An 88,826-nucleotide genomic window follows, 5' to 3' on the forward strand; every position below is an offset into this window, starting at 1 on the left:
CTGCACGGTTGTGATGCCGCCAGCGGATGGCTGGCACTTTTGCAGCAGGTTCCAGGGGCAGGCCGGGTTAAGCTTGGCCGCCTATGGCGCACATCACCTTCTCCCCTCCGTACCTGCCACCGGACCAAGTGGCAAGCCATCTGCGCAGCGCCGGCTATGCCGTGCTGCGGCCTGCCGACACCGCGGCGTGGATCGGTTGCCCGCTGGACGAGCTCCAGGCGTTGCACGCCGACTGGAGCGGCCTGCCGCCCGATGAGTTCCTGAAGGACGGCGGGCGGTACCGCCGCCGCCGCCATGCGAGCTTCGTCGCCGATGGCGACAGCGTGCAGGCGGTGCCCCACCGCGCGCACTGGCAGCCGGTGGAATACAACGCGCTGCATGGCGGCATGCAGCGGATGTTCGCGCCGATGCTGGACACCACCGTGGCGCGCCCGGCCTGGCGGCAATTGATCGCCGCGCTGGCCCGCGTGTCGCAGCAGGCCCTGGCCGCGCAGCCCGAGCGCTGGTTCGTCGAGGCGCACCAGTTCCGCATCGACACCACCGACGGCATCGGTCGTCCCACGCCGGAGGGCGCGCACCGCGACGGCGTGGACCTGGTGGCGGTTTTCCTGGTCGGCCGTGAGCGGGTGAAGGGCGGCGAGACGCGTATATTCGAAGCGTCCGGGCCCAGTGGGCAGCGCTTCACGCTCAGCGAGCCCTGGTCGCTGATGCTGCTGGACGATGCGCGCATGATCCACGAGACCACGCCCATCCAGCCGCTGGCTGACGGCGGGTTCCGCGACACGCTGGTCGTGACCTGCCGGCGTGGCGGCTTCCAGGACGCGCCGGCTTGAGGCCCATGACTTGATGCGGATCAACGGCCGGCCAACCGGTCGCCGCGACACTGGGGCCTGAGGCGAGCAACCGATCGCGCAGGCGATCCCCCCGGCCCAGGCCCTGCCTGATCCATCAACCGAAGGAGAAGTAACCATGTTCAAGCACATCCTGATTCCCGTGGACGGCTCGCCGACCTCCATGACCGCGGTGTCCAAGGCCGCCGGCCTGGCCAAGGCGTTCGGTGCGGCCGTGACCGCCGTGTACGTGGTGGACCCGTACCCGTTCACGGGCGTGGGCGCGGACTTTGCCTATGGCCAGTCGCAGTACTTGAGCGCTGCGACGGCCGAGGCCAACGTGGCGCTGGACGGCGTCAAGAAGGCCATGCAGGAAGCCGGCGTGCCGGTGACGGCGGTGGTGGGCGAGGGCCATGCGGTGCACGACGGCATCCTGCGCGCGCTGGAGACCAGCCAGGCCGACCTGATCGTGATGGGCTCGCATGGCCGCCGTGGCCTGGAAAAGCTGGTGCTGGGCAGCGTGACGCAGCGCGTGCTGGGCGCGGTGCACGTGCCCGTGCTGGTGGTGCGCGACTGATCGCCAGTCGATGTCATGGGGGCCGGCGTTGACCCGGCCCTCAAAGCAAAACGGCTCCCTCGGGAGCCGTTTTTCATGGGGAGCGTTGCCTGCAGGCAGCAGGGGGAACAAGGCCCGTGCCGCACCTATTCGATCTTCGCGCCGGAGGCTTCCACGATGCCCTTCCACTTCGCGTAGTCGGTCTTGAGCAGCGTGGAGAACTGCGCGGCCGACAGCGACTCCGGCTCGGCGCCCTGCGCCTGGATGGCGGCCTGCATCTCCGGCGAGGCCAGCAGCTTGTTGACCTCGGCGTTCACCGTGGTCACCACGTTGGCGGGCGTGCCGGCCGGCGCGAAGATGCCGTACCACGAACTCACGTCGAAGCCCTTGTAGCCCGACTCGGCCACGGTGGGCACGTCCGGCAGCGACGAGCTGCGCTTGGCCGAGGTGACGGCCAGCGGGCGCAGCTTGCCCGACTTGATCTGGCCCATTGCCGAGGGCACGGAGGACACCAGCAGGTCCACGTTGCCCGCCAGCGCGTCCATCAGCGCGGGGTTGGAGCCCTTGTACGGAATGTGGCTCAGCTTGATGCCCGCGGCCTTCTCGAACAGGTCGCCGGCCAGGTGGATGGTGGTGCCGTTGCCGGGCGAGCCGTAGGTGATCTTGCCGGGTTCGGCGCGGGCGGCGGCCACCACGTCGGCCAGGGTCTTGAAGCGGGAGTTGGCGCCGGTGGCGATGATCACCGGCGTGTAGGCCACGTGGGCCACGGCGATCAGGTCCTTGGTTGGGTCCCAGGGCAGGTTCTTGTAGAGCCAGGGCGCGACGACCAGGTTGTCCTTCTGGCCCATCACCAGGTCGTAGCCGGTGGGGGCGGCCTTCACGGCCTCGGTGATGCCGATGGTGCCGCCGGCGCCCGCGCGGTTGTCGGGCACCACGGTCCACTTGGTCACCTCGGTCAGCTTGGTGGCCACCAGGCGCGAGAGGATGTCGGTGCCGCCGCCGGGCGGGAAGGGCACGATCAGGCGCACCGGCTTGGTGGGGTACGTGGCGGCGGGCGGGGCCGTCTGCGCCTGGGCGGTGGCGCCCAGCGCCAGGGCGAGCGCGGTGAAGGAAAGCAGGCTGCGGATCATCGGTCGTGTCTCCATTTTTTGCGGGGGAAGTTCAAGCCAGTCGATGCAAGGCAAAAAAGGCCTTCAGCGCAATATTATCTAGGGCATATTGCTATTGAAAGCATAGCGTTTGCACGGGGGTGGCCCTCAGGCGTCGCGCACGTCGGCCACGGGCGTTTCGCCGAAGTCGGCACGCTCCAGCCAGGCCAGCACGCGCGCCGCCGCATCGGCGGGCGAGGTGAGCTGGCCGCCCGCCTTGAGGTTGGCGAAGTTCTGCACGTCAGGGAAGTCGGCGGCGCTCGCATCGCGCAAGTGGGCCTGCATGTCGGTGTCGATCACGCCGGGCGCGAGCGAGCACACCTTGGCGCCGTTCGGCTTGGCGGCTTCGTCCAGCGCCAGGCAGCGGGTGAAGTGGTCCATGCCCGCCTTGGCGGCGCAATAGGCGGCCTGCGAGGCCATCGCGCGGCGCCCCAGGCCCGAGGAGATGTTCAGCACCTTGCGCGGCACCGGCCAGTTCTCGGTGGCGCCCAGGAAGGCGCCGCTCAGCTGCATCGGGGCCTCCAGCCCGACGCGCAGCGCGTGCGCCAGGTCGGCCGGGTCGCTGCCCGAGAGCGGTGCGATGCGCGGCACCACGCCGGCGTTGTTGATGAGGGTGGCGCTGGCGTACTCGCCGGCCGGCACGTTGGCCAGCCAGGTGCGCAGGCGGGCCGCAGCGTGCAGGCCCTGGGACAGGTCCTGCTCCCACTGCTCGAGCGTGGCGCCGGCCTGGGCGGCTTCGGCGGCCAGTTCGGGATGGGCGTTGCGTGAGAGGGTGAGCAGCGCGTGGCCGGGCTGCAGCAGCTGGCGGGCCATTGCCAGGCCCATGCCGCGCGAGGCGCCGGTCAAGATCGTGAGGTGTTTTGGCATCCGGCGATGGTACTGCGTAGCCCACGGTCGTGGCCGGCGGAGGCTTCGGGCGCGCTCCGGTTTCCGTGGCCCAGCATGCTATTAAAAACATAGCAATATGCCCTAGTGTTGATTGTGCTGGTGGCCCGAAACACTAAAAAGGCGTGGGGCACGAAAACGCCATGGGCTGCCCGGTGCGCGGATGCGTGAACGCCACCTGGCGCGCATGCAGCAGCAGGCGCGGCGCGCGGGCCTGCACCGCCACGGGCGCGTACAGCGCATCGCCCAGGATCGGGTGGCCGATGGCCGCCAGGTGCACGCGCAGCTGGTGGGTGCGGCCCGTCACGGGCTGCAGTTCGACGCGGGTGGTGTGGGCGGCGTCGTCGTGGGCGATCACGCGCCAGTGGGTCAGGCTCGGCTTGCCCTGTGCGGCGTCGATCACGCGCAGCGGGCGGCGCTCCCAGTCGGCGGCGATCGGCAGGTCGATGGCCTGCCAGCCGCCGGTGGTCCCATCGGTGGCGGGCGGCGCGGGCGCGGGGCCCTGCACCACGGCCTCGTAGCGCTTGTCCACCTGCCGTGCGGCGAAGGCGTCGCCCAGCGTGCGCTGGGCCGTCGCGTGCCGCGCCATGAGCACGATGCCGGAGGTCGCCTGGTCCAGCCGGTGCACCACCAGGGCGTCCGGCCAGTGCTGCAGCGCACGGGCGCTCAGGCAGTCCTGCTTGTCGGGGCCGCGCCCCGGCACGCACAGCAGGCCCGAGGGCTTGGCCAGCACCAGCAGGTCGTCGTCGGCATACAGGCAATCGGGCGGCGGTGCGGCTTCCCCGGCGCCTGGCGCCGCCTCAGTGGCGTCCGCCATCGGCCGGGTCATCGGGGCCCTTGGCCGTGCCATGCACCAGCTGGTGCACGGTGGCGCAAAGCTCTTCCACGTCGTTGGGCTTGTGGATGAGGGCGCTGGCGCCTTCGGCCAGGGCCGATTGTTCGATCTCCGCGGTGACGTGGCCCGAGGCCAGGGCCACCGGCAGGTCAGGGCGGATGCGCTTGGCCTCGCGCACCAGGTCCACGCCGCAGTAGCCGGGCATGTTGTAGTCGGTCACGAGCAGGTCGTAGTTGCGCGGGTCGGCGCGCAGGGCCTCGGTGGCTTCGTGCGGATCGGTGAACCCGGTCACCTGGTAGCCGCGGCGGCGCAGCAGGCGCCGCACGAGGAAGACCAGCGCCTCGTCGTCGTCCACGTACATCACGTGGCGCATGCGCTCGTCGGCGCTCTGCACGGGCGGCGGGGCGGCGGGCTGGGGGGCGTGCGGCGGTGCGCTCGGCGCCGAATCCGGCGCCACGGGGAAGTACAGCGTGAAGCGGCTGCCTTCGCCGGGGGCGCTGTGCACGTCCACCGCGCCGCCGTGCGTGCGCATCACGCCGTGCACCACGGCCAGGCCCAGGCCGGTGCCCTGGCCCACGGGCTTGGTGGTGAAGAAGGGCTCGAAGATGCGCTGCTGCGTGGCCGCGTCGATGCCCGGGCCGTTGTCCACCACGGTGAGCGCCACGTACTCGCCCAGCGGCAGGCCCAAGCGCTCGCACAGCCGCAGATCGGGCTCCAGGGCAGAGGCCTCCATGCTGACGATGCCGCGCGCCTCGCCGATCGCATGGATGGCGTTGGTGCACAGGTTGAGCAGTGCCTGCTCGACCTGGGTGGCGTCGGCCAGCACGGGGGGCAGCCCCGCATCCAGGCGCATGCGCAGCTCGATGGCGGGCGGCAGGGTCACGCGCAGCAGCCGCTCGGTGTCGTGCATGGCGTCGTGCACGCTCACGGCGGTGCGCTGCGGCGGCTCGTTGCGGCTGAAGGTGAGGATCTGGCGCACCAGGTCGCGCGCGCGCCGGCCGGCCTTGTCGATCTCGCGCAGGCTCTCCAGCACGGGCGAGGCGGCATCGCAATCGGCCTTGGCCAGCTCGACGTTGCCCAGGATGGCGCTCAGGATGTTGTTGAAGTCGTGGGCGATGCCACCGGCCATGGTGCCCACGGCCTGCATCTTGTGCGACTCGCGAAGCTGCGCTTCCAGCTCGCTGCGGTGGGCCTCGGCCTTCTTGCGGCCGGTGAGGTCGCGCGCGAAGACGGTGGTGGTCTCGCCCTCGGCATGGCGCTCGAACGACATGCTCACCTCCACCGCCAGCTCCTTGCCGCTGGCGGTGCAGGCCACCATCTCGCCCAGCACGGCCTGCGTGGTGAGCTGCGCGAACGCCAGCGCCTGCGCCGCATCGGGCAGGAAGCGGTCGAGCCGGCTGCCCATGGCGTCGGCCGTGGCGCACTGGAACAGCGCGGCGGCCGTGGGGTTGAAGACGGTGATGCGCTGGTGCTGGTCCACGCACAGGATGGCATCGAGGGCGGAGTTGATCACCGCCTCCAGTCGCCGCTCGCTGGCGTGCAGCTGGGCATTGCGCTCCTGCAGGGCCTGGGCGCTTTGCTGCAGCGCCTGGCGCTCGGTGAGCAGCGGTCCCTGGTCGATCACGGCGCACAGGAATTGCAGCACCGGCGGGCCGCTTTCCTGGGGCGCCTCGATGCGGGCGATGTGCAGGTCGCCGGTGATGGTGCCGCCCGAGCCCACGGGAAACACCACCTCGGTCGCCTCGCTGTGGCCGAGTTCGCGCGCCTGCGCGAAGGCCTCGCGCACCCGTTCGGCATCGGCCGCGCTCACGAACGGCATGAGCGAGGTGACGGGGCGGTCGGCCTCGGTGGGCTGGAAGGAGCGGTGCGCCATGGAGTTGGCCTGCACCACGATGTCGTGCTCGTCGAGCACCATGAGCGACAGCGGCACGCTGGCGAACAGCGTCTCGAAGCGCTCGGAAGCGCTTTCCGCCGCGGCCTGGCTGTAGCGCAGCACCTTGTTCTGCACCTCCAGCTCGGCCTGGTAGGCGCGCAATTCGCCGATCAGCGCGGCCACGGGGCCCTCGGCCCGGCTCGCGGGCGCGCGGCGCTCGGGCGGAACGGGCGCGGGCGGGTTCTCCGAACCCGGGGGCAGGAGCAGGGAAAGATCAGGACGGCTCATGGGCGAGGCAGCGACGGCAGGCAGAGCGGCAGCGGCGCCAGCGCCGCACGGAAGGGGCTCAGTGTACGCCCGCCCCTGGGTGCCGGCCAGCCGGTGGCCTGCTGCGGGAAGTGCCTTTCGCGCGGCGGCGCGGCGCAGCCCTTACCGGCCATCGGCAGCATTCACCGGGCCGGTGGCCGCCACGCCGCGGTTCAGCGCGGCACGGTGCCCGGCGCGTCGTTCACCTGCCGCAGCGGCGTGAGCAGGAAGGCCAGCGCTGCCACCGCCACCAGCGCTCCGCCGCAGGCCGCGAACAGCTGGGCCAGCGTGATGCCCTTCATGACCCAGCCCGTGACGGCGGCGGAGATCGGCGCCAGCCCCATGAAGATGAACATGAACAGCGCCATCGCCCGGCCGATGAGTGCCGGCGGCACCCGCTGCTGGATCCACGTGAAGATGCGCACCTGCATGAAGCCGCCCAGCAGGCCGATGGCCAGCATGAGCGCAACCCCTTGCCAGAGGGCGCCGATCACGCCCATGGGCATGAACAGCAGGCCGATGGTGGCGTCGAACGCCAGCAGCGTCATCCCCAGGCTGCCCCAGCGCAGGCGCGGCAGCATGCCCGAGGCCACCATGCCCGCGAGCGTGCCGGCACCGTGGGCACCCACCAGCGTGCCGAACGCGGCGGCGCCCAGGTGGGGCAGGCTGCTCGCCAGCACCGGCATGGCGATGTGCAGCGGACCCATGATGAGGATGGCCACGGCGCTCCAGTAGAGAAAGCAGGTGCGCAATTCGCGGTCGCGCCAGAAATGCGCCAGCCCCTGCGCCACCGAAGCCAGCACCGCCGGTGAAGCCTTGTCCGGCGCGGCGGGTGGGGTGGAGGCGGTGGAGCCCTCGGTGCGGCCGGAGGGAGCCGGCACCGCAGCCAGCAGCCGCACCTTCGACAGCGTCCAGGCCGACACGCCGAAGCTGAGCGCATCGAGCCCGAAGGCAATGCCGATGCCCGTCGCGTTGGCCATGGCGCCGGCGCCCGTGCCGTCGGCGCGACTGCCATCGCCGAACAGGGCGATCAGCAGGCCGGCCAGCAATGGCCCCAGGAACATCGTGAGCTGCCGAATGCCCATGCTGATACCGTTGGCCGCCTGCAGCTGCGTGCGCGGCACCACGTGCGGCAGCATGGCCGTGCCGGCCGGGATGCTGAAGGCGGTGGCCAGGCCGATGGCCAGCGACAGGGCATAGACCATCCACAGCGTGAGCTCACCCGCCAGCACCAGCCCGCTGAGCAGGCCCAACAAGGCCAGGTTGGCGTATTTGGTGCGCATCAGCACCTGCTTGGGCGAGTGGCGGTCCACGAGGGCACCGCCGATCAGGATGAACAGCGCGCGCGGCACGCTCATGAGGGCCAGCACCGTCCCGAGCACCAGCGTGTCGCCGGTCATCTGCAGCACGAGCCAGGGCAGGGCGATGAGCGTGAACTGGTCGCCCAGCAGGGTGAGGGCCGTGCCGCTGACCATCCAGCGGAAGTTGGAGTCCTGCAGCAATGCGGCGCGAGGGTGGTGGGGCGAAGGGGTCATGGGTCGGTCCGTTGGCTGCGCAGGGGCAGCGATGGGGGCCGACTGTGAAGCCTCACGTAGCGTGAGGGTCAAGCCATTTTTTTCAGGGCGATGGCGCGGCGGCTGGCAGGCACGGCACGGCGTGCAGGTAGTTGCGCACGGGCTCGCTCAAGGGAGAGCCGGCGCGCAGCAGGGGCTCGCTGGCCGATGCGCGCATCAGCTTGGCGCGCAGCCCGGCGTCGTGGCGGCAAAGGGTGCCGAACAGGGTGTCCCAATGCGCGGCGGTCGCCCGCGCGCGCGGATGGCCCGGGGGAATGCCCTGGTCCAGCAACTGCTGCACTTCCTGTTCCAGGTGCTGCCATTGCGTGTGGTGTACCTGGCCCAGCCGGCGCAGGTCGTCACGGTCCAGGTAGCGCAGCAGCAGGTCCATGCGCAACTGGATGGCGCCTTCGATGTACCGGATCATGTCGCCCGGCGGCGCATGGTTGCGGCCCTGGGTGCTTGGCTCGGTGCGGAACATGTGGCCCCAGCGTTCCAGCAGGTCCATGTCGCCGTCCATCCAGTGCAGCATCAGCGCCATCCATCGGTAGGCCAGCGCCTGGACTGCGGGCGCATCGATCGGCAGGCCCTCGTCCATGGCCTGGCGCACCTGGTCCCTGACAACCAGCCAGTCCGCTTCGATGCGGTGCCAATGGGAGAAGATGTGCTTGAGCTCGGCCGCGCTGAAGTATTTGCCGTAGGTGGCCATGAGCGCCAGCGCCTGCAGCCAGTCGCCCATGTCGGGCTCGGCGCCGGCCTCCAGCCCGTCGCGCAGCAGCGACAGGCGGCCGCGCAGCTCGGTGGCCTGCGCGATCTGCTGGTCCAGCGCGCGGATCTGCTGGCCGATGATCTGCTCGGGCGCCATGCCGTCGCCCGCCAGCAGGGCCGCAATGTCGCTGAGCGGCAGGCCCATCTGCCGCAGCGTCTGGATGCCGTGCAGCCGCTGCACGTCGGACGGGCTGTAGAGGCGGTAACCCGCCTCGGACCGGCCCGAGGGCTTGAGCAAACCCACCTCGTCGTAATGGTGCAGCGTGCGCACCGTGAGGCCGGTGCGCCGGGCCAGCTCGCCGACCTGGAGCAGCATTGGTGGCGGGCCCCCGGCCGGTCAGCGGACCGAGATCAGTTCGATTTCGAAGTTCAGCGTGGCGTTGGGGGGAATGACGCCGCCCGCGCCGCGCTCGCCGTAGGCGATGGCCGGCGGGCAGGTCAGCTTGGCCTTGCCGCCCGGCTTCATGCGCTGCACGCCTTCGGTCCAGCAGGGAATGACGCGGTTGAGCGGAAACTCGGTGGGTTCGCCGCGCTTGTAGGAGCTGTCGAACTCCTTGCCGTCCGGCAGCGTGCCCTTGTAGTGCACCTTGACGGTGTCCGTGGCCTTGGGCGAGGTGCCGGTGCCTTCTTTCAGCGACTCGTACACCAGCCCGCTGGGCAGGGTGACGGGGGCGGTCTGCGCCATGGCGGCGGGAACGATCACAAGCCCGGCAAGCAGGGCGCACAAGGAATTTCGCACGAAAGCATCTCCTGAAAAAAGGTAGCCCGCGATCTTAAAGAGTCTGCCCGCGGCCCTGTAACCCCATGTTGAAGGGCCAGGCCGGCCGGGCCCATGGCGCGGCCGGCGACCCCCTCGCCGTCACGCGTAGTCGCTCACCGGAATGCAGCTGCACGACAGGTTGCGGTCGCCCCAGACGTTGTCCACACGGCCGACCGGCGACCAGTACTTGCTGCGGCGCAAGGCGTCCACCGGAAAGGCCGCGGTCTCGCGGGCGTAGGGCCGCGTCCATTCCGGGGCGAGCAGGCTCTCGGCCGTGTGGGGTGCATGCTTGAGCGGGTTGTCGTCCTGCGGCCAGGCACCGGATTCGATCTGGCGGATCTCCTCGCGGATGGCGATCATCGCGTCGATGAAGCGGTCCAGCTCGGACAGCGTTTCGCTCTCGGTGGGCTCCACCATCAGCGTGTTGTGCACCGGGAACGACAGCGTGGGCGCATGGAAGCCGTAGTCGATCAGGCGCTTGGCCACGTCCTCGGCCATCACGCCGCTGGTTTCCTTCAGGCCCCGCAGATCCAGGATGCACTCGTGGGCCACGTGGCCGTTGGCGCTCGCGTACAGCGTGGGGTAGTGGTCCTTCAGCCGCGCGCTGATGTAGTTGGCCGACAGGATGGCCGTCTCGGTCGCGGCCTGCAGGCCCTCGGCGCCCATCATGCGGATGTACATCCAGCTGATCGGCAGCACGGCGGCATTGCCCAGCGGGGCGGAGCTGACCGCGCCCACGCCGTTGGCAGCGTTCGCGCCGGCGCCCAGGGCGCCTTGCGCGGCCGCGGTGCGGTGGCCCGGCAGGTGGGGCACCAGGTCGGCCACCACGCACACGGGGCCGACGCCGGGGCCGCCGCCGCCGTGCGGGATGCAGAAGGTCTTGTGCAGGTTCAGGTGGCTCACGTCGCCGCCGAACTCGCCGGGGGCGGCCACGCCCACCAGGGCGTTCATGTTGGCGCCGTCCACGTACACGCGCCCGCCGTGCTGGTGCACCAGCGCGCACAGTTCCTTCACCTGCGTTTCGAACACGCCGTGCGTGCTGGGGTAGGTGATCATCACGCAGGCCAGGTGCGTGCTGTGCTGCTCGCACTTGGCGCGCAGGTCGGCCAGGTCCACGTTGCCGTTGGCATCGCAGGCCGTCACCACGACCTGCATGCCCACCATCTGGGCGCTGGCGGGGTTGGTGCCGTGCGCGCTGCTGGGGATCAGGCAGATGTTGCGGTGGCCCTCGCCTTGGGCCGCGTGGTAGGCCTTGATGGCCAGCAGGCCGGCGTATTCGCCCTGCGAGCCCGCGTTGGGCTGCAGGCTGATGCCGGCGTAGCCCGTGGCCTCGCACAGCCAGGCGCGCAGTTGCTCGTCGAGCAGGCGGTAGCCCCGCTGCTGGTCGGCCGGGGCGAAGGGGTGCACGTTGGCGAATTCGGGCCAGGTGATGGGGATCATCTCGCTGCTCGCGTTCAGCTTCATGGTGCAGCTGCCCAGCGGGATCATGCTGCGGTCCAGCGCCAGGTCCTTGTCGGACAGCTGGCGGATGTAGCGCAGCATGCCGGTCTCGGAATGGTGGGTGTTGAACACCGGGTGCGTGAGGAAGGCGCTGGTGCGGCGCAGCCCCGTGGGGATCAGCGGCTCCACGCCCTTTTCGAAGGCGGCGAAAGTGGGCAGCGCCTGGCCGTCCCGGGCGAACACCTTCCACAGCAGCTCGATGTCGGCACGCGTGGTGGTCTCGTCCAGCGAGATGCACAGGTAGTTCTCGAAATAGACGCGCAGGTTGGCGCCCAGCGAGACGGCGCGGGCCGCGATGGCTTGCGTCGCGCCTTCGGTGTGCAGCGACAGCGTGTCGAAGGCGGCCTGCGGGCGCAGCGGCGCACCCAGTTGCTCCAGCCCCTTGGCCAGGATGGCGGTGTAGGCGGCCACGCGCTGGGCGATGCGCATCAGGCCCTGGGGCCCGTGGTAGACGGCGTACATGCTGGCCACCACGGCGGGCAGCACCTGGGCCGTGCAGATGTTGGAGGTGGCCTTTTCGCGGCGGATGTGCTGCTCGCGCGTCTGCAGCGCCAGGCGGTAGGCGGGCTTGCCGTGCACGTCCACGCTCACGCCGACCAGGCGGCCGGGCAGGGAGCGCTTGTACTCGTCGCGGCAGGCCATGAAGGCGGCGTGCGGGCCGCCCGCGCCCATGGGCATGCCGAAGCGCTGCGTGGTGCCCACCACGATGTCCGCACCCCATTCGCCGGGCGGCGTGATGAGGGTGAGGGCCAGCAGGTCGGCCGCGGCGATGAAGGCCGCGCCCTTGCCATGCGCCTTGGCGGCATCGGCCGCCAGGTCGTCGATGCGGCCGCTGGTGGCGGGGTACTGCGCCAGCACGGCGAAGTAGTCGCCGTCCAGCGCGTCATTCCACTCGGCCAGCGAATTGGCCAGCACCACCTCGATGCCCAGCGGAGCGGCGCGCGTCTGGATCACCTCGATGGTCTGCGGGTGCGCGTCGCCGGCCACGATGAAGCGCGTGCTTTTCGATTTGACCGAGCGCTTGGCCAGCGTCATGGCCTCGGCCGCCGCGGTGGCCTCGTCCAGCATGGAGGCGTTGGCGATGGGCATGGCCGTGAGGTCGCACACCATGGTCTGGAAGTTGACCAGCGCCTCCATGCGGCCCTGCGAGATCTCGGCCTGATACGGCGTGTAGGCCGTGTACCAGGCGGGGTTCTCCAGGATGTTGCGCAGGATGACGCCGGGCGTGTGCGTGCCGTGGTAGCCCTGGCCGATGAAGCTGCGCAGCACCTGGTTCTGTGCGGCGATGGCCTTCAGTTCGGCCAGTGCCGCGGCTTCCGTCGTGGCGGGCGGCAGGTCCATGGCCCGGCTGCGCGCGATGGAGCGCGGCACGATGCCGTCCACCAGCGCGCGGCGCGAGGCCTCGCCGATGGCGGAGAGCATGTGCTGTTCGTCCGCCCCGTCGATGCCGATGTGGCGGGGCAGGAACTCGGTGGCGTTTTCAAGCGCGCCAAGCGGCAGGGCGGATTGCATCAGCATGGAAGAGGACCGTGGACGGAAAAAGAAAGGGGAAGGAAAAGGCTCAGGCGTTCTTGGCGAAATCGGTGTAGGCCGTTTCGTCCATCAGGCCGGACAACTGGGCCGGATCGGACAGCTTGACCTTGAAGAACCAGCCGGCGTTCAAGGGATCGGAGTTGGCGAGCGAGGGGTCGGCGCGCAGCGCCTCGTTCACTTCCACCACCTCGCCCGAGACGGGCATGTACACATCGGCAGCGGCCTTGACGGACTCGACCACGCCGGCCACTTCGCCCTGAGAGAAGGTCTTGCCGACTTCGGGCAGGTCCACGAACACCACGTCGCCCAGGGCATCCTGGGCATGGACGGTGATGCCGACCACGGCGGCGTTGGCATCGGCGGCGTCGATCCACTCGTGATCGCGGGAGTATTGAACGGTCATGGGGGCTCCTGAAAAATGAAGAAAAGGAATCTGGAATGTAGCGGTGGCCGCCGCCTTGGCGGTGGCCCCGGCTGCCCGCTTCAGCCGCGGTGGTAGCGGGGCGCCACGAAAGGCAGCGCGCACACCTGCATGGGCACCGGCTTGCCGCGCACGATGGCCTGCACGCGCGTGCCGATGGCGGCCAGCGCCGGGGGCACGTAGGCCATGGCGATGGGCTGGTTCACGCTCGGGCCCAGCAGGCCGCTGGTGACCTCGCCGAGGGCCTCGCCCGCGGCGCTTTGCAGCGGGGTGTGTTCGCGAACGGGCACGCGCTCCAGTGCCGTGAGGCCCACGCGCTTGCGCGCCAGGGTGGCCGGGTCGTCGATCTGCGCCAGCACCTTGGCCGCGCCGGGAAAGCCGCCGGCCCGCGCACCGCCCGTGCGGCGCACCTTCTGGATGGCCCAGTTCAGGCCGGCTTCGGGGGGCGTGGTGCTGGTGTCGATGTCGTTTCCGTACAGGCACAGGCCCGCTTCCAGGCGCAGCGAGTTGCGCGCGCCCAGGCCGATCGGCTTCACCTCGGGCTGTGCGAGCAGGGCGCGTGCCAGCGCCTCGGCCTGCGATGCGGGCACCGAGATCTCGAACCCGTCCTCGCCGGTGTACCCGCTGCGGGTGACGAAGGCCTCGCAGCCCGCGATCTCGTAGCGCCCGCCGGTCATGAAGACGAGTTGCTCGATGCCGGGTGCCAGCCGCGACAGCGCCGCAACGGCCTGCGGGCCCTGCAGCGCCAGCAGCGCATGGTCGGGCATGGGGACGACCTCGCAGCGCTGGCCGATACGGGCCTGGATGTGGGCGATGTCGCCGGCCTTGCAGGCGCCGTTCACGATCACGAAGATGTCGCCCTCGCCCTGCTTGATGAACATCAGGTCGTCGATGATGCCGCCCTCGTCGTTCAGCAGCAGGCCGTAGCGCTGCTTGCCCACGGGCAGGTCGATCACGTCCACGGGAATGAGGGATTCGAACGCGGCCGCGGCATCGCTGCCCACCAGGCGCAACTGGCCCATGTGCGACACGTCGAACAGGCCGGCGGCCTGGCGCGTGTGCAGATGCTCCGCCATCAGGCCGGCGGGGTACTGCACAGGCATGGAATAGCCGGCGAACGGCACCATGCGGGCCCCGAGTTCGAGGTGCAGGGCATTCAGCGGGGTGGTGAGCAGGGCGGCGTCGGCGGCGGACATGGCAATCTCCAGCAAGGGCAAATGGGAACGCGGCCCCATGGCCACGCCTTTGCCCCGCTGTCCGCTTTACCTGAGAGATTCACCCACGTGCCAAGGCGGCGCGGGGCTTGCTCCTTCGGTGGGCCCGCGCACGCGGCGGACCTCTCTCCAGCAAGGGGAACGCCCGCATCCCTGCGGGCGTTTTGCCAGTCCTTTTGCCTGAGCGTTCGGGGTCACCCTGCGCCTTCGGCGGCGCCGGCAATCCCGGTGACGGGGCGGCGCTCTCTCCTGACCGGGCGGATTCTAACTGCAGCGCCGGTGCGCGCCGGGCGATCCGACCGCGGTGTGCGCGGGGGCTTGCCGTGTATCCAGAAGGCCATGCTTTCGAAAGCCAAGCGCCCCGGCGAACGGTAATCCGCCGGGGCCCTGCCTGTTTCGTGCGCCCCGGTAAGGGCGCCTTGATGGATGAAGTATGCGGTGCGGGCACTGGATGGATTTTCTGAATTTCTTCAAAAATGCCAGATTTGCAGAAATTTCTTCTGAAATATGTGAATTGGGAGAACAATGCAGTGCATGGACCGCCTCGACAGAAAAATCCTCTCCGTTCTGCAGGCCGACGCCCGCGCCAGCCTGCAGGAGATCGGCAACGCCGTGGGCCTGAGCCCGTCGCCCTGCTGGGGCCGCATCAAGAAGATGGAGGAGGCGGGCGTGATCGAGGGCTACACCGTGCGCCTGAACCCCAAGGCGCTCGATCTGAACGACACGGTGCTGGTTCAGGTCACGCTCGACAGCCATTCGGACAACACGCTCGAGAAGTTCGGCGAAACCCTGGCCAGCATTCCCGAGGTCATCGAGGCGCACCTGGTGTCGGGCGATTACGACTACCTGCTGCGCGTGGTGGTCAAGGACACGCGCGATTACGAGCGGCTGCTGCGCGAGAAGCTCTACAAGATCAAGGGCATTCGCCACAGCCGGTCGAGCTTCGTGCTGCGCACGCTCAAGCGGGCCGACCTGCCTTTGTTCGCGCAGTGACCGTGGAGGTGCCGGGGGGACTCGGACGGGCCAAGGCAATCGGTTTGTGCTGAAAAGTGCCGATTGCCATAGATCTTATTGCCTTGGATGCTATTAATTCGGGAGCAATGGGGTGCGAAGTTGGCGCCGTGCCGCGTCAGGCTGCGATGCGCACAGCACCGTCCTCGTCCTGCGGCACCCAGACGATGCGGTCCATGTCCACGCCCATCGCGCGCGCCTGGGCCAGCAGGCGGGGGCGCACGCCGCGGGGCAGGGTGGGGGTGCGCGACAGGATCCACAGGTAGTCGAGGCTCGCGCCCACGACCATGGCCCAGCGGTAGTCCTCGTCCAGCGCCACCACGTGGTAGCCGCCGTAGAAGGGGCCGAAGAACGACACCTTGAGCGATGCCTGGTCGGGGCGGCCGATGAACACCGCCCGGCCGCGCGATTCGCGCCAGCGCTTGCGGGCCGGATCGAACCCGCGGTTGAGCACCTGCACCGATCCGTCCGGGCCCCGGCTGTAGTGGGCGCTGGTCTGGACCAGGCCCTTTTCAAAACGGTGGTCGATGCGGGCCAGCTCGTACCAGTGCCCGGCATAGCGGTCCAGGTTGAAATCCTCCACCACCTCGATGCCCCGCGGGGCCCGCACGGATGCGCTGGCCGAGAATGCCAGCGCTGCCCCCACGGCGGCTGCGCCTAAGGCCAGGGGCCAGAGCGGGCGACGGTGGGTGCGGTAGCGTGGGGCGGGGGAACGGGCCATGGGGTCTCCTGCTTCGATGGCGTGGTGGTTCTTGATACTGCGCTGCAGTGCGCGGCGCGGAAAGGCCAGACAGTCTCGCCCGCAGGTCAGGAGGGTCCTGTAGGCGCGTTCCTGCAAAGGCCGTCGGAATCCCCACGAAAAAGGGCCTGCAAAGCAGGCCCTTCGGGTCGCCCTGGCGAGGGCGGGGGAGGCATCACATGCCGGAGTAGTTCGGGCCGCCGCCCCCTTCGGGCGTGACCCAGACGATGTTCTGCGTCGGATCCTTGATGTCGCAGGTCTTGCAGTGCACGCAGTTCTGCGCGTTGATCTGCAGCCGCTGGGCATCGCCCCCCTTGGCCTCGTCGGGCACGAACTCGTACACGGCGGCGGGGCAGTAGCGCGCCTCGGGGCCGGCGTACTTGGCGAGGTTGATATTGACCGGCACGCTCGGGTCCTTGAGCGTCAGGTGTGCCGGCTGGTTCTCGGCATGGTTGGTGTTGCTGATGAACACGCTGGACAGCCGGTCGAAGGTGAGCTTGCCGTCGGGCTTGGGGTACACGATGGGCTTGCACTCGGCCGCGGGCTTCAGGTAGGCGTGGTCGGGCTTGTCGCGGTGCAGCGTCCAGGGAATGTTGCCCTTGAGCACGAACTGCTCGATGCCGTTCATGAGTGTGGCGGTGGCTAGGCCCTTCTTGAACCACGCCTTGAAGTTGCGCGCCTTGTTCAGCTCGGCGTAGAGCCAGCTCTTTTCGAACGCCTCGGGGTAGGCCGTGAGTTCGTCGTGCTGGCGCCCCGCGTGCACCGCGTCGTAGGCCGCTTCAGCCGCCAGCATGCCGGTCTTGATGGCCGCGTGGCTGCCCTTGATGCGGCTCACGTTGAGGTAGCCCGCCTCGCAGCCCACCAGCGCGCCGCCCGGGAAAACCGTCTTGGGCAGCGACAGCAGGCCGCCGGCCGTGATGGCGCGTGCGCCGTAACCGATGCGCTTGGCCGGCTTGATGCCCTTGGCCTCGTCGCCTTCCAGGTAGTAGCGGATGTTGGGGTGCGTCTTCCAGCGCTGGAATTCCTCGAACGGGCTCAGGTAGGGGTTGGAGTAGTCCAGCCCGGTGATGAAGCCCAGCGTGACCTTGTTGTCCTCGGCGTGGTAGAGGAACGCGCCGCCGTAAGTGTCGCTGTCCATGGGCCAGCCGGCCGTGTGCATGACGAAGCCGGGCTGGTGGCGCTTGGGGTCGATTTCCCAGAGCTCCTTCACGCCGATGCCGTAGGCCTGCGGGTCGCGCCCCTGGTCCAGCTTGAAGCGGCTGATGAGCTGGCGGCCCAGGTGGCCGCGCGCGCCCTCGGCGAAGATCGTGTACTTGGCGTGCAGTTCCATGCCCAGCTGGAAGTCGGCGGTGGGCTCGCCTTCCTTGCTCACGCCCAGGTTGCCGGTGGCCACGCCCTTGACCGAGCCGTCTTCGTTGTAGAGCACTTCGGCGGCCGGAAAGCCGGGGAAGATCTCCACGCCCAGGTTTTCGGCCTGGGTGGTGAGCCAGCGCACCACGTTGCCCAGGCTCACGATGTAGTTGCCGTGGTTCTGAAAGCACTGGGGCAGCAGGAAGTTGGGGGTGCGCCAGGACGACTTTTCGCCCAGGAAGATCATGGCGTCGTCGGTGACGGGCTGGTTGAGCGGCGCGCCCAGCTCCTTCCAGTTGGGGATCAGCTCGGTCAGCGCCTTCGGGTCCATGATGGCGCCCGACAGGATGTGCGCGCCGGTCTCGGAGCCCTTTTCCAGCACCACGACCGAGATGTCCTGGCCTTTTTCGGTGGCGAGCTGCTTGAGCCGGATGGCGGTGGCCAGGCCGCCCGGGCCGCCGCCGACGACCACCACGTCGTACTCCATGGCTTCGCGGGGGCCGTGTTGGGCGAGGATTTCTTCTGGGGTCATGGGTGTCTCGTGGTGGTTTGATAATGGGTGATCCGCCGCGGGCGACTGGCCTGCGCGCAGTCCGTCGGTCGGACAGATTGTATTCACGGAAAACCGACAATCGAACGATCGTTCTATTTTCTGACAAGAGAGACATCCCATGGCTTACAGCATCGATTTGGAAGGGCGCGTCGCCTTCGTGACCGGGGCATCGAGCGGGCTCGGCGCGCAGTTCGCCCGCACGCTGGCCGCCGCAGGGGCCGGCGTGGTGCTGGCCAGCCGGCGCGTGGAAAAGCTCAAGGAGCTGCGCGCGCGCATCGAAGGCGAGGGCGGCGATGCCCATGTGATCGAGCTGGACGTGACCGACCACGACTCCATCAAGGCGGCCGTGGCCCACGCCGAGACGGAGATGGGCTCCATCGACATCCTGGTCAACAACTCGGGCGTCTCCACCACCCAGCGCCTGCAGGACGTGGAACCCGAGGATTTCGACTTCATCTTCGACACCAACGTGAAGGGCGCCTTCTTCGTGGCTCAGGAGGTCGGCAAGCGCATGCTGGCGCGCTCGCGCGGGGCGGCGCCGGGCAGCTTCACCGGCGGGCGCATCATCAACATCGCCTCGATGGCCGGCCTCAAGGTGCTGCCGCAGATCGGTGCCTACTGCATGAGCAAGGCGGCCGTGGTGCACATGACGCGTGCCATGGCGCTCGAATGGGGCCGCTTCGGCATCACGGTCAACGCCCTGTGCCCGGGCTACATCGACACCGAGATCAACCACCACCACTGGCAGACCGAGCAGGGCCGCAAGCTCCTGGACATGCTGCCGCGCAAGCGCGTGGGCCAGCCCAAGGACCTGGATGCGCTCATCGTGATGCTGGCCAGCGACCAGAGCCACTTCGTGAACGGCGCGGTGATCGCCGCCGACGACGGTTTCGCGGTCTGACCGCCGGCCGATGCTGACTGGAATCCTGGCAGGGCTCGCCGCGGGCGCGCTCTGGGGGCTGGTGTTCGTCGCGCCGCGCATGGCGGCCGGGTTCGCGTCGGTGGACCTCACCGCTGGCCGTTTCGTGGCCTACGGCGCCATGGCCGTGGGCATGCTGCTGTGGGGCCTGCGCCCCGGCACGCGCCGGGCGGTGCGCTGGCCCACCGCCCGCCAGGCCGGGGCCGCCCTGGGCCTGAGCGTGCTGGGATTCACTGGCTACTACCTGCTGCTGGTGCTGGCGATCCGCGATGCGGGGGTGGAGGTGCCGGCCCTCATCATCGGCACCATCCCGGTGTGGGTCATGCTGCTGGGCAAGCCGAAGGGGCTGCGCTGGGTGGCCCTGGTGCCGGGGCTGGCCCTGACCCTGGCGGGACTGGCGCTGATGGCGTTCGCGCCGCATGGGGAGGGCGGATCGCCAGCTGCGGGTGGCGGGGCGTACTGGTGGCGCGGCATCGGCATCGTGCTGGTGGCGCTGGTCTTCTGGACGGCGTTCGCCATCCTCAATTCGGCCTGGGTGCAGCGCCACCCGGAGGTGGGCGCAACCCAATGGGCCAACTGGCTGGGCGTGGCCACTGGCCTGGGGGGATTGCTGCTGTGGGGGGTGAAGGGCTCGCCCCCGGCAGAACTGGCGGCGCAGCCGGGTTTCGGCGCCTTCGTGCTGGTGTGCCTTGCGATCGGGCTGGGCGCGACCTGGCTGGCCACCATCCTCTGGAATGTGGCCAGCCAGCGCCTGTCCGCCAGCCTGTGCGGCCAGTTGATCGTGAGCGAGACCCTATTCGCTCTCGTTTATTCGTTCGCCTGGGACGGCCACTGGCCGGCGCCTGCCCAATGGGCCGCGTGTGCCATGTTCACCCTGGGCATTCTGGCCACCATCCAGGCCCACCGCTGATTCCTGCCCGGCCCCGCCATGCGTCCGTGGATTCGGGCGGGGTTATGCGCGGTTTTCATATTGCGCATCCCAATCGGCATGGCGAAAGGGCGCCCTCCCAAAACATTGCTGGGTAGACTGATTAATAAATAGTTAATCAAAAAAGGGGTGGTGATGGCAGCACAGTCGTGGCAGCGGGAGGTTTCCGAATGTTTCTCCAATGAGACCTGCAAGAACAGAATCTTCAGCAAAATCAAGTCCGCGGCGACGGAATTGGGTTTCGAGCGATGCGCGTATACCCTCTACATTCCCGTCCCCATCTCCCGCCCGCAGGTGGTCCAGGTGGACGATTTTCCGGAAGCGTGGCAAAGGCGATATTCCGTCGCCGAATACCACCATATCGACCCCACCGTGGCCCATTGCCGCAAATCCGAGCGGCCCGTGGTCTGGAGCGACGAGCTTTTCGCCTCGGCGCCCGAGCTGTGGCGTGAAGCGCAGTCCCATGGGCTGAAAGTCGGCTGGTCACAGGCCAACCAGAGCGTGGGCAGCCTGCGCGGCGTTCTGACCCTGGTGCGCTCCCGGGTCCCCCTGGCGGAGGAGGAACTCAAGGCGAACGAGCCCCGCATGTCGTTCCTTGCAAGCGCCTCGTACGAAGCCATGGGCCGCGCGATGAAGGCTTTGCACGGCACCCGCCAGAAGGCGTTCTTGACCCCGCGCGAGCTGGAGGCCCTCAAATGGACGGCGGACGGGAAAACCATGGCGGATATTGCGCAGATTCTGGACGTGTCCGAAAACACGGTGCGGTTTCACCTCAAGAACGCCACTGCCAAACTGCAGACGCCCAACAAGACGGCGGCCGCGGTCAAGGCGGCGTTGCTGGGCTGGCTGGACTGACGGCAATTAACCGAAAGACCCCGGAAAGCGCTTCGGATATGTAATAAAAAGCGACCGGCGGGGTGTTCCGATTCGTAGATTGCTATTTTTTTAATAGCGCCCGTCCGCGCGCTTTCCGGCATTTACTGCACTCCATCCAAAGGGTTGTGAGGGGCCCATCGGCAATATTCATCGCGGCCATAGCCAAACCCCTCTTGTGAGCGACATTCCGCCACGTGGATCATTCGCTTCCCTTAACGACTGGAGCGGAGTTTCCATGACAACCAGAAAAATCTTCACCGCAGCGCTGGTGCTGCAAGGCGTGTTGGTAGCGCCTTCGGCGTTCGCCCAATCCGCCCTCACGCGCGACAACGGCGCCCTGGTGGGCGACAACCAGAATTCGCAGACCGCCGGCCCGAACGGCCCCACCTTGCTGCAGGACGTGCAGCTGATCCAGAAGCTGCAGCGCTTCGACCGCGAGCGCATTCCGGAGCGCGTCGTGCATGCCCGCGGCACCGGCGTGCGCGGCGAGTTTGTGGCGACGGAAGACCTGTCTTCGCTGACCCAGGCCAAGGTGTTCAGCGCCGGCGAACGCACCCCGGTGTTCGTGCGGTTCTCTTCCGTGGTGCACGGCAACCATTCCCCCGAGACGCTGCGCGACCCCCGCGGCTTTGCCACCAAGTTCTACACGAGCCAGGGCAACTGGGATCTGGTGGGCAACAACTTCCCCACCTTCTTCATCCGCGACGCCATCAAGTTTCCCGACATGGTGCATGCGTTCAAGCCGGACCCCCGCACCAACCTGGACGACGATTCCCGCCGCTTCGACTTCTTCTCGCATGTGCCGGAGGCCACGCGCACGCTCACGCTGCTGTATTCGAACGAGGGCACGCCCGCCGGCTACCGGTTCATGGACGGCAACGGAGTGCATGCCTACAAGCTGGTCAACAGCCAGGGCCAGGTGCACTATGTGAAGTTCCACTGGAAGAGCCTGCAGGGGCTGAAGAACCTCGACCCCCAGCAGGTCGCCGCCGTCCAGGCCAAGGACTACAGCCACATGACCAACGACCTGGTCAACGCGATCAAGCAGGGCGATTTCCCCAAGTGGGACCTGTACGTGCAAGTGCTCAAACCCGAAGACCTGAACAAGTTCGAGTTCAACGCGCTGGACGCCACCAAGATCTGGCCCGATGTGCCTGAACGCAAGATCGGCCAGATGGTGCTGAACAAGAACGTGGACAACTTCTTCCAGGAAACCGAACAGGTCGCCATGGCGCCCGCCAACGTGGTGCCGGGCATCGAGCCCTCGGAAGACCGCCTGCTGCAGGGCCGCGTGTTCTCGTACGCCGACACGCAGTTGTACCGGGTGGGCACCAACGGCCTGAGCCTGCCGGTGAACCGCCCCCGCGTCGGCGTGAACAACGGCAACCAGGACGGCACGCTGAACTTCGGCCAGACCACCAGCGGCGTGAACTACGAGCCCAGCCGCCTGGAGCCCCGCCCGCAGGTCTCGGCGGCGCGCTACAGCCAGTTGCCGCTGTCTGGCACCACGCAGCAGGCCAAGATCGGCAAGGAGCAGAACTTCAAGCAGGCCGGTGACCTGTACCGCAGCTACGGCAAGAAGGACCGCGAGGACCTGATCCAGAGCTTCGGCGAATCGCTGGCCGGCGCCGATGCCGAGAGCAAGCACATCATCCTGTCGTTCCTGTACAAGGCCGATTCCGAGTACGGCACGGGCGTGGCCCGCGTGGCCAAGGGCGACCTGGCCCGCGTGAAGCAACTGGCCTCCGCGCTGCAAGACTGACGCGGGGCATGCGATGCACGCGTGGGGGCCGTCCTGGCGCCCGCGTGCTGCATCGAGGGGCGCCGCTGGCGGTGCCCCTCCCAAGACCGTCCCCCCATTCCAAGGAGATCGGCATGTCCCTTTCCCATCGATCGCGCCCTTGGGTGCTGGCAGCGCTGTGTGCGGGCGCGATGGCAGCCGGCGCAGCGGGTGCGGCCCCCAGCGCGGCCCCGGGCACGGCGGCAGCTGCACCCACATCGCCACCCGCAGCCTCGGCAGGCGCCGAGCCGGCAGCCCCGACCGATCCGGTCCAGGTCCAGCGGCAGTTGCGCCGCTATTTCTTCGATGCAGCCCGCGAGGGCCGGCGCGACATGCTGGGCGAGTTCATCGCCGCCCGCTACGACCTCAATGTCCGCGATGAAAAAGGCTACACCGCGCTCATCCTGGCGGCCTACCACGGGCACCGCGAGGTGGTGGAGCAGTTGCTCAAGGCCGGTGCCGACCCCTGCGTGCAGGACCTGCGCGGCAACACCGCCCTGATGGGCGCGATCTTCAAGGGCGAGGTGGCGATCGCGCGGCGGCTGGTGCAGGCCGACTGCGCCCCCGATCAGCGCAACAACGCCGGCCAGACCGCCGCCATGTACGCCGCCCTGTTCCAGCGGACCGAACTGCTGCAGGCCCTGGCGGCCAAGGGCGCGGACCTCGGCGCCAAGGACGCGCGGGGCAACGATGTGTCGCAGCTGCAGCGCGGCGAATTTGCCGGTTCACCCGCGCGGTGAGCTTTTGCAGGGATTCAAGCCAAATCGCCCTCCAGCGCAATGGGAACTAGGGCGTTTTGCTATAAAAATAATAGTGCCGAATCAGTTACGCCCCACCACGCGAAAGCGCTCGGCGTTCGCCTGCAGCCATTGCTGGGCCAGCGCCTCGGCCGTGGGCGATGCGTGCTCCTGATCGGGGTGGAAGTCGCTGCGCAGGTAGCGCACCAGCGCCGGCAGCGAGCGCCAGGCCACGCCATCGCGCCCCCAGAAGAACCGCAGCGCACTCCAGGCCGTGGAGGGACGCCACAGCGTGCCGTCGCGCTGCAGGTTGAGCACCGTCTGGCGCATCGCATCGACGGTGAACACCAGCGCCACATACAAGTACCAGCGCACCCGCCAGGCGTTGCTGCCGCCCGCGGCGCGGTAGAGGTCGAAGGCGACGGCACGGTGCTCGGTCTCCTCGGCGGCATGCCAGCGCCACACGGTCTGCAGCGTGGCGTCGGCGCCATCGAGCCAGCGCGCATGGCGCAGCGTGCCATCGGCCAGCAGGGCCGTGAAGTGTTCGTAGGCGCAGGTGACCGCCAGGGCGTGCAGCGGATTCTTGGTGCGAAGGTGCAGGCGGGCGATGCGTCCGCGCGCCCAGTGCTGCCAGTGGTTCTGCAGGCCCTGGCGCTCCAGCTCGGCGTTGTAGAGCCCATGCAGATGCCGGTGCGTGGCTTCCTGCCCGATGAAGCCGCGCAGCAGGGCCTGGAATCGGGTGGCCAGCGGCCCATGGGGGTTGCCCAGCAGCGGCGTGGCATCGCGCACGGAATCGATGAAGAATTGCTCGCCCACCGGAAAGCTCATCGACAGCGCATTGAAGAACTGCGTGCGGAAGGCATCGCCGCCGTGCCAGTGGCGGGCGAAGCCCTTTTGCAGGTCCACTTCGAGCTTGCGCACGGGGAGGGTGGCGGCGGCTGCTGCGGCGGGCGCGGGGTCGGGGGAGGCGGGGATCTCGGACATGGGAGGCGGCTTTCCAGAAACGGCGGTGACCCGGCAACGCCGCCGGGCTCCGTTTTCTGAGGATTATTCAGTTTTAGACCGGGCGCGCTACTCGCCTACTGCTCAGGTTTTCCGGGGCAGCCCGATCGCCTGCAGACAGGCCCCGGGACCGCGTGGATGCTGCGTTTCAGCCGTGAGGTGGTCGTGCGACCGTCCAGGCCCTGGCCGACGTGCTCATGTTTGGGAAAAGGTCGCTGTGCAGGGACTGCCGTGCGATACGCTGTGCGGGTGGACGCCAGTCTTCGCCGGGCCGTCTGCAGCGCGTTCCGCCCCGCACGCCCGGCACCAACCGAGGCCGCCGATGAAGATCGAGATTCCCGAAGCCAAGACGCTCGTGCACACGATGCGCTTTCCCGTGCGCTGGGGCGACATGGACGCCATGGGCCATGTGAACAACACCGTGTACTTCCGCTATCTGGAGACGGCCCGCATCGACTGGCTGGTCGCGGCGGGCTGCAACCCCGACCCGCAGGGCCAGGGGCCGGTGATCGTGAATGCCTTCTGCAATTTCTACCAGCAGCTCGAATACCCGGCCGAGGTGCTGCTCAAGCTCTACGTGAGCGACCCGGGGCGCACCACGTTCGAGACCTGGGGCACCATGGAGCGCGCGGACCAGCCCGGCGTGGTGTGCGCGGCCGGCGGTGCCACGACCATCTGGGTGGACTTTCCGCGCAAGAAAGCCGTGGACCTGCCGGCCTGGGTGCGCGCGCTGGTGGGCGGGTGACGCTGCCGCCATCGCGTTCGGCGGCCGGTGCCGCCGGGCCGCTCAGGTCACGGGCGCGGGATTGAACAGCACGAGGGCGTTGTGCAGCTTCCAGTGCTCGGCCCAGGTCTTCTTGCGCCCGCTGGCCACCTCCAGCATCAGGTGGAACATCTCCCAGCCCACATCCGCGATGGTCGCCTGCCCGTCCGCGATGCGCCCGGCGTTGATGTCCATCAGGTCGTGCCAGCGCCGCGCCAGGTCGCTGCGCGTGGCCACCTTGATCACCGGCACCTCGGCCAGCCCGTAGGGCGTGCCCCGCCCGGTGGTGAACACGTGCAGGTTCATGCCGGCCGCGAGCTGCAGCGTGCCGCAGATGAAGTCGCTGGCCGGCGTGGCGGCATACAGCAACCCTTTCTGCGTGGCCTTGTCCCCGGGCGAGACCACGCCCGAGATCGGGGCGCTGCCCGATTTGACGATGGAGCCCATGGCCTTTTCCACGATGTTGGACAGGCCCCCTTTCTTGTTGCCCGGCGTCGTGTTGGCGCTGCGGTCCACCCGGCCCTTGTCCAGGTAGGCGTCGTACCAGGCCATCTCGCGGATCATGGCCTGGGCCACTTCCGGGGTGCTGGCGCGCGAGGTGAGCTGGTCGATGCCGTCGCGCACCTCGGTCACTTCCGAGAACATGACGGTGGCGCCCGCGCGCACCAGCAGGTCGGTGCAAAAGCCCACGGCCGGGTTGGCCGTGACGCCGCTGAAGGCGTCGCTGCCACCGCACTGCACGCCGACCACCAGTTCGGCGGCGGGCACGGTCTCGCGGCGGCGGGCGTTCAGGCGCTCCAGGTGCTTTTCCGCCTGCCGCATGACGGAGTCGATCATGGACATGAAACCCACGTGGGCGTCGTCCTGCAGGCAGACCACGTCCAGCTTGGGCTCGGCGCTGGTGCCCACGTCGGCCACGCTGCGCTCGTCCACCAGCGGGATGCTGCCCGGGGGCAGCAGGCGCTCGGGCTGGAGCTTCTCGCAGCCCAGGCTGACCACCATCACCTCGCCGCCGAAGTTGGGGTTCAGGCTGATGTTGCGCAGGGTGCGGATGGGAATGACGGCGTCCGGCGCGTCGATGGCGACGCCGCAGCCGTAGGTGTGCTCCAGCGCCACCACGTCGTCCACATTGGGAAAGCGGGGAAGCAGTTCGGCCTTGATGCGCGCGACGGCGAATTCGGTGACGCCGGCCACGCACTGCACGGTCTGGGTGATGGCCAGGATGTTGCGGGTGCCGACCGAGCCGTCGGCGTTGCGGTAGCCCTCGAAGGTGTAGCCGGTGAGCGGGGGCAGGGGCTCGGGGCGCACGGTGGCCAGGGGCAGGCCCTCCAGCGACAGGGCCTCGGGCATGTGCAGCAGGCGCTCGTGCACCCAGCTGCCGGCGGGGATGGGCTGGATGGCGTAGCCGATGGGCACGTTGTAGCGGCGCACGGCGCCGCCCTGTGGGATGTCTTCCAGGGCGACCTTGTGGGCCTGGGGCACGCGGTCGACAAGTGTCAGGCCCGAGGCCAGCACCGTGCCTGCGGGCAGGCCCCCGTCGTTGGCGACGATGGCCACGTTGTCGGCCGTGTGCATCTGCACGGTCAGGGGCGGGCGGGCGGGTGAAGCGGAATCGGTCATGGGGCGGTCGTCGTGGGTGGGGCGATGTTCTGGAGGCTTTGCATGCGGCATGCCGCTCGATTGTCGATGGCGCCGGGCTCACGCGCGGGTGCCGAACTCCGCTGTTTCGCGCGTCCAGCCGCGGGCCTGCTCGCTCAGGCTCAGGCCGAGGCCCGGGCGCGTGGGCACCATCATGCGGCCGTCGCGGATTTCCAGGCGCTCGTTGAACAGCGGCTCGAGCCAGTCGAAGTGCTCGACCCAGGGCTCGGTGGCATAGACCGCGCCCAGGTGCACGTGCAGTTCCATGGCGAAGTGCGGGCCCAGGCTCAAGCCCGCGTGCTCGGCCTGCGCGGCGATCTTGAGGAACGGGGTGATGCCCCCCACGCGGGGTGCATCGGGCATGAGGTAGTCGGCCGCGCGGTGGCGGATCAGCTCGCCGTGTTCGGCCGCGCTGGTGAGCATCTCGCCGGTGGCGATCGGCGTGTCGAACTGGGCGGCGAGCGCGGCGTGGCCTTCGAAGTCATAGGCGTCCAGCGGCTCTTCGATCCACACGAGGTTGAAGGGCTCGAAGACGCGGCACATGCGCTGCGCGGTGGGGCGGTCCCACTGCTGGTTGGCATCGACCATGATGGGCATGGCATCGCCCAGGTGCTTGCGGACCGCCTCCACGCGCTGGATGTCGAGCGCATGGTCGGGCTGACCCACCTTCAGCTTGATGCCGCCGATGCCGCGCTCGCGCGAGGCGCTGGCGTTGCGCAGTAACTGGTCCAGCGGTGTGTGCAGAAAGCCGCCCGAGGTGTTGTAGCAGCGCACCGAGTCGCGCTGCGAGCCCAGCAGCTTGGACAGCGACAGGCCTGCGCGACGCGCCTTGAGGTCGTACAGCGCCACGTCGAAGGCGCCCAGGGCCTGCACCGCCATGCCGCTGCGCCCCACCGACGCGCCGGCCCAGCAGAGCTTGGTCCACAGCCGGGAAATGTCGCTCGGGTCTTCGCCCAGCAGCGCCGGCGCGACCTCCCGGGCGTGCGCGAACTGCCCCGGCCCGCCCGCTCGCTTGGAGTAGCTGAAGCCCAGGCCCCGATGGCCGTCCTTGCTCTCGATCTCGGCGAACAGCATGGCGATCTCGGTCATGGGCTTTTGCCGGCCGGTCAGCACCTTGGCATCGCTGATGGGGTTGGCCAGGGGCAGATAGCACGACGAGATGCGGACCCAGGCGATGCTGTCGCTGGAAGAAGAGGGAGACGAGGAAGCGGTCATGGTGCAGTGCAGGTCATTCGGGCAAAACGGGGCGCAGGCCAGGCGGGGCGGATGGGGGTCAGTCGATCGAAATCTTTCCGGTCTCGATCACCTTCTTCCAGCGGGCGAACTCCTGCTGCTGGAAGGCGGCGAACTGCTCGGGCGTGTTGGTGACCATCTCGAAGCCGATCGACGTGAACTGCTCGCGCACCTTCGGGTCCTTGAGCGCCTCGACGAAGGCGGCATGGGCCTTTTCACGCACGGCGGGTGGCAGCCCCTTGGGTGCGACGATGGCCTGCCAGGAAGCGACCTCGACATTGGGCACACCCGCTTCGGCCAGCGTCGGCACGTCGGGCAGCACCGGCGAGCGCTTGGCGCTGGTGATGGCCAGCGCGCGCATCTTGCCGGCCTTGATGTATTGCGACACGGCGTTGATGTTCTGGAACGAGGCATCCACCTGACCGCCGATCAGGTCGGTGTGGGCCGGTGCGCCGCCCTTGTAGGGAATGTGCACGCCCTTGGTGCCCGTCTGCTGCCAGAACAGCTCGGCGGTCAGGTGGTCGCTCGAGCCGTTGCCGGCCGAGGCGAAGCTCATCTTGCCGGGGTTGGCTTTCTCGTAGGCGATGACGTCCGCCACCGTCTTGTGCGGAGAGTTGGCCGGCACCACCAGCACGTTGGGCGACTGCACCGCCACAGTGATCAGGTCGAAGCCATGCAGCGCGTCGTACTGCAGGCCCTTGAGCAGGTGCGGCACGATGACCAGCGGGCCCAGGGAGGTCACGAGGAAGGTGTAGCCATCGGGGGCGGCCCGCTGCACGAACGTGGCGCCGATCGTTCCGGTGGCGCCGGGCTTGTTGTCCACCAGGAAGGACTGCTTGAACTTCTCGGTCAACCGGGGCCCCACGGCGCGTGCGACCTGGTCGGTCGAGCCGCCGGGCGGGAAGGGCACGACCAGGGTCACGGGTTTTTCGGGCCAGGCCTGTGCCTGGGCGCCGAAGGCCAGAATGCCGAGGGAAATGGCTGCCAGGAATCGTTTCATGATTTGTCTCCTTGGTGGAAATGCAAACGTTGTCATTTTTGGATGGAGGGAAAGTCACCGCCAAAAACGTTACAGGATCGACATTTTTTTATGATTTTTTCAGGTGTGCTGTGTACGCGCATTGGAAATGATATCGTTGTCATTTCCTGTCGGCAAGCTTTTCTGCTGGGGGTTTTCCCCTTGTCCGGGACTGCCGCTGGCGTCCCTAAGGGGTCCTGGAATGCCGCTATGCACCGGCGACGGGCGGTGGCGTGGAATGCGGTATGGTCCTCGTCTTTCGCCCGACCGGTGTGCTCCGAAACCCATGAACGCCCCTTCCAACTTCAAGGCGGCCACGCTTCACGACGTGGCCAAGGCCGCTGGTGTGTCGTTGATCACCGCCTCGCGTGCGCTGAGCAATCCGGGGGTGGTGTCCGAGAAGACAAAGGCCCGGGTGCAGCAGGCCGTCGAGGCGACGGGCTACATCCCCAACCTGCTGGCGGGTGGGCTCAAGTCTCGCCGCAGCCTGATGGTGGCGGCCGTGGTTCCGGCGCTGTCGGTGTCGCAGTTCCTGCCCACCGTGCAAAGCCTGACGACCACGCTGGCTGCCGAGGGGTACCAGCTCATCCTGGGTCAGACCGCCTACGACGCCGAGCGCGAAGAGGTCGTGCTGAACACCATGATCGGCCGCCAGCCCGACGGGCTGGTGATGACCGGGCTGGTGCAATCGCAGCGCGCGCGAGATCGGCTGCGCCGATCCGGCATTCCCGTGGTGGAAACCTGGGACCTGAGCGACCGCCCCGTGGACATGGTGGTGGGCTTTTCGCACCTGAAAGTGGGCAGCGCGGTGGCGGGGTTCTTTCTGTCCCGGGGCTGGCAGCGCGTGGGAATTGCCACGGGCGGCGACCACCGTGCCATGCTGCGCCGCGAAGGTTTCGTCGCCACCCTGGGGCGGGACGTGCCGACCGCCACGGTGCCCGCACCCAGCAGCCTGGCGCTGGGGCGAAGGGCCCTGGCGGAGCTGCTGGAGCAAGAGCCGCGGCTGCAGGCCGTGTCGTGCAGTTCGGACACGCTGGCGCACGGCGTGCTCGTCGAGGCCGCGGCCCGCGGCCTGCGGGTGCCGCAGGACCTCGCCATTTGCGGCTTTGGCAATGCCGACTTCAGCGAGCACATGCTGCCTTCGATCACCACTGTGCATGTCGATGGCCCGGAGATCGGCCGGCTGGCGGCGCAACTGGTCATCGACCGTTGCCGGGGCAACGCGGGCCCGCGCACCATCTTTGATCTGGGCTTTCGCCTGATCGAGCGGCAATCGACGGCATCCGCCGGCTGAAGGGGCGGATGGTTGGGGCCAGGTGACGCTGGCACCCTTGCCGCCGCCACCGTTTCTGAGCACCATTCACATTCAGTTTCCAGGGCGTGGCCCTGCCGTGCCGCGCCCACCGCTCGAAAGCCGTCTTTGAAGAAATCTCCATCCTCCGACAGCTCCTCCGGCATGCGCCGCCAGCCCACGCAGGCGCGGGCGCGCCAGACCATCGAGGCCATCTTCGGCGCCACCGCCCAGATCGTGGAAAAGGAAGGCGAGGAGGGCATCACCACCAACAAGGTCGCGCAGATGGCGGGCTTTTCCATCGGCACGCTCTACCAGTATTTCCCCTCGAAGGAGGCCATCGTGCTGGCCATGGTGGAGCGCGAGCGCAACCGCGTGCAGCAGCAATTGCGCGAGCTGTTGGACGAGGCCGTGGCCCAGCGGCGTGAGGTGCGGGCCGTGCTGCGCGACGTGGTACGGCTGTTGGTGGCGGCCTTCGGCACCGGCGGCCATTTGCGGGTTCGGCGCGGCATGGTGCGGCTGGGCTGGCGCATCGACCACCACGACCGCGTGACGGCCGCGTTGCGCGAAGGGGCGGAGCGCAATGCCCTGGCGCTGGCCCGCCTGATCGAGGTGGGCGATACCTCGGTGCGCGCTCCCACGCCGGCCATGATGTTCGTTGCCACGCGCGCCATCATGGGCGCCATCCGCAGCGCCGCGCTGGAGGACTCGCCCCTGCTGGGCCAGCCCGCGTTCGAGGACGAACTGGTGCGCATGCTGTGGGGCATGTTGCGCGCCGACGCGGGGGATTAGCGCCACCCCCTTTTGTTGCCGTCGGCAGAGGACTCAGGAAGAAGGCACAGCAGCCTGCTGGGGGTAGAAGATGGGTTGCGCCGGATCACGGTGCCAGTCGTACTCGGCGGCGAGGGCGGCCGTTTCGGCCACGGCACGGCCGGCCAGGCGAGCGACCAGGTGCCAGGCCATGTCGGTCCCTGCGGACACGCCCGCCGAGGTCACGTACTTGCCCGCATCCACCCAGCGCGAAACGTTGTCCCACAGCACCGCGGGACCGAAACCCGCCACCCAGCCGAAGGCCTGGTGGTTGGTGGCGGCCGGCCGCCCATCCAGCAGGCCGGATCGCGCCAGGATGGCCGCGCCGGTGCAGACCGAAGTGACCACGGCCACGTGCTGGTCCATGGCCTGCACCCATTGCAGCAAGGCCTGGACGGCGGCGGTGTCCGGGTCCATCAGCAAGGTGCCGACCCCTTGTCCGCCGGGGATCATGAGCAGGTCCAGCGGCTGCTCCAGCGCCTCGTCGCGGAACAGATCCGGCGCCACGCGGGGGCCGTTGAAGCTGGCCACCGGCGCGGGAACCGGCGTGGGGGTGGCACCGTTCGCGGCCGGCCTGCACTCGTTGGAGATCAGCACGATCTGGAACGGCAGGGCCGGCGCATCGGCATAGGAGGTGCCGATGAAGCGCGCGATGGAAAACGCCTCGATGAAACCCCACACGTCGAGCGGCTCGAACTGGGGAAACACCAGGATCCCGATGCGTTGGGTGCGTGGAAAGGCCGTGGCAGGTGTGGAATGGGATGCTGCAGGCATGGTCATTTGGTGGGAAAGAGTTCAATGGCAAGGTCGGCTCGCCCGCCCTCGTGGGGGCTGCCGTCGATGGGAAAACCGATCAGCAGGCAGACCGGCTGCCCCGCCGGGGGCAGGAGGGCATCACCTGCCACGGAGACGAGAAACCGCTGGCTGCGCTGTGGCTGCGCCGCGGTGAAGGCGCGCAGTGGGTGCACCGCGAAGCGCGGTGATCTCCCGTCGGCCACGCGCGTTCCCGGACGGGCAGATGCGGTCGATGTTGCCGGTGCATCCTGAAGATCAGGTCCCTCGGGGCATCAGGCCCGAGAACGTGGTGATGGCCGGCGGCGACCGCGGTTTCCAGTGCGTTTCTCTTGCTGATCATGTGGAGGTTCTCCGGTGTCGGGGGGCGTCGGGCCGTGAGGTCAGTGGTGGCCCTTGCTGGCCCCGCCAGCGCCGTCCGGCAGGGCCACCCGCACGATCTGCATCATTCCCTGGTCTTCGTGGTCCAGGATGTGGCAGTGCAGCACGTAGTCCCCGATGTAACGCTGGTAGCGCGTTCGCACGATCAGCGTGTACTTGCCGTTGGGCTTTTCCTTGGTCGCGATGTTCTTGACCCAGAGCGTGTCTTTCCACACGCCCTTGAGCGCGCGGTATTGCGGGTCGACGGTGCCGTCCGCCTTGTCGTCGCCGTCCGGTCCGGACACGTCCTTGCCGTCCGGGTCGAGGATCTTGACGATCTGGAACGGGTTCACATGGATGTGGAACGGGTGGCTCACGAAGTCCGATTGCAGCGTCCATTCATCCACCCCGCCCAAGGTCAGCACGCGGTCGATGCGGTTCGGATCGAAGGGCTTGCCGTTCACCTGGAACTGGATCGGCTGGGCGTTCAGGTCGATGTTGAATGCGAGGGTCTGCGTGCCCGTGACTTCGCTGTCCTGCACGGTGGGGTGGGGCACGAAGCTGGTGAGCTTCAGTCCATCCTTCAATTCAGCGCTGACCTGGGCCCGCACGTCCGAGGGCAGGTTGACGGCGGCAGCCGCGGCCAGTTCCGCCGCAAGGTACGCCGAAATGTTCTGCGGAACGGGATTGCCGGGGGCGACCTTGCTCACGGTGCCGAGCAACTGGCGCGACGGGGGCGCCTGGTTCACGCTGGCCGAAGCGGGTGAGGCGGCGTCGATCACGCAGTAGTCGCCCGCCTCGGGAAACACCATCAAGGTGTCCCAGCGGTAGGCCGGCTGATACACCGTCTGCGTGCTGGGGATCGCCGCAGCGGTGGTCAGCCCGTCGGCTGCGATCAGGTGCTGGGGCAGCGGGGCGCCCGTGCAATTTTGTTCGATATAGGCATCGTGCTCGCTGGCGCGCAGCGCCTGTGCGCTGCGTGCGCCCGGCCGCAGCTTGCGAAACTCCAGGTTGATGGTGTCGCGCACGCCGCCATGGATGGTGCGCCAGCGCTCGATCTGCCCGGCCTTCGCGCCCTCGAAGGTGGGCAGCACCTCGCCGTTGATGCTGGTGTAGCGCCCGGAGGCAGGCCAGGACCCGGGGCCGAACTGGTCCTTGTCTTCCTTGTCCACGGCCTTGTAGTGCTCGATGCCGCCGACGTCGCCTTCGTTGCAGCGGTAGGTTCCGTCCGGGTTGAACTGGATGCGGTTGTTCTTGTCGCGGCAGGCGTACTGGATCTGCTGCAGCACCAGCACCCGTTCCTTGAACGATTGGCGGGCGGTGGGCCGCAGCAGGGTGTCCACATCGCCCGTCTGCGTGGGGGTGGGCGGCCGGTCGCCGCGGATGACGAGGGCACCCGCCATGCCGCTAGCCACCTGCAGCGCGGTGGAGCCATGGCGGTGCGTGTGGTACCAGAAGGTACCGGCGGGATGGTCCGAGGGAATGTTGTACTCGTACTCGAAGCTTACCGTTGGGTTGATGGAGATCAGCACGTTGTCGCCATTGCCTGCTGGGTTCACCCACAGGCCGTGGGTGTGCAGGTTGGTCCCGTTGAAGCAGTGCGGCGTATTGACCCCGTCGGTGAACGTGATGCAGCTCGGGTCGGGCGGCAACTGGTTGTTCAGGCGGATGCGGATGGTGTCGCCGGGGCGGATCTCCAGCATGGGCGAGACGAAAGGCGCCTTGGGATCGACGCGGGTGCCCTGGTAGCTGCGCAGGCGCACCTTGTCAAAGCGCTGCTCGGCCGGGTTCCAGAGCTTGCCGTCGGTGTAGACGACGTTCAGGTCCAGCGAGGCTTCGTGGGACACCGCGCGCGTAGCCGGGCCCGCTGCGAGTTGGAGCCTGCGAGGCGCCTTGCGCTGCAGTTCCAGCAGGGGTGGGTTGGACACCTGCCGCGGGGTGTCTGACTGGGCCTGTGCGGGCAGTGCGGCGGTGCACGCCAACGCAACGGCAAAGGCTGTTGCAGACGCGGATGCGCACGCATTCCGAAACGCGAGTTCCATGGTTTTCCTCCCCCTCTTGCGGGTATTGCAAAGCCGAGGCGGCTGCTGGCTGCAGCTCTTGCCGTGTGATTGCTTTGTCCCAGTATGGCGGAGGCGCCTGGGGCGGGTCAACGCATTTCGACGGGGCTATTTTTGGCGCGGCACGCGGCCCATCAGGTAGAACTCGGGATTGGGCTGCATGCCCGCGAAGCTGGCCATGCGGTTCGACAGGCCGAAGAACGCGGTGATGGCCGCGATGTCCCAGATGTCCTCGTCGTCGAAGCCGTGGGCGTGCAGGGCGGGGAAATCCGTTTCCTCGATGGCATGCGACTGGCTGCACACCTTCATCGCGAAGTCGAGCATGGCCCGCTGGCGCGGGCTGATGTCGGCCTTGCGGTAATTGACCGCCACCTGGTCGGCCACCAGCGGCTTCTTTTCGTAGATGCGCAGAAGGGCACCGTGCGCGACCACGCAGTAGAGACACTGGTTGGCGGCGCTGGTCGTGGTGACGATCATCTCGCGTTCGCCCTTGGTCAGGCTGCCTTCCTCCTTGAGCATCAAGGCGTCGTGGTAGGCGAAAAACGCACGCCATTCGGCGGGTCGCCGCGCAAATGCCAGGAACACGTTCGGCACGAAGCCGGCCTTTTCCTGCACTTCGAGAATGCGGGTGCGGATGTCGTCGGGCAGGGCGGCGAGGTCGGGGAAGGGGTAGCGGCTCAAGGGTTGTCTCCGTTGTGTTGTGGCTGGCGCGAATAGCCGCCTGCAACTTATCACGGATGCCACTGGGTCGCGCGCATCCCTGTGGAGGAGGGTGGCGCTGAACTGCCCGCCAGCGCATAGGACAGCCGTGTGGCCGCTGCAGTGACCGTCTTGGCCAGCGTCTGCAGACGGGCTTCGGGCAGGCGTGATTCCGGCCCCGATATGCACACCGAGCCCATCAGCCGCCAATGCATGCCGAACACGGGCGCAGAGACGGTGGCCACACCGTGCTCCCGCTCGCCGATGGACCAGTGGTAGCCACGCTGGCGGATGTCTTCGTAGTCCGCGCCGGGCTCGCCCGAGAACGCCAGGATCACGCGGCCCGGCGAGCCCTTGTCGAGCGGCAGGCCTTCACCCATGCGGGCATGGTGGCGCAGCGCCTGCGGGCCCTCCACCCGCACGAGGCAGGTGCGCACATTGCCTTCACGCACATAGAACGCCGCGCTTTCGCCCGTGGCCTGGGTGAGCTCGCGCAAGGCAGGCTCCAGCACGTTCTGCACGTCGAACCCGGCCTGGTAGCGCGCTCCCAGCCAGCCCGCCGCCGGCCCGAGGCGCCAGTCACCGTCCTCGCGCTGCACCATGAAACCGGACTGCGCCAGCGTGCGCGCCAGGCGCAGCACGGTGGTCTTGTGCAACCCGCAGCGGCGGCTCAGCTCTGCGAGCGGCAGATGCGATTCGCCCAGGGAGAACGCTTCAAGCAACTGGAGGGCGCGTGTCACGGCGATGACCCCGACGGTTTCTTTCGCGGTGGCCGAAGAGGAGGGTGTCGGGGCGGCGGGTGCTGCCTCGCCAGGCCCCTGCGGCGCTGCGGAGGAGGCCTTTGGCCTGCCGCTTGTTGCGTTGCTCATGGTGCAATATGTTTCGCTGTATGAAACTGTATTGTATGCGTTGAAACGTTTTCGTAAAGTCTTGGCAACGCCTGAGAACAAGGCGCGACAGGTCCATCACAACGGAGACAAACCATGCCAACTTTCTCGCTGACCCGGCGCGCCCTGGGCGCACCTTTGTCCATCGCCCTGCTGGGCATCACGGCACTGGCCTTTTCCGCCGGCACTGCGCAAGCGCAATCCGGCTACCCGAACAAGCCGATCCGCCTGATCGTGCCGTTCCCGCCCGGCGGCGGCACCGACATGATCGCGCGCACCGTGGCGCAGAAGCTGACCGAGCAGCACAAGTGGAACGTGGTGGTGGACAACCGCCCTGGGGCGGGCGGCAACCTGGGTGTGGATGCCGTGGCCAAGTCGGCGCCCGATGGCTACACGCTGGTGATGGGGCAGACCAGCAACCTGGCCATCAACCCCTCGCTGTATGCCAAGCTGCCCTACGACCCCTTGAAGGATCTGGTCCCGGTGGCGCTGGTGTCGTCGGCCCCCATCGTGATGGCCGCGCCCGCCAACTCGCCTTACAAGACGTTCGCCGATGTGGTCGCCGCCGCCAAGGCCAAGCCGGACGGCATCACGTTGGGTTACTCCGGCAACGGCACCGTCGCCCATCTGGCCGGTGAACTGGCAGAGAACGCCGCCGGCATCAAGTTGCGCCACGTGCCTTACAAGGGCGCGGCCCAGGCCATGACCGACCTGGTGGGCGGGCAGATCGACCTGTACATGTCGGCCGTGCCCACGCTGCTGGGGCAGGTGCGCAATGCCAAGCTGCGTGCAGTGGTGATCACGTCGCTCAAGCGATCCGACCAGTTGCCGCAGACGCCCACGCTGGCCGAGTCGGGCTACAAGGATTTCGAGGCCGCTTCCTGGTATGGCGTGCTGGCACCGGCCGGCACGCCCGCCCCCATCGTGCAGCAGTTGAACAAGGCCATCAACCAGGCGCTGGCGCAGCCCGACGTGGCGGAAAAGCTCCGCTCCGAAGGCGGTGACGTGCTGGGCGGCACTCCCGAAAAGTTCGGTGCTCTGCTGAAGTCCGAAGTGCCCCGTTGGGCCAAGATCGTCAAGGATTCGGGCGCCAGCCTGGATTGACGCGGCGCCCTGCAAAGCCCCGTTTCCCACGCCCATCGAGCCCTCGCCATGCACCGCGAAAGCTTTGCCACGCCTGTGCGTTTCTCGGCCGGTAGCGCCGCGCCGCGCACGGTGCTGCCGAAAGACGCCTGCGACTGCCACGTGCATGTCTATGACGGCCGCTTTCCCGCGGCACCGGGCGCCAGGCTGCTGCCGCCGGACGCCTCGGCGCAGGACTACCGCGCGCTCCAGCATCGCATCGGCACCGCGCGCACCGTGCTGGTCACGCCCTCGACGTATGGCACCGACAACCGCTGCATGCTCGAAGGCCTGGCGGCGCTGGGCCCGCAGGCGCGCGGCGTGGCCGTGATCGACGGCCACGAGAGCGACGCCCAACTGCAGCGCCTGCATGACGCCGGCGTGCGCGGCGCACGCCTGAACCTGTCGCTCGGCGTGTCTGGCACCGTGCAATCGTTGACGCCGCTGGCCTGCCGCATCGCGCCGCTGGGCTGGCACCTGCAATTGCTGATGGCCCCAGATCTGCTGGCGGCGCAGGGCGAGGTGCTGCGCCGGCTGCCCGTTCCATTGGTCTTCGACCACTTCGGCCGCATTTCGCCGGCGCAGGCCGGGCAACACCCCGCACACGCGCTGCTGCAGGACCTGCTGCAGCGCGGACAGGCGTGGATCAAGCTGTCCGGCGGCTACATCGTGAGCGAACGCCAATCGACCGAAGACCCCGCCCTCGATGCGCTGGCCGCGAGTTACCTGCGCTGCGCGCCCGAGCGCGTGGTCTGGGGCAGCGATTGGCCTCACGCCACCGCATCGTCCGGTGCGCACCCCATGCCGGACGACGCGCGACAGGTGGATCGGCTCGTCGACTGGGCCGGCCAGAGCGGCGATGCGGCCACCCTGCATCGCGTGCTGGTGGACAACCCCGCCGCGCTGTACGGCTTCACGCCGCCTTCCTCCTTTGCCTGACTAAACAAGAGACAAGCCCATGACCACCTCGATCCCTTCCTCTCCGAAGACCCGCCTCGCACGCCGCAGCCTGCTGGCCGCTGCAGGCGCCGCGCTGCTCGGCCCGTTGCTCACCCGCCCCGCGCTGGCCCAGGGCGACTGGCCCGCCGGCAAGATCATCACCTGGGTGGTTCCGTACCCGCCGGGCGGCAGCACCGATGTGCTCGGCCGCAACGTGGCGCAGCGCGTCGGCGCGGCACTGGGCACGAACGTGATCGTGGACAACAAGGCCGGTGCCACGGGCACCATCGGCGCGGCGTTCGTCGCCAAGGCGCCGCCGGATGGCTACACCCTGCTGGGCACTTCCATCGGTCCCCAGGCCATTGCGCCGCACCTCATGGGGAGACTGCCCTATGACCCGATCGCCGGTTTCGAACCCGTGATCACCATCGGCACCATTCCGCACATCCTCGTGGTCGGAGCCAACCAGCCGTTCAAGACCCTGGCCGATCTGGTGGCTGCGGCCAAGGCGCAGCCGGGCAAGCTAGCCTTCGCCTCCGGCGGCAACGGCACCATCCTGCAGATGCAGGGGGAGTTGCTGCAGCAGCAGACGGGCGCGCGCTTCATCCACGTGCCGTACAAGGGCGACACCCCGGCGCTGCAGGACACGCTGGCCGAACAGGTGCAATTCATGTTCGCGCCTGCCGCCGCTGCATTGCCGCACGTGCAGGCGGGCAAGCTGCGTGCGCTGGCCGTCACGTCGGCGCAGCGCTTGAAGTCCCTGCCGACCGTGCCCACCATGGGCGAGGTCGGCATGAAGGACTTCGTCGTGGAGCAGTGGCAGGCCGTCTTCGCACCGGCCAAGACGCCTTCCGCCATCGTGCAGCGCCTGAACCAGGAGATCGGCAAGGCGCTGAAGGACCCGGGCGTGGCCGCGCTGGCCGACAAGCTGGGCGTGACGCTGGTCGGCGGCACGCCCCAGCAGCTGGGCGACCTGCAGAAGGCCGACTCCGCCAAGTGGGCCAAGGTCATCCAGGACGGAAACATCAAGGCCGAGTGAGCTCGCTGCAGGCCAACGTTTTCTTCCGTTTTTCTTTTTCCCCCAACTCACTGGAACCACCATGAGCCAACTCCCAGAAGTCATCCGTGACATCGAGCGCGTCAGCGCCGAGGTCGTCGCCAAGGCCGCGACCTTCCAGGCCGCCATCCTGGCCGATGTGGCCGGACGCCGCGGCACCCTGCATGCCCGCGTGGCGCCCGTCCACCAGGACATGAAGGTGGCCGGCCCGGCCTTCACGGTCGAAGTGCGCCCGGGCGACAACCTGATGATCCACGCGGCCATCGCGCTGGCGAAGCCGGGCGACGTACTGGTCATCGACGGCAAAGGCGACCAGACCGCCGCGCTCATGGGCACGCTGATGCTCAGCGCCTGCAAGAAGATCGGCCTCGCCGGCGTGATCGTGGACGGTGCGATCCGCGACAAGCTGGAACTGCTGGAACTCGGTTTCCCGGTGTTTAGCGCCGGCTTCAATCCGGCCGGCCCCACCAAGTACGTGCCGGGCCGCATCAACCATCCCATCTCGGCCGGCGGCGCAGTGGTGAACCCGGGCGACCTGGTGGTGGGCGATGCCGATGGCGTGGTGGTCATCGAGCGTGCCAAGGCGCCCGCCATGATGGCGCTGGCCGACAAGAAGGCGGCCGATGAGGCCGCGCGCATCGAGGCGATCGCCCGTGGCGATACGGCCTCCAAATGGCTGCCCGCCGCGCTGCGCGCCGCCGGCGTGCTAAAGGAAGGGGAATCGCTGTGAGCGCCATCCTCGTGACCGGCGCCGACCTGGCGCAGCAGGCACTCGATCTGCTTCAGGATTTCGAGATCGTCTATGCCGGCAAGACACCCACCGAAGACGACCTGGTGGCGCTGTGCCAGCAGCATGACCCGGTGGCCATCATCGTGCGCTACGGCAAGGTGGGCGCCGCCGTGATGGATGCGGCGCCATCGCTCAAGGTGATCTCCAAGCACGGCAGCGGCACCGACACCATCGACAAGGTGGCCGCCAAGGACCGTGGCGTAGAGGTCGTGGCCGCTGCGGGTGCCAACGCCGCGGCGGTGGCCGAGCAGGCGCTGGCCCTGTTGCTGGCCTGTGCCAAGTCGGTGGTGCAACTCGATGCCCGCATGCACGCCGGCCACTGGGACAAGGCCACGCACAAGAGCCTGGAGCTGGGTGGGCGCACGGTGGGCCTCGTGGGCCTGGGCGCCATTGGCCTGCGCTTCGCCAGGATGGCCGATGCGCTGGGCATGCGCGTGATCGGCTTCGATCCCTTCGCCAAGGACCTGCCGGCCTGTGTGCAGAGCGTGGACCTGGAGACGATCTGGCGCGAGTCCGACGCGATTTCACTGCACTGCCCGCTGACCGACGAGAACCGCGGCATGCTGAATGCGGCCACGCTGGCACAGTGCAAGCGCGGCGTGATCGTGGTGAACACCGCGCGCGGCGGACTCATCGACGAAGCCGCCCTGCTGGCTGCCGTGCGATCGGGCCAAGTGATGGCAGCGGGCCTGGACAGCTTCTCCGTGGAGCCGATGGCGGCCAACCACCCGTTCCAGGGCGAGCCACGCTGCATCCTGAGCCCGCACATCGGCGGCGTGACGGGCGATGCCTACGTGAACATGGGCGTGGGGGCTGCCAAGAACCTGCTGGAGGTGTTGGCCCGCGCCCCGGCTGCCGTTGCCGCAGCCTCGTAACCAAGACCCAAGACCGGGCACGCCAGCGTTGCGTGTCCGCTTTTCCCCGACCGGTGTGGGATGCCGGTTGCGCCACAACAAGAAGCCACCGCCAGTGCGGCCCCTGACAGGAGACATTCAATGAGCGAGAGTTTCGAAACCAGAAGGCTGGCAGCGCCGGTGCGCAAGGCGCTGGCGGTTGCGCTGTGCATGGTGTCCGCCACCTGTTTCGCGCAGGCCGGTGGCTATCCTTCCAAGCCCGTGAAGCTGGTGGTGGGATTTGCGGCAGGCGGCCCCACCGACGTGGTGGCCAGGGCGTTTGCTGACCATGCCAGCCGCGCGCTGGGCCAGCCATTCATCATCGACAACAAGCCGGGTGCCAACACCATCCTGGCTGCACAGGCGGTGGCCAGCGCGCCGGCCGATGGCTACACGCTGCTGTTCGGTGCGACCAACCACACAATGATTCCCGGGCTGTACAGCAACCGGGTGAAGTTCGATGCGGTGCGCTCCTTCCGTCCGCTGTGCACGGTGGCGACCAGCCCGACGGTGCTGGTGGTCGGGCCGGGCCTGCCGATGAAGTCGCTGGCCGATTACATGGCCAAGGCCCGCAAGGAGCCCGGCCGCATCACTGCCGGAACGGCTGGCATCGGCAGCTCGGGCCACTTCGCGACCGAGATGTTCGCCCGCGCCAATGGCCTGCAGCTCAACCATGTGCCTTACAAAGGCGCCGCACCGGTGGTGACGGACCTGATGGGCGGCCAGCTCGACAGCTCCTTCGCCACGCTGGGCTCGGTCCTGCCGCAGATCCGCAGCGGCAAGCTGGCGGCGTTGGCGGTGGCGTCTCCACAGCGTTCCGGCCTGCTGCCCGACGTCGCCACCTTCGCGGAATCGGGGGGTGGCAACTACTCGGCCGACGCATGGTACGGCGTGCTGGCGCCCGCCGGCGTTCCCGAGCCGGTCGCGCAAGCGCTGGAACGCGTGGCCGCTGACTTCGCCAGGAGCGAGGCTGCTGCCGAAAAACTGCGTGGCCTGGGATTGGACGCCGAGTCCACCTGTGGCGCTGCCTTCGTGGCGCGGGTCGGGCGTGAAGTGGCCACCTATACGCAGATTGCCCTCGACCTGAATCTCAAGGCCGACTGACCACCGGCGTGCCTTCCAACGCAACTGTCCTGGGCCCGGGCCGCGTGGCTCGCGGCGGGTTGCGGTTGCTTTTTCTCTGTCGCTTTGCCATTCGAACCAGGAGACCTCATGCGTGCTTTTGTCATCTCCCCCCTGATCGCCGCCTGCGCCCTTGCCGCCACCGTGGCACAGGCCGCTTTCCCGGACCGTCCGATCACGATCGTCGTGCCCTACGCCCCGGGTGGTGCTGCCGATGCCGTGGCCCGTGTGCTGGCCACGCGCATGGGCGCCCGGCTGGGTGCCAGCGTGATCGTGGACAACAAGGCCGGCGCCAGCGGCACGATCGGCGCGAGCTATGTGGCCAAGGCCACTGCCGACGGCTACACCATGCTGTACGACGCCACGCCGTATTCCATCAATCCGCACCTGTTCCCCAAGATGCCTTACGCCAGCACGGCGTTGCAGCCGCTGTCCCTGGTGCTGCTGGCTCCGAACGCGCTGATCGTGAAGGCCGACTCGCCCTTCAAAAACGTGAACGACCTGATCGCCAAGGCGAAAGCCGAGCCTGGCAAGCTGAACTTCGCGTCGGGCGGCAGCGGCACCGTGCAGCGGCTGGCGGCGGAGCTGTTCCGCCAGAAGCTGCAACTGGACATGGTGCATGTGCCCTACAAGAGTGGTGGTCCCGCCATCGCTGATGTGATGGGCGGGCAGGTGGACTTCATGTTCGGCACCATCGCGGCCTCGTACCCGCTGGTGTCGGGTGGCAAACTGCGTGCACTGGCGGTATCGGCCCCCGAGCGGTCCAAGCGCCTGCCCGATGTGCCCACGGTGGCCGAGACCGTCATTCCCGGCTATGAGGCCTATGAATGGAACGGCGTGTTCCTGCCCGCGGGCACACCCGAGCCGGTGGCCGCCAAGCTGCAGCAGGCACTGGTCGAGGTGCTGAAGGAAGACGAGGTGAAGCAGCGCCTCGCGGACCTGGGCGCCCAGGCGATCGGTTCCACGCCCACGGAGTTCGTCACCTTCCTCAAGAAGGAAGACGCCAAGTGGGGCGAGGTGGTGCGCAAGGGCGACATCAAACTGGACTGACGGCCACCATGCACCTGCCTGCGATTCCCGCACCAGTGCCTCATTCCGTGGGGGTGAGCCGCCCGTCGCGCTTGCTGCCCGCGATGGCATGCGACAGCCACATGCACATTTTCGATCCGCGCTTTGCACCGTCGGTGCACTGGAAGCGCTTGCCGCCCGATGCGCCGGTGGCGGCCTACCGGCGGCTGCAGCGGCGCCTGGGCACGGCGCGTTCGGTGGTGGTGACGCCTTCCACCTATGGCACGGACAACGCCTGCACGCTGGATGCCCTGGAGCAGCTCGGCGACACCGCGCGGGGCGTGGCGGTCGTGGGCGCGGGCGTGAGCAATGCCGAACTGGGACACCTGGCCGCGCGCCGCGTGTGCGGCCTGCGGGTGAACTTCGTATCGCCGCAGTCCTGGGGTGCGACCACCCCCGAGATGCTCACCACGCTGGCGATCCGGGTCGCGCGCCATCCGCACTGTGGTGGCTGGCACATCCAGGTCTTCGCGGATGCGGAGCAGATCGTCGCACTGCGGCCGGTGCTGCAGGCGTTGCCCGTGCCGCTGGTGATCGACCATCTGGGCCGCATCGACCCGGCCGAAGGCCCGTCGGCCCAGGCCTACGGCGTGCTGTGCCGGCTGCTCGACGGGGGCAACACCTGGGTCAAGCTCTCCGGCGCCTACATGCGTTCCACGGTGCGAGGCCCGAGCTACGCCGACACGCTGCCTCTGGGGCGCGCGCTGGTGCAGGCCGCGCCCGAGCGGCTGGTGTGGGGCAGTGACTGGCCCCACACCACCGAGCCGCCCGGCACTGTGAACGATGCCGATCTGGTGGATCTGCTGCACGCCTGGACAGGGTCGCAGGCCGCGGCGATGGACCGAATCCTGGTGGACAACCCTTCGCAGCTGTACGGGTTCGAAGCCGTTTGAAAATCGCATTCCGTTTCCCGCCCTGGCCCAGCATTTCGCCGGGACGGGTCCTTCTTCAAAGAAAGCCGATCCCATGTTCTTGCTACAGGCCCCACAGGTCCGTGAACTGGAGCCGTTCACCTCGTTGCCCGATGCGTTCCGGCGCCCGGCGCGCAGCGCATGGGCCGATGCCAACCGCGGCGGCACCATCACCGATTCATTTCTTGAAGGCCCGGTGTTCGATACCGCCGGCCACCTGTACGTGACCGACATTCCATGGGGGCGCATCTTCCGCATCGACCCGCAGGGCGGCTGGAGCCTGGTCGCGGAGTACGACGGTGAACCCAATGGCATGAAGTTCCTGGACGCCGGCACGTTGCTTATCACCGATTACAAGAACGGCCTAGTGCGACTGGATGTGGCGAGCGGCACCGTCACGCCTTACCTGGAGCGCCGCAACAGCGAGCGCTTCAAGGGCGTGAACGATCTGGTGTTCGATGCTGAAGGCAATCTTTACTTCACCGACCAGGGCCAAAGTGGCCTGCACGACCCGTCGGGCCGCCTTTACCGCCTGCGTCCGAACGGCCAGCTCGATCTGCTGCTGAATAACGTACCCAGTCCCAACGGCGTGGCGTTGTCGCCAGATGGCCGTGTGCTGTACCTGGCCGTGACACGTGGCAATTGCGTCTGGCGCGTCCCGCTGTTGCCCGACGGGAGCGTGGCCAAGGTGAGCCAGTTCTTCACCTCCTATGGGCCGAGCGGCCCGGACGGACTGGCAGTGGATGCGCAAGGCCGTTTGCTGGTGGCCAATCCCGGCCTTGGCTGGGTCTGGGTGCTCAACGGCCGGGCCGAGCCGGTGCAGGTGCTGCGCGGTGTGGCGGGAAGCTCCACCACCAACATGGCGTTCGGCGGAGCCGACCTGGCCAAGCTCTATGTGACCGATTCCACCCACGGGCGCATCCTGTGTACCAGCATGGACGCACCGGGGCTGCCACTGCACGCCGGCGCAGCGCTCGGCGGCTGATCTGCCAGAGCCAGGAGGCGGGGCAGGGCGTGGAGTGGAAAACCATGCGCCGCCCGCTTGCCGCGCGCTCTTTTATGAGGGTTCGGTCATGGCTGATCATTTCGAAAAACTATTCCAGGCATGTGATTAATTGCCTTTTCCGGCGGGAGCCTTTTCTCTAGCATTCACCCATCAATCAGCCGCAAGAGGAGTGCCCCATGAGCCAAGAGACCAAGTGCCCGTTCCATGCCGCCGCCGTCAATGGTGGAACCCTCAACAAGGACTGGTGGCCCAACCAGTTGCGCGTGGATCTGCTGCACCAGCATTCGTCCAAGTCCGACCCCCTGGGCGGCAGCTTCAACTACGCCGAAGAGTTCAAGAAGCTCGACTACGAAGCCCTGAAGAAAGACCTGCGCGCGCTCATGACCGACTCGCAGGACTGGTGGCCGGCCGACTTCGGACACTACGGCCCGCAGTTCATCCGGATGGCGTGGCACGCCGCCGGCACCTACCGCACGGGCGACGGCCGTGGCGGTGCGGGCCGTGGGCAGCAGCGCTTCGCGCCGCTCAACAGCTGGCCCGATAACGTCAACATCGACAAGTCGCGCCGCCTGCTCTGGCCCATCAAGCAAAAGTACGGTCAAAAAATTTCCTGGGCCGACCTGTTGGTACTGACCGGCAACGTCGCGCTGGAAACCATGGGCTTTCGGACCTTCGGTTTCGCCGGCGGCCGCGAAGACACCTGGGAACCCGACCTGGACGTGTACTGGGGCAGCGAGAAGACGTGGCTCGGTGGCGACGCCCGCTACGGCAAGGGCACCCCGGGCGACGGCACGCTGGTGGCCGACCCTGCCATGCACGGCCAGGAAACCGACCGCACGGACAGCCAGGGGCGGAACCTGGAAAACCCCCTCGCAGCGGTCCAGATGGGCCTGATCTACGTGAACCCGGAAGGCCCCGAAGGCAATCCGGACCCGATCGCCGCCGCGCACGACATCCGCGAAACCTTCGGCCGCATGGCGATGGACGACGAGGAAACCGTGGCCCTGATCGCCGGCGGCCACACCTTCGGCAAGACCCATGGGGCCGGCGCGGCCGACCATGTGGGCGCCGAGCCCGAAGCCGCAGGCATCGAGCAGCAGGGCCTGGGCTGGGCCAGCAGCTTCGGCTCCGGCAAGGCCGGCGATGCGATCACCAGCGGCCTGGAGGTGACCTGGACCACCACGCCCGCGCAGTGGAGCAACAACTTCTTCGAGAACCTGTTCAAGTACGAATGGGAACTCACCAAGAGCCCAGCCGGCGCGCATCAATGGCAGGCCAAGAACGCTGAAGCCATCATCCCCGACGCGCACGACCCCGCCAAGAAGCGCCTGCCGACCATGCTGACCACCGACCTGTCACTGCGCATGGACCCGGCCTACGAAAAAATCTCGCGCCGTTTCCTGGACAACCCCCAGGCCTTCGCCGAAGCCTTCGCGCGGGCCTGGTTCAAGCTCACGCACCGCGACATGGGGCCGCGCGCGCGCTACCTCGGCCCCGAAGTGCCGAAGGAAGTGCTGATCTGGCAAGACCCCGTTCCCGCGGTGGACCATCCGCTGGTCGAGGCGTCCGATGTGGCGGCCCTCAAGGCGCAGGTCCTGGCCTCCGGCTTGTCGGTGTCCGAACTGGTGGGCACGGCCTGGGCTTCGGCCTCCACCTTCCGCGGTTCGGACAAGCGCGGCGGCGCCAATGGCGCCCGCATCCGCCTGGCGCCGCAAAAGGACTGGGACGCCAACCAGCCGGCGCAACTGGCCCGGGTGCTGCAGGTGCTCGAAGGCATCCAGAGCGACTTCCATCGCGGCGCTGCGGGTGGCAAGCGTATCTCGCTGGCCGACCTGATCGTGCTGGCGGGGGCCGCAGGCGTGGAGCAGGCGGCCCAGAGCGCGGGCTTCGAGGTCACGGTGCCGTTTTCCCCCGGCCGTACCGACGCGCGGCAGGACCAGACCGATGTGGAATCGTTCGCCGTGCTCGAACCCGTGGCAGACGGTTTCCGCAACTACCAAAAGCGCCGCTACAGCGTGCCTGCCGAAGTGCTGCTGATCGACAAGGCCCAGTTGCTGACGTTGACAGCGCCCGAGTTGACGGTGTTGGTCGGCGGGCTGCGTGCGATCAACATCAATGCCAATGAAACCCGCCATGGTGTCCTGACCGCAACGCCCGGCGCGCTCACCAACGACTTCTTCGCCAACCTGCTCGATATGGGCACACAGTGGGAGGCCTCGGCCCAGGACCCAGGGGTGTTCGAAGGCCGCGACCGCAAGACTGGCGAGGTCAAGTGGACCGGCACGCGCGTGGACCTGGTGTTCGGCTCCAACGCACTGCTGAGGGCGCAGGCCGAGGTGTATGCCGGGGCCGACGCCAAGCGCAAGTTCGTGGACGACTTCGTGGCGGCCTGGACCAAGGTCACTGAACTCGATCGCTTCGATCTGGCCTGACCTGCCGCGCCGGATCTGCGGAGCCGGCGCGCTTTCTCCGGAAAAGCCCGCGTCTTCGATGCCGCGGGCTTTTTCGCATCCGCGTGCGGCAAAGGAGCCCTTTTGGGCGCGAGGAAGGCCCGCGCGCCCTAAACTTGCTGCATCGCACAAAAAGCGGGAGATGGAATGCATTTCGACATCGTGATCGTTGGCGGCGGCGCGGGCGGCCTGGAATTGGCGGCACGCCTCGGGCGGGGCCTGGGGCCCCGGGTAGGGCGTGAGAAGGTGCTGCTGGTCGACCGCAGCCCTTTCCACATCTGGAAGCCCACGCTGCACGAGGTGGCCGCCGGCACGCTCGATGCGCACCAGGAAGGGCTGTCCTACACCGTGCTGGCCCGGCGCAACCATTTCAGTTTTGCCATGGGCGAGATGGCGGCCCTCGACACCGAGCGCAAAGGCATCACCTTGTCCGAGATTCGCGATGCGCAGGGTGAAGCCGTGGTGCCCCGGCGCACTGTGAGCTACACACGCCTGGTGCTGGCGATCGGCAGCGGCTCCAATGCCTTCGGCACGCCCGGCGTGGAGCACGCCTACCTGCTGGAGAACGTGCGCGATGCGCAGCGTTTCCATTCCGACTGGCTGGCCGCGTGCGCCCGCGCCTCGTTCTCCGAGAGCCGTGCGCTGGGCGTGGCCATCGTGGGCGGTGGAGCGACCGGGGTCGAGTTGTCGGCCGAACTGCTGGAGGCCCATGCCGAACTGCAGGAAAGCATGGGCGACGGCCAGCGCTTTCGGCTCGACATCACCCTGGTGGAAGGCGGCCCGCGCATCCTGGGCGGCCTGCCAGAAAAGATATCGGCCCAGGCCCGGCTGGCGCTGGAGCGCAAGCAGGTCAACGTGCGCACCGGCACGCGTGTGACCGAGGTGCGCCGTGGCGCGCTGGTCACCTCCGAAGGCAGCATTCCCGCCGAAATGATCGTCTGGGCCGCGGGCATCAAGGCCGCCGATGCCAACGCCCGCATGGGGCTGGCCGTGAACGGCCTGAACCAGTTCGTGGTGGACGACCGTCTGCGCACCTCGGTGCCCGGCGTCTATGCCTTCGGCGACTGCGCCGCCTGCCCGTGGGAGGGTGGCAAGACCGTGCCGGCGCGGGCCCAGGCCGCGCACCAGCAAGCCGACTACTTGGCCAAGGTGCTGAGTGCGATGCTGCGCGAGCGCGAGGTGACCGAGGCATTCGTGTACCGCGACTTCGGCTCGCTGGTGTCGCTGGGCGATAACAAGGGCGTGGGCAACCTCATGGGCGGCCTGATGGGACGCAACTTCTTCGTGGAAGGCCTCATCGCGAAGTGGATGTACATCTCCTTGCACTTGAACCACCACCGGGCCATCCTGGGCCTGGGCAAGACGGCCGTGCTCGCCCTGGCGCGGCTGCTGCAGCAGCGCGTGTCCGGACGGCTGAAACTCCACTGAGCGCGTGGGTTCAGCCGGGCGGGGCAGGCATGCCGGTTCCGCCCCGACTGCCCGCCACCGTCCTGCGGTCTGCGGCCCGCTTGCGTGCCTTACTTTGGGATATAGGTGATCTTCGTCACCTCGTAAGTCGAGGGCCTGCCGTTGGAGCTGGACGTGGCGATCTTGATCGTCCGGCCCTGGTAAGGGCCTTCTGCGACCACCCAGGTCTGGAAGTTGGCCACGGCGCGCCCGGTCGGCCCCACCGTGACGAAGTCGTTGTTGAATTTGCAGACGTTGAAGGTGCCCATGGCGGTCTGCAGCGACTCCCTGCCCACGTACGTGAACTGGTCTTCCACGGTTTCCGAATAGGAGCTGGGCGCCGAGCCCGCCTTGGGCACGATCGTGAACTGGTTCTTGTGGTCTCGCTGAACGGTCTGACCGGGCTGCATGTCCAAGGGCGTGGACACCGGTGGATCGTAGACCTGCGTCAGCACCTGGGTAGATGTGTCGGAGACGACGCCATACGCCAGTTCGCTGCTGGCCGTGCGGTCGCGGAACAGTCGGTTGTTGCCCAGGGAGCCGGTGGACTGCGGCGTGAACATGACCGGTTTCGCACCTGCGAAATCCTGCCGGCCCCCCGTCGTCGTCGTGCTGGTGGTGGTGAGGTCGGGTTGCCCGTCCATCTTCGTGAGCCCCTCTTCGACTAGCACGGTTCCCTCGTTGAAGTCCGCTGCGTTGTAGCAGGCGGCGGAGCTGCTGCCCGAAGGTGCGGGGGCTGGAGTGGGGGCCGGTGCCGGAGCGGGTGATGGTGCCGGCGATGGCGATGGCGATGGCGATGGCGATGGGGCGGGTGCCGGCGTGGGCGCCGGCGCCGGGGTGCCGCCGGGCGGGGTGGTCACGTCGCCTCCGCCTCCGCCGCCGCCACACGCGGTCAGGGAGGCTGCGGTCAGTGCGGCGAGAGCGGCAAAAGCGGCTACCGCGCGGAGCGAATGGGAACTGGTGGGCATGGTTTTGGAGTGGGTCGCCCTCTGCGGCGCCGCGCACCATGCGCCGCACCGCCGACTGGCAGGTTGGGATGTACAGACGGTATCCGCCACCCCTTTGCCGCGGTACCCCACCCAGGGAGCGCAGATGAAAGCAAGTGTTAGTAGGGGTATCCCTGATTGCCGGCCGTCATCCTGCCATCAGCTTCTGCACCAGATCGGCCGCTGTGGAGGCTGCGTATTTGCGCATGAGGCGCGCGCGGTAGATCTCCACCGTGCGGTGGCTGATGTCGAGCGCGCGGCCGATCTCCTTGGAGGTCAGGCCGTCCAGCAGCCGCGCCGCCACCTCGCGCTCGCGGCCGGTCAGTTCGGCCTTGACGGACCGCTGCGAGCTGAGGTCTTCGAAACTCCAGATGCCCGATTCATGAGGAGCCTCGCGGTTGAGCGCCCGGCCCGAGACATGGCACCAGAACACCTCGCCGCTGGCCCGCTTCATGATGCGGTTGTCGGCATAGTGGCCCCGCGCATTCAGGATGGGCTCCATGTGCTTGCCCAGGCGTTCGTATTCGTCCGCGCTGGGATAGAGAATCCGGAAGGACTGGCCGATCAGCACCTCGCGCGAGGCGCCGAACATCTCGCACACCTGGCGATTGCAATCGACCATGGTGCGGTTGCGCGAAATGACCAGACCCACCGGGGCCATTTCGAAAGCGAGGCGGTAATCGGCGACATCCATGGAAGTATTTAGGGAGAACTACGTAGCGGGGTACGTAGTATCGTAGCGGCCATCCAACCTGATGTTGAGGAGTCTCCAATGAACAAGCTTTTTCCCACCGCGGCCGAGGCGCTCAAGGGCGTCGTGGCCGGCGGCCAGATGCTGGCCGTCGGCGGCTTCGGGCTCTGCGGCATTCCCGAGGCGCTGATCGACGCCCTGCGCGACAGCGGCGTCAAGGACCTCACCGTCATCTCCAACAACGCCGGCGTGGACGGCTTCGGCCTCGGCAAGCTGCTGGAAACGCGCCAGATCAAGAAGATGATCTCTTCCTACGTGGGCGAGAACAAGGAATTCGAGCGCCAATACCTCGCCGGCGAGCTGGAGCTGGAATTCACCCCACAGGGCACGCTGGCCGAGAAGCTGCGGGCAGGAGGCGCCGGCATTCCGGCCTTCTTCACCAAGACCGGCGTCGGCACCATGGTGGCAGAGGGCAAGGAACTGCGCGAATTCGACGGCGAAACCTATGTGATGGAGCGCTCGCTGGTACCCGATGTGTCGCTCGTCAAGGCCTGGCGCGCCGACAAGTCTGGCAACCTGCAGTTCCGCCTGACCGCGCGCAACTTCAACCCCGCGGCCGCCACGGCCGGCAAGGTCTGCATCGTCGAAGTGGAAGAGGTCGTGGAGACGGGCGACATCGCGCCGGACGACGTGCACCTGCCCGGCATCTACGTGCACCGCATCGTGCACAACCCCAACCCTGAAAAGCGCATCGAAAAGCGCACCGTGACCGCCGCGCCCGTCGATGCCGCCGCCGCCAAGGTGGAGGCCCAGGCCGTGATCGCGCAGGCTGCTGCCACCAGCGAAGCCGTGCCTACGGTGACGGTGCCCGTCAACAAGAAAGAAGGAGCCTGAGATGCCCTGGACCCAAGACCAGATGGCCGCGCGCGCGGCGCAAGAACTCGAAGACGGCTTCTACGTGAACCTGGGGATCGGCATCCCCACGCTGGTGGCCAATTTCACGGGCGACAAGGAAGTGTGGCTGCAGTCCGAGAACGGCATGCTGGGCATCGGCCCGTTCCCCACCGAAGACGCCGTGGACGCCGACCTCATCAATGCCGGCAAGCAGACCGTCACCACCATCAAGGGCTCCTCTATCTTCGGCAGCGACCAGTCGTTCGCCATGATCCGGGGCGGCAAGATCAACTTGTCGATCCTTGGCGCCATGCAGGTGAGCGAGAAGGGCGATCTGGCCAACTGGATGATCCCCGGCAAGATGGTCAAGGGCATGGGCGGTGCGATGGACCTGGTGGCCGGCGTCAAGCGCGTCATCGTGCTCATGGAGCATGTGGCGCGCAAGAAGGACGGCACCGAAGACCTCAAGATCCTGCCCCAGTGCACGCTGCCCCTCACCGGCGTGGGCGTGGTGGACCGCATCATCACCGACCTGGCAGTGATGGACGTCACGCCCAAAGGGTTGCAAGTCGTCGAACTCGCGCCGGGCGTGACTTTCGAAGCGCTGCAGGCCAAGACGGGCGTCACGTTGCTGCCGGCCTGAGGCCGTCCTGTCGGCACGCCGGACAGGGCCGGCAGTCGGCCCGGTTCTTGAAGGCCCACGGGCTTCCCGCCGGCCCGCCGCAGGAAACCACCACCAGCGCTGCCGAAGCCCGAGGGCAGGCCGTTGCTAGCACAGCAATGGCCTTCTTTGAATAGGTGAAATCGGCTAAATGTCAGCACAAGTAACAGCGTGGCTGATATGCTGGCCCATTGCCGCGCGCGCCAGACGGTCGTCTGCGCGTGCTGAACCCTGATCTGTGAAGGACCTGCCATGCTGTCGACCCCCGCTTCCGCCTCTCCCCGCCATGCCACGGGTGCCGCCGCCAACGCAGCGGAGTACCTCACCTTCCGTCTGGGGCAGGAGGAATACGGCATCGACATCCTGCGCGTGCAGGAAATCCGCTCGTACGAGCAACCCACCCGCATGGCCCACGCGCCGGACTTCATCAAGGGCGTGATCGATCTGCGCGGCGTGATCGTCCCCATCGTCGATCTGCGGCTGAAGCTGCGTTGCGCGCAGGCCGAGTACACCGATTTCACCGTCGTCATCATCCTCAACGTGGGCGGCACGGTGATGGGCGCCGTCGTGGATGCGGTGGCCGACGTGGTTCCCCTGCAGGCCGAGGCCATCCGGCCCGCGCCGCAGTTCCAGGGCGAGGTGGACTCGGCCTTCGTGACCGGCATTGCCAGCGTCGGCGAGCGCATGCTTATCATGATGGACATCGAATCCCTGCTCAGCAGCGCCGAGATGGGGCTGGTGCGCTCGGCTGCCGTGGCGTAGCCCGCTGCCAAGGTCAGCAGCGTTTGCTATATTTTTTGTAGCGATATGCCCTAGTAGATATTGCGCTGGAGGGGCTTTGGGCTCCTGATCCCGGGCTGTGCCGCCGCCACGGGCTCAGTTCTGGCCGGGCGCTTCGGGTCACCGGCCCGTCTTGAACGGGTTGCGCGACTGCAGTTCCTCCAGGTACTGCGCTACGCCTTCTCCCTCGCGCTCCAGGAACCGGTCCACCGCCTCGGCAAAAGCGGGATGGGCGAGCCAGTGGGCGCTCGTGGCCTGCACCGGCAGCAGGGCCCGTGCCATCTTGTGCTCGCCCTGCGCTCCGCCCTCAAAGCGCTGCACGCCATGCGCGATGCACCACTGCAGCGGCTGGTAGTAGCAGGCCTCGAAATGCAGGCAGTCCACCCGCTCCAGCGCTCCCCAGTAGCGGCCGAATGCCACCAGTTCCGGGTCTTTTGTGCCTTGTGCCCTAGTATCGTTTGCCCCGACTGCTATCAAACTGCTAGCAATGGGGCATCCGTCGCGTTCGGCGATGAACAGCACCCAGGCCTCGGGCATGTCGGCGGCCATGCGGGCGAAGAATTCGCGCGTGAGGTAGGGCGGGTTGCCGTGCTCCAGATAGGTGCGCTCGTAGCAGCGATAGAAGAAATCCCAGTCGGCTGTCTTGATGTCAGTGCCCCGCATCCAGCGAAACGCCACGCCCGCGTCGGCTACCCGGCGCCGCTCCTGCCGGATCTTCTTGCGCTTGTCCTGCGACAGACTCGCCAGGAAATGGTCGAAGGATTCGAACGGCCGTTCGCCGGCAGGCGAGGGCGCTTCGCCGCTCGCGTCGGCCATCGGCCCAGGCCCCTCGCTCCCGGACGGGTGCGCCGCGTTCGTCCAATGGAACTGCACCGTGTGCCGCAGCATCAGCCCCGCCGCCTGCGCGGCCTCGACGTCCTGCGGCGCGGTGAACAGCAGATGCAGCGACGACAGGCCCGCCTCGTCGCACCACTGCACCAGCGCCCGTACCAGCGCATGCCGCGCCGCTGCGTCCACGGCCAGCAGCCGCGCGCCGGGCACGGGGGTGAAGGGCACGGCCACGACGGCCTTGGGGTAGTAGTCCATGCCGTGGCGCGCATAGGCGCCCGCCCAGCCCTGGTCGAACACGTACTCGCCGTAGGAGTGCGGCTTGGCATACACCGCGCACGCGCCCTGCAGCACCTCCTCCCGCCAGAGCGTGCAGAACACGGGCGTCCAGCCGGTTTCCGGCACCGCGCTGCCGCTGCTGTGCAGCGCCGCAAGGTAGGCGTGGCGCATGAAGGGGGTGGCGTGGGGCTGGGCGGCCAGGAGCGCGTCCCAGGCATCGGCGTCCACGTCGTCAGGAGACGGATGCAGGCGCAGGACGTAGGCGGTATCGGCGGGTTGGGACAAGGCGGCGTGCGGTCGTTGGAAGGTGGCCGCCATCATGGCCCAAACCGGGCTGCGCCGCCGCGGGGCGGGTATGGCATCCACACCAGTGCGAGTGCCTAAAAAGAGGGCACGGGGACATTCCTTCAGCCCTGATAAGGACTTAGGCTCGCCTTACAGGGCAAGCCACGACTTATCCACAGAGTTTTCCAGTGCCCGCGGGGATAACGCAGGGCCTTGTGGCACGAGGTGCTGCCGTGCGTGACACGGGTGACATAATCGTCCGAGTCCTTTTTCCATCCCCGTATGCCATTCGTCATCAGCGTCGCCCAGCTCAATTTCGTGGTGGGCGATCTGCCGGGCAATGCCCGCAAGATCATCGCCTGCGCCCAGCAAGCCCATGCGGCCGGCGCGCGCCTGCTGCTCACGCCCGAGTTGTCGCTGTGCGGCTATGCCGCCGAAGACCTCTACCTTCGGCCCGCCTTCCTGTCGGGTTGCGAGGGTGCGCTGGCAACGGTGGCGCAAGAAACGGCGCGATTCGAGGGCTTGGCCATCGTGGTCGGCCATCCGCAGCGGGCCGAAGCGGATGGCGAAGGCCTTTGCTACAACGCAGCCAGCGTGCTGCGCAACGGGGTGGTCGAGCAGACCTACCTCAAGCAGGAACTGCCGAACTACGACGTGTTCGACGAGCGGCGCTACTTCTTGCCGGGCGACGGCTCTTGCATCTTCGACGTGGAGGGTGTGCGCGTCGGCCTGCTGATCTGCGAGGACGCCTGGTTCGAAGGCCCCGCCCGCCGGGCGGCGCAGGCGGGGGCGCAGTTGCTGGTCACCATCAACGCGTCACCGTTCCACCTGGGCAAAAGCGCCGAGCGCGAGCAGATCATGCGCGAGCGGGTCACGGAGACCGGCCTGCCGCTGGTCTATGCCCACCTGGTCGGTGGCCAGGACGAGGTGCTCTTCGAAGGGCGCTCCTTCGCCCTGCAGTCCAACGGTTTCGTGGCCGCGCGCGCGCCGGGCTTCGAGGAAGCCTGCTTTCCGGTCCGCGTGGACGTCGCGCAGGGTGCGATCGAATTGAAGGCCGAGGTCGCGCCGCTGCCCGCGCTGGAGTCCGATCTGTGGAGCGCGCTGGTCATGGGCGTGCGCGACTATGTCGGCAAGAACAGCTTTCCCGGCGCGCTGCTGGGGCTGTCGGGTGGCATCGATTCCGCGCTGGTCCTGGCCATCGCCGTGGATGCGCTGGGCGCCGACAAAGTGCGCGCCGTGATGATGCCCTCGCCCTACACCGCGGACATCAGCTGGATTGACGCGCGCGACATGGCCGAGCGCCTGGGCGTGCGCTACGACGAAATCTCGATCGCCCCGCAATTCGAGGCGTTCAAGGCCGCGCTGGCCCAGGAGTTCGCCGGCCTGCCCGAAGACACCACCGAGGAAAACCTGCAGGCGCGCATCCGCGGCACGTTGCTCATGGCGCTGTCCAACAAATTCGGTGCGGTGGTGCTCACCACCGGCAACAAGAGCGAGATGGCGACGGGCTACTGCACGCTCTACGGCGACATGGCAGGAGGCTTTGCCGTCATCAAGGACGTGGCCAAGACGGCCGTGTTCTCGCTGGCGCGCTGGCGCAATGCCAACGACCCCTTCGGAACCGGCGCGCAGCCCATTCCCGAACGGATCATCACGCGCCCGCCGAGCGCCGAGTTGCGCCCCGACCAGAAGGATCAGGACAGCCTGCCGCCCTACGAGGTGCTCGACGCGATCGTCGCCCGGTACATGGAGAACGATGAGCCTATCGATGCCATCGTGCAGGCCGGCTACGACCGGGCCGACGTGGAGCGCGTGACGCGCCTCATCCAGCTCAATGAATACAAGCGCCGCCAGGCGCCGGTGGGTATCCGCATCAGCCGCCGCAGCTTCGGCAAGGATTGGCGCTATCCCATCACCAACCGTTTCCGGGCGTGAGCGATCGACGACGACGCGGCCTTGAGCATCCCTCGCATTTCACCTTTCCAGGAGTTTCCGCCATGAAAATGATCACCGCCGTCATCAAGCCCTTCAAACTCGAAGAAGTCCGCGAAGCCCTGGCCGAGTGCGGCGTGACGGGCCTCACTGTCACCGAAGTGAAGGGTTTTGGCCGCCAGAAGGGCCACACCGAGCTGTACCGTGGCGCCGAGTACGTGGTGGATTTTTTGCCCAAGGTGAAGGTGGAAGTGGTCGTGAAGACCGACGACGTGGACCGCTGCGTGGACGCCATCGTCAACGTGGCGCGCACGGGCAAGATCGGCGACGGCAAGATCTTCGTCACCGCCGTGGAGCGTGTGGTGCGCATCCGCACGGGCGACCTGGACGAAGCCGCCGTCTGATGGTCGATGCCGCGCCTGGGTGGCAGCACGGTCGTTGCCGGTAGGCCCGGCGAGATTCACCCCCGGCGCATCAGATCACCGTCCGCAGTGGAACCGGCTGCGCGGCCTGCGTGCCGGCGGCCTCGACCAAGGACTGCAGGAGGCTTTCGCGGTCGGAGGAGGCCGTCATCAGCCCCATCTGCCAGTCGCTCATGAGCCCGCTGGCCACGCTGGTCTGCAGAAACGCCATCAGACCGTCGTAGTAGCCATCCACATTCAGCAGGCCGATGGGCTTGTCGTGGTAGCCGAGTTGGCGCCACGTCCACACCTCGAACAGCTCTTCGAACGTTCCGATGCCGCCTGGAAGGGCCAGGAACGCGTTGCAGCGCTCGGCCATCATGGCCTTGCGCTCGTGCATCGTCTCGACGATGTGCAGTTCATCGCAATCCCGGTTGGCCAGTTCCTTGTCCACGAGCGCTCGGGGAATCACGCCCAGCACGCGACCACCCGCGCGCCGTGTGGCCTCGGCCACCGTACCCATCAGGCCGCTGCGACCGCCGCCGTAGACCAGCTGGCCGCCATGGCGGCCGATCCATTCGCCGACGGCGATGGCCGATTCGGTGAACAACGGATTCTCGCCCGGGCGCGAACCCAGATAGACGCACAGGGAAAAAGACGGCTCAGCCATGGAAAAACCTCTGAAACAGGGCTGCAGCCCAGACGCCTGAGCACAGCAACACACTCAACAAGACGGCAGCGCTGCCCATGTCCTTGGCGCGTTTGGACAAATCGTGCAACTCGGGGCCGATGCGATCGATGGCGGATTCGATGCCGGAGTTGAGCAGTTCGGTGATCAGCACCAGAATCACCGTGCCGGCGAGCACTGCGACCTCCAACCAGCCACGGCCCAGCCAGAATGCTGCGGGCAGCAGCACGAAGGCCATGCATGCCTCCAGCCGAAAAGCCTTCTCGCCCCATCCGGCCTGAAGGCCCTGCAACGAATACTGTCCGGCATGCCACAGGCGGTGCAGGCCGGTGCGGGCTTTGTGGGGGTGGGGTGTGAAGGGGGCAGACATAGGCCAGGCATTTTCGCCGGCCTGTGTGGCAGTTATCGCCTCCGGCGAAAGAAGTTGTCGGCTTACTTTTTGGCGTGTTCGAAATGCACGAGCCGTGTGCCGGCCCAGATGTCGTGCCAGAACTGCCGCTCCGGCTGAAAGCGGCTCAACAACGCCCAGACCGCCACCCATCCCAGCAGAATCACCGCCGACTCGCCACCGGACAGCTGGAATGGCGCCATGGCCGCCAGCGGCGGCAAAAACCACAGCCAGCTCAGCGCGTAACGCGCGAGGGCCCGGGTCTGCGTGATGGGCCGTCCCAGCCGGTCCACCACCCGGATGTGCCAGGTCTTCATGGCCAGCGTCTGTCCTCTGGCCCAGAACCAAACGAAATAGATGCCGAAGACAACGAAAAGGAATCCCTGGAGGGCATGGCGGTTGTCCAGCGCATTGCGTGTCTGGCTGAGCGTGCCGAAAAGATAGCCTGCAATGAACACCACCCCGAACATCAGCATGCCCTCGTAGAGCCAGCAAGCCATGCGACGGCGCAGCGAAGGGGTCGTGCCGTTCATCGCGGCGCGGGAAACGTCATGGCTGACCATGGTGCTCTGAGACGGAGAAGCAGACATGGCGGTATCACTGAGGCGGGTGGAGCGGGGTGTTGTCCTGGGGCGGGGCGGCAGGGGGGGCTGCCTCGGCGGCCACCGGCTCTGCGCCGCTCAGCGGCGCCAAGGGCGACGGAACAGCGATCGGCACGGAAATTGGGGCCGTTTCCACTGGGGGCGCCACACTGGCCGCGGGGACCGATACCGGCAATGCCTGGGTCGGATGGAACTCGCTCACCGGTGGAATCTTGGGGGGATTGGGGCGGTTCGCATTCGCGACTGCGGCGGCAGGAACGCGGGCCAGCTTGCGAGGGGCCACGGGTCGGATCGCCGTGGCCGCGCCGGTGGGCCGAGGGGCCGCACGGGCCGCCAGCTGCTTCTTTTCCTCGGTAGGAAGGGCTTGGTACGCTTCCCACTGGGCCCACTTGTCATCCACGGCCAGTTTCTTGGTGGCGGCGTAGTTCAAGCGGGCCTGACTGCGCTGCTGAAGGCTGAGGTTGGCCCAGTCGGTCATGCGCCCCAGCATCTTTTCGCGCTCTTGCGGCGACAAGGTGGGAAAGCTCGCCGACAGCGTGATCCAGCGCCGTTTTTGCGCTTCGCTGAGCAGGTTCCAGCGGGAAGCGAGGGGGGCGAGCGCTTCCTTTTGCGCGGCCGTCAACGATTGCCATACAGGCCCCGAGCCCGCGCTGTCAGGGTCCTGAACCCGAAGCTCCGGCCCGCGGGCTATGTGTTTGCTGGCCAGCGCCTCGGCCGGCATGGGCGCCACCGGTGCCATCCCCACCTGTGTCCAGGCTTGCCAGCCGCCCGCGACGAGCGCGCCCAGCAAGACAAAAGCCAGCACGGCGGCTGGCATCAGGCGGGGGGCATCCAAAGGGCTGGTGGGCATGCAATCTGCAATAAGGTCAGTGGGTTGGGTTGGCGGACGTCTTGAGGAATTGAAGGAATCCCGGATCGGCATAAGCGGATGGCGGAAGATCGTCCGTGAGCAAGGCGGCGTCCACCTCTGCCACTTCGCTCACCCCTTTTTCGTCCTGCGAGACATTGATGACGACCAGCCCGACGAGCAAAGCGGTGATCGGAACGGCCGACACCAGTGCGCGCCACCAGCTGCCGCCCTCGCCACCCCAGCCCAGCACCGCGCTGTTGCCGGACGCCAACACGGCGGGAGCCGTCTGTCGCACCGGCGCCACCACCTTGCGTTTCGCAAGGGCCTGCACCCGTGCAGCACGGAGCCGTTCGGAAATATCGTAGGGAAGCTCGGCCGTGCCATCGGAGAGACGCGCCGTCACACGGCGTGCAAAACGCTCTGCGGCAATCTCCGCAGGATGGGGTGAGGACTGGTAATTCATAGTTCGATTCCTTTCGCCTTCAGTGCTTTGCTGAGGGTCTGGACGGCACGAAAACAGTGCGTTTTGACGCTGCCCTCCGAGCAGCCCATCGCAGCCGCCGTTTCTGCAACGTCCATCTCTTCCCAGTAACGCATCAAAAACGCCTCCCGTTGACGGGCCGGCAACTCTTGAATTTCCGCTTCGATGTCATGAAAAACCTGGGCACGCCTGACCAGATCTTCCGCGCTTTGGGCTGTCTCGCCTCCTTCGGGACCCGAATAGGCTTCCAGCAGATCGAAATCTGCGCCGTCTTCTCCCGGGCCTTCGAAGTCGCTCATGCTGGAAAACAACGCATTGCGTGTCTTCTGGCGCCGAAACCAGTCCAGCGTGCAGTTGGACAGAATGCGCTGAAAGAGCATTGGCAACTCGGCCACCGGCTTGTCACCATAGTGCTCGGCCAGTTTGAGCATGCTGTCCTGAACGATGTCCAGTGCCGACTCCTCATTGCGTACGTGATAGAGCGAGCGCTTGTAGGCCCGCTTTTCTACGCTTTTGAGGAAGTTGGAGAGTTCTTGTTCGGTAGCCAAGACAAAGGTGCCCGCTGATCGGGGCTTGGGGTTCGTTGGCGACAAAGGCCAGCGCGTGGATTGCCGAGTTTATCGCATCGACTTCAAGTCTTTTGGGCCTGCCGTGCCCAGAATCCATGTTGCAGTGCCATAATCCGGCCTGCAATTCAAAAGGCAAACGGGTTTCGGTCCGGCGCAGCAATCATCTCGCCCATGTCCGAAGCCTCAAGTTCCAAGTCGGCTCCACAAAAGTCCGCACGAGGGGCACCCAAGGTTTTTCGTTAGAGAAATTCGCAAAGGTTGATCATGGAAATCTCCAAGGCCGAAATCACTTCGGCGGCCGCTGCCACGCAGGGCGCTTCGCATTCCCCGTCCCAGGACCTCATGGGGTCCGAAATCCTCATCAAGTCTTTGCAGGCCGAAGGCGTGCAATTCATCTGGGGCTATCCGGGCGGCGCGGTTCTCTACATCTACGACGCGCTCTACAAGCAAGAGACTATTCAGCACGTGCTCGTGCGCCACGAGCAGGCTGCAGTGCATGCTGCCGACGGCTACGCCCGTGCCACTGGTGAAGTGGGAGTCGCCCTCGTCACCTCCGGCCCCGGATTGACCAATGCAGTGACCGGAATCGCCACGGCCTACATGGATTCCATTCCCATGGTCATCATCTCCGGACAGGTGCCTACAGCCGCGATCGGGCTGGACGCCTTCCAGGAGTGCGATACCGTGGGCATCACGCGCCCCATCGTGAAGCACAATTTCCTCGTCAAGGATGCCCGCGATCTGGCCATGACAATGAAAAAGGCCTTCCACATCGCCCGCACCGGCCGGCCTGGTCCGGTGGTGGTCGATATCCCGAAAGACGTCTCCTTCAAGAAGGTGGCCTACAACGGGTATCCGCAGAGCGTCGAAATGCGCTCCTACAACCCTGTTCGCAAAGGCCATGGCGGCCAGATCCGCAAGGCGCTGCAGTTGCTGCTGACCGCCAAGCGGCCATACATCTATACGGGTGGTGGCGTTTTGCTGGGCAATGCCACGCAAGAGTTGCGCACGCTGGTGGACATGCTGGGTTATCCGGTGACCAATACCCTGATGGGATTGGGCGCCTACCCGGCGAGCGATCGCAAGTTCCTCGGCATGCTGGGCATGCATGGCACGATCGAAGCCAACAACGCCATGCAGAACTGCGACGTGCTGCTGGCAGTTGGCGCACGGTTCGATGACCGCGTCATCGGCAACGTGAAGCACTTCGCGCAGAACGACCGCAAGATCATCCATATCGACATCGATCCGTCGAGCATCTCCAAGCGCGTCAAGGTCGATATTCCCATCGTTGGCGACGTCAAGGATGTGCTGACGGAGCTGATCACCATGGTGAGCGAATCGAGCACGCGGGCCGATGCCGGTGCCTTGGCTGCCTGGTGGGACACGATCGAAGGCTGGCGCAAGCGTGAATGCCTCAAATACGATCGCAGCAACAACGAGGTGATCAAGCCGCAATACGTGGTCGAAACCCTTTGGAACATGACCAAGGACGCCGACACCTATGTGACCTCCGACGTGGGCCAGCATCAGATGTGGGCGGCTCAGTACTATCGATTCGATGAGCCGCGCCGCTGGATCAACTCCGGGGGGCTTGGCACGATGGGCGTGGGTATTCCTTACGCCATGGGCATCAAGCTGGCCAAACCGGACGCCGAAGTTTTCTGCATCACGGGCGAAGGCTCGGTGCAGATGAACATTCAGGAGTTGTCCACCTGCCTGCAATACAACACGCCCATCAAGATCTGCGCGTTGAACAACCGTTACCTGGGCATGGTGCGGCAATGGCAGGAAATCGAATATTCCGGCCGGTACAGCCACAGCTACATGGATGCGTTGCCCAACTTCGTGAAGCTGGCAGAGGCCTATGGCCACGTGGGTCTGTTGATCGAACGGCCGCAAGACGTGGAGCCCGCGTTGCGTGAGGCACGCAGGCTCAAGGACCGCACGGTTTTCATGGACTTCCGCACTGATCCGACGGAGAACGTTTTCCCAATGGTTCAGTCCGGCAAAGGCATTACCGAAATGCTTTTGGGATCGGAAGATCTTTAAGTCCAATTGCTTGCCAGCGCTTTGCCATAAAGCGTTTCCTGCTATTCTTTGAATAGCATTTCTCCAACGACGAATCTATTGCCTGCCGAGCCTGGCGCTTACCGGCGCCAGGGGAGGGCAGCGAAAAGAGGAATCCGCACCATGAAGCACATCATTGCCGTTCTGCTGGAAAACGAACCCGGCGCGCTGTCCCGCGTCGTCGGCCTGTTTTCCGCACGGGGCTACAACATCGAATCGCTGACCGTGGCTCCCACGGAGGACGCGTCGCTTTCGCGCATGACGATCCAGACCACGGGGTCCGATGACGTGATCGAGCAAATCACCAAGCATCTGAACCGCCTCATCGAAGTCGTGAAGGTGGTCGACCTGACCGAGGGCGCCTACACCGAGCGAGAGCTCATGATGGTGAAGGTGCGTGCCGTCGGCAAGGAGCGCGAAGAGATGAAGCGCATGGCAGACATCTTCCGCGGCCGAATCATCGACGTCACCGAGAAGAGCTACACCGTCGAACTGACGGGAGACCAGTCCAAGAACGATGCGTTTTTGCAAGCCATCGACCGCACCGCCATCCTGGAAACCGTGCGAACCGGCGCCAGCGGCATTGGCCGCGGTGAACGCATTCTGCGTGTCTGATCCATTCCGCTTATTTCCTCACCTTTTTTCAACACCCCCTCATCGATTCAACCTGGAGCCAACATGAAAGTTTTCTACGACAAAGACTGTGACCTGAGCCTGATCAAGGGCAAGACCGTGGCCATCATCGGCTATGGCTCGCAAGGGCATGCCCATGCGCAAAACCTGAACGACAGCGGCGTGAAGGTCGTGGTTGGCCTGCGCAAGGGCGGGGCCTCGTGGGACAAGGTCGGCAAGGCTGGCCTCAATGTGCTGGAAGTGAACGAAGCGGTGAAGGCTGCCGACGTCGTCATGATTCTGCTACCCGACGAGCAGATCGCCGAGGTCTACACGAACAATGTGGCACCCAACATCAAGCAGGGCGCATCGCTGGCCTTCGCGCACGGGTTCAACGTGCATTACAACCAGGTCGTGCCCCGCGCTGACCTGGATGTCTGGATGGTGGCTCCCAAGGCTCCCGGCCACACCGTGCGCAACACCTACACCCAAGGCGGCGGCGTGCCCCATCTGGTGGCGGTGCATCAGGACAAGTCCGGCAAAGCCCGTGACCTGGCCCTGTCCTACGCCATGGCCAATGGTGGCGGCAAGGCCGGCATCATCGAGACCAACTTCAAGGAAGAGACCGAGACCGACCTGTTCGGCGAACAGGCCGTGTTGTGCGGTGGTGCGGTCGAGCTGATCAAGATGGGTTACGAAACCCTGGTCGAAGCCGGCTACGCACCTGAGATGGCTTATTTCGAGTGCCTGCACGAGCTCAAGCTCATCGTGGACCTGATCTACGAAGGCGGCATTGCCAACATGAACTACTCGATCTCGAACAACGCCGAGTTCGGCGAGTACGTGACCGGCCCGGAAGTGATCAATGCCCAGTCGCGCGAAGCCATGCGCAACGCCCTGAAGCGCATCCAGAACGGCGATTACGCCAAGATGTTCATTCAGGAAGGCCGCCTGAACTATCCATCGATGACGGCTCGCCGCCGCAACACGGCCGACCACAGCATCGAAGTGGTGGGCAACAAGCTGCGCGCGATGATGCCCTGGATCGCCAAGAACAAGCTGGTGGACCAGACCCGCAACTGATCGCCGCCGCGTGCCTGCGGTCTCGGCCGTGGGCACCAAGATTGCAGAGAGGCCACTTCGGTGGCCTTTTTCTTTGGCTTCTCGTGGTGTGTGCAGGCACTACACTCCGCTGTCCGCCGATCGCAGGGATCCGGCAGAGGTACTCTAATTTTGATAGCTGTTTGCGCTGAAGGCGTGGGCGCTGGAGGTTCTTTTGATGCACGAGGGCAATGATTTCGCCAATGACACGCCCCTGGTGGTGCGCAAGCGGCGAAAAGGCATCTACATACTGCCCAATCTGTTCACGTTGGCGGCGCTTTTCGGGGGGTTCTATGCCATCGTGATGGCCATGAATGGCCGCTTCGACCTTGCGGCCGTCGGTGTGTTCTGCGCCATGGTTCTCGACAGCCTGGACGGGCGCGTGGCCCGGATGACCAATACGCAGAGTGCCTTTGGCGAGCAGATGGACTCGCTCTCCGACATGGTGTCTTTCGGAGCAGCGCCAGCACTCATTGCCTATGAGTGGGCGCTGAAGGGGCTGGGACGCTGGGGATGGATCGCCGCTTTCGTCTATTGCGCCTGTGCGGCCCTGCGATTGGCCCGTTTCAATGTGAACACCGGTGTGGTGGACAAGCGGTACTTTCAAGGCTTGCCATCGCCCGCCGCCGCCGCATTGGTGGCCGGCTTCATCTGGTTGTTGACGGAACTGGGTGTGCGCCGCGGCGAAACGGGCTGGATGAGCTGGTCGCAGGTGACGTGGACCATGTTCGGCTTCACGCTGTATGCGGGCCTCACGATGGTGACCAATGTTCCGTTCTACAGCTTCAAAGACATCCAGATGAAAAAAAGCGTGCCGTTCGCCGTGATCGTTTTGATCGCGCTGGGCATCGCCATCATCAACATCCACCCACCCACCGTGCTGTTCAGCGTGTTCGTGCTGTATGGCCTGAGCGGATACTTCGTCTATGCGTGGCGCAAGGCGAAAGGGCAGCACAGCAGCGTGATCAGCATGTCCACCGACGAGCCGGACGAACGGGGCCTGCACAAGTGACTGCGCCGCTGCGGGAGGCTGGTGTGCTACATTGCGCCGCATGAAAACGTTGGCACTGCCGCTGCTATCGCTATTCGCTTTCGGGCGGAGACGGTAGCGCACAGGCGCTCTTCTTGCAAAAAGGCCCGTATGCATCCGCAGCGGGCCTTTTTGCTTGGCATGCCAGAATTTCAACGTTGCGGACCCCCACCATCTCTGGAGAAACACAATGGCAGACAAGCTGATCATTTTCGACACCACGTTGCGCGATGGCGAGCAGTCGCCCGGCGCATCCATGACCAAGGACGAGAAGCTGCGCATTGCGCGCCAACTGGAGCGTCTCAAGGTCGATGTGATCGAAGCGGGGTTTGCTGCCAGCTCCAACGGGGATTTCGAGGCGGTGCAGTCCATCGCACAAGCCATCAAGGACTCGACCATCTGCTCCCTGTCCCGAGCGAACGATCGCGATATTTCGCGCGCGGCGGAAGCGCTGAAGGGGGCCAACAGCGCGCGCATCCACACGTTCATTGCGACGAGCCCGCTGCACATGGAAAAGAAGCTGCGCATGACGCCGGAGCAGGTGCTGGAGCAGGCCAAACAGTCGGTCCGATTCGCCCGCAACCTGATCGGCGATATCGAGTTCAGCCCGGAAGACGGCTACCGCAGCGAGATGGATTTCCTGTGCCGCGTCCTGGAAGCCGTGATTGCAGAAGGGGCTACCACGATCAACGTGCCCGACACCGTCGGCTATGCCGTTCCCGAACTGTATGGCAACTTCATCAAAACCCTGAGGGAGCGGATTCCCAACAGCGACAAGGCCATCTGGTCGGTGCATTGCCATAACGATCTGGGCATGGCGGTGGCGAATTCCCTTGCGGGTGTGAAGATCGGTGGTGCCCGCCAGGTCGAGTGCACGATCAACGGGCTGGGCGAGCGGGCAGGCAACTGCTCGCTGGAAGAGATCGTGATGGCCGTCAAGACGCGCAAGGACTACTTTGGACTGGAGCTGGGCATCGATGCCCAGCACATCGTGGCGGCAAGCCGCATGGTCAGCCAGACCACGGGGTTCGTCGTGCAGCCGAACAAGGCCGTGGTGGGCGCCAACGCTTTCGCGCATGCCAGCGGCATCCACCAGGACGGCGTGCTGAAGGCTCGCGACACTTACGAGATCATGCGCGCCGAGGATGTGGGCTGGTCTGCCAACAAGATCGTGCTGGGCAAGCTGAGCGGCCGCAATGCCTTCAAGCAGCGTTTGCTTGAATTGGGCGTGCAGCTTGACAGCGAAACGGATGTCAACAGCGCCTTCGCCAAGTTCAAGGAACTGGCAGACCGCAAAAGCGAGATCTTCGACGAAGACATTCTGGCGCTGGTCAGCGGTGAAAGTGCTGCCAACGAGCAGGAGCAATACGGCTTCGTATCGTTGTCACAGCACAGCGAAACCGGCGAGCGCCCGCAGGCCACCATCGTCTTCACGGTGGGCGGCAAGGAGGTGCGGGGCCAATCGGACGGCAATGGGCCTGTGGATGCGTCACTCAAGGCCATCGAGTCGCACGTCAAGAGCGGGGCCGAAATGGTGCTCTATTCGGTCAATGCCATCAGCGGTTCGACGGAGAGCCAGGGGGAAGTGACGGTGCGGCTGCAGAACAGCGGCAGGGTGGTGAACGGGGTGGGCGCAGACCCCGACATCGTGGTCGCGTCAGCCAAAGCCTACATCAGTGCGTTGAACAAATTACAAAGTAAAGCCGATCGAGTCGCCGCACAAGGCTGACCATCGAATTTATAATTCATTCACTTTATTGAAAGGTCGCGCAAGGTATTGATCTTGCGCGACTTTTTTCGATTCTGTACACTGACAAACACTATTTACCGCTTGGAGCATTCTGATGCACGTACGCCCTCGCGCTTCTTCTCGTTTTTTTCGCACCGTCGCATTCCTTGCGATGAGCATTGCGCTCACGGCCACCTCGGTGCACGCGGCAGAGCGAAAGAAGGTGCAGGTCAAGAAGCAGGCTGCATCCTCGACGGCCAAACAGCGTCCTGTGGCACGCTCTGCCACGGTGGTTTCTCGCAAAGCCGTGACCCGTGTCAAGGCCACCACCCGCGCATCCGCGCGCAGCGTGAAGGCTGCCACGCGCATGGTGGCCGTCCCTGAAAAACTTTCCTTTGGGCAAGTTGCAGGCCTGCATTCCCTCACCGACCCCCTGGATTTGAAGTCCAGCGTGGCCTTGGTCATCGACCAGGAGACCAACGAAGTCCTGCTGAGCAAGAACGACCATGCCGTTCTGCCGATTGCATCGCTGACCAAATTGATGACAGGGCTGCTCGTATCGCAGGCCCACTTGCCGATGGATGAGCCCATCACCATCACGCAAGACGATGTGGATACCGAGAAGTTCAGCAGTTCCCGCTTGGCCGTGGGCACGACCCTCACGCGGGGCGAGATGATGCATCTGGCCCTCATGTCCAGCGAAAACCGGGCAGCCCATGCCCTGGGCCGCACCTTTCCCGGCGGGCTGGAGGCTTTCGTTGCGCAGATGAACGCGAAGGCGAAGCTGCTGGGCATGACGGATACCCGCTATGTGGAGCCCACGGGCCTGTCCAGCCATAACCAGTCCAGTGCCCGCGATCTGGCCACCTTGGTGAACATTGCCCATGGCGATCCCATGCTGCGCGAACTCACCACGTCTCCCAGCTATGAAGTGGCCGTGGGGCGCCGCACGCTGCAGTACAACAACACCAATCGACTCGTGAAAAGCCCGGCTTGGGACATCGGCCTTCAGAAGACGGGCTACATCTCCGAAGCGGGTCGTTGCCTGGTGATGCAGGCCCAGATATCGGGCCGCAAGCTGATCATGGTTTTCCTGGACTCGGCAGGCAAGTTCAGCCGCCTGGGTGATGCCGAGCGCGTGCGCAACTGGGTGGAAAAGCTGCCTTCCATTGGCGGTGCGCCCACTCTGCACGCCATCGGCACGAAGCCTTGACGCTGCTCGGACCCCGCCTGTTCTGAATGGCAGGGTTTGAGATCAGGAGAGGCGAAAGACCAAAGGCGATCCGACCCCTTTGAACCACGCGCATTGCTGCAATGCGCGTTTTTTCTTGGGGCTCTCGCTAGGGTGCAGCTGATTTGTCGCGCCGGTTGGTCGAATAGCCCAAGGCCTGGGAAATTTCGCTGGCAGTCGCCTGGAGCTTGGGCAGCCAGTTCTCATCCAGTCGATCCGCGGGCGCGGAGATCGAAAGGCCTGCGACCAGATGGGCCTGGTCGTCATACACGCCCGCTGCCATGCAGCGCACGCCGAGTTCGAGTTCCTCGTTGTCTCGCGCAATGCCGTATTGGCGGGCTTTGCCCAGTTCGCGCTCCAGGACCGGAAGCTGCGTGATGCTGTTGCGGGTGTGCCCCGACAGACCGGTGCGCATCGCATAGGCCCTTACCCGTTGTGGATCGTCTGCGGCCAGAAACAGTTTTCCCGTCGACGTCAGGTGCAGCGGCGCTCGGCCACCGATGGCCCGGACCACCTGCATGCCGGAGCGTTCACTGTAGGCACGCTCGACATACACGATCTCATCGCCCTGGCGCATGCTCAGATTGACGGGCTGCTGGATCAGCTTGTGCAGGTTGCGCATCGGGGTCAACGCCGCATCGCGCACGCTCAGGCGCGCTTTCACCAAGTTGCCCAATTCCAGCAAACGCATGCCGAGGCGGTAGCTGCCGGATTCCGGGCGGTCCACAAAACGGCCAATGGTCAGGTCGTTCAGGATGCGGTGGGCCGTGGAAGGGTGCAGTCCGGTCTTCTCGCTGATTTCCTTGAGGGAAATCGCTTCCTCGCGCGAGGTGAGCACGTCGATGAGTGCAAACATGCGCTCCAGCACCTGGACGCTGGGTTTGGCAGGCGCGCCGGCATCGTCTTTTTTCATGGTGATGTGTGTTGACGAGAAGCGCGCATTTTATCTTGTGAAATGCAGAGCGACCGTCTTCACCGCCTCAGGGCGCGAGTCTCCATTCGCCGTCGATCCGCAACTCGTGGGGCAGGAAGCGCGCCTTGTAGTTCATCTTCGGGCTCTCTTCGATCCAGTAGCCCAGGTAGACATAGGGCAGATCCAGGGTGCGCGCCTGCTCGATCTGCCAAAGCACGTTGTAGGTGCCGTAGCTGCAGCCGGGGTCGGGTTCGTAGAAGGTGTACACGGCCGACAACCCGTCGTCCAGCACGTCCAGGATCGAGACCATCCGCAATGCACCGGGCGCACCGTCCACGTCGGGTTCGCGGAACTCCACGAGCCGGGAGTTGACCCGGCTCTGCAGGAGGAACTGGGTGTATTGGTCGATGCTGTCGTGGTCCATGCCGCCACCGCAGTGGCGCAGGTTCTGGTAGCGCAGATAAAGCTGATAGTGCTCGGGTACGTAGCCCAGGCGCAGGACGCGTGCCTGCAGGTTGCCGTGCTTCGCCCACGCACGACGCTGGCTGCGATCGGGCTTGAAGGATTTGGTCAGCACGCGCAACGGCGTGCATGCTTGGCAGCCATCGCAGTAGGGGCGGTAGGTGAACATGCCGCTGCGGCGAAACCCTCGCGCCACCAAGTCCGAATACACGTCGTTCTGGATCAGGTGGCTGGGCGTGGCAACCTGCGAGCGCGCCTGCCGTGCAGGCAGGTAGCTGCATGGATAAGGCGCCGTGGCGTAGAACTGCAAGGTGTGCAGCGGCAGATCGTTGAGTTGCGTCATCCCGGGTTCCCGGTAGGGGGCATCAGCGCAGTCCAGTATACGGGCTCGAATTTCCAGGAAACCGGTGCTTCCAGGGATGCCTGTGCAACGTGGTGGAGGAACCGGGCGCGGTCTATTTCATGGGCGCCGAAGGATGCCAGATGGGCCGTGTTCTGCTGGCAGTCGATGAGTGCCACGCCGTGGTGCCGGCACAAGCAGACGAAAGCTGCGAGCGCGACCTTGGACGCATCGGTCGCGTGGGCGAACATCGATTCGCCAAAAACAGCCTTGCCCAGCGCAATGAAGTACAGCCCGCCGACGAGCCGGCCGTCAACCCACGTTTCCACACTGTGCGCAAAGCCGGCGGCGTGGAATGCACGATAGGCGTCCACCATCTGCGGCACGATCCAGGTGCCGTTCTGGCCCGACCTTGGCGTGCCGGCACAGGCCTTGATGACCGCGCCGAAGTCATGGTCCACGCGGATTTCGCACTGGGGCGAGACGCGGAATTTCTGCAAGGTGCGGCGCAGCGACCGGTGCAGCCGAAATTCCGCCACGGGCAGCACCATGCGGGGATCGGGGCTCCACCAGAGCACGGGTTGCCCAGGGCTGAACCACGGAAAAATACCTCGCTGGTAGGCACTTTTCAAATGGGCGACGCTGAGATTTCCACCAGCGGCCAGCAGTCCCGGGGCTGCGGATTCGCTGCCCCAGCTGAGCGCCACGCTGGGAAATTCGTCGCCGGGTTGCAGCCAAGGCAAATGATCGTCAGCCATGCACAGGGAAGAATGGAAGAAGCAACGCATTGTCGCCGAGTGCGCAGGGCTGCGGGAGGCCTTCGGATCGGTTCGGCGGAGACTGCTTGGATGGAGTCGATCCAAGCCTGCCTTGAGCGGGCGATGGCAAAAAGGCCATTCCCGCGGATGGCCTTTCACTGGGGCGAGTGGCGGCGCTCGGGCCCCAGCCTTATCCGGTCAGGGAATCAGGCGAACCTGCTCCACCTCGAACTCCATTTTGCGAATGCCCTTGTCGACCTCTCCCACCAGTTCCACCCGCTGCTGGGCACTGATGGGTTGGCCTGCCGGAAAGCGTTTGTCCGAAATCTCGACGGGCATGCGGCCGCTGTCGTCTGCGAAGGTGTAGTTTTTGCCGCCGTCGTGGGACACGATGCGGCCTTGCAGGCGGACGTGCTGGTCGTCCGTGGCGGTGTCGAGCAGTTGCTTCACCGTCATCGTGGGCACCGAGGTGGGCCCGGTGTAGCCGCTGCCGGCTGCCGGTGCTGCAGCACGTTCGCCTGTGGTGGGCCCGGTGTACTGCGCCATGGCCGGTGCGGCGGCGCCCAGCAGGCCGAGGGTGATAAAGAGCGCGGTGGCGGGTTTCTGCATGGCTTCACTCCTTTGGGATGGTTGACTGACCTGCGGGTTGGGTGACCCGCAGCAAGGAACCACAAAGGATGCCGAAGCGGCAGAGGGCGGGGTGTAGGCGATGGCCGGACGGTCGATTCGGTCGATGTCGGCAATGCCTGGCCAAAAAGTCACGGGACCGGCAGACAACAAAAAAGCCCGCTATCGATGAAATAGCGGGCTTTTGTACAGCCTGGAAGGCTGTCAATGGCTCCTCGACCTGGGCTCGAACCAGGGACCTACGGATTAACAGTCCGGCGCTCTACCGACTGAGCTATCGAGGAATATTCGGTATCTGACTAGCTATGTAAAAGGCCCTGCGTACACATGCAAGGCCTTGATGATCTTGGCTCCTCGACCTGGGCTCGAACCAGGGACCTACGGATTAACAGTCCGGCGCTCTACCGACTGAGCTATCGAGGAACAAGACTTAGATTATATACACAAAAAGTGAGCAAATTCGAAGAACTGCGGCTGCCTGATGGATCGGGTTGCAGGTTGCTTCCCATGGGCCCTCAACGGGCCGGCTCCGGCCGCTGCCAAAGCCAGGCGAGCACGCACGCCATGCACAGCGAAGCGCTGATGGCAACCCAGCGGGGTGCGTGGCTGAAGATGAGCACGGCCGCCGCGAGCGCCATGAGGATGCTGGCGCTCCACTTGGCGCGGCGGCTCACCTGGCCGCCGTTGGCCCAGTCGCGCAGCATGGGGCCGAAAAGCGGGTGGCGCCACAGCCACGCGTGCAGCCGGGGCGAACTGCGAGCCGCTGCCCAGCCGGCCATGAGGATGAACACCGTGGTCGGCAGACCGGGCACGAAGATGCCGATGATGCCGGTCACCAGGCTCAGCACCGCAAAGCACAGCAGCAGCCAGCGCACCGGCAGGGGCAGCGGGGCAGGGCGGGGTGGCGGCGGTGGCAAAGGCGCTGGCGGGAGCGGCATGCCTGGATTGTGCCTGCGGCATGGGGTTGGTCGGCGCGCTATGCTGCGGGGACTTCGACGCTGACCGTCGGCCCTTCTTTTCATTCCCATGACCGTTCAAAACATTCTCAAGATGGGCGATCCGCGCCTGCTGCGCGTGGCACAGCCCGTGACCGAGTTCGATACCGACGCGCTGCACCTGCTGGTGCGCGACATGCTGGACACCATGGAGGCGGTCAATGGCGCCGGCCTGGCCGCGCCGCAGATCGGCGTGGATCTGCAATTGGTGATCTTCGGTTCGGACCGCAAGAACCCCCGCTACCCCGACCGGCCCCTGGTGCCGCGCACCGTGTTGCTCAACCCGCAGATCACCCCGCTGGGCGACGAAGAGGAAGAGGACTGGGAAGGGTGCCTGTCCGTTCCCGGCCTGCGCGGCAAGGTGCCGCGCTGGTCCCGCATCCGCTACCAGGGCCTGGACCCGTATGGCGACCCGATCGATCGCACGGCGGAGGGGTTCCATGCGCGCGTGGTGCAGCACGAATGCGACCACCTGATCGGGAAGCTCTACCCGATGCGGGTGCGCGATTTCACCCAGTTCGGCTACACCGAGGTGCTGTTTCCCGAGCTCGCCGACGCGGAAGACGACTGACTGACTGACCTGGCAAGCGTTGCCTCGGAAAACATGAGTGAAATTAGCCTCCAGCGCAAACAATGCTAGGGTGTTTTGCTATCAAATAAATAGCGTCGAATGTGTCGGACCCCAGCGGCCCGTCATTCGGACAACGCGTTCAGCAGTTCGGTCTCGATCTGGATCTGCCGCGCGTTGCTCTGCAGTTCCGGGCCGTGCACGAGGAAGGTGTCTTCCACCCGCTCGCCCAGGGTGCTGACCTTGGCCAGTTGCACGCTCAGGTGGTGGCGCGAAAGGATGCGCGCCACCAGGTAGAGCAAGCCCGCCCGGTCGCTGGCGGAGATGTTGATGAGCCAGCGCTGGGCTTTCTCGTCGGGGCGCAGCGTGACGCGCGGGGCCACGGGAAAGCTCTTCACGCGGCGTGAGACGCGCTTGCGCGCCGGCTCGGGCAGGCCTGCGGTTTCGTCCTCGATCGCGCGGGCGAGATCGCTCTCCACCATGTGCGTGAGTTCGCGGTAGTGTCCGGCCTGCTCCGAGGCCACGACCTGGAACGTGTCGAGCGCGCAGCCATCGTGGGCGGTGTGCACCCGCGCATCGAGGATGCTGAAGCCCGCCCGGTCGAAATAGCCGCAGATGCGGGCGAAGAGGTCGGGCTGGTCGGGCGCATAAACCGCCACCTGCAGGCCCTCGCCTGCCAGCGACTGCCGCGCGCGGACCACCGTGCGGCCGGTGCCCACGTAGCGCGAGAGGTGGCGCGTGTGCCAGGCAATGTCGGCGGCTTCGTGCCGCATGAAATAGCCCACGTCCAGCGTGTCCCACAGCTTCTTGTGCGCCTCGAACGGCTGGGCCTGCAGCGCCAGCATGACCATGGCTTCGCGCTTGCGGGCCTCGATTTCGGCGGCGGCATTGGGGGCGTGGCCGCCCAGGGCGCGCAGCGTGGCGCGGTACAGGTCTTCCAGCAGCTTGCCCTTCCACGCGTTCCAGACCTTGGGGCTGGTGCCGCGGATGTCCGCCACGGTGAGCAGGTACAGCGCGGTGAGGCGGCGCTCGCTGCCCACGCGCTGGGCGAAAGCGCCGATCACGTCCGGATCGGACAGGTCCTGCTTTTGCGCGACCTGGCTCATGGCCAGGTGCTCGCGCACCAGGAACTCGACCAGTGCCGCGTCTTCCTCGTCCACGCCGTGCTGGCGGCAGAAGTGGCGCACTTCCTCGGCACCGATCTTGGAGTGGTCGCCGCCGCGGCCCTTGCCGATGTCGTGGAACAGCGCCGCCAGGTACAGCAGCCACGGCTTGTCCCAACCACCGGCCAGCTGCGAGCAGAACGGGTATTCGTGCGCATGCTCGGCCATGAAGAAGCGGCGCACGTTGCGCAGCACCATCAGGATGTGCTGGTCCACGGTGTAGACGTGGAACAGGTCGTGCTGCATCTGGCCCACGATGCGGCGAAACGGCCAGAGGTAGCGGCCCAGCACCGAGGTCTGGTTCATGAGCCGCATCGCATGCGTGATGCCCGAGGGCTGCCGCAGGATCTTCATGAAGGTCGCGCGGTTGACCGGGTCGCGGCGGAAGGCGCTGTCCATCGCCCCGCGGGCGTTGTAGAGCGCGCGCAGCGTGCGCACCGACAGGTCCTTCAGCCCCAGCGTGGTCTCGTAAAGCAGGAAAGTTTCCAGGATGGCGTGGGGGTGCTTCTCGTACAGGTCGTCGCTGGCCACTTCGACGAGGCCGGCCTTTTCGAAGAAGCGGTCGTTGATGCGGTGCAGCTCGTGCGTGGAGGGGCTGAGCCGCTCCTCGATGTTCAGCAGCAGGATCTGGCTGAGCTGCGACACGGCCTTGGCCGCCCAGTAATAGCGGCGCATGAGGGTTTCGCTCGCGCGCATGGCCAGGCGCTTGCCGTCGGGCGAGTGGGAGCGGTAGCCGAACGATTCGGCTACGGCGGTCTGCAGGTCGAACACCAGCCGGTCCTCGTGGCGGCCGGCCACGGCGTGCAGCCGCGCGCGGATGAGGAACAGCACGGCCTCGTTGCGCTCGATCTGGGCCACCTCGAACGGCGTGGCCATGCCATTGGCGGCCAGTTCGCGCCAGTCGCGCCCCAGGCCGGCCGCGCGGGCGACCCACAGCACCGTCTGCAGGTCGCGCAGGCCGCCGGGCGACTCCTTGCAGTTGGGCTCCAGCGAGTAGGGCGTGTTCTCGTACTTGGTGTGGCGCTGGCGCATCTCCAGCGTCTTGGCGATGAGGAAGTCCTGCGCGTCCATCTGCGCGTCGTAGCGCTGCTGGAATGCGGCGAACAGCGGCGAGCTGCCGCAGACGCGGCGGGCTTCGAGCAGCGAGGTCTGCACGGTCACGTCGGCCGCGGATTCGGTCAGGCACTCGGCCACCGTGCGCACGCTGGAGCCGATCTCCAGGCCGGCGTCCCAGCAGCTGCCGATGAACGATTCGATGCACGTGGACAAGGCGCAGCCGGCCCCGGGCGTGGCGCCGTCCGGCAGCAGGACGAGCACGTCGACGTCGGAATGGGGAAAGAGCTGCGCGCGGCCGTAGCCCCCCACGGCCACCAGCGCCAGGTCGTCCGGCATGCCGGCGCGCTGCCACAGCTGGCGCAGCAGGCGGTCCGCCAGGGTGGAGAGCTTGTGCAGCAGGGTGCGAACGCCGCGCGTGGAGGCGCCCGTGGATTGCAGCGACGCGAGCAGGGTGGCCTTGTCTTGGCGGTAGGCGTCGCGCAGGGTTTGCAGGTCGGTCATGGACGGCGGCAGGGTGGCGGGTGCGGGTGGGGCAACGGAGCGATGGGCAGGTTAGCACCAGACAAGCAAGAACCGTGCGCCCGGCCGCCGCGCGGCCGGCCCGCGCGCCGTGTTCCGGTCAGGTCTTCGTGGCGGTCACGAAGGCCGGCAGCGGTGGTGAGCCGGCCGACAGGGTCAGGACTTCGTAGCCGGTCTCGGTCACCAGCACGGTGTGCTCCCACTGCGCCGACAGGCTGCGGTCCTTGGTCACGATGGTCCAGCCGTCGTTGCCGAATTCCTTCACCTCGCGGCGGCCGGCGTTCAGCATGGGCTCGATGGTGAAGGTCATGCCGGGCAGCAGCTCATCCAGCGTGCCAGGGTAGCCGTAGTGCAGCACCTGGGGCTCTTCGTGGAATTTCTGGCCGATGCCGTGGCCGCAGAACTCGCGCACCACCGACAGGCCGTGGCCCTCGGCGTACTTCTGGATGGCGTGGCCGATGTCCCCCAGGCGGGCGCCGGGCTTGACGCGCTGGATGCCGATCCACATGGCGTCGAAGGTGAGGCTGCACAGGCGCTTGGCGGCGATGGAGACGTCGCCGATCAGGTACATGCGGCTGTTGTCGCCGTACCAGCCGTCCTTGGTGATGACGGTGACGTCCACGTTCATGATGTCGCCCTTCTTCAGGGGCTTGTCGTTCGGGATGCCGTGGCAGACCACGTTGTTGATCGACGTGCACAGCGACTTGGGGTAGGGCGGATAGCCCGGCGGCTGGTAGCCGATGGTGGCGGAGATGGTGCCCTGCTGCGCCATGCATTCGGCCGCGAGGCGGTCGATTTCGTTCGTGGTGATGCCAGGCTGGATGTGGGGCGCGATGTAGTCCAGCACTTCCGAAGCCAGTCGGCATGCCTCTCGCATGCCGGCGATGCCTTCGGCGTCTTTGATGGTGATGCTCATGGGGCCAATTATCCCATCGGCGCTTGGCCGATGCGGGCCACGCGGGCGAAGGCCTCGTCGGCGATGCGATCCGCCCCCGGTAAAATGCCGGGCTCAGCATTCTCCGCACCCTGCCCAGCCGGCCCCAGTCAGCGGCCGGCGGTCCAGGGTGGGGCCGCACCTTTTCCATCACCCAACAGGCCGCCGAAGTGATCTCGCCGACATCGTCCACGAAGCCCTCCTTGCACCTCAGCACGTTCGAAGGCGGCAACGCCCTCAGCGCCTTCCGCATGCGCCAGCTGCTGCCCGCGCTGCAGGCCATCCACGACCGCATCACGGGCATCGCCGCCCGCTTCGTGCACCTGGTGGCCACCGACGCGGTGCCCACCCCGGCCGAAACCGATCGCTTCGCCGCGCTGCTGACCTATGGTGACCCCTACGGCGGCCCGGCCGATGGCCCGGCCATCGTTGTCACGCCGCGCCTGGGCACGGTCTCGCCCTGGGCGTCGAAGGCGACCGACATCGCGCACAACTGCGGCCTGGCGCTGCGCCGCGTGGAGCGCATCACCGAGTACCGCCTCTCGCTCAAATCCGGCCTGCTGGGCGGCACGCCCACGCTGACCGACGCGCAGCGCGGGCAGATCGCCGCGCTGCTGCACGACCGCATGACCGAGTCGGTGGTGTCGGACCGCTCGGGCGCCGAGGCCCTGTTCACTGAGCTGCCGGCCGCGCCGATGGAGTTCGTCGATGTGCTGGGCGGCGGGCGCGCGGCGGTCGAGGCGGCCAACGCCCAGTGGGGCCTGGCCCTGGCCGACGACGAGATCGACTACCTCGTCAATGCCTTCCAGGGCCTGGCGCGCAACCCCACCGACGTGGAGCTGATGATGTTCGCGCAGGCCAACAGTGAGCACTGCCGCCACAAGATCTTCAACGCGCAGTTCACCATCGACGGCGAGAAGCAGGACAAGAGCCTGTTCGCCATGATCCGCAACACCCACCAGCTGGCGCCCCAGCACACGGTGGTGGCGTATTCGGACAACGCCTCGGTCATGGAAGGCACGCGCGTCGAGCGGTTTTTGGCAAAAATGCCCGTCAGTGCAAATTCCACTAGGGCAGTGTGCTATGAAAAGAGTAGCGTCACGAACCACATTCTGATGAAGGTGGAAACGCACAACCACCCCACGGCCATCTCGCCGTTCCCCGGCGCTTCCACCGGCGCGGGCGGCGAGATCCGCGACGAGGGCGCCACCGGCCGCGGCTCCAAGCCCAAGGCGGGCATGACCGGCTTCACGGTGTCCAAGCTCTGGGGCGGCGAGTTCGGCAAGCCCGAGCACATCGCCAGCCCGCTGCAGATCATGGTGGAAGGCCCCCTGGGCGGAGCGGCGTTCAACAACGAGTTCGGCAGGCCCAACCTGCTGGGCTATTTCCGCGAGTACGAGCAGTCGGTGGGCGGCGTGGACCGGGGCTACCACAAGCCCATCATGATCGCCGGCGGCCTGGGCACCATCGATGCGGGCCTCACGCAGAAGATCGAATTCCCGGCCGGATCGCTGCTGATCCAGCTGGGCGGCCCTGGCATGCGCATCGGCATGGGCGGCAGCGCGGCCAGTTCCATGGCCACGGGCGCGAACGCGGCGGAGCTCGATTTCGACTCCGTGCAGCGCGGCAACCCCGAGATCGAGCGCCGCGCGCAGGAGGTCATCAACCACTGCTGGGCGCAGGGTGCGGCCAACCCCATCCTGGCGATCCACGACGTGGGCGCGGGCGGGCTGTCCAATGCCTTCCCCGAGCTGACCAACGACGCCGGCCGGGGGGCGCACTTCGACCTGCGCGCGGTGCAGCTCGAAGAGTCGGGCCTGGCCCCGAAAGAGATCTGGTCCAACGAAAGCCAGGAGCGCTACGTGCTGGCGATCGCGCCGCAATCGCTGGAGCAGTTCCGCGCGTTCTGCGAGCGCGAGCGCTGCCCGTTCGCCGTGATCGGCACGGCCACCGAGCACCGCCAGCTGGTGCTGGAGGACACGGCCGCCGCCGGCAATCAGAAGCTGCCGGTGGACATGCCCATGGAAGTGCTGCTGGGCAAGCCGCCCAAGATGCACCGCGACGTGAAGACCGTGCAGCGCGAATTCGCGCCCATCGACCTCACGGGCGTGGCGCTGCAAAAGGCGGTGATCGACGTGCTGGCGCACCCCACGGTGGCCAGCAAGCGCTTTCTCATCACCATCGGCGACCGCACGGTGGGCGGCTTGTCGCACCGTGACCAGATGGTGGGCCCCTGGCAGGTGCCGGTGGCCGATTGCGCCGTCACGCTGGCCGACTTCCAGGGCTTTGCCGGCGAGGCCATGAGCATGGGCGAGCGCACGCCGCTGGCCGCCATCGACGCGCCCGCCTCGGGCCGCATGGCCGTGGCCGAGGCCATCACCAATCTGCTGGCCGCGCCCATCGAACTGCCGCGCGTGAAGCTCTCCGCCAACTGGATGGCCGCCTGCGGCGAGCCCGGCGAGGATGCCGCGCTGTACGCCACCGTGAAGGCCGTGGGCATGGAGCTGTGCCCGGCGCTGGGCATTTCGATCCCGGTGGGCAAGGATTCGCTGTCCATGCGCACCCAGTGGAGGGATGAAAGCGGTGCGAAGAAGGTCACCTCCCCCGTGAGCCTGATCGTCAGCGCCTTCGCCACGCTGGCCGACGTGCGCGGCACGCTCACGCCGCAACTGGACGCGGCGGAGGACGACACCACGCTGGTGCTGATCGACCTGGGCCATGGCAAGGCCCGCATGGGCGGCAGCATCCTGGGCCAGGTGCTGGGCCAGAGCGGCGACGTGGCGCCCGACCTGGACGACGCGCAGGACCTGGTGCGCCTGGTCGATGCCGTGAACGCGCTGCGCGCCAAGGGCCAGATCCTGGCCTACCACGACCGCAGCGACGGCGGTCTGCTGGCCGCGGTGGCCGAGATGGCCTTCGCCGGCCATGTGGGCGTGGCGCTGAACGTCGATCTGCTCGTGACCGAGGGCGACGGCATCAGCGACAGCCGCATGGAGACAGGCGACGCCAAGAACTGGGCCTCGCAGGTGAGCGCGCGCCGCGAGGAGCTGACGCTCAAGGCGCTGTTCAACGAGGAACTGGGCGTGGTGCTGCAGGTGCGCACCGCCGAGCGCAACGAGGTCATGCAGACCCTGCGCGAGCACGGCCTGTCCCGGTCCAGCCACTTCATCGGCAAGACGCGGCCTGCCTCGTCCACCATGGACGCCGGCAAGGGCGAGCTGCAGGTGTGGCGCGATGCCAAGAGCGTGTTCAGCGCCACCCTGTCCGACCTGCACCAGGTGTGGGACGCGGTGAGCTGGAAGATCACGCAGCAGCGCGACAACCCGGCCACGGCCGATGCCGAGCATGCCGCCGCAGGCGTGCCGAACGACCCGGGCCTGCACGTGGCGCTCACGTTCGATCCGGCCGAGGACGTGGCCGCGCCGTTCCTGAACCTCGCGCGGCCGAAGGTCGCCATCCTGCGCGAGCAGGGGGTCAACTCGCACATCGAGATGGCCTACGCCTTCACCGAGGCGGGCTTCGAGGCCTACGACGTGCACATGACCGACCTGCAGACGGGCCGCGCGCAGCTGTCGGACTTCGCCGGCGTGGTGGCCTGCGGCGGCTTCAGCTACGGCGACACGCTGGGCGCCGGCATCGGCTGGGCGCGTTCGATCACGTTCAACCCGGTGCTGTCGGAGCAGTTCCAGGGCTTCTTCGGCCGCAAGGACACCTTCGGCCTGGGCGTGTGCAACGGCTGCCAGATGTTCGCCGAACTGGCCGACATCATTCCCGGCGCCGAGGCCTGGCCGCGCTTCACCACCAACCAGAGCGAGCGCTTCGAGGCGCGGCTGTCGCTGGTGGAGGTGCTGGAGTCGCCCAGCCTGTTCTTCGCCGGCATGGCGGGCAGCCGCCTGCCGATTGCCGTGGCGCACGGCGAGGGCTACGCCAACTTCAAGTACCGCGGCGACCCGGCCCAGACCATCTCTGCCATGCGGTATGTGGACCACCACGGCGCGGCCACCGAGCAGTACCCGTTCAACCCCAACGGCAGCGCGGGCGGCCTCACGGCGGTGACCACGGCCGATGGGCGCTTCACGGCCATGATGCCGCACGCCGAACGCGTGTTCCGCAACGTGCAGATGAGCTGGACCAGCGGCGACCGCAGCGCGCTGAGCCCGTGGATGCGCATCTGGCGCAACGCCCGCCGCTGGGTGGGCTGAGGAAAGCGGAAGAGCCGGAAGCGCGCCCGACGCGCCCCGGCAGCCGATGCGCTCGGGCCGTCTTCGGCGTTCAGGTGCGGCGGTACACCAGCAGCCGGCCTTTGTAGGCGGGCGCATCGTTCAGCGCGGCCCGGTCCAGCCGCTCTTCGCGCAGGCCGAAGCCCTGCGCGGCCATCTGCTTGCTGAAGGCGGCGCGGTTGCCCCGGTCCGGGTCCACGATCCAGACCTGGGCCTCTGGGCCCGCGTGCAGGTCGATGAAATGCGCAAGGCTGGCGCGGGCGTCGCGTTCGTACAGCAGGTCGCTGCCCATGATGAGGTCGAACAGCCCGTGCACCGGGCCGCCGTGCGCCTGCGCGAGCGGACTCTCGTCCTGCTGCGGCGGGCCCAGCGCTTCGCCGCTGCCCCACTGGCCCTGGCGGTACTTCATGGTGCCCATGCCGTTCAGGCGCAGGTTCTCGCGCAGGAAGGTGCCGGCCAGTGGGTGGCAGTCGCTCGCGGTCACGTCGGCGCCTTGCCGGTGGCACACCAGGCTGGCCAGCGCCAGGCCGCAGCCCAGCTCCAGGATACGCTCGCCCGCCTGCACGGGCCGGGCCGCCATGCGCGCGGCCAGTTGCGCGCCCGAGGGCCACAGCAGGCCGAAGAGGGGCCAGGCGGCCGAGGAGATGCCCAGGGTTTCGGCGTCGCCGAGGGGGTCGGAGAACTGCTGGCGGTCCAGCAGGGAGCGGATGACGAGGTCGTCGACGCCAGCGATGGCGATGTTTTCTTGCTTGGTCAGGTAGCCTGGCATGCGGCGGGAGCGAGAGCCCGCGTGCAGGACCCCGATATCGGTGGGAAGGCCGCCAGTATGCGCCTTGCACCGACACGGACCCATCGCAGGGCGTTGCTATAGTGGGCGCCGCCTGGACGACGGGCGCCAGGCTTTTCGGCCGGCATGCCCGGCCCGCGCGGCGTTCCCCTGGCCTTGCAGCCTTTCGCCGCCGTGCCCGTGGACCCGCTCCCTCCCTCGATTTTTTAAGGATTCCCATGGCCGGTGCCAGCCTTTTGACGCTGCTCGACGATATCGCCACCGTTCTGGACGACGTGGCCCTGATGACCAAGGTCGCTGCCAAGAAGAGTGCCGCCATGGCCGATGACGTGTCCGTCATGACCAAGGTGGCGGCGCAGAAAACCGCAGGCGTGCTGGGCGACGATCTGGCGCTCAATGCCCAGCAGGTCACGGGCGTGCGCGCCGATCGCGAGATTCCCGTGGTCTGGGCGGTGGCCAAGGGCTCGCTCGTCAACAAGGCCATCCTGGTGCCGGCCGCGCTGCTGATCAGCGCATTCATTCCGTGGGCGGTGACGCCGCTGCTCATGGTGGGCGGCGCGTTCCTGTGCTTCGAGGGCGCGGAGAAGCTGGCGCACCGGTTCCTGCCCCACGGCGATGCCCCCAAGGAAGAGGCGGGCCGCGAGGCGCATGCCCTTGCCAACGCTAACCCGGCGGTGGACATCGCCGCCTTCGAGAAGGACAAGGTCAAGGGCGCGGTGCGCACCGACTTCATCCTGTCCGCCGAGATCATCGCCATCACGCTGGGTACGGTCGCCAGTGCCCCGTTCGGGCAGCAGGTGGCAGTGCTGGCCGGCATCGCGCTCATCATGACGGTGGGCGTGTACGGCTTGGTGGCCGGCATCGTCAAGCTGGACGACCTGGGCCTGTGGCTCACCCGCAAGACGGGACGCGCTGCGCAGGCGCTGGGCCGCGGCATCGTGGCCGCCGCGCCCTGGCTCATGAAGGTGCTCTCGGTCGCCGGCACGGCGGCCATGTTCCTCGTGGGCGGCGGCATTCTGGTGCATGGCGTGCCCGCCATCCACCACGCGGTCGAGGGCCTGGCCGCATCGGCGGCCCAGTGGCCGGCGGGCGGCCTGTGGCGCGTGCTGGTGCCCAACCTGCTCAATGCGGTGGTGGGCATCGTGGCCGGTGCCGCCGTGCTGGCGGTGGTCACGCTGGTGCAGCGCATGCGGGGCAAGGGCGCGCACTGAGGGCGGGGAGAAGAGGGCGCTTTCAGGCCCTCGCGGCCCGCGGCACAACCTGCCGGCGGTTTGATCCATGGCAAGGCCGCCCGGGCCGTTTGCCGGCCCAATGCATGCACGGGGGTCGTCCCCGTTCAACGCATCGAGTTTCCGTATGAAAAAAAACCTGCTGGCCCTGGCCGTGCTGTGCGCATTGACCTCCGGCGCCGCCTTCGCGCAAACGGCGGAAGGCCCCTGGCTCGTTCGTGCGCGTGCCGTGAACCTGGATTCCTCCAACAAGGACAGCACCGGCCTGGGCCTGTCGATCAACGACAAGACGCTGCCTGAAGTCGACATCTCCTACTTCTTCAACCGCAACATCGCCGCCGAGCTGGTGCTGACCGTGCCCCAGAAGCAGCGGCTGTCCTCCAGCGCCCTGAACGCGCAGATCGGCACGCTCAAGCACCTGCCGCCTTCGCTGATGCTGCAGTACCACTTCGACACCGCGGGCTTTCGTCCCTACGTGGGCGCGGGCGTGAACTACACGCGGTTTTCCAGCGTGCGCCTGCCCGCCGGCGTGAGCATCGACAAGAGCAGCTGGGGCGGCGCCCTGCAGGTCGGCGTGGACATTCCCCTCACCAAGAACCTGGTGCTGAACTTCGACGTGAAGAAGGTCTACATCCAGACCGACGTGTTCGCAGCCGGTGCCAAGCTGGGCACCTTCAAGATCGATCCCGTGCTGGCCGGCGTGGGCCTGGGCTGGCGGTTCTGACCGCGGGCCGCGGGTGCGGCCACTGACAGACTGGTGGGGAAAGCCGGCGCGTGGCGCCGGCTTTTTTGATGGGGCCGTATTGGCACCGAACGGTCCCGAGCCGCCCGCATGCCCCCACATGCGCCGCCACAGCGCGGTGAGGGCTGTGCCGATGTCCGGGCGCTGTCCGCGCAGCGCCACCTCGGGCTGGCCGGCGTCCAGTTGCGCGAGCGTGCCGAGATCGAACTGGAAGCTGTAGTCGGGCTCCTGCCCCATGCGCAGATCGGTCACGAAGACGCGGCCGTCCCGCGAACGCATGCGATAAAAGCCGTGGCTGAAGCGCGCCACCCGCTGCACGGCCGGCACGGCTCCGTAGCGCTGGATCAGCGGGGCTCCGCGCTCGTGCACCGTCCATTGCATGGGCCTGTTGCCGTCGGCCAGGGCATAGAAACCTTCGGCATATTGGGTGGGCGTGACCGCCACCACCCGCCACAGCAGGGTGTTGAACGGGGTGGGCGTCACCAGCACCGTCTGCACCGGCAGGCCCTGCGTGCGCAGGGAGGCCATGGCCACGCCGGTGACGTGCTGCTGCACGCCCACGCTCCACGCCAGGTAGAGCGTGCTGAGCGCCAGGCCCCAACGGTTCCAGCGGGCCCCGACCGGCGGGCCGCTCGCCAGCGCGGCGACCACGCCGACGATCAGCGGCACGGTGTACAGCGGGTCGATGATGAAGATGCTGCCCACCCCGTACGGGTGGCTGGTGAACGGTTTCCACAGCTGGGTGCCGTACACCGTCATGCCATCCAGCAGCGGGTGGGTGATGAGCGCGAGCCACATCGCCAGCCACCACCTTCGCCAGCCGGCCTGCTCGCCATGCAGGCGCGCCACCAGCGCGCCCAGGGGCAGCGAAAACAGGCTGAGGTACAGCAGGGCATGGCTTTCCGCCCGGTGTTCGACCATGTTGGCAATGGCGTTGCCATGGTCGATGAACGCGTCCAGGTCCGGCAGCGTGCCGGCCACCGCCCCCCACAGCGCGGCTTTCCAAGGGGCGGTGCGCCGGCCCATCACGGCGAGCGAAACGGCGGAACCAAGGGCGATCTGGGTCAGGGAATCCATGGCGGCGAAGCAGGCCGTGGTAGCCGGCCGGTGGTGTCGATCGGCGGAGTGTGGCCCAGCCGCGCCGGTGCGCCACGGGGTCTTCGAAAAAACCGTGCGGTGGCGGGGACGATGGCGGTGCGTGTCCCGGAAGGCGCAGCCGATGTTGCTGCCGAATGGCGCTGATGGATTTGCGGACGTGTCCTACATCCGGGTGGCGGGGCGTCTGTAATGCTCTGTTACATGGCCGTTTCAGGTTGCCGAAGAGCGATTGGAGACGGCCATGCGTTGCAGCCGCGCCGCCCCACGGTGCGCCGCGATCCGACAGACCCATCCCCCGAGCGACATGCAGAACACACCGCACCACGACATCCTCCAGGGGTTGGCCCGCCGTCCCGCGTGCATTTCCCCCAAGTATTTCTACGACCAGCGGGGCTCCCAACTGTTCGAGGAAATCACCCGATTGCCCGAGTACTACCCCACCCGCACCGAGCACGCGCTCATGCGGGCGCACGGCGACGACATCGCCCGTGCCGTGGGGCAGGGCGGCACCGTCATCGAACTGGGCGCCGGCAACTGTGAGAAGGCGCGCACGCTGTGCCGCCTGCTGCAGCCCGAGCGGTTCGTGGGCGTGGACATCTCGGCGGACTTCCTGCGCGAGGGCGTGGCCCGCCTGTGCAGCGACCTGCCCGCACTGCAGGCCCATGCGGTGGCGGGCGATCTGACCCGTCCCATCCAACTGCCGCCGGACATTCCCCGCGCACGCCGCGTGGTGTTCTACCCCGGCTCGTCGATCGGCAATTTCGACCCGCCCCAGGCGCTGGAACTGCTGTCGCGCATGCGTGCGCTGGTGGATGCCGATGGCGCACTGCTGATCGGCATCGACCTGCCCAAGGACGTGGACGTGCTGCAGGCGGCCTACGACGATACTGCCGGCGTCACGGCCGCGTTCAACCGCAACGTACTGGCCCATGTGAACCGGCTCATCGGCAGCGATTTCACGCCCGAGGCGTGGGAGCACCGGGCCTTCTTTAATGGGGAGCAGTCGCGCATCGAAATGCACCTGGAGGCCCGCGAGGGTGCGCAGGTGCGCTGGCCCGGCGGAGGGCGCGACTTTGCCGCGGGCGAGCGCATCCACACCGAGAACAGCTACAAATACAGCCTCACGGCCTTCCAGGCGCTGCTGGCGCGCGCGGGTTTTTCGCGCGCGCAGGCCTGGACGGACGAGCGGGGCTGGTTCGCCGTGGTGCATGCCCAGCCATGAACTTCGCCACCCGCTCCCCCCATGCCGTGGCGCCCTGCACGCTGAGCGCCCGCTACGCCGAGGTGCGCCGCGCCTCCATGGCCCTGGCGCTGCCGCTGTCCGACGAGGATTGCTGCGCTCAATCCATGCCCGACGCCAGCCCTGTGAAATGGCACCTGGCGCACACCACTTGGTTTTTCGAGACCTTCATCCTGGAGCCGAACGAGCCCGGCTTCGCGCCGTTCCACCCCGCCTTCCGGGTGATCTTCAATTCCTACTACAACGGCGTGGGCGACAAGCACCCGCGGCCGCAGCGCGGCCTGCTCACCCGGCCCGCACTGCCGCAGGTGCTGGCCTACCGGGCCGACGTGGACGGCCGCATGTCGCGCCTGATGGCCGAGCGGCCGGACGACGCCGTGCTGGCGGCCCTGGTCGAACTGGGCCTGCAGCACGAGCAGCAGCACCAGGAACTGATCCTCACCGACGTCAAGCACCTGCTGTCGTGCAGCCCGCTGTGGCCGGCCTACCGCCTGCCGGGGCATGCGCAGGCGCAGCAGCAGGCCCAGCCTTTGCCGGCCGGCGGCGTCCCGCTGGCCTGGCAGCCCTTTGCCGGTGGCGTGTGCGAGATCGGCCATCCGGGCGGGGACCGGGGCGGCTTCGCCTTCGACAACGAGGGGCCACGCCACCGCGTGTACGTGCAGCCGTTCGAGCTGGCCAACCGGCCGGTGACCACTGCCGAGTACCTGGCGTTCGTCGAGGACGGCGGCTACCAGGAGTCCGCCCACTGGCTGGCCGAGGGCTGGGACTGGGTGCGGGCGCAGCAGCTGTCGCACCCCATCTATTGGCAACGCCAGGGCGCGGCCTGGTACGAGTTCACCCTGGCCGGACCGCGCCCGCTCCAACCCCACGCACCCGCGGTGCACCTGTCGTATTACGAGGCCGACGCCTATGCGCGCTGGGCCGGCGCGCGCCTGCCCACCGAGGCCGAATGGGAGGTGGCGGCCACCTCCCAGGGCGTGCAGGGGGCGAACGCTGCCAGCGGCCACTTTGCCGACAGCGGCACGTTGCACCCGCGGCCGGCCTCTGATGCCGGGCGGGGCCTGGTGCAAATGTTCGGCGACGTGTGGGAGTGGACGCAGTCCAGCTACGCCGCCTACCCCGGTTTCCGCGTCGCCGAGGGGGCGGTGGGCGAGTACAACGGCAAGTTCATGGTCAACCAATACGTGCTGCGCGGCGGCTCGTGCGCGACGCCGGCCGGGCACGTGCGGGCGACTTACCGCAACTTCTTTCCCGCCACCGCGCGCTGGCAGTTCTCGGGGCTGCGGCTGGCGCGGGATTTGTGACGGATTGATTTGCTATTGAATTAATAGCGGTATGCCCTAGTACTGATTGTGCTGGAGGCCAAAAGGACCATGGACCGCATGGGGGCGGCCGCAGTCCGCCGCCCCGGCCAAGCGGCGGTCACACCGCCTGCAGCGCCTGCGCCAGGTCGGCCTGCAGGTCCTCGATGTGCTCGATCCCCACGGACAGCCGCACCATGCCTTCCGTGACGCCGGCCTTGGCCAGTTCGCCGGTATCGAGCTGGCGGTGCGTGGTCGATGCGGGGTGGGTGGCCAGCGAACGGGCGTCGCCGATGTTCACCAGGCGCGTGAAGAGCTGCAGCGCATCCAGGAAGCGCGCACCCGCCGCACGCGGGTCCGTGCCTTCTTCCGAACGCAGGCTGAACGACAGGATCCCCGACGCCCGTCCGCCCAGCTGGCGCTGCACCAGCGCGTGGTCCGGGTGGTCCGGCAGGCCGGCGTAGCGCACCCACTCCACCTTGGGATGGCCTTGCAGCGCACGCGCGATGGCCAGCGTGTTTTCGCAGATGCGATCCATGCGCAGCGCGAGCGTCTCGATGCCCTGCAGGATCAGGAACGCGTTCTGCGGGGCCAGGGCCGCGCCGGTGTTGCGCAGCGGCACGACACGCGCGCGGCCAATGAAGGCCGCCTCGCCCAGCGCCTCGGTATAGACCACGCCGTGGTAGCTCACGTCGGGCTCGTTCAGGCGCGGAAAGCGCGCCTTGTGCTTCGCCCAGGGGAACTTGCCGCTGTCCACGATGGCGCCACCCACGCTGTTGCCGTGGCCGCCCAGGTACTTGGTGAGCGAATGCACCACGATGTCGGCGCCGTGTTCGATGGGGCGCAGCAGGTAGGGGCTGGGCACCGTGTTGTCCACGATGAGCGGCACGCCATGGTCGTGCGCCACCCGGGCCAGGGCCGCGATGTCGGTCACGTTGCCCAGCGGGTTGCCGATGGATTCGATGAAGATGGCTTTGGTGCGCGCGTCGATGTGCTGCGCGAAGCTGGCCGGGTCGCGCGGATCGGCGAACCGCGTGGTGATGCCCTGCTGCGGTAGCGTGTGGGCGAAGAGGTTGTAGGTGCCGCCGTAGAGCGTGCTGGCCGAGACGATGTTGTCGCCGGCTTCGGCGATGGTCTGGATCGCGTAGGTGATGGCTGCCATGCCCGAGGCCACGGCCAGCGCGGCGATGCCGCCCTCCAGCGCCGCGACGCGCTTTTCCAGCACGTCGTTGGTCGGATTCATGATGCGCGTGTAGATGTTGCCCTGCATCTTGAGGTCGAACAGGTCGGCGCCATGCTGGGCGCTGTCGAAGGCATAGGCCACCGTCTGATAGATGGGCACGGCCACCGCCTTGGTGGTGGGGTCGGGCGACTGTCCGGCATGGACGGCGAGGGTTTCGATCCGCATGGGTTGTCTCTTTCTGGGGTGACGGGAACAGGGTGCGTGAAGCGCAGGCAAGGCCTGCGCAACGCGGTGCGGGCCATTCTTGCACCGCGTGCCCGGCGCCCGAACAACGCATTGGCTATGTGCTTATTTCGGCCAACAAAAGGGTGTCAGCGTTCGCATGGCGGGCACAGTTTTGAGTTCGGGCAGCCACCGTGTGCGAAACGCGTCCGGTACTCTGGAATTATTTTCACCATAAGCATGGCAGGCAAAAACCGATTCCTGACGAAAGGTCGGCAAGGGGCCGATATGGGTAATGGTTTGGACTGTGTGGTTATGCGGTTGACGTTGGAGTCAATGCCAGATCAGCATGGTTGACCCTTGACATTCGGCGGTCGTTAATCCGATCAGATAACCTGAAAAAGGCATTTCATCTTGAAACAAAAAATACGCATAGAAAATACTTATTACCTCTTTTGAAAAGGCGATAGATCACTATCATCCGCGCCACTAAATCAAGAGAGGGAGCGGTCCAAAGACCGTCAGCCAATGACACGCCGCGTCACGATCCAAACGCCATTGGGAGAACAGCTGCAGTTTCGCCGCCTGCAGGGCCGGGAATCGTTGAGCGAGCTGTTTGCGTTGGATGTGGACCTGCTGAGCGAGAGCAAGTCCCTCGACCCCAAGGCGTTGCTGGGCAAGCACGCCACGGTGGAGGTGGAGACCGAAGGCGGCGGCCGGCGCTACCTGGACGGCATCGTCACCCGGTTCGGGCTGCAGGGCGAAGACCACCGGTATTACTCCTACCGCCTGCGCCTGCAACCCTGGCTGTGGCTGGCCACGCGCAAGAGCGACTTCAAGATATTCCAGAACAAGACCGTGCCCGACATCATCGAAGAGGTGCTCGGCAAATACGGCCACCCCCTGCAAAAACGGCTCACGCGGGCGTATCGCAGCTGGGACTACTGCG

General features: G+C 66.9%; 80 protein-coding genes, 2 tRNA genes, 1 pseudogene and 2 riboswitches. Of the genes and pseudogenes, 42 read left to right on the plus strand and 41 right to left on the minus strand.

The features are described from left to right. The first annotated feature begins 83 nt into the window (after positions 1-83). Entirely contained in the window at positions 84-833 is a 750-nt protein-coding gene (locus tag AVTE2539_RS17240; RefSeq protein WP_284406907.1) for a 2OG-Fe dioxygenase family protein, read from the plus strand. A gap of 136 nt (positions 834-969) precedes the next feature. Further along, positions 970-1,407: a universal stress protein gene (locus AVTE2539_RS17245; protein WP_272552433.1), complete on the plus strand. Its 438-nt coding sequence runs from the start codon at positions 970-972 to the stop codon at positions 1,405-1,407. 125 nt (positions 1,408-1,532) lie between these two features. Here AVTE2539_RS17245 and AVTE2539_RS17250 read toward each other — a convergent pair whose 3' ends face one another. The 10 genes from AVTE2539_RS17250 to gcvT all read right to left on the minus strand — a co-directional run bounded on the left by AVTE2539_RS17250 (position 1,533) and on the right by gcvT (position 14,164). Next, positions 1,533-2,516, minus strand: coding sequence for a Bug family tripartite tricarboxylate transporter substrate binding protein (locus AVTE2539_RS17250; RefSeq protein ID WP_284412382.1), 984 nt, complete (start codon positions 2,514-2,516; stop codon positions 1,533-1,535). Positions 2,517-2,642: 126 nt separating this feature from the next. Beyond that, the gene (locus tag AVTE2539_RS17255) at positions 2,643-3,401 is read right to left on the minus strand and encodes an SDR family NAD(P)-dependent oxidoreductase (protein WP_284412384.1); all 759 of its coding nucleotides are present in this window, start codon (positions 3,399-3,401) and stop codon (positions 2,643-2,645) included. Positions 3,402-3,534: 133 nt separating this feature from the next. After that, positions 3,535-4,236: an RluA family pseudouridine synthase gene (locus tag AVTE2539_RS17260; protein ID WP_284412386.1), complete on the minus strand. Its 702-nt coding sequence runs from the start codon at positions 4,234-4,236 to the stop codon at positions 3,535-3,537. Further along, complete coding sequence (locus tag AVTE2539_RS17265) at positions 4,220-6,415, minus strand: PAS domain-containing hybrid sensor histidine kinase/response regulator (RefSeq protein WP_272563742.1); 2,196 nt, start codon at positions 6,413-6,415, stop codon at positions 4,220-4,222. The genes AVTE2539_RS17260 and AVTE2539_RS17265 overlap by 17 nt, the downstream gene beginning before the upstream one ends. 191 nt (positions 6,416-6,606) lie before the next feature. Continuing rightward, positions 6,607-7,968: an MFS transporter gene (locus AVTE2539_RS17270; protein WP_284412389.1), complete on the minus strand. Its 1,362-nt coding sequence runs from the start codon at positions 7,966-7,968 to the stop codon at positions 6,607-6,609. 82 nt (positions 7,969-8,050) lie between these two features. Continuing rightward, the gene (locus tag AVTE2539_RS17275) at positions 8,051-9,070 is read right to left on the minus strand and encodes a MerR family transcriptional regulator (RefSeq protein ID WP_284412391.1); all 1,020 of its coding nucleotides are present in this window, start codon (positions 9,068-9,070) and stop codon (positions 8,051-8,053) included. Between the two features lie 21 nt (positions 9,071-9,091). Then, entirely contained in the window at positions 9,092-9,439 is a 348-nt protein-coding gene (locus tag AVTE2539_RS17280; protein WP_442867280.1) for an FKBP-type peptidyl-prolyl cis-trans isomerase, read from the minus strand. A 174-nt stretch (positions 9,440-9,613) separates the two neighbouring features. Continuing rightward, positions 9,614-12,532: an aminomethyl-transferring glycine dehydrogenase gene (gene gcvP / locus AVTE2539_RS17285; RefSeq protein WP_284412393.1), complete on the minus strand. Its 2,919-nt coding sequence runs from the start codon at positions 12,530-12,532 to the stop codon at positions 9,614-9,616. A 43-nt stretch (positions 12,533-12,575) separates the two neighbouring features. Continuing rightward, a complete protein-coding gene (gene gcvH, locus AVTE2539_RS17290; RefSeq protein ID WP_284400287.1) occupies positions 12,576-12,950 on the minus strand; it encodes a glycine cleavage system protein GcvH in 375 nt (124 codons plus the stop codon). Between the two features lie 80 nt (positions 12,951-13,030). Continuing rightward, the gene (gene gcvT / locus AVTE2539_RS17295; RefSeq protein WP_284412395.1) at positions 13,031-14,164 is read right to left on the minus strand and encodes a glycine cleavage system aminomethyltransferase GcvT; all 1,134 of its coding nucleotides are present in this window, start codon (positions 14,162-14,164) and stop codon (positions 13,031-13,033) included. Between the two features lie 47 nt (positions 14,165-14,211). After that, positions 14,212-14,325, minus strand: a riboswitch (glycine riboswitch). A gap of 23 nt (positions 14,326-14,348) precedes the next feature. Next, positions 14,349-14,436, minus strand: a riboswitch (glycine riboswitch). A 280-nt stretch (positions 14,437-14,716) separates the two neighbouring features. Here gcvT and AVTE2539_RS17300 point away from each other — a divergent pair. After that, positions 14,717-15,175 (plus strand): Lrp/AsnC family transcriptional regulator, encoded by a 459-nt coding sequence (locus tag AVTE2539_RS17300; RefSeq protein ID WP_272563736.1) that lies wholly within the window; start codon positions 14,717-14,719, stop codon positions 15,173-15,175. Between the two features lie 136 nt (positions 15,176-15,311). Here the strand turns inward: AVTE2539_RS17300 and AVTE2539_RS17305 are convergent, their stop codons facing one another. Both AVTE2539_RS17305 and AVTE2539_RS17310 read right to left on the minus strand, forming a co-directional pair. Continuing rightward, the gene (locus AVTE2539_RS17305) at positions 15,312-15,914 is read right to left on the minus strand and encodes a lipocalin family protein (protein WP_284412397.1); all 603 of its coding nucleotides are present in this window, start codon (positions 15,912-15,914) and stop codon (positions 15,312-15,314) included. Between the two features lie 193 nt (positions 15,915-16,107). Continuing rightward, entirely contained in the window at positions 16,108-17,814 is a 1,707-nt protein-coding gene (locus AVTE2539_RS17310) for an electron transfer flavoprotein-ubiquinone oxidoreductase (protein WP_284406895.1), read from the minus strand. A gap of 139 nt (positions 17,815-17,953) precedes the next feature. On the opposite strand from AVTE2539_RS17310, the gene AVTE2539_RS17315 reads away from it, so the two are divergent. The 5 genes from AVTE2539_RS17315 to AVTE2539_RS17335 all read left to right on the plus strand — a co-directional run bounded on the left by AVTE2539_RS17315 (position 17,954) and on the right by AVTE2539_RS17335 (position 23,078). Then, positions 17,954-18,736 (plus strand): SDR family oxidoreductase, encoded by a 783-nt coding sequence (locus AVTE2539_RS17315; RefSeq protein ID WP_272563733.1) that lies wholly within the window; start codon positions 17,954-17,956, stop codon positions 18,734-18,736. Positions 18,737-18,746: 10 nt separating this feature from the next. Next, positions 18,747-19,664, plus strand: coding sequence for a DMT family transporter (locus AVTE2539_RS17320; protein WP_284412400.1), 918 nt, complete (start codon positions 18,747-18,749; stop codon positions 19,662-19,664). Positions 19,665-19,817: 153 nt separating this feature from the next. Further along, positions 19,818-20,537, plus strand: a complete 720-nt coding sequence (locus AVTE2539_RS17325; RefSeq protein WP_284412401.1) for an autoinducer binding domain-containing protein — start codon at positions 19,818-19,820, stop codon at positions 20,535-20,537. A gap of 256 nt (positions 20,538-20,793) precedes the next feature. Continuing rightward, positions 20,794-22,320, plus strand: coding sequence for a catalase KatB (katB, locus tag AVTE2539_RS17330; protein WP_284412403.1), 1,527 nt, complete (start codon positions 20,794-20,796; stop codon positions 22,318-22,320). 113 nt (positions 22,321-22,433) lie between these two features. Further along, entirely contained in the window at positions 22,434-23,078 is a 645-nt protein-coding gene (locus tag AVTE2539_RS17335) for an ankyrin repeat domain-containing protein (protein ID WP_284412406.1), read from the plus strand. 81 nt (positions 23,079-23,159) lie between these two features. Here the strand turns inward: AVTE2539_RS17335 and AVTE2539_RS17340 are convergent, their stop codons facing one another. Then, complete coding sequence (locus tag AVTE2539_RS17340) at positions 23,160-24,059, minus strand: metal-dependent hydrolase (protein ID WP_284412408.1); 900 nt, start codon at positions 24,057-24,059, stop codon at positions 23,160-23,162. 340 nt (positions 24,060-24,399) lie between these two features. On the opposite strand from AVTE2539_RS17340, the gene AVTE2539_RS17345 reads away from it, so the two are divergent. Further along, positions 24,400-24,822 (plus strand): acyl-CoA thioesterase, encoded by a 423-nt coding sequence (locus AVTE2539_RS17345; protein WP_284406890.1) that lies wholly within the window; start codon positions 24,400-24,402, stop codon positions 24,820-24,822. 42 nt (positions 24,823-24,864) lie between these two features. Here the strand turns inward: AVTE2539_RS17345 and garD are convergent, their stop codons facing one another. The 3 genes from garD to AVTE2539_RS17360 all read right to left on the minus strand — a co-directional run bounded on the left by garD (position 24,865) and on the right by AVTE2539_RS17360 (position 28,711). Next, complete coding sequence (garD, locus tag AVTE2539_RS17350) at positions 24,865-26,460, minus strand: galactarate dehydratase (RefSeq protein WP_284412410.1); 1,596 nt, start codon at positions 26,458-26,460, stop codon at positions 24,865-24,867. Between the two features lie 78 nt (positions 26,461-26,538). Beyond that, positions 26,539-27,693, minus strand: a complete 1,155-nt coding sequence (locus tag AVTE2539_RS17355; RefSeq protein ID WP_272569420.1) for an L-talarate/galactarate dehydratase — start codon at positions 27,691-27,693, stop codon at positions 26,539-26,541. Positions 27,694-27,751: 58 nt separating this feature from the next. Next, a complete protein-coding gene (locus AVTE2539_RS17360; protein WP_284412413.1) occupies positions 27,752-28,711 on the minus strand; it encodes a Bug family tripartite tricarboxylate transporter substrate binding protein in 960 nt (319 codons plus the stop codon). Between the two features lie 304 nt (positions 28,712-29,015). On the opposite strand from AVTE2539_RS17360, the gene AVTE2539_RS17365 reads away from it, so the two are divergent. Next, positions 29,016-30,023, plus strand: a complete 1,008-nt coding sequence (locus AVTE2539_RS17365) for a LacI family DNA-binding transcriptional regulator (RefSeq protein ID WP_284412415.1) — start codon at positions 29,016-29,018, stop codon at positions 30,021-30,023. A gap of 126 nt (positions 30,024-30,149) precedes the next feature. Continuing rightward, positions 30,150-30,812: a TetR/AcrR family transcriptional regulator gene (locus AVTE2539_RS17370; protein ID WP_284412417.1), complete on the plus strand. Its 663-nt coding sequence runs from the start codon at positions 30,150-30,152 to the stop codon at positions 30,810-30,812. Between the two features lie 33 nt (positions 30,813-30,845). Here the strand turns inward: AVTE2539_RS17370 and AVTE2539_RS17375 are convergent, their stop codons facing one another. Next, entirely contained in the window at positions 30,846-31,604 is a 759-nt protein-coding gene (locus tag AVTE2539_RS17375; protein ID WP_284412418.1) for a DJ-1/PfpI family protein, read from the minus strand. Here AVTE2539_RS17375 and AVTE2539_RS17380 point away from each other — a divergent pair. Next, on the plus strand, positions 31,592-31,813 hold the full coding sequence (locus AVTE2539_RS17380) for a hypothetical protein (protein WP_284412419.1): 222 nt from the start codon (positions 31,592-31,594) through the stop codon (positions 31,811-31,813). The two genes, AVTE2539_RS17375 and AVTE2539_RS17380, sit on opposite strands and share 13 nt — an antisense overlap. 192 nt (positions 31,814-32,005) lie before the next feature. Here the strand turns inward: AVTE2539_RS17380 and AVTE2539_RS17385 are convergent, their stop codons facing one another. The 3 genes from AVTE2539_RS17385 to AVTE2539_RS17395 form a co-directional block, all read right to left on the minus strand. Then, on the minus strand, positions 32,006-33,910 hold the full coding sequence (locus tag AVTE2539_RS17385) for a multicopper oxidase family protein (protein ID WP_284412420.1): 1,905 nt from the start codon (positions 33,908-33,910) through the stop codon (positions 32,006-32,008). A gap of 240 nt (positions 33,911-34,150) precedes the next feature. Next, entirely contained in the window at positions 34,151-34,723 is a 573-nt protein-coding gene (locus AVTE2539_RS17390) for a peroxidase-related enzyme (protein WP_284400234.1), read from the minus strand. A 50-nt stretch (positions 34,724-34,773) separates the two neighbouring features. Then, positions 34,774-35,481 carry an IclR family transcriptional regulator gene (locus tag AVTE2539_RS17395; protein WP_284412421.1) on the minus strand — a complete coding sequence of 236 codons (708 nt, stop codon included), beginning with the start codon at positions 35,479-35,481 and terminating at the stop codon, positions 34,774-34,776. Between the two features lie 4 nt (positions 35,482-35,485). Here AVTE2539_RS17395 and AVTE2539_RS17400 point away from each other — a divergent pair, with 4 nt between their 5' ends. From AVTE2539_RS17400 to AVTE2539_RS17455, 12 genes are all read left to right on the plus strand, one after another. Further along, complete coding sequence (locus tag AVTE2539_RS17400; RefSeq protein WP_284412422.1) at positions 35,486-35,743, plus strand: hypothetical protein; 258 nt, start codon at positions 35,486-35,488, stop codon at positions 35,741-35,743. Continuing rightward, positions 35,725-36,732, plus strand: a complete 1,008-nt coding sequence (locus AVTE2539_RS17405; RefSeq protein WP_284400226.1) for a Bug family tripartite tricarboxylate transporter substrate binding protein — start codon at positions 35,725-35,727, stop codon at positions 36,730-36,732. Before AVTE2539_RS17400 ends, AVTE2539_RS17405 begins: the two co-directional genes overlap by 19 nt. A 48-nt stretch (positions 36,733-36,780) precedes the next feature. Further along, entirely contained in the window at positions 36,781-37,689 is a 909-nt protein-coding gene (locus AVTE2539_RS17410; RefSeq protein WP_284412423.1) for an amidohydrolase family protein, read from the plus strand. 19 nt (positions 37,690-37,708) lie between these two features. Beyond that, entirely contained in the window at positions 37,709-38,728 is a 1,020-nt protein-coding gene (locus AVTE2539_RS17415; RefSeq protein ID WP_284412424.1) for a Bug family tripartite tricarboxylate transporter substrate binding protein, read from the plus strand. A 61-nt stretch (positions 38,729-38,789) separates the two neighbouring features. Beyond that, on the plus strand, positions 38,790-39,476 hold the full coding sequence (locus tag AVTE2539_RS17420) for an RraA family protein (protein ID WP_284412425.1): 687 nt from the start codon (positions 38,790-38,792) through the stop codon (positions 39,474-39,476). After that, the gene (locus AVTE2539_RS17425; RefSeq protein WP_284412426.1) at positions 39,473-40,411 is read left to right on the plus strand and encodes an NAD(P)-dependent oxidoreductase; all 939 of its coding nucleotides are present in this window, start codon (positions 39,473-39,475) and stop codon (positions 40,409-40,411) included. The genes AVTE2539_RS17420 and AVTE2539_RS17425 overlap by 4 nt, the downstream gene beginning before the upstream one ends. A 189-nt stretch (positions 40,412-40,600) precedes the next feature. After that, positions 40,601-41,533 (plus strand): tripartite tricarboxylate transporter substrate binding protein, encoded by a 933-nt coding sequence (locus AVTE2539_RS17430; RefSeq protein WP_502868937.1) that lies wholly within the window; start codon positions 40,601-40,603, stop codon positions 41,531-41,533. A 108-nt stretch (positions 41,534-41,641) separates the two neighbouring features. Next, the gene (locus tag AVTE2539_RS17435; protein WP_284412428.1) at positions 41,642-42,601 is read left to right on the plus strand and encodes a Bug family tripartite tricarboxylate transporter substrate binding protein; all 960 of its coding nucleotides are present in this window, start codon (positions 41,642-41,644) and stop codon (positions 42,599-42,601) included. Between the two features lie 8 nt (positions 42,602-42,609). Next, on the plus strand, positions 42,610-43,512 hold the full coding sequence (locus tag AVTE2539_RS17440; RefSeq protein WP_284412429.1) for an amidohydrolase family protein: 903 nt from the start codon (positions 42,610-42,612) through the stop codon (positions 43,510-43,512). A gap of 73 nt (positions 43,513-43,585) precedes the next feature. Then, positions 43,586-44,515, plus strand: a complete 930-nt coding sequence (locus AVTE2539_RS17445; RefSeq protein WP_284412430.1) for an SMP-30/gluconolactonase/LRE family protein — start codon at positions 43,586-43,588, stop codon at positions 44,513-44,515. Between the two features lie 197 nt (positions 44,516-44,712). Continuing rightward, a complete protein-coding gene (gene katG / locus AVTE2539_RS17450; RefSeq protein WP_284412431.1) occupies positions 44,713-46,968 on the plus strand; it encodes a catalase/peroxidase HPI in 2,256 nt (751 codons plus the stop codon). Between the two features lie 165 nt (positions 46,969-47,133). Beyond that, entirely contained in the window at positions 47,134-48,414 is a 1,281-nt protein-coding gene (locus tag AVTE2539_RS17455; protein ID WP_284412432.1) for an NAD(P)/FAD-dependent oxidoreductase, read from the plus strand. A gap of 89 nt (positions 48,415-48,503) precedes the next feature. Here AVTE2539_RS17455 and AVTE2539_RS17460 read toward each other — a convergent pair whose 3' ends face one another. Both AVTE2539_RS17460 and AVTE2539_RS17465 read right to left on the minus strand, forming a co-directional pair. Beyond that, positions 48,504-49,292, minus strand: coding sequence for a hypothetical protein (locus AVTE2539_RS17460; protein ID WP_284412433.1), 789 nt, complete (start codon positions 49,290-49,292; stop codon positions 48,504-48,506). 274 nt (positions 49,293-49,566) lie between these two features. Continuing rightward, on the minus strand, positions 49,567-50,112 hold the full coding sequence (locus AVTE2539_RS17465) for a PAS and helix-turn-helix domain-containing protein (RefSeq protein WP_272569447.1): 546 nt from the start codon (positions 50,110-50,112) through the stop codon (positions 49,567-49,569). 78 nt (positions 50,113-50,190) lie between these two features. Here AVTE2539_RS17465 and AVTE2539_RS17470 point away from each other — a divergent pair, with 78 nt between their 5' ends. The 3 genes from AVTE2539_RS17470 to AVTE2539_RS17480 all read left to right on the plus strand — a co-directional run bounded on the left by AVTE2539_RS17470 (position 50,191) and on the right by AVTE2539_RS17480 (position 52,426). Next, the gene (locus tag AVTE2539_RS17470) at positions 50,191-51,003 is read left to right on the plus strand and encodes a CoA transferase subunit A (RefSeq protein ID WP_284412434.1); all 813 of its coding nucleotides are present in this window, start codon (positions 50,191-50,193) and stop codon (positions 51,001-51,003) included. 1 nt (position 51,004) lies between these two features. Beyond that, a complete protein-coding gene (locus AVTE2539_RS17475; RefSeq protein WP_284400194.1) occupies positions 51,005-51,646 on the plus strand; it encodes a 3-oxoacid CoA-transferase subunit B in 642 nt (213 codons plus the stop codon). Between the two features lie 270 nt (positions 51,647-51,916). Continuing rightward, positions 51,917-52,426 (plus strand): chemotaxis protein CheW, encoded by a 510-nt coding sequence (locus AVTE2539_RS17480; RefSeq protein WP_272569450.1) that lies wholly within the window; start codon positions 51,917-51,919, stop codon positions 52,424-52,426. A 138-nt stretch (positions 52,427-52,564) separates the two neighbouring features. On the opposite strand, the gene AVTE2539_RS17485 is transcribed toward AVTE2539_RS17480, so the two are convergent. Beyond that, positions 52,565-53,869 carry a GNAT family N-acetyltransferase gene (locus AVTE2539_RS17485; RefSeq protein WP_502868938.1) on the minus strand — a complete coding sequence of 435 codons (1,305 nt, stop codon included), beginning with the start codon at positions 53,867-53,869 and terminating at the stop codon, positions 52,565-52,567. 249 nt (positions 53,870-54,118) lie between these two features. Here AVTE2539_RS17485 and AVTE2539_RS17490 point away from each other — a divergent pair, with 249 nt between their 5' ends. Both AVTE2539_RS17490 and AVTE2539_RS17495 read left to right on the plus strand, forming a co-directional pair. Further along, positions 54,119-55,771, plus strand: a complete 1,653-nt coding sequence (locus tag AVTE2539_RS17490; RefSeq protein ID WP_284406869.1) for an NAD+ synthase — start codon at positions 54,119-54,121, stop codon at positions 55,769-55,771. Between the two features lie 62 nt (positions 55,772-55,833). Next, the gene (locus AVTE2539_RS17495; RefSeq protein WP_092743842.1) at positions 55,834-56,172 is read left to right on the plus strand and encodes a P-II family nitrogen regulator; all 339 of its coding nucleotides are present in this window, start codon (positions 55,834-55,836) and stop codon (positions 56,170-56,172) included. A gap of 70 nt (positions 56,173-56,242) precedes the next feature. Here the strand turns inward: AVTE2539_RS17495 and AVTE2539_RS17500 are convergent, their stop codons facing one another. The 6 genes from AVTE2539_RS17500 to AVTE2539_RS17525 form a co-directional block, all read right to left on the minus strand. Further along, entirely contained in the window at positions 56,243-56,839 is a 597-nt protein-coding gene (locus tag AVTE2539_RS17500; protein ID WP_272569454.1) for an LOG family protein, read from the minus strand. Beyond that, complete coding sequence (locus tag AVTE2539_RS17505) at positions 56,832-57,227, minus strand: diacylglycerol kinase (protein ID WP_284412436.1); 396 nt, start codon at positions 57,225-57,227, stop codon at positions 56,832-56,834. The genes AVTE2539_RS17500 and AVTE2539_RS17505 overlap by 8 nt, the downstream gene beginning before the upstream one ends. Positions 57,228-57,289: 62 nt before the next feature. Continuing rightward, a complete protein-coding gene (locus AVTE2539_RS17510) occupies positions 57,290-57,808 on the minus strand; it encodes an RDD family protein (RefSeq protein ID WP_284412520.1) in 519 nt (172 codons plus the stop codon). Between the two features lie 34 nt (positions 57,809-57,842). Continuing rightward, on the minus strand, positions 57,843-58,697 hold the full coding sequence (locus tag AVTE2539_RS17515; protein ID WP_284412437.1) for a DUF3106 domain-containing protein: 855 nt from the start codon (positions 58,695-58,697) through the stop codon (positions 57,843-57,845). Positions 58,698-58,713: 16 nt separating this feature from the next. Next, positions 58,714-59,160, minus strand: coding sequence for a DUF3619 family protein (locus AVTE2539_RS17520; protein WP_284412438.1), 447 nt, complete (start codon positions 59,158-59,160; stop codon positions 58,714-58,716). After that, positions 59,157-59,726 carry an RNA polymerase sigma factor gene (locus AVTE2539_RS17525; protein WP_272569459.1) on the minus strand — a complete coding sequence of 190 codons (570 nt, stop codon included), beginning with the start codon at positions 59,724-59,726 and terminating at the stop codon, positions 59,157-59,159. Before AVTE2539_RS17525 ends, AVTE2539_RS17520 begins: the two co-directional genes overlap by 4 nt. A 285-nt stretch (positions 59,727-60,011) precedes the next feature. On the opposite strand from AVTE2539_RS17525, the gene AVTE2539_RS17530 reads away from it, so the two are divergent. From AVTE2539_RS17530 to AVTE2539_RS17555, 6 genes are all read left to right on the plus strand, one after another. Continuing rightward, on the plus strand, positions 60,012-61,799 hold the full coding sequence (locus tag AVTE2539_RS17530; RefSeq protein WP_284412439.1) for an acetolactate synthase 3 catalytic subunit: 1,788 nt from the start codon (positions 60,012-60,014) through the stop codon (positions 61,797-61,799). Positions 61,800-61,940: 141 nt separating this feature from the next. After that, positions 61,941-62,432, plus strand: a complete 492-nt coding sequence (ilvN, locus tag AVTE2539_RS17535; RefSeq protein ID WP_092743827.1) for an acetolactate synthase small subunit — start codon at positions 61,941-61,943, stop codon at positions 62,430-62,432. A gap of 63 nt (positions 62,433-62,495) precedes the next feature. Then, positions 62,496-63,512 (plus strand): ketol-acid reductoisomerase, encoded by a 1,017-nt coding sequence (ilvC, locus tag AVTE2539_RS17540; protein WP_272569461.1) that lies wholly within the window; start codon positions 62,496-62,498, stop codon positions 63,510-63,512. 196 nt (positions 63,513-63,708) lie between these two features. Further along, entirely contained in the window at positions 63,709-64,542 is an 834-nt protein-coding gene (gene pssA / locus AVTE2539_RS17545; RefSeq protein ID WP_272569462.1) for a CDP-diacylglycerol--serine O-phosphatidyltransferase, read from the plus strand. A gap of 208 nt (positions 64,543-64,750) precedes the next feature. Continuing rightward, positions 64,751-66,289, plus strand: a complete 1,539-nt coding sequence (locus tag AVTE2539_RS17550; protein ID WP_284412440.1) for a 2-isopropylmalate synthase — start codon at positions 64,751-64,753, stop codon at positions 66,287-66,289. A gap of 115 nt (positions 66,290-66,404) precedes the next feature. Further along, positions 66,405-67,502: a serine hydrolase gene (locus tag AVTE2539_RS17555; RefSeq protein WP_272569464.1), complete on the plus strand. Its 1,098-nt coding sequence runs from the start codon at positions 66,405-66,407 to the stop codon at positions 67,500-67,502. A 127-nt stretch (positions 67,503-67,629) separates the two neighbouring features. Here AVTE2539_RS17555 and AVTE2539_RS17560 read toward each other — a convergent pair whose 3' ends face one another. The 7 genes from AVTE2539_RS17560 to AVTE2539_RS17590 all read right to left on the minus strand — a co-directional run bounded on the left by AVTE2539_RS17560 (position 67,630) and on the right by AVTE2539_RS17590 (position 71,558). Next, positions 67,630-68,433 carry an IclR family transcriptional regulator gene (locus AVTE2539_RS17560; RefSeq protein ID WP_272569465.1) on the minus strand — a complete coding sequence of 268 codons (804 nt, stop codon included), beginning with the start codon at positions 68,431-68,433 and terminating at the stop codon, positions 67,630-67,632. Positions 68,434-68,500: 67 nt separating this feature from the next. Further along, a complete protein-coding gene (locus tag AVTE2539_RS17565) occupies positions 68,501-69,238 on the minus strand; it encodes an arginyltransferase (protein ID WP_284412441.1) in 738 nt (245 codons plus the stop codon). Then, on the minus strand, positions 69,235-69,993 hold the full coding sequence (gene aat, locus AVTE2539_RS17570; protein WP_284412522.1) for a leucyl/phenylalanyl-tRNA--protein transferase: 759 nt from the start codon (positions 69,991-69,993) through the stop codon (positions 69,235-69,237). Before aat ends, AVTE2539_RS17565 begins: the two co-directional genes overlap by 4 nt. A 198-nt stretch (positions 69,994-70,191) precedes the next feature. Then, positions 70,192-70,602: a YgiW/YdeI family stress tolerance OB fold protein gene (locus AVTE2539_RS17575; protein ID WP_284412442.1), complete on the minus strand. Its 411-nt coding sequence runs from the start codon at positions 70,600-70,602 to the stop codon at positions 70,192-70,194. 226 nt (positions 70,603-70,828) lie between these two features. Further along, positions 70,829-70,904, minus strand: a tRNA-Asn gene (locus AVTE2539_RS17580). A 63-nt stretch (positions 70,905-70,967) separates the two neighbouring features. Then, a tRNA-Asn gene (locus AVTE2539_RS17585) sits at positions 70,968-71,043 on the minus strand. A 92-nt stretch (positions 71,044-71,135) separates the two neighbouring features. Then, entirely contained in the window at positions 71,136-71,558 is a 423-nt protein-coding gene (locus AVTE2539_RS17590) for a YbaN family protein (protein WP_284412443.1), read from the minus strand. Between the two features lie 88 nt (positions 71,559-71,646). Here AVTE2539_RS17590 and def point away from each other — a divergent pair, with 88 nt between their 5' ends. Beyond that, the gene (gene def / locus AVTE2539_RS17595) at positions 71,647-72,186 is read left to right on the plus strand and encodes a peptide deformylase (RefSeq protein WP_284400150.1); all 540 of its coding nucleotides are present in this window, start codon (positions 71,647-71,649) and stop codon (positions 72,184-72,186) included. A 122-nt stretch (positions 72,187-72,308) separates the two neighbouring features. Here def and AVTE2539_RS17600 read toward each other — a convergent pair whose 3' ends face one another. After that, on the minus strand, positions 72,309-74,903 hold the full coding sequence (locus AVTE2539_RS17600) for a [protein-PII] uridylyltransferase (RefSeq protein WP_284412444.1): 2,595 nt from the start codon (positions 74,901-74,903) through the stop codon (positions 72,309-72,311). A gap of 118 nt (positions 74,904-75,021) precedes the next feature. Further along, positions 75,022-75,837, minus strand: a complete 816-nt coding sequence (map, locus tag AVTE2539_RS17605; protein WP_272569475.1) for a type I methionyl aminopeptidase — start codon at positions 75,835-75,837, stop codon at positions 75,022-75,024. A gap of 221 nt (positions 75,838-76,058) precedes the next feature. Here map and purL point away from each other — a divergent pair, with 221 nt between their 5' ends. Further along, a complete protein-coding gene (purL, locus tag AVTE2539_RS17610; protein WP_502868935.1) occupies positions 76,059-80,057 on the plus strand; it encodes a phosphoribosylformylglycinamidine synthase in 3,999 nt (1,332 codons plus the stop codon). 70 nt (positions 80,058-80,127) lie between these two features. Here purL and AVTE2539_RS17615 read toward each other — a convergent pair whose 3' ends face one another. After that, entirely contained in the window at positions 80,128-80,844 is a 717-nt protein-coding gene (locus AVTE2539_RS17615) for a class I SAM-dependent methyltransferase (protein ID WP_284412445.1), read from the minus strand. A gap of 236 nt (positions 80,845-81,080) precedes the next feature. On the opposite strand from AVTE2539_RS17615, the gene AVTE2539_RS17620 reads away from it, so the two are divergent. Both AVTE2539_RS17620 and AVTE2539_RS17625 read left to right on the plus strand, forming a co-directional pair. Continuing rightward, complete coding sequence (locus AVTE2539_RS17620) at positions 81,081-82,073, plus strand: DUF808 domain-containing protein (RefSeq protein WP_284400141.1); 993 nt, start codon at positions 81,081-81,083, stop codon at positions 82,071-82,073. Positions 82,074-82,218: 145 nt separating this feature from the next. Further along, positions 82,219-82,815 (plus strand): OmpW/AlkL family protein, encoded by a 597-nt coding sequence (locus AVTE2539_RS17625; RefSeq protein ID WP_284412446.1) that lies wholly within the window; start codon positions 82,219-82,221, stop codon positions 82,813-82,815. Between the two features lie 636 nt (positions 82,816-83,451). Here the strand turns inward: AVTE2539_RS17625 and AVTE2539_RS26305 are convergent. After that, positions 83,452-83,910: pseudogene (locus AVTE2539_RS26305) on the minus strand (metal-dependent hydrolase); the annotation flags it as partial. 325 nt (positions 83,911-84,235) lie between these two features. On the opposite strand from AVTE2539_RS26305, the gene egtD reads away from it, so the two are divergent. Together egtD and egtB are read left to right on the plus strand one after the other, a co-directional pair. Beyond that, on the plus strand, positions 84,236-85,153 hold the full coding sequence (gene egtD / locus AVTE2539_RS17635; protein WP_284412447.1) for an L-histidine N(alpha)-methyltransferase: 918 nt from the start codon (positions 84,236-84,238) through the stop codon (positions 85,151-85,153). Continuing rightward, positions 85,150-86,475, plus strand: a complete 1,326-nt coding sequence (egtB, locus tag AVTE2539_RS17640; protein ID WP_284412448.1) for an ergothioneine biosynthesis protein EgtB — start codon at positions 85,150-85,152, stop codon at positions 86,473-86,475. Before egtD ends, egtB begins: the two co-directional genes overlap by 4 nt. Positions 86,476-86,593: 118 nt before the next feature. Here the strand turns inward: egtB and AVTE2539_RS17645 are convergent, their stop codons facing one another. Beyond that, a complete protein-coding gene (locus AVTE2539_RS17645; protein ID WP_284412450.1) occupies positions 86,594-87,880 on the minus strand; it encodes an O-acetylhomoserine aminocarboxypropyltransferase/cysteine synthase family protein in 1,287 nt (428 codons plus the stop codon). A gap of 525 nt (positions 87,881-88,405) precedes the next feature. On the opposite strand from AVTE2539_RS17645, the gene AVTE2539_RS17650 reads away from it, so the two are divergent. Then, on the plus strand, positions 88,406-88,826 hold a 421-nt coding region (locus AVTE2539_RS17650; protein WP_284412452.1), incomplete at its 3' end, for a contractile injection system protein, VgrG/Pvc8 family.

The organism is Acidovorax sp. SUPP2539 (genome assembly GCF_030158975.1).
GTDB lineage: Bacteria > Pseudomonadota > Gammaproteobacteria > Burkholderiales > Burkholderiaceae_C > Paracidovorax.

Bases quoted from the DNA above. Each gene is read 5' to 3' on its own strand.
- AVTE2539_RS17240 (WP_284406907.1), top strand. From the start codon at position 84: ATGGCGCACATCACCTTCTCCCCTCCGTACCTGCCACCGGACCAAGTG.
- AVTE2539_RS17245 (WP_272552433.1), top strand. From the start codon at position 970: ATGTTCAAGCACATCCTGATTCCCGTGGACGGCTCGCCGACCTCCATG.
- AVTE2539_RS17250 (WP_284412382.1), bottom strand. From the start codon at position 2,516: ATGATCCGCAGCCTGCTTTCCTTCACCGCGCTCGCCCTGGCGCTGGGC.
- AVTE2539_RS17255 (WP_284412384.1), bottom strand. From the start codon at position 3,401: ATGCCAAAACACCTCACGATCTTGACCGGCGCCTCGCGCGGCATGGGC.
- AVTE2539_RS17260 (WP_284412386.1), bottom strand. From the start codon at position 4,236: ATGGCGGACGCCACTGAGGCGGCGCCAGGCGCCGGGGAAGCCGCACCG.
- AVTE2539_RS17265 (WP_272563742.1), bottom strand. From the start codon at position 6,415: ATGAGCCGTCCTGATCTTTCCCTGCTCCTGCCCCCGGGTTCGGAGAAC.
- AVTE2539_RS17270 (WP_284412389.1), bottom strand. From the start codon at position 7,968: ATGACCCCTTCGCCCCACCACCCTCGCGCCGCATTGCTGCAGGACTCC.
- AVTE2539_RS17275 (WP_284412391.1), bottom strand. From the start codon at position 9,070: ATGCTGCTCCAGGTCGGCGAGCTGGCCCGGCGCACCGGCCTCACGGTG.
- AVTE2539_RS17280 (WP_442867280.1), bottom strand. From the start codon at position 9,439: ATGGCGCAGACCGCCCCCGTCACCCTGCCCAGCGGGCTGGTGTACGAG.
- gcvP (WP_284412393.1), bottom strand. From the start codon at position 12,532: ATGCTGATGCAATCCGCCCTGCCGCTTGGCGCGCTTGAAAACGCCACC.
- gcvH (WP_284400287.1), bottom strand. From the start codon at position 12,950: ATGACCGTTCAATACTCCCGCGATCACGAGTGGATCGACGCCGCCGAT.
- gcvT (WP_284412395.1), bottom strand. From the start codon at position 14,164: ATGTCCGCCGCCGACGCCGCCCTGCTCACCACCCCGCTGAATGCCCTG.
- AVTE2539_RS17300 (WP_272563736.1), top strand. From the start codon at position 14,717: ATGGACCGCCTCGACAGAAAAATCCTCTCCGTTCTGCAGGCCGACGCC.
- AVTE2539_RS17305 (WP_284412397.1), bottom strand. From the start codon at position 15,914: ATGGCCCGTTCCCCCGCCCCACGCTACCGCACCCACCGTCGCCCGCTC.
- AVTE2539_RS17310 (WP_284406895.1), bottom strand. From the start codon at position 17,814: ATGACCCCAGAAGAAATCCTCGCCCAACACGGCCCCCGCGAAGCCATG.
- AVTE2539_RS17315 (WP_272563733.1), top strand. From the start codon at position 17,954: ATGGCTTACAGCATCGATTTGGAAGGGCGCGTCGCCTTCGTGACCGGG.
- AVTE2539_RS17320 (WP_284412400.1), top strand. From the start codon at position 18,747: ATGCTGACTGGAATCCTGGCAGGGCTCGCCGCGGGCGCGCTCTGGGGG.
- AVTE2539_RS17325 (WP_284412401.1), top strand. From the start codon at position 19,818: ATGGCAGCACAGTCGTGGCAGCGGGAGGTTTCCGAATGTTTCTCCAAT.
- katB (WP_284412403.1), top strand. From the start codon at position 20,794: ATGACAACCAGAAAAATCTTCACCGCAGCGCTGGTGCTGCAAGGCGTG.
- AVTE2539_RS17335 (WP_284412406.1), top strand. From the start codon at position 22,434: ATGTCCCTTTCCCATCGATCGCGCCCTTGGGTGCTGGCAGCGCTGTGT.
- AVTE2539_RS17340 (WP_284412408.1), bottom strand. From the start codon at position 24,059: ATGTCCGAGATCCCCGCCTCCCCCGACCCCGCGCCCGCCGCAGCAGCC.
- AVTE2539_RS17345 (WP_284406890.1), top strand. From the start codon at position 24,400: ATGAAGATCGAGATTCCCGAAGCCAAGACGCTCGTGCACACGATGCGC.
- garD (WP_284412410.1), bottom strand. From the start codon at position 26,460: ATGACCGATTCCGCTTCACCCGCCCGCCCGCCCCTGACCGTGCAGATG.
- AVTE2539_RS17355 (WP_272569420.1), bottom strand. From the start codon at position 27,693: ATGACCGCTTCCTCGTCTCCCTCTTCTTCCAGCGACAGCATCGCCTGG.
- AVTE2539_RS17360 (WP_284412413.1), bottom strand. From the start codon at position 28,711: ATGAAACGATTCCTGGCAGCCATTTCCCTCGGCATTCTGGCCTTCGGC.
- AVTE2539_RS17365 (WP_284412415.1), top strand. From the start codon at position 29,016: ATGAACGCCCCTTCCAACTTCAAGGCGGCCACGCTTCACGACGTGGCC.
- AVTE2539_RS17380 (WP_284412419.1), top strand. From the start codon at position 31,592: ATGCTGCAGGCATGGTCATTTGGTGGGAAAGAGTTCAATGGCAAGGTC.
- AVTE2539_RS17375 (WP_284412418.1), bottom strand. From the start codon at position 31,604: ATGCCTGCAGCATCCCATTCCACACCTGCCACGGCCTTTCCACGCACC.
- AVTE2539_RS17400 (WP_284412422.1), top strand. From the start codon at position 35,486: ATGACCCCGACGGTTTCTTTCGCGGTGGCCGAAGAGGAGGGTGTCGGG.
- AVTE2539_RS17405 (WP_284400226.1), top strand. From the start codon at position 35,725: ATGCCAACTTTCTCGCTGACCCGGCGCGCCCTGGGCGCACCTTTGTCC.
- AVTE2539_RS17410 (WP_284412423.1), top strand. From the start codon at position 36,781: ATGCACCGCGAAAGCTTTGCCACGCCTGTGCGTTTCTCGGCCGGTAGC.
- AVTE2539_RS17415 (WP_284412424.1), top strand. From the start codon at position 37,709: ATGACCACCTCGATCCCTTCCTCTCCGAAGACCCGCCTCGCACGCCGC.
- AVTE2539_RS17420 (WP_284412425.1), top strand. From the start codon at position 38,790: ATGAGCCAACTCCCAGAAGTCATCCGTGACATCGAGCGCGTCAGCGCC.
- AVTE2539_RS17430 (WP_502868937.1), top strand. From the start codon at position 40,601: ATGGTGTCCGCCACCTGTTTCGCGCAGGCCGGTGGCTATCCTTCCAAG.
- AVTE2539_RS17435 (WP_284412428.1), top strand. From the start codon at position 41,642: ATGCGTGCTTTTGTCATCTCCCCCCTGATCGCCGCCTGCGCCCTTGCC.
- AVTE2539_RS17440 (WP_284412429.1), top strand. From the start codon at position 42,610: ATGCACCTGCCTGCGATTCCCGCACCAGTGCCTCATTCCGTGGGGGTG.
- AVTE2539_RS17445 (WP_284412430.1), top strand. From the start codon at position 43,586: ATGTTCTTGCTACAGGCCCCACAGGTCCGTGAACTGGAGCCGTTCACC.
- katG (WP_284412431.1), top strand. From the start codon at position 44,713: ATGAGCCAAGAGACCAAGTGCCCGTTCCATGCCGCCGCCGTCAATGGT.
- AVTE2539_RS17455 (WP_284412432.1), top strand. From the start codon at position 47,134: ATGCATTTCGACATCGTGATCGTTGGCGGCGGCGCGGGCGGCCTGGAA.
- AVTE2539_RS17465 (WP_272569447.1), bottom strand. From the start codon at position 50,112: ATGGATGTCGCCGATTACCGCCTCGCTTTCGAAATGGCCCCGGTGGGT.
- AVTE2539_RS17470 (WP_284412434.1), top strand. From the start codon at position 50,191: ATGAACAAGCTTTTTCCCACCGCGGCCGAGGCGCTCAAGGGCGTCGTG.
- AVTE2539_RS17475 (WP_284400194.1), top strand. From the start codon at position 51,005: ATGCCCTGGACCCAAGACCAGATGGCCGCGCGCGCGGCGCAAGAACTC.
- AVTE2539_RS17480 (WP_272569450.1), top strand. From the start codon at position 51,917: ATGCTGTCGACCCCCGCTTCCGCCTCTCCCCGCCATGCCACGGGTGCC.
- AVTE2539_RS17485 (WP_502868938.1), bottom strand. From the start codon at position 53,869: ATGGCGGCCACCTTCCAACGACCGCACGCCGCCTTGTCCCAACCCGCC.
- AVTE2539_RS17490 (WP_284406869.1), top strand. From the start codon at position 54,119: ATGCCATTCGTCATCAGCGTCGCCCAGCTCAATTTCGTGGTGGGCGAT.
- AVTE2539_RS17495 (WP_092743842.1), top strand. From the start codon at position 55,834: ATGAAAATGATCACCGCCGTCATCAAGCCCTTCAAACTCGAAGAAGTC.
- AVTE2539_RS17500 (WP_272569454.1), bottom strand. From the start codon at position 56,839: ATGGCTGAGCCGTCTTTTTCCCTGTGCGTCTATCTGGGTTCGCGCCCG.
- AVTE2539_RS17505 (WP_284412436.1), bottom strand. From the start codon at position 57,227: ATGTCTGCCCCCTTCACACCCCACCCCCACAAAGCCCGCACCGGCCTG.
- AVTE2539_RS17510 (WP_284412520.1), bottom strand. From the start codon at position 57,808: ATGGTCAGCCATGACGTTTCCCGCGCCGCGATGAACGGCACGACCCCT.
- AVTE2539_RS17515 (WP_284412437.1), bottom strand. From the start codon at position 58,697: ATGCCCACCAGCCCTTTGGATGCCCCCCGCCTGATGCCAGCCGCCGTG.
- AVTE2539_RS17520 (WP_284412438.1), bottom strand. From the start codon at position 59,160: ATGAATTACCAGTCCTCACCCCATCCTGCGGAGATTGCCGCAGAGCGT.
- AVTE2539_RS17530 (WP_284412439.1), top strand. From the start codon at position 60,012: ATGGAAATCTCCAAGGCCGAAATCACTTCGGCGGCCGCTGCCACGCAG.
- ilvN (WP_092743827.1), top strand. From the start codon at position 61,941: ATGAAGCACATCATTGCCGTTCTGCTGGAAAACGAACCCGGCGCGCTG.
- ilvC (WP_272569461.1), top strand. From the start codon at position 62,496: ATGAAAGTTTTCTACGACAAAGACTGTGACCTGAGCCTGATCAAGGGC.
- pssA (WP_272569462.1), top strand. From the start codon at position 63,709: ATGCACGAGGGCAATGATTTCGCCAATGACACGCCCCTGGTGGTGCGC.
- AVTE2539_RS17550 (WP_284412440.1), top strand. From the start codon at position 64,751: ATGGCAGACAAGCTGATCATTTTCGACACCACGTTGCGCGATGGCGAG.
- AVTE2539_RS17555 (WP_272569464.1), top strand. From the start codon at position 66,405: ATGCACGTACGCCCTCGCGCTTCTTCTCGTTTTTTTCGCACCGTCGCA.
- AVTE2539_RS17560 (WP_272569465.1), bottom strand. From the start codon at position 68,433: ATGAAAAAAGACGATGCCGGCGCGCCTGCCAAACCCAGCGTCCAGGTG.
- AVTE2539_RS17565 (WP_284412441.1), bottom strand. From the start codon at position 69,238: ATGACGCAACTCAACGATCTGCCGCTGCACACCTTGCAGTTCTACGCC.
- aat (WP_284412522.1), bottom strand. From the start codon at position 69,993: ATGGCTGACGATCATTTGCCTTGGCTGCAACCCGGCGACGAATTTCCC.
- AVTE2539_RS17575 (WP_284412442.1), bottom strand. From the start codon at position 70,602: ATGCAGAAACCCGCCACCGCGCTCTTTATCACCCTCGGCCTGCTGGGC.
- AVTE2539_RS17590 (WP_284412443.1), bottom strand. From the start codon at position 71,558: ATGCCGCTCCCGCCAGCGCCTTTGCCACCGCCGCCACCCCGCCCTGCC.
- def (WP_284400150.1), top strand. From the start codon at position 71,647: ATGACCGTTCAAAACATTCTCAAGATGGGCGATCCGCGCCTGCTGCGC.
- AVTE2539_RS17600 (WP_284412444.1), bottom strand. From the start codon at position 74,903: ATGACCGACCTGCAAACCCTGCGCGACGCCTACCGCCAAGACAAGGCC.
- map (WP_272569475.1), bottom strand. From the start codon at position 75,837: ATGAGCATCACCATCAAAGACGCCGAAGGCATCGCCGGCATGCGAGAG.
- AVTE2539_RS17615 (WP_284412445.1), bottom strand. From the start codon at position 80,844: ATGCCAGGCTACCTGACCAAGCAAGAAAACATCGCCATCGCTGGCGTC.
- AVTE2539_RS17620 (WP_284400141.1), top strand. From the start codon at position 81,081: ATGGCCGGTGCCAGCCTTTTGACGCTGCTCGACGATATCGCCACCGTT.
- AVTE2539_RS17625 (WP_284412446.1), top strand. From the start codon at position 82,219: ATGAAAAAAAACCTGCTGGCCCTGGCCGTGCTGTGCGCATTGACCTCC.
- egtD (WP_284412447.1), top strand. From the start codon at position 84,236: ATGCAGAACACACCGCACCACGACATCCTCCAGGGGTTGGCCCGCCGT.
- egtB (WP_284412448.1), top strand. From the start codon at position 85,150: ATGAACTTCGCCACCCGCTCCCCCCATGCCGTGGCGCCCTGCACGCTG.
- AVTE2539_RS17645 (WP_284412450.1), bottom strand. From the start codon at position 87,880: ATGCGGATCGAAACCCTCGCCGTCCATGCCGGACAGTCGCCCGACCCC.